The organism is Streptomyces sp. NPDC048420 (assembly GCF_040651535.1).
GTDB lineage: Bacteria > Actinomycetota > Actinomycetes > Streptomycetales > Streptomycetaceae > Streptomyces.
In genome coordinates this window covers 1-112,519 of record NZ_JBEZKG010000027.1, presented here as the reverse complement: position 1 = coordinate 112,519, position 112,519 = coordinate 1, and the positions used below count along the sequence as shown (strand labels likewise).

104 protein-coding genes and 3 pseudogenes (1 of these 107 cut by a window edge) are annotated in these 112,519 nt (G+C 70.7%); 58 read left to right on the top strand and 49 right to left on the bottom strand.

Annotated elements, in window-relative coordinates; all coding sequences use genetic code 11:
* From AB0D34_RS38330 to AB0D34_RS38320, 3 genes are all read left to right on the top strand, one after another.
* Positions 1–194: part of an ATP-binding protein coding region (locus tag AB0D34_RS38330; protein ID WP_362670557.1), annotated on the top strand (this coding region is incomplete at its 5' end). 871 nt of the annotated region lie to the left of the window's left edge; the window shows 194 of its 1,065 annotated nt.
* Entirely contained in the window at positions 191–544 is a 354-nt protein-coding gene (locus AB0D34_RS38325; protein WP_362670555.1) for a UBP-type zinc finger domain-containing protein, read from the top strand. The genes AB0D34_RS38330 and AB0D34_RS38325, both read left to right, overlap by 4 nt.
* A 148-nt stretch (positions 545–692) precedes the next feature.
* Positions 693–3,632 (top strand): AAA family ATPase, encoded by a 2,940-nt coding sequence (locus AB0D34_RS38320; RefSeq protein ID WP_362670553.1) that lies wholly within the window; start codon positions 693–695, stop codon positions 3,630–3,632.
* Between the two features lie 7 nt (positions 3,633–3,639).
* On the opposite strand, the gene AB0D34_RS38315 is transcribed toward AB0D34_RS38320, so the two are convergent.
* The 4 genes and pseudogenes from AB0D34_RS38315 to AB0D34_RS38300 all read right to left on the bottom strand — a co-directional run bounded on the left by AB0D34_RS38315 (position 3,640) and on the right by AB0D34_RS38300 (position 8,411).
* Complete coding sequence (locus AB0D34_RS38315) at positions 3,640–4,845, bottom strand: SGNH/GDSL hydrolase family protein (RefSeq protein ID WP_362670550.1); 1,206 nt, start codon at positions 4,843–4,845, stop codon at positions 3,640–3,642.
* Positions 4,842–5,229 (bottom strand): annotated as a pseudogene (locus AB0D34_RS38310) (glycoside hydrolase family 95-like protein); the annotation flags it as partial. The pseudogene AB0D34_RS38310 and the gene AB0D34_RS38315, both read right to left, overlap by 4 nt.
* Before the next feature lie 170 nt (positions 5,230–5,399).
* Positions 5,400–7,208 (bottom strand): carbohydrate-binding protein, encoded by a 1,809-nt coding sequence (locus AB0D34_RS38305; protein ID WP_362670547.1) that lies wholly within the window; start codon positions 7,206–7,208, stop codon positions 5,400–5,402.
* Positions 7,209–7,238: 30 nt separating this feature from the next.
* Positions 7,239–8,411, bottom strand: coding sequence for an ROK family transcriptional regulator (locus AB0D34_RS38300; RefSeq protein ID WP_362670545.1), 1,173 nt, complete (start codon positions 8,409–8,411; stop codon positions 7,239–7,241).
* Positions 8,412–8,518: 107 nt separating this feature from the next.
* Here AB0D34_RS38300 and AB0D34_RS38295 point away from each other — a divergent pair, with 107 nt between their 5' ends.
* The 5 genes and pseudogenes from AB0D34_RS38295 (at position 8,519) to AB0D34_RS38275 (ending at position 15,097) form a co-directional block, all read left to right on the top strand.
* Positions 8,519–9,721: a serine hydrolase domain-containing protein gene (locus AB0D34_RS38295; protein ID WP_362670567.1), complete on the top strand. Its 1,203-nt coding sequence runs from the start codon at positions 8,519–8,521 to the stop codon at positions 9,719–9,721.
* Between the two features lie 586 nt (positions 9,722–10,307).
* Positions 10,308–11,714 carry a CAP domain-containing protein gene (locus AB0D34_RS38290; RefSeq protein WP_362670544.1) on the top strand — a complete coding sequence of 469 codons (1,407 nt, stop codon included), beginning with the start codon at positions 10,308–10,310 and terminating at the stop codon, positions 11,712–11,714.
* 68 nt (positions 11,715–11,782) lie between these two features.
* Complete coding sequence (locus AB0D34_RS38285) at positions 11,783–12,460, top strand: AIM24 family protein (protein WP_362670543.1); 678 nt, start codon at positions 11,783–11,785, stop codon at positions 12,458–12,460.
* Between the two features lie 275 nt (positions 12,461–12,735).
* Positions 12,736–13,284 (top strand): annotated as a pseudogene (locus tag AB0D34_RS38280) (pyridoxal-phosphate dependent enzyme); the annotation flags it as partial.
* A gap of 169 nt (positions 13,285–13,453) precedes the next feature.
* Positions 13,454–15,097, top strand: a complete 1,644-nt coding sequence (locus AB0D34_RS38275; protein WP_362670542.1) for a serine/threonine-protein kinase — start codon at positions 13,454–13,456, stop codon at positions 15,095–15,097.
* On the opposite strand, the gene AB0D34_RS38270 is transcribed toward AB0D34_RS38275, so the two are convergent.
* Complete coding sequence (locus AB0D34_RS38270; protein ID WP_362670540.1) at positions 15,089–16,507, bottom strand: serine hydrolase domain-containing protein; 1,419 nt, start codon at positions 16,505–16,507, stop codon at positions 15,089–15,091. The genes AB0D34_RS38275 and AB0D34_RS38270 overlap by 9 nt on opposite strands.
* A gap of 88 nt (positions 16,508–16,595) precedes the next feature.
* On the opposite strand from AB0D34_RS38270, the gene AB0D34_RS38265 reads away from it, so the two are divergent.
* From AB0D34_RS38265 to AB0D34_RS38250, 4 genes are all read left to right on the top strand, one after another.
* Complete coding sequence (locus tag AB0D34_RS38265; protein ID WP_362670537.1) at positions 16,596–17,567, top strand: LLM class F420-dependent oxidoreductase; 972 nt, start codon at positions 16,596–16,598, stop codon at positions 17,565–17,567.
* Positions 17,568–17,661: 94 nt separating this feature from the next.
* On the top strand, positions 17,662–18,717 hold the full coding sequence (locus AB0D34_RS38260) for a hypothetical protein (RefSeq protein WP_362670535.1): 1,056 nt from the start codon (positions 17,662–17,664) through the stop codon (positions 18,715–18,717).
* A 61-nt stretch (positions 18,718–18,778) separates the two neighbouring features.
* A complete protein-coding gene (locus tag AB0D34_RS38255) occupies positions 18,779–19,216 on the top strand; it encodes an SsgA family sporulation/cell division regulator (protein WP_362670533.1) in 438 nt (145 codons plus the stop codon).
* Between the two features lie 109 nt (positions 19,217–19,325).
* Positions 19,326–20,009: a DUF2238 domain-containing protein gene (locus tag AB0D34_RS38250; protein ID WP_362670531.1), complete on the top strand. Its 684-nt coding sequence runs from the start codon at positions 19,326–19,328 to the stop codon at positions 20,007–20,009.
* Here AB0D34_RS38250 and AB0D34_RS38245 read toward each other — a convergent pair.
* Positions 19,930–20,415, bottom strand: a complete 486-nt coding sequence (locus AB0D34_RS38245; RefSeq protein ID WP_362670529.1) for a DUF6328 family protein — start codon at positions 20,413–20,415, stop codon at positions 19,930–19,932. The genes AB0D34_RS38250 and AB0D34_RS38245 overlap by 80 nt on opposite strands.
* 38 nt (positions 20,416–20,453) lie before the next feature.
* Positions 20,454–21,437: an aldo/keto reductase gene (locus AB0D34_RS38240; RefSeq protein WP_362670527.1), complete on the bottom strand. Its 984-nt coding sequence runs from the start codon at positions 21,435–21,437 to the stop codon at positions 20,454–20,456.
* A gap of 202 nt (positions 21,438–21,639) precedes the next feature.
* Between AB0D34_RS38240 and AB0D34_RS38235 the strand changes: the two genes are divergently transcribed.
* The gene (locus tag AB0D34_RS38235; RefSeq protein ID WP_362670566.1) at positions 21,640–23,286 is read left to right on the top strand and encodes a cholesterol oxidase substrate-binding domain-containing protein; all 1,647 of its coding nucleotides are present in this window, start codon (positions 21,640–21,642) and stop codon (positions 23,284–23,286) included.
* Here AB0D34_RS38235 and AB0D34_RS38230 read toward each other — a convergent pair.
* The 3 genes and pseudogenes from AB0D34_RS38230 to AB0D34_RS38220 form a co-directional block, all read right to left on the bottom strand.
* Positions 23,283–23,867 carry a TetR family transcriptional regulator gene (locus tag AB0D34_RS38230; RefSeq protein ID WP_362670524.1) on the bottom strand — a complete coding sequence of 195 codons (585 nt, stop codon included), beginning with the start codon at positions 23,865–23,867 and terminating at the stop codon, positions 23,283–23,285. The two genes, AB0D34_RS38235 and AB0D34_RS38230, sit on opposite strands and share 4 nt — an antisense overlap.
* Complete coding sequence (locus tag AB0D34_RS38225; RefSeq protein WP_362670522.1) at positions 23,864–25,342, bottom strand: MFS transporter; 1,479 nt, start codon at positions 25,340–25,342, stop codon at positions 23,864–23,866. The genes AB0D34_RS38230 and AB0D34_RS38225 overlap by 4 nt, the downstream gene beginning before the upstream one ends.
* Positions 25,343–25,428: 86 nt before the next feature.
* Positions 25,429–26,642, bottom strand: a pseudogene (locus AB0D34_RS38220) (FAD-dependent monooxygenase).
* Between the two features lie 281 nt (positions 26,643–26,923).
* Here AB0D34_RS38220 and AB0D34_RS38215 point away from each other — a divergent pair.
* Positions 26,924–27,376, top strand: a complete 453-nt coding sequence (locus AB0D34_RS38215) for an SRPBCC family protein (protein ID WP_362670519.1) — start codon at positions 26,924–26,926, stop codon at positions 27,374–27,376.
* A gap of 20 nt (positions 27,377–27,396) precedes the next feature.
* Here the strand turns inward: AB0D34_RS38215 and AB0D34_RS38210 are convergent, their stop codons facing one another.
* Positions 27,397–28,092: a ribonuclease H gene (locus tag AB0D34_RS38210; protein WP_362670517.1), complete on the bottom strand. Its 696-nt coding sequence runs from the start codon at positions 28,090–28,092 to the stop codon at positions 27,397–27,399.
* Positions 28,093–28,116: 24 nt separating this feature from the next.
* A complete protein-coding gene (locus tag AB0D34_RS38205) occupies positions 28,117–28,296 on the bottom strand; it encodes a hypothetical protein (RefSeq protein WP_362670514.1) in 180 nt (59 codons plus the stop codon).
* Between the two features lie 92 nt (positions 28,297–28,388).
* On the opposite strand from AB0D34_RS38205, the gene AB0D34_RS38200 reads away from it, so the two are divergent.
* Positions 28,389–29,072 carry a class I SAM-dependent methyltransferase gene (locus AB0D34_RS38200; RefSeq protein ID WP_362670511.1) on the top strand — a complete coding sequence of 228 codons (684 nt, stop codon included), beginning with the start codon at positions 28,389–28,391 and terminating at the stop codon, positions 29,070–29,072.
* Here AB0D34_RS38200 and AB0D34_RS38195 read toward each other — a convergent pair.
* Positions 29,056–29,856, bottom strand: a complete 801-nt coding sequence (locus tag AB0D34_RS38195) for a VOC family protein (RefSeq protein ID WP_362670508.1) — start codon at positions 29,854–29,856, stop codon at positions 29,056–29,058. The two genes, AB0D34_RS38200 and AB0D34_RS38195, sit on opposite strands and share 17 nt — an antisense overlap.
* A 264-nt stretch (positions 29,857–30,120) precedes the next feature.
* On the opposite strand from AB0D34_RS38195, the gene AB0D34_RS38190 reads away from it, so the two are divergent.
* The 6 genes from AB0D34_RS38190 to AB0D34_RS38165 all read left to right on the top strand — a co-directional run bounded on the left by AB0D34_RS38190 (position 30,121) and on the right by AB0D34_RS38165 (position 37,216).
* Positions 30,121–31,557 (top strand): family 2B encapsulin nanocompartment shell protein, encoded by a 1,437-nt coding sequence (locus AB0D34_RS38190; protein ID WP_362670506.1) that lies wholly within the window; start codon positions 30,121–30,123, stop codon positions 31,555–31,557.
* The gene (locus AB0D34_RS38185; RefSeq protein WP_362670504.1) at positions 31,554–32,603 is read left to right on the top strand and encodes a family 2 encapsulin nanocompartment cargo protein terpene cyclase; all 1,050 of its coding nucleotides are present in this window, start codon (positions 31,554–31,556) and stop codon (positions 32,601–32,603) included. Before AB0D34_RS38190 ends, AB0D34_RS38185 begins: the two co-directional genes overlap by 4 nt.
* Before the next feature lie 50 nt (positions 32,604–32,653).
* Complete coding sequence (locus AB0D34_RS38180) at positions 32,654–33,532, top strand: geranyl diphosphate 2-C-methyltransferase (protein ID WP_362670501.1); 879 nt, start codon at positions 32,654–32,656, stop codon at positions 33,530–33,532.
* A 308-nt stretch (positions 33,533–33,840) separates the two neighbouring features.
* On the top strand, positions 33,841–34,515 hold the full coding sequence (locus AB0D34_RS38175) for a response regulator transcription factor (RefSeq protein ID WP_362670498.1): 675 nt from the start codon (positions 33,841–33,843) through the stop codon (positions 34,513–34,515).
* A 48-nt stretch (positions 34,516–34,563) separates the two neighbouring features.
* Positions 34,564–36,222 (top strand): ATP-binding protein, encoded by a 1,659-nt coding sequence (locus AB0D34_RS38170; RefSeq protein WP_362670496.1) that lies wholly within the window; start codon positions 34,564–34,566, stop codon positions 36,220–36,222.
* Positions 36,223–36,304: 82 nt separating this feature from the next.
* Positions 36,305–37,216 carry an SGNH/GDSL hydrolase family protein gene (locus AB0D34_RS38165; protein WP_362670493.1) on the top strand — a complete coding sequence of 304 codons (912 nt, stop codon included), beginning with the start codon at positions 36,305–36,307 and terminating at the stop codon, positions 37,214–37,216.
* 18 nt (positions 37,217–37,234) lie between these two features.
* On the opposite strand, the gene AB0D34_RS38160 is transcribed toward AB0D34_RS38165, so the two are convergent.
* Positions 37,235–37,714, bottom strand: a complete 480-nt coding sequence (locus AB0D34_RS38160; protein WP_362670491.1) for a VOC family protein — start codon at positions 37,712–37,714, stop codon at positions 37,235–37,237.
* A 224-nt stretch (positions 37,715–37,938) separates the two neighbouring features.
* On the opposite strand from AB0D34_RS38160, the gene AB0D34_RS38155 reads away from it, so the two are divergent.
* Entirely contained in the window at positions 37,939–38,562 is a 624-nt protein-coding gene (locus AB0D34_RS38155; protein WP_362670489.1) for an ATP-dependent Clp protease proteolytic subunit, read from the top strand.
* Position 38,563: 1 nt separating this feature from the next.
* On the top strand, positions 38,564–39,166 hold the full coding sequence (locus AB0D34_RS38150; RefSeq protein WP_362670486.1) for an ATP-dependent Clp protease proteolytic subunit: 603 nt from the start codon (positions 38,564–38,566) through the stop codon (positions 39,164–39,166).
* A 15-nt stretch (positions 39,167–39,181) separates the two neighbouring features.
* On the opposite strand, the gene AB0D34_RS38145 is transcribed toward AB0D34_RS38150, so the two are convergent.
* On the bottom strand, positions 39,182–39,625 hold the full coding sequence (locus AB0D34_RS38145) for a helix-turn-helix transcriptional regulator (RefSeq protein WP_362670483.1): 444 nt from the start codon (positions 39,623–39,625) through the stop codon (positions 39,182–39,184).
* A 293-nt stretch (positions 39,626–39,918) separates the two neighbouring features.
* Between AB0D34_RS38145 and AB0D34_RS38140 the strand changes: the two genes are divergently transcribed.
* Complete coding sequence (locus AB0D34_RS38140) at positions 39,919–40,815, top strand: RNA polymerase sigma factor SigF (RefSeq protein WP_362670480.1); 897 nt, start codon at positions 39,919–39,921, stop codon at positions 40,813–40,815.
* Between the two features lie 61 nt (positions 40,816–40,876).
* Here AB0D34_RS38140 and AB0D34_RS38135 read toward each other — a convergent pair whose 3' ends face one another.
* The gene (locus tag AB0D34_RS38135; RefSeq protein WP_362670477.1) at positions 40,877–41,335 is read right to left on the bottom strand and encodes an ATP-binding protein; all 459 of its coding nucleotides are present in this window, start codon (positions 41,333–41,335) and stop codon (positions 40,877–40,879) included.
* Between the two features lie 96 nt (positions 41,336–41,431).
* Positions 41,432–42,661: a DUF6777 domain-containing protein gene (locus AB0D34_RS38130; RefSeq protein ID WP_362670475.1), complete on the bottom strand. Its 1,230-nt coding sequence runs from the start codon at positions 42,659–42,661 to the stop codon at positions 41,432–41,434.
* A 171-nt stretch (positions 42,662–42,832) separates the two neighbouring features.
* Here AB0D34_RS38130 and AB0D34_RS38125 point away from each other — a divergent pair, with 171 nt between their 5' ends.
* Together AB0D34_RS38125 and AB0D34_RS38120 are read left to right on the top strand one after the other, a co-directional pair.
* Positions 42,833–44,110, top strand: coding sequence for a streptophobe family protein (locus AB0D34_RS38125; protein ID WP_362670473.1), 1,278 nt, complete (start codon positions 42,833–42,835; stop codon positions 44,108–44,110).
* 44 nt (positions 44,111–44,154) lie between these two features.
* Positions 44,155–44,571 (top strand): nuclear transport factor 2 family protein, encoded by a 417-nt coding sequence (locus AB0D34_RS38120; protein ID WP_362670471.1) that lies wholly within the window; start codon positions 44,155–44,157, stop codon positions 44,569–44,571.
* Here the strand turns inward: AB0D34_RS38120 and AB0D34_RS38115 are convergent, their stop codons facing one another.
* From AB0D34_RS38115 to AB0D34_RS38100, 4 genes are read right to left on the bottom strand one after another with little or no spacing between them, the layout of a single operon-like run.
* Positions 44,572–45,549 carry a serine/threonine-protein kinase gene (locus AB0D34_RS38115; protein ID WP_362670469.1) on the bottom strand — a complete coding sequence of 326 codons (978 nt, stop codon included), beginning with the start codon at positions 45,547–45,549 and terminating at the stop codon, positions 44,572–44,574. It abuts the gene before it with no gap.
* Positions 45,539–46,084 (bottom strand): hypothetical protein, encoded by a 546-nt coding sequence (locus tag AB0D34_RS38110; RefSeq protein ID WP_362670467.1) that lies wholly within the window; start codon positions 46,082–46,084, stop codon positions 45,539–45,541. The genes AB0D34_RS38115 and AB0D34_RS38110 overlap by 11 nt, the downstream gene beginning before the upstream one ends.
* A gap of 6 nt (positions 46,085–46,090) precedes the next feature.
* The gene (locus AB0D34_RS38105; RefSeq protein ID WP_362670465.1) at positions 46,091–48,430 is read right to left on the bottom strand and encodes an FHA domain-containing protein; all 2,340 of its coding nucleotides are present in this window, start codon (positions 48,428–48,430) and stop codon (positions 46,091–46,093) included.
* 56 nt (positions 48,431–48,486) lie between these two features.
* Entirely contained in the window at positions 48,487–48,897 is a 411-nt protein-coding gene (locus AB0D34_RS38100; protein ID WP_362670462.1) for a hypothetical protein, read from the bottom strand.
* Positions 48,898–49,229: 332 nt separating this feature from the next.
* Between AB0D34_RS38100 and AB0D34_RS38095 the strand changes: the two genes are divergently transcribed.
* Complete coding sequence (locus AB0D34_RS38095; protein ID WP_362670459.1) at positions 49,230–49,613, top strand: nuclear transport factor 2 family protein; 384 nt, start codon at positions 49,230–49,232, stop codon at positions 49,611–49,613.
* Positions 49,614–49,685: 72 nt separating this feature from the next.
* The gene (locus AB0D34_RS38090; protein ID WP_362670456.1) at positions 49,686–49,970 is read left to right on the top strand and encodes a DUF1905 domain-containing protein; all 285 of its coding nucleotides are present in this window, start codon (positions 49,686–49,688) and stop codon (positions 49,968–49,970) included.
* Here the strand turns inward: AB0D34_RS38090 and AB0D34_RS38085 are convergent, their stop codons facing one another.
* The 3 genes from AB0D34_RS38085 to mgrA all read right to left on the bottom strand — a co-directional run bounded on the left by AB0D34_RS38085 (position 49,971) and on the right by mgrA (position 53,839).
* Complete coding sequence (locus AB0D34_RS38085; protein ID WP_362670454.1) at positions 49,971–51,428, bottom strand: NAD-dependent succinate-semialdehyde dehydrogenase; 1,458 nt, start codon at positions 51,426–51,428, stop codon at positions 49,971–49,973. It abuts the gene before it with no gap.
* A complete protein-coding gene (locus tag AB0D34_RS38080) occupies positions 51,425–52,696 on the bottom strand; it encodes an aminotransferase class III-fold pyridoxal phosphate-dependent enzyme (RefSeq protein ID WP_362670452.1) in 1,272 nt (423 codons plus the stop codon). Before AB0D34_RS38080 ends, AB0D34_RS38085 begins: the two co-directional genes overlap by 4 nt.
* A gap of 147 nt (positions 52,697–52,843) precedes the next feature.
* A complete protein-coding gene (mgrA, locus tag AB0D34_RS38075; protein WP_362670450.1) occupies positions 52,844–53,839 on the bottom strand; it encodes an L-glyceraldehyde 3-phosphate reductase in 996 nt (331 codons plus the stop codon).
* A gap of 118 nt (positions 53,840–53,957) precedes the next feature.
* Between mgrA and AB0D34_RS38070 the strand changes: the two genes are divergently transcribed.
* From AB0D34_RS38070 to AB0D34_RS38060, 3 genes are all read left to right on the top strand, one after another.
* On the top strand, positions 53,958–54,875 hold the full coding sequence (locus tag AB0D34_RS38070; RefSeq protein ID WP_362670448.1) for a LysR substrate-binding domain-containing protein: 918 nt from the start codon (positions 53,958–53,960) through the stop codon (positions 54,873–54,875).
* Between the two features lie 67 nt (positions 54,876–54,942).
* Complete coding sequence (locus AB0D34_RS38065; RefSeq protein ID WP_362670446.1) at positions 54,943–56,442, top strand: carotenoid oxygenase family protein; 1,500 nt, start codon at positions 54,943–54,945, stop codon at positions 56,440–56,442.
* Positions 56,443–56,497: 55 nt separating this feature from the next.
* Positions 56,498–57,007 (top strand): DinB family protein, encoded by a 510-nt coding sequence (locus tag AB0D34_RS38060; RefSeq protein WP_362670444.1) that lies wholly within the window; start codon positions 56,498–56,500, stop codon positions 57,005–57,007.
* Here the strand turns inward: AB0D34_RS38060 and AB0D34_RS38055 are convergent.
* Together AB0D34_RS38055 and AB0D34_RS38050 are read right to left on the bottom strand one after the other, a co-directional pair.
* Positions 56,995–58,059 carry an adenosine deaminase gene (locus AB0D34_RS38055; protein WP_362670441.1) on the bottom strand — a complete coding sequence of 355 codons (1,065 nt, stop codon included), beginning with the start codon at positions 58,057–58,059 and terminating at the stop codon, positions 56,995–56,997. The genes AB0D34_RS38060 and AB0D34_RS38055 overlap by 13 nt on opposite strands.
* Before the next feature lie 34 nt (positions 58,060–58,093).
* The gene (locus AB0D34_RS38050; protein WP_362670439.1) at positions 58,094–58,486 is read right to left on the bottom strand and encodes a VOC family protein; all 393 of its coding nucleotides are present in this window, start codon (positions 58,484–58,486) and stop codon (positions 58,094–58,096) included.
* Positions 58,487–58,664: 178 nt separating this feature from the next.
* Here AB0D34_RS38050 and AB0D34_RS38045 point away from each other — a divergent pair, with 178 nt between their 5' ends.
* Positions 58,665–59,372 (top strand): dienelactone hydrolase family protein, encoded by a 708-nt coding sequence (locus AB0D34_RS38045; RefSeq protein ID WP_362670437.1) that lies wholly within the window; start codon positions 58,665–58,667, stop codon positions 59,370–59,372.
* Positions 59,373–60,081: 709 nt separating this feature from the next.
* Positions 60,082–60,537 (top strand): pyridoxamine 5'-phosphate oxidase family protein, encoded by a 456-nt coding sequence (locus tag AB0D34_RS38040; protein ID WP_362670435.1) that lies wholly within the window; start codon positions 60,082–60,084, stop codon positions 60,535–60,537.
* A 4-nt stretch (positions 60,538–60,541) separates the two neighbouring features.
* Here the strand turns inward: AB0D34_RS38040 and AB0D34_RS38035 are convergent, their stop codons facing one another.
* From AB0D34_RS38035 to shiA, 4 genes are all read right to left on the bottom strand, one after another.
* On the bottom strand, positions 60,542–61,447 hold the full coding sequence (locus AB0D34_RS38035) for an aldo/keto reductase (RefSeq protein WP_362670433.1): 906 nt from the start codon (positions 61,445–61,447) through the stop codon (positions 60,542–60,544).
* A 52-nt stretch (positions 61,448–61,499) separates the two neighbouring features.
* Positions 61,500–63,278: a TIM barrel protein gene (locus tag AB0D34_RS38030; RefSeq protein WP_362670431.1), complete on the bottom strand. Its 1,779-nt coding sequence runs from the start codon at positions 63,276–63,278 to the stop codon at positions 61,500–61,502.
* Complete coding sequence (locus AB0D34_RS38025; protein ID WP_362670428.1) at positions 63,271–64,254, bottom strand: alcohol dehydrogenase catalytic domain-containing protein; 984 nt, start codon at positions 64,252–64,254, stop codon at positions 63,271–63,273. The genes AB0D34_RS38030 and AB0D34_RS38025 overlap by 8 nt, the downstream gene beginning before the upstream one ends.
* Positions 64,255–64,401: 147 nt before the next feature.
* Positions 64,402–65,742 (bottom strand): shikimate transporter, encoded by a 1,341-nt coding sequence (gene shiA / locus AB0D34_RS38020; protein WP_362670425.1) that lies wholly within the window; start codon positions 65,740–65,742, stop codon positions 64,402–64,404.
* Between the two features lie 356 nt (positions 65,743–66,098).
* Between shiA and AB0D34_RS38015 the strand changes: the two genes are divergently transcribed.
* Complete coding sequence (locus AB0D34_RS38015) at positions 66,099–66,893, top strand: IclR family transcriptional regulator (protein WP_362670422.1); 795 nt, start codon at positions 66,099–66,101, stop codon at positions 66,891–66,893.
* A gap of 208 nt (positions 66,894–67,101) precedes the next feature.
* Here the strand turns inward: AB0D34_RS38015 and AB0D34_RS38010 are convergent, their stop codons facing one another.
* Together AB0D34_RS38010 and AB0D34_RS38005 are read right to left on the bottom strand one after the other, a co-directional pair.
* Entirely contained in the window at positions 67,102–67,986 is an 885-nt protein-coding gene (locus AB0D34_RS38010; protein WP_362670420.1) for an NAD(P)-dependent oxidoreductase, read from the bottom strand.
* 66 nt (positions 67,987–68,052) lie between these two features.
* Entirely contained in the window at positions 68,053–68,796 is a 744-nt protein-coding gene (locus tag AB0D34_RS38005; RefSeq protein ID WP_362670564.1) for a tRNA-dependent cyclodipeptide synthase, read from the bottom strand.
* A gap of 482 nt (positions 68,797–69,278) precedes the next feature.
* Between AB0D34_RS38005 and AB0D34_RS38000 the strand changes: the two genes are divergently transcribed.
* From AB0D34_RS38000 to AB0D34_RS37985, 4 genes are all read left to right on the top strand, one after another.
* Entirely contained in the window at positions 69,279–70,115 is an 837-nt protein-coding gene (locus AB0D34_RS38000) for a site-specific integrase (RefSeq protein ID WP_362670418.1), read from the top strand.
* A complete protein-coding gene (locus tag AB0D34_RS37995; protein WP_362670416.1) occupies positions 70,028–70,636 on the top strand; it encodes a hypothetical protein in 609 nt (202 codons plus the stop codon). The genes AB0D34_RS38000 and AB0D34_RS37995 overlap by 88 nt, the downstream gene beginning before the upstream one ends.
* A 260-nt stretch (positions 70,637–70,896) precedes the next feature.
* On the top strand, positions 70,897–71,751 hold the full coding sequence (locus AB0D34_RS37990; RefSeq protein ID WP_362670413.1) for a hypothetical protein: 855 nt from the start codon (positions 70,897–70,899) through the stop codon (positions 71,749–71,751).
* Between the two features lie 139 nt (positions 71,752–71,890).
* Positions 71,891–72,163, top strand: a complete 273-nt coding sequence (locus AB0D34_RS37985; RefSeq protein WP_362670411.1) for a hypothetical protein — start codon at positions 71,891–71,893, stop codon at positions 72,161–72,163.
* A 215-nt stretch (positions 72,164–72,378) separates the two neighbouring features.
* Here the strand turns inward: AB0D34_RS37985 and AB0D34_RS37980 are convergent, their stop codons facing one another.
* Complete coding sequence (locus tag AB0D34_RS37980; RefSeq protein WP_362670409.1) at positions 72,379–74,928, bottom strand: GH32 C-terminal domain-containing protein; 2,550 nt, start codon at positions 74,926–74,928, stop codon at positions 72,379–72,381.
* Positions 74,929–75,220: 292 nt separating this feature from the next.
* On the opposite strand from AB0D34_RS37980, the gene AB0D34_RS37975 reads away from it, so the two are divergent.
* The 9 genes from AB0D34_RS37975 to AB0D34_RS37935 all read left to right on the top strand — a co-directional run bounded on the left by AB0D34_RS37975 (position 75,221) and on the right by AB0D34_RS37935 (position 89,461).
* The gene (locus AB0D34_RS37975) at positions 75,221–76,261 is read left to right on the top strand and encodes a LacI family DNA-binding transcriptional regulator (RefSeq protein ID WP_362670407.1); all 1,041 of its coding nucleotides are present in this window, start codon (positions 75,221–75,223) and stop codon (positions 76,259–76,261) included.
* Between the two features lie 188 nt (positions 76,262–76,449).
* Entirely contained in the window at positions 76,450–77,457 is a 1,008-nt protein-coding gene (locus AB0D34_RS37970; RefSeq protein ID WP_362670405.1) for a LacI family DNA-binding transcriptional regulator, read from the top strand.
* Between the two features lie 482 nt (positions 77,458–77,939).
* Positions 77,940–79,238 carry an extracellular solute-binding protein gene (locus AB0D34_RS37965; protein WP_362670402.1) on the top strand — a complete coding sequence of 433 codons (1,299 nt, stop codon included), beginning with the start codon at positions 77,940–77,942 and terminating at the stop codon, positions 79,236–79,238.
* Positions 79,239–79,291: 53 nt separating this feature from the next.
* Positions 79,292–80,266, top strand: a complete 975-nt coding sequence (locus AB0D34_RS37960) for a sugar ABC transporter permease (protein ID WP_362670399.1) — start codon at positions 79,292–79,294, stop codon at positions 80,264–80,266.
* A gap of 4 nt (positions 80,267–80,270) precedes the next feature.
* A complete protein-coding gene (locus AB0D34_RS37955; protein ID WP_362670397.1) occupies positions 80,271–81,158 on the top strand; it encodes a carbohydrate ABC transporter permease in 888 nt (295 codons plus the stop codon).
* Positions 81,159–81,219: 61 nt separating this feature from the next.
* The gene (locus AB0D34_RS37950; protein ID WP_362670562.1) at positions 81,220–83,520 is read left to right on the top strand and encodes a glycoside hydrolase family 3 N-terminal domain-containing protein; all 2,301 of its coding nucleotides are present in this window, start codon (positions 81,220–81,222) and stop codon (positions 83,518–83,520) included.
* A gap of 67 nt (positions 83,521–83,587) precedes the next feature.
* Positions 83,588–85,048, top strand: a complete 1,461-nt coding sequence (locus AB0D34_RS37945; RefSeq protein ID WP_362670395.1) for a glycoside hydrolase family 32 protein — start codon at positions 83,588–83,590, stop codon at positions 85,046–85,048.
* A gap of 27 nt (positions 85,049–85,075) precedes the next feature.
* Positions 85,076–88,000 (top strand): discoidin domain-containing protein, encoded by a 2,925-nt coding sequence (locus tag AB0D34_RS37940; protein WP_362670393.1) that lies wholly within the window; start codon positions 85,076–85,078, stop codon positions 87,998–88,000.
* Positions 88,001–88,558: 558 nt separating this feature from the next.
* Complete coding sequence (locus AB0D34_RS37935) at positions 88,559–89,461, top strand: amidohydrolase family protein (protein WP_362670391.1); 903 nt, start codon at positions 88,559–88,561, stop codon at positions 89,459–89,461.
* 13 nt (positions 89,462–89,474) lie between these two features.
* Here AB0D34_RS37935 and AB0D34_RS37930 read toward each other — a convergent pair whose 3' ends face one another.
* From AB0D34_RS37930 to AB0D34_RS37920, 3 genes are all read right to left on the bottom strand, one after another.
* Positions 89,475–90,797 (bottom strand): aldehyde dehydrogenase family protein, encoded by a 1,323-nt coding sequence (locus AB0D34_RS37930; protein WP_362670388.1) that lies wholly within the window; start codon positions 90,795–90,797, stop codon positions 89,475–89,477.
* 101 nt (positions 90,798–90,898) lie between these two features.
* Positions 90,899–92,086 carry an RNA polymerase sigma factor gene (locus tag AB0D34_RS37925; protein ID WP_362670385.1) on the bottom strand — a complete coding sequence of 396 codons (1,188 nt, stop codon included), beginning with the start codon at positions 92,084–92,086 and terminating at the stop codon, positions 90,899–90,901.
* Positions 92,086–92,442, bottom strand: a complete 357-nt coding sequence (locus AB0D34_RS37920) for a YciI family protein (protein ID WP_362670383.1) — start codon at positions 92,440–92,442, stop codon at positions 92,086–92,088. Before AB0D34_RS37920 ends, AB0D34_RS37925 begins: the two co-directional genes overlap by 1 nt.
* 94 nt (positions 92,443–92,536) lie before the next feature.
* Here AB0D34_RS37920 and AB0D34_RS37915 point away from each other — a divergent pair, with 94 nt between their 5' ends.
* Entirely contained in the window at positions 92,537–93,583 is a 1,047-nt protein-coding gene (locus AB0D34_RS37915; protein WP_362670380.1) for an acyl-CoA dehydrogenase family protein, read from the top strand.
* Here the strand turns inward: AB0D34_RS37915 and AB0D34_RS37910 are convergent.
* From AB0D34_RS37910 to AB0D34_RS37880, 7 genes are all read right to left on the bottom strand, one after another.
* Positions 93,580–94,395: an alpha/beta hydrolase gene (locus AB0D34_RS37910; protein ID WP_362670560.1), complete on the bottom strand. Its 816-nt coding sequence runs from the start codon at positions 94,393–94,395 to the stop codon at positions 93,580–93,582. The genes AB0D34_RS37915 and AB0D34_RS37910 overlap by 4 nt on opposite strands.
* 21 nt (positions 94,396–94,416) lie before the next feature.
* Positions 94,417–95,562, bottom strand: coding sequence for an LLM class flavin-dependent oxidoreductase (locus AB0D34_RS37905; RefSeq protein ID WP_362670377.1), 1,146 nt, complete (start codon positions 95,560–95,562; stop codon positions 94,417–94,419).
* A gap of 14 nt (positions 95,563–95,576) precedes the next feature.
* Entirely contained in the window at positions 95,577–96,761 is a 1,185-nt protein-coding gene (locus tag AB0D34_RS37900; RefSeq protein ID WP_362670374.1) for an SfnB family sulfur acquisition oxidoreductase, read from the bottom strand.
* A 5-nt stretch (positions 96,762–96,766) separates the two neighbouring features.
* Entirely contained in the window at positions 96,767–97,321 is a 555-nt protein-coding gene (gene ssuE / locus AB0D34_RS37895) for an NADPH-dependent FMN reductase (RefSeq protein ID WP_362670372.1), read from the bottom strand.
* An 18-nt stretch (positions 97,322–97,339) separates the two neighbouring features.
* Positions 97,340–98,557 carry an acyl-CoA dehydrogenase family protein gene (locus AB0D34_RS37890; protein WP_362670369.1) on the bottom strand — a complete coding sequence of 406 codons (1,218 nt, stop codon included), beginning with the start codon at positions 98,555–98,557 and terminating at the stop codon, positions 97,340–97,342.
* A 13-nt stretch (positions 98,558–98,570) separates the two neighbouring features.
* The gene (sfnG, locus tag AB0D34_RS37885) at positions 98,571–99,677 is read right to left on the bottom strand and encodes a dimethylsulfone monooxygenase SfnG (RefSeq protein ID WP_362670366.1); all 1,107 of its coding nucleotides are present in this window, start codon (positions 99,675–99,677) and stop codon (positions 98,571–98,573) included.
* A gap of 101 nt (positions 99,678–99,778) precedes the next feature.
* Complete coding sequence (locus tag AB0D34_RS37880; RefSeq protein ID WP_350786652.1) at positions 99,779–99,856, bottom strand: putative leader peptide; 78 nt, start codon at positions 99,854–99,856, stop codon at positions 99,779–99,781.
* A gap of 144 nt (positions 99,857–100,000) precedes the next feature.
* Here AB0D34_RS37880 and AB0D34_RS37875 point away from each other — a divergent pair, with 144 nt between their 5' ends.
* A complete protein-coding gene (locus AB0D34_RS37875; RefSeq protein WP_362670364.1) occupies positions 100,001–100,921 on the top strand; it encodes a LysR family transcriptional regulator in 921 nt (306 codons plus the stop codon).
* A 10-nt stretch (positions 100,922–100,931) separates the two neighbouring features.
* On the opposite strand, the gene AB0D34_RS37870 is transcribed toward AB0D34_RS37875, so the two are convergent.
* Positions 100,932–101,120 carry a hypothetical protein gene (locus AB0D34_RS37870; RefSeq protein WP_362670361.1) on the bottom strand — a complete coding sequence of 63 codons (189 nt, stop codon included), beginning with the start codon at positions 101,118–101,120 and terminating at the stop codon, positions 100,932–100,934.
* 153 nt (positions 101,121–101,273) lie between these two features.
* On the opposite strand from AB0D34_RS37870, the gene AB0D34_RS37865 reads away from it, so the two are divergent.
* Positions 101,274–102,788, top strand: a complete 1,515-nt coding sequence (locus tag AB0D34_RS37865; RefSeq protein WP_362670359.1) for an SDR family oxidoreductase — start codon at positions 101,274–101,276, stop codon at positions 102,786–102,788.
* Positions 102,789–102,825: 37 nt separating this feature from the next.
* A complete protein-coding gene (locus AB0D34_RS37860; RefSeq protein ID WP_362670357.1) occupies positions 102,826–103,329 on the top strand; it encodes a deoxyribodipyrimidine photo-lyase in 504 nt (167 codons plus the stop codon).
* 2 nt (positions 103,330–103,331) lie between these two features.
* On the opposite strand, the gene AB0D34_RS37855 is transcribed toward AB0D34_RS37860, so the two are convergent.
* Entirely contained in the window at positions 103,332–104,363 is a 1,032-nt protein-coding gene (locus AB0D34_RS37855) for a MerR family transcriptional regulator (protein WP_362670356.1), read from the bottom strand.
* Positions 104,364–104,502: 139 nt separating this feature from the next.
* Between AB0D34_RS37855 and AB0D34_RS37850 the strand changes: the two genes are divergently transcribed.
* A complete protein-coding gene (locus AB0D34_RS37850; protein ID WP_362670352.1) occupies positions 104,503–105,087 on the top strand; it encodes a sigma-70 family RNA polymerase sigma factor in 585 nt (194 codons plus the stop codon).
* 149 nt (positions 105,088–105,236) lie between these two features.
* Complete coding sequence (locus AB0D34_RS37845; protein WP_362670349.1) at positions 105,237–105,677, top strand: SPW repeat protein; 441 nt, start codon at positions 105,237–105,239, stop codon at positions 105,675–105,677.
* A 72-nt stretch (positions 105,678–105,749) separates the two neighbouring features.
* Here AB0D34_RS37845 and AB0D34_RS37840 read toward each other — a convergent pair whose 3' ends face one another.
* Positions 105,750–106,508 (bottom strand): phosphotransferase, encoded by a 759-nt coding sequence (locus AB0D34_RS37840; protein ID WP_362670346.1) that lies wholly within the window; start codon positions 106,506–106,508, stop codon positions 105,750–105,752.
* On the opposite strand from AB0D34_RS37840, the gene AB0D34_RS37835 reads away from it, so the two are divergent.
* Positions 106,507–107,058, top strand: coding sequence for a GNAT family N-acetyltransferase (locus AB0D34_RS37835; RefSeq protein ID WP_362670343.1), 552 nt, complete (start codon positions 106,507–106,509; stop codon positions 107,056–107,058). The genes AB0D34_RS37840 and AB0D34_RS37835 overlap by 2 nt on opposite strands.
* Before the next feature lie 43 nt (positions 107,059–107,101).
* Positions 107,102–107,647 (top strand): hypothetical protein, encoded by a 546-nt coding sequence (locus AB0D34_RS37830; RefSeq protein ID WP_362670340.1) that lies wholly within the window; start codon positions 107,102–107,104, stop codon positions 107,645–107,647.
* Here the strand turns inward: AB0D34_RS37830 and AB0D34_RS37825 are convergent.
* The gene (locus AB0D34_RS37825; protein WP_362670337.1) at positions 107,640–109,079 is read right to left on the bottom strand and encodes a hydrolase; all 1,440 of its coding nucleotides are present in this window, start codon (positions 109,077–109,079) and stop codon (positions 107,640–107,642) included. The genes AB0D34_RS37830 and AB0D34_RS37825 overlap by 8 nt on opposite strands.
* A gap of 180 nt (positions 109,080–109,259) precedes the next feature.
* Between AB0D34_RS37825 and AB0D34_RS37820 the strand changes: the two genes are divergently transcribed.
* Both AB0D34_RS37820 and AB0D34_RS37815 read left to right on the top strand, forming a co-directional pair.
* The gene (locus AB0D34_RS37820) at positions 109,260–109,523 is read left to right on the top strand and encodes a GlsB/YeaQ/YmgE family stress response membrane protein (RefSeq protein ID WP_362670335.1); all 264 of its coding nucleotides are present in this window, start codon (positions 109,260–109,262) and stop codon (positions 109,521–109,523) included.
* Between the two features lie 146 nt (positions 109,524–109,669).
* Positions 109,670–109,990, top strand: coding sequence for a hypothetical protein (locus tag AB0D34_RS37815; RefSeq protein ID WP_362670332.1), 321 nt, complete (start codon positions 109,670–109,672; stop codon positions 109,988–109,990).
* 76 nt (positions 109,991–110,066) lie between these two features.
* On the opposite strand, the gene AB0D34_RS37810 is transcribed toward AB0D34_RS37815, so the two are convergent.
* The gene (locus AB0D34_RS37810; RefSeq protein WP_362670330.1) at positions 110,067–110,987 is read right to left on the bottom strand and encodes an NAD(P)-dependent oxidoreductase; all 921 of its coding nucleotides are present in this window, start codon (positions 110,985–110,987) and stop codon (positions 110,067–110,069) included.
* Between the two features lie 57 nt (positions 110,988–111,044).
* Positions 111,045–111,827 (bottom strand): GNAT family N-acetyltransferase, encoded by a 783-nt coding sequence (locus tag AB0D34_RS37805; protein WP_362670327.1) that lies wholly within the window; start codon positions 111,825–111,827, stop codon positions 111,045–111,047.
* Positions 111,828–111,892: 65 nt separating this feature from the next.
* Here AB0D34_RS37805 and AB0D34_RS37800 point away from each other — a divergent pair, with 65 nt between their 5' ends.
* Complete coding sequence (locus AB0D34_RS37800) at positions 111,893–112,372, top strand: nucleoside deaminase (protein ID WP_362670324.1); 480 nt, start codon at positions 111,893–111,895, stop codon at positions 112,370–112,372.
* The last annotated feature ends 147 nt before the right edge of the window (positions 112,373–112,519 follow it).

Here is a 112,519-nt window from a genome sequence, read left to right as displayed (position 1 = left end):
GGATCTTCGACCCCTTCTTCACCACCAAGCCCGTGGGTGAGGGCACGGGGCTCGGGCTCGACATCTCCTGGCGGATCGTGGTCAACAAGCACCACGGGACGCTTCAGGTGGAGTCCTCGCCGGGCGATACCCGGTTCCAGGTGCTGCTTCCGCTGACCGCCGTGGACAACGACACGACCGAGGAGTCCGAATGACCGACGTCAAGGGGATCGACCCGAGCGTGCCGCCGAGCGGGGACGGGTGTGTGGAGTGCGACGCGGCGGGCGGCTGGTGGTTCCATCTGCGGCGGTGTGCGCAGTGCGGGCACGTGGGGTGCTGTGACTCCTCGCCGGGGCAGCATGCCACCGGGCACTTCCGGGATTCCGGGCATCCTCTGGTGCAGAGCTTCGAGCCGGGTGAGGAGTGGTTCTGGAACTTCGAGACGGGTGAGATGTTCGAGGCGGGGCCGGAGTTGGCTGCGCCGGGGAGTCATCCGGTGGGGCAGCCGGCGCCTGGCCCGGAGGGGCGGGTGCCGGCTGATTGGGCGCGGGTGTTGCGGCGATGAGCGCCTGAGAGCTCGGGACGATCGGTGCGACGGCGGGTGCGGGTCGTGTGTGGTTGATCGCGCCCCCGCGGCGGAGCCGCATATTGACACAGCCCCGCGCCCCTGGGCAGATCACGCCGCTGTCAGTGCCAAGTGCCAGGATGTATGCGTGTCGCAGATCTCCATCAGTGCGCCTCTCATCGGGCGTGAAGACGAGCTTGACCGGCTTTCCGGGGTGCTGGAAAGGGCCCGGGGCGGGGAGGCTCGGGCTGTGCTCGTCGCCGGGGACGCCGGGGTCGGTAAGACGCGGTTGCTCGACGAAGTCATGGGACGGGCGGCTGCCGGCGGGATGACCGTGCTCGCCGGGCACTGTGTCGACCTCGGGGATGTCGGGCTGCCGTATCTGCCGTTCACCGAGGTGTTGGGGGTACTGGCAGGTGATGAGCGGTTCTCCGGTGTCGTCTCGTCCCATCCGGCCGTGGAGCGGTTGCTGGGAGGGGGTTCTCCAGGGGATTCCGGTGGGCGGCTTCGGTTGTTCGAGGGGATCGCGGGGCTGCTCGCCGATCTGGCGGACATCGCTCCTCTGCTGCTTGTCCTGGAGGATCTGCACTGGGCGGACCAGTCGTCACGGGATCTGTTGCGGTTTCTGCTCAGCCGGGGCATCTTGCAGCGGGCGGCCGGCGGGGTGCCCACGCATCGGCTGGCGGTGCTCGCCTCCTACCGGGCCGACGACCTGCACCGGCGTCACCCGTTGCGTCCGCTGCTCGCCGAGCTGGTGCGGCTGCCCGCCGTCGAGCGGCTGGAGCTGCGGCCCATGGGCGACGCCGAGGTCGCGCGGCTGGTGCGGGCGCTGCGGGAAGGGCCGCTGCCGGACACCACGGTCAGGCGGATCGTCGAGCGGGCCGAGGGCAACGCCTTCTATGCCGAGGAACTGCTCGCCGCCACCGGTAGTGGGGACGGTGGAGTGCCCAGCGGGCTCGCCGACGTGCTGCTGATCCGGTTCGAGCAGCTCTCCGACACCGCCCAGCAGGTGCTGCGTACCGCCGCGGTGGCCGGGCGGCGGGTCGAGCACGACCTGTTGCGGGACGCCGTAGGACTGCCCGAGGAGGAGCTGGAGGCCGCGCTGCGGGAGGCCATCGGGCGGCAGGTGCTGGTGCCGGGTGACGGGGACACTTATGCGTTCCGGCATGCCCTGGCCCGTGAGGCCGTCTACGCCGACCTGCTGCCGGGTGAGCGGGCGCGGCTGCACGGGGCGTTCGCCCGGCTGCTCGACGGGCGGGGGAACCGGGCCGAGAGCGCGGCGGAACGGGCCCATCACTATCGGGAGAGCCATGATCTGGCCCCCGCCCTCGCCGCCTCGCTGGAGGCCGCCGACCACGCGCTGCGGGTGGGGGCGCCCGCCGAGGAGCTACGGCACCTGGAGGCGGCCCTCGACCTGTGGTCGGCGGTGGAGGCGTCCGCGCGGCCCACGGGTGAGGGGGTCGACCGGGTACGGCTCATGCTGCGGGCCTCGGCGGCGGCCGCGCACACCGGCGAACTGCACCGGGCGGTCTCGCTCACCCGGGCCGCGATGGCCGGCGTCGGTCAGGAGGCGGACTCCGAACTCGCCGCCCGGGTGCGCTACACGCTCGCCGGGAACCTGATGACCGTCGACAACCTCACCGCGGCCTTCGCCTACAGCAGCGAGGCGCTCGACATGATCCCCGCCGATCCCCCGTCCCGTACCTGGGTGTGGGCCGCGGCGACACATGTGCTGGCGGCCCGCCACGTCGGGGAGAACGAGACCGCGCTGCGGGTCGCGCGCCAGGCCCTCGCAAGGGCGGAGGAGATGGGCGTGATCGACGCCCAGGCGGACCTGCTGATCTCCCTGGCGGTCCTCGAGGGCGACGGCCGTCGCTCGGTGGAGGGGCGGGAGCGGTTGCGGCGGGCGCGGGAGCTGGCCCGCAGTTCGGGCAACGCGCCGGTGGAGGTGCGCGCCCTGTTCAATCTCGCCATCGGCACCTTCGAGTCCGGGCACCTGGACGAGTGTCTGCCCTGGATCACGGAGGGACTGGACCGCGCTCGCAGGGCCGGGCTGCTGTCGTCGCCGTATCCGATGGAGATGCGCTATCTCCATCTGGTGGTGCTGTACACACTGGGCCGCTGGGACGAGTGTGTCCGGGCGGCGAGCACCGATGCCGAGGTGCTGCCCGCGTCCGGTGGCTACAGGGTCGCCCCCGCGCTCTACGTGGCCCTCGCGCGCGGTGACTTCAAGGCCGCCGACCGGGCGCGGACGCTGCTGGAGGGGCCGTTCGACTGGATGGCCACGCTCGTCGCGGGCATCGCGCTGACCGAGGCGGCGGCGTTGCGGAGCGATGCGGAGGAGGCCGTGGAGCGGATGCGATCCACCGTCGCGGCGCTGACCGACGACACGGGCACGCCTCCCCATGTCACCGTCCGGCTGGCCGCCCTCGCATTGTCCGCGGTCGCCGACCGGGCCACCGATCTGCGTCTGAAGGGAGACCAGGAAGGAGCGCGGCGGTGGGCGGATACCGCGACCGAACTGCTGGAGCCGGCCAGGGCCCTCGCCGTGCACGGCGGAGTGCCGCAGGGCCCGGAGGGGCAGGCGTGGCTGGCGCGGGCCGAGGCGGAGTGGACGCGGGCCGTGTCGGGGCCGGACGTGGAGGCCTGGGCGAAGGCGGTCGCCGCGTTCGACTTCGGTGACGTGTACGAGCCGGCGCGCTGCCGGCTGCGGTACGCCGAGGCCCTGCTCGCCGCCGAGCGGCGTGAGGAGGCCGCGGCCGAGGCGCGTGCGGCTCGCGAGGTGTTCGCCCGGCTCGGCGCCAAGGTGCTCCTGGAGCAGGTGGACGAGCTGATCAGGCGCGGTCGGCTGGCCGACGCCCCGCCCACCGCGTCCCTGCTCACCGCCCGCGAGCAGGACGTGCTGCGGCTGCTCGCCAGGGGTCGCAGCAACCGGCAGATCGGCGAGGAGCTGTTCATCACCGGCAAGACGGCGAGCGTGCATGTCTCCAACATCCTCGCCAAGCTGGGCGCGGCGAGCCGTACCGAGGCGGTGGCCGTCGCCTACCGGCAGGGGCTGATCACCCCGGAGACGGCGGCCGACGGCTGACCGGCCTTCAGTGCCGTGTGCAGTTCAGGCTGTTCAGGTCGACGGCGTCGGCCATCGCCTGCATCCCCTTGTCGTTGGGGTGGATGTGGTCCCCGCCGTCGAAGGCGGGCAGCATCCGCTCTTGGTCGTAGGGGCTGCGCAGGATGCGGTCGAAGTCGGTGACCGCGTCGAACTCCTCGCGGTGGCTCCTGATGAACGCGTTGACCTCCTGGCGTACGGCCTCGGCGGCCGGGTCCCATTCCGGCCAGCCCTTGAAGGGGGCGATGGTGGAGACGACCACGCACTTCCCAGCGTCGTGCGCCCGGTCGACGATCTGGCGGTAACCGCCGATCAGGTCCGGTGCGGTGACACCGGTGTGCGCCTTGAGGTCGTTGACGCCCTCGAAGAGGAACACCGTGCGCACGCCCGGCTGGGAGAGGACGTCCCGGTCCAGCCGGTTCAGGGCGCTGGGTCCGGAGCCGTCGGCCAGCACCTTGTTGCCGGCGATCCCCTCGTCGGCCACGCCCTTGACCGTGGTGTGCGCCTTCTGGAGCCGGCGGGCGAGGTAGTCGGGCCAGCGGCGGTTTCGGTCGGTCGTGGACTGCCAGCCGTCGGTGATGGAATCGCCGAGCGCGACCACGGCACCGGTGGCCGCGGCTGTGCGCACCGAGACGGCGTCGAGGTAGAACCAGGATCCGACGGTCTCGGTCCAGTGGGTGCCGCTCTCCTCGGCGGTGTGGTCGCCGTGGGTGGAGTACGACGTCTGCAAGGCCATCCAGTGGCCGGTGACCGGGCCCGCCCCGCCCGGGGTGTGGACACTGACGACCAGGTTCGACTCGGCGGCCAGCTTCCCGGGCAGTGGGTCGCTGTAGGCGGTGGCGCCGGGTTCCACGGTGACGGAGGACGACCCGTCGAAGGTGAGCCGGCGATTGGTGCCGGGCACCAGATCGGCGTTCTTCAGCTGGAGGCCGGCGTAGACGCTGTCGAAGGTCACCGGCTGGTCCCCGAAGGCATTGGAGAGCCGGATGCGCGGGTCCCGGCCGCCGACGCTGGTGTGCACGACCATGCGATAGCCGCGGTCGGCGTCCGCCAGACCGATGCGGTAGGCGCTCGTGCCCCAGGTGATCACCCCGTCCGGCGGGCTGACGACGGCGGGTGCGGGCGTGGCCTGGAGCGCGGCGGCCGCCACGGTGACGGCAAGCAGCCGGGCCCCGCGGGTGATCCGGCGCCTCATCGACCAAAGCCCTTCAGGGTGACGGTGTTACCCGGCTTCAGTGTCACCGTGCGGGTGCTTCCCGCGTACGCGACCGTCGTGGTGCGGCCGCCGACGCTGCGGATCCGTGCTTCGGTCGGTTTCCCATCCCGCCAGCGTAGATCGACGACAAATCCGCCGCGGGCGTTCGCTCCGGACAGGGAGCCGGAGGCGGCCCGGGCGTCGGGCAGGGCGGGCAGGAGTTCCAGGTGGCCGGGGCGGGAGTAGAGCAGCATCTCGATCATCGCGGCAGGAGTACCCAGGTTGGCGTCGATCTGAAAGATTCCGCGGCCCCTTTCCACCTCGTAGATGTCGAACAGGTCGAAGGCCGTGCCGTTGCTGCCGCCGCTGGAGGGGGCGGAGGTTGTCGGCGGGGGCCTGCCACCGGAGTCGATGGCGTGAACCGCCTGTGGGGGCGGGCGGGTCGGCGGCCGCCGTGAACTGGGGCAGGACGGTGAGAGCGCCGGTCGCGGCGGTGACGGCGAGGACGCTGCGTCTGGACGGGTCGGTGGTCATGGCGGATCCTGTCGGGGTGCTCAGGACGACTTCGGTACGTCGATCCGGTCGATGTCCGGTGCGTAGCCGGTGCCGCTGTCGAAGGTGATCGTGTTGGCGCCGGCCTTGAGCGTCACGGGCACGTACACGCTGGAGACGGTCCCCCAGTCGCCGGTGGCGGGGAGCTTGTGGCGGGTGGCGCCGCCGCCGTTGGCCGAGACGTCCACCGAGCGGGCGTCACCGCTGATGTAGGAGACCTTGATCTGGTAGGTGGCGGCCTTGGCGACGAGGACGTCGTTGAAGGTCAGTTTGGAGCCGAGGTACAAGTTGCCGACCTTCTTCCCCTCGGAGCAGGCGGAGCAGTCGGCGACGGAGGCGTTGCCGCCGAGGGTGTTGGCGGACGACTCGGCCTCGTAGCCCGTGAGGGCGACCGCGGTGCTGTGCGGGGTGATAGTGAACAGGCGCGAACCGTGGGCCGGCAGGGGCTGGGTGATCTTGTTCTTGTGGGTACCGAGGTTCTCGTGGTTCCAGAGGTCCCGGACGGCCGCCCTGCCGGTGAAGCCGAGGGTGGTCCACTCGGCGGTGACGGCGGCGGGGGCGTCGGCAAGGTTGAACAGGGCGACGGTGTAGGTGCCGTCGGTGTTCTTCGCGGCCCAGACCTGCTGCGGGTCGGAGGGGGTGACCGGCTGGGCGGGCGGGTTGGGGCCCTGGTCGATGGCGATGACCTCGCGGTTGGTCAGCAGGGAGAGGCCGTAGGAGTCGAGGCGGGTGAGGTCGTCGCCGGTGTAGAGGGGCGACTTGGCGATGGCCCACAGGGTGGCGTAGCTCTGCCGTTCCGCCTTGGTGAGGCCGTCCATCTGTCCGTTGCCGACGTCGAGGGAGTCGAGGTCGTTCCAGCCACCGGGTCCGGCGTGCCGGGTCCAGGCCGGGGTGTCGTCCCAGCGGTCGTCGACGGAGTTCTCCCAGCTCACGAGCGTGTTGCAGTAGCACTCCACGTCGGTGTCGACGCGCCAGCCCTGCGAGTACTTCTTCCAGTCGGCGGCGTGTCCGATGTCGAGGGACCAGGAGAGTTCGAGGTGGATGGGGCGGCCGGTGTCGGCTGTCGCCCGATGCCAGGCGGCCACGTCGGCAACGTTGTCGTACTGGTCGCCGCTCTTCCCGGAGCCGGGGCCGACGCCGTCGAGCTTGAGGAAGTCATAGCCCCAGTCGGCGATCAACCGGGCCTGGGAGTCTATGTACTTGGCCGTGCACGGCTTGGAGAAGTCGAGCTTGTACGCGCTGTCCCAGCCGTTGGTGGTGCGCAGGTCGCCGTAGACGATGTCGGCGGTGGTGCAGCCGTCGGCGTTCCAGATCGGTGTCCTCCCGTCGCCGTACGCCCCCTTCTCCAGGCCGGCCGGGAGGTAGATGCCGGCCTTGAGGCCTTTGGCGTGGATGCGGTCGGCGACGGCCTTCATGCCGCTGGGGAAACGGACCGGGTCGGGCTTCTGGCGGCCGTACTGGTCGAAGCCGGGCTTCCAGGTCTTGTCCATCCACCAGCCGGCGTCGATGTTGACGTACTCGTAGCCGTACTTCTTCAGCCTGGCGGCCAGGGCGTCGGTCTGCTTCAGGACGTTGGCCTCGGTGAGGTAGCTGTAGTCGCCGTCCGGGTTGAGGCCGGGGTACTTGGAGGACTGCATGCTCCAACTCGACCAGCCCATGTAGGGCTTGGCGGCGAGGGCGGGCGCGGGGGTGTCGGCGGTGGGCACGGCGGCCGGGGTGTCGGCGGCTTGGGCCGTGGGGACGGCGACCGTGGTCAGGGCGAGCACCAGCAGGACTCCGGCGGGCAGGGCGAAGTACGAGGATGACCGCATGGGCCGTACCTCCAGGGGATGTTGGGGTGTTCAGCGGCTCGGGGCGATGAAGGTCTGGATGGCGGTGGCGGCGGCTCCGCGGGCCCACTCGTCGAAGGGCAGCGGGCGGATACGGACGTCGCACTGGGCGGCGGAGCCGAACGCGGCCGCGACGAAGGCGTCGCGGATCTGCTCGGCGAACAGGTCGTAGGCGGCGAGTCCCTCACCGGAGATGATCACGCGTTCGGGGCCGAAGAGGTTGGCGACGGTGGCTATGCCCCGGCCGATCGCCTCCCCAGCGCGCGTGTAGACGTCCCGGGCACCGGGGACTCCTTCGCGTGCCAGCGCCAGGGCCTGGTCGGCGCCGGTGAGTTCGGCGCCCGTGGCCTCGCGGATCTGCCGGACGATCGCGGCCTCCCCCGCCATGGCCTCGACGCAGCCGCGGTTGCCGCAGTGGCAGAGGGGGCCGGCGGGGTCGACGGTCACGTGCCCGATCTCGCCGGCCACTCCATGTGCTCCGGCGACGACCCGGCCGTGCACCACCAGGCCGCATCCGATGCCGGTGCCCACGGTCACCAGGGCGAAGTCGGACAGGCCCGCTCCGGCGCCGAACCACTGCTCGGCGACGGTCAGGGCGCGTACGTCGTTGTCGACGGTGACCGGCAACCCCGTGGTCATGGCGGCGAGTTCGGCGAGCGGGACGTCCTGCCACTCGAGGAACGGCGAGTAGCGGACGGTGCCCTCACCCCGGTCCACGTCACCGGAGACGGCGATCCCGAGGCCCAGCACCGGGGCGGTGGAGCCGTCCGACTCGGCCAGAAGTTCCTGGACGAGTTCCGCGATGCCCGCGAGCACCGTCTTGGGTTCGCGGTCGGACAGCGGCAGGTGCCGGGCTGCGCGGATACGGCAGCACAGGTCGGTCAGGACGCCGATGATCTCGTCGCCGGTGACCTTGACACCGATGAACAGGGCCCGTCCGCCGTCGACGCGCACGAGGTTCGCGGGCCGGCCGAGGGCCGGGCGGGCCTCCTCGTCCGCGCCCTCCATCAGGTATCCGGCCTCGATGAGGGGGCGGACCGCCTTGGTGACGGCGGCCGGTGACAGTCCGACACGCCGGGCCACCTCCAGACGGGCGAGGGGCCCGTGGGACAGGACGGTGGTGAACACCTGTGAGGCGGCAGGGGTGTTGACGGGAAATGTCTCGGCGCGAGGGGTCGGGCGCATGGCCGGGAACTTAGGGAGATTCTTTTCCGACGTCAATAAAAGAAGCAGGATTGGCTGTGCCGTTGCTGTGATCAGTCAAGGAGAAGAGCCGGATGACATCAGCAGGAATGCTCGGCGGCACGTTGGCGGGGACGGTTCTGCTGTCCGTCCTCGCGGCCCCCGCCCATGCCGCGCCCCGGGAGCCCGCGCCGGATCTCGCGGGTCTGCGCGGTGTGTTGCAGCAGGCGTTGGGACAGGGCGCGCCGGGGGCGACGGCCCGGATCGACGACCACGGCACGGTCTCCCGGGTCACCTTGGGCATCGGTGACCGTCAGGCCGGGCGAGCGATGGACGGCGCCGACCGGTTCCGGATCGGCAGCGTCACCAAGACCTTCACCGCGGTCGTCCTGCTGCAACTGGTCGACGAGAAGAGGCTGACCCTCGACGCGCCGGTCAACCGCCATCTGCCGGGGCTGCTGCCCGACGACCGGATCACGGTGCGGCATGTCCTGAGCCACCGCAGCGGGCTGCACGACTACACCAACGACATGTTCGCGAAGACGGTTCCGGGGTTCGAGGCGGTCCGCAAGAAGGTCTTCACCCCCAGGGAACTGGTGAACCTCTCGCTGCGGCGGCCGCGCACGAGCGCGCCGGGCGCGGTGTACTCGTACTCGAACACCAACTTCGTCGTCGCCGGGATGCTGATCGAGAAGCTGACGGGGAATCCGGTGCGGACCGAGTACCAGAACCGGATCATCGAGCCGCTGGAGCTGGGTGACACCTTCTATGTGCACCCTGGCATGAAGATCCCCGGCCGGCACACCCGCGGCTACCTCACCCCGGACCAGGCGGGCGCCCCGCTGGTCGACGCGACCGAGCAGACCGTGTCGTGGGCGCAGAGCGCGGGCGCACTGGTCTCCAGTACCCGGGATCTCGACACGTTCCTGTCCGCGCTGCTCGGCGGGCGGCTGACTTCGGCCACCCAACTGGCGCAGATGAAGAGGTGGGTGCCGTCGGGCACCGGTCAGGCATACGGCCTCGGGCTGCGGCGCCGGGACCTGTCGTGCGGTGTCTCGGTCTACGGCCATACCGGTGCCGTGCAGGGCTTCTACACGTATGCCTTCGCCACGAAGGACGGTCAGCGGAGTCTGGCCGCGGTCGCCAACACGTCCAACAACGGAACGGTGCTCAACACCATGCTGCGCACCCTGGACTCCACGTTCTGCGGCAAGCCGCCAAAGGCTCCGCGCGGCAGACCGGCGTACGCTCCGCGCGGCAGCGCGCCGGTGGAGCGGCACGAGGATGTGGCGCCGGGAGTCGGGCTGGACTGAGGGCGGCGGACGGCGGGTGTTGGCGGCGTGGGGGGGCGGGGTGACAGGCAGGCGTCAGGCGTGCGGGGTGGGCTGACAAGCAAGCGCCAAGCATGCGGGTGGGCTGACGAGCAGGCGTGTGGGGCGGACGGCAGGCGGCGAGGGGGTCGGCGGTGGGTGGCCTATGGCTGGCCCCCACGCGCGGACTGCTGCCGCTCGCGGCGGCCGGCGGGCGACGGTCAGTGGCGGGCGCTCGGCGGCCGGCGGCAGGGGCCCGGGGAGCCGTCGGCGGCGGGCGGCGGATGACAGCGGGGGGCCAGCGTCTCGCGTATCCGGACCAGTTGGCCGTCGCCGAGCAGGCGGGGCGGACGGTTCCAGACCGAGCGCACTTCCAGCCCCGCACAGCCCAGGCGGGTTGCCAGACCGCGAGGCTCTGATCGATCTCGTCGTTGATGATGGCCAGGCAGGTGGCCCGCGGAGGCGTCGGCAGCAAGCGTCGGCGGGCGGCATTCAGCGGTCGGCGGTCGGCGGGCTGTGACCGGCCGTCGGGAACCCCCGCGCCCCGGTGGCCGTTCCTCTCAGCGAGCGACGACACCAGGGCGGCACGATGAGCGAGTTGGTCCCCGGGGGCAATCTGCCCCTCCCCGACGGGGCCGTCACCGTACGGGTGCCCGGCCCCTTCGACGTGTCCGCCCTGGTGACCGACGACAGCGGCAGAGTCCGGGGTGACGCCGACTTCGTGTTCTACAACCAGCCCTCCGCCCCCGGCGCCCGGCTCTCCGGCCCCACCCTGACCGTCGAGCCCCGGGCCCTGCGCGCCGGTGCCACCAGGGTCACGGTGGTCGTCAGCCCGGCCGACCCCGGCACTCCCCTGGGCCGCCTGCCCGCCCCGGTGCTCCAGCTCACCGGGGCGGACGGTCGCCGGCTCGCCCGGTTCTCGCCGCCCCGGCCCCGCCAGGAGACCGTACTGCTGCTCGCGGAGATCTACCGGCGCGGTGACAGCTGGAAGCTGCGGGCGCTGGGGCAGGGGTACGCGGACGGACTGGCGGGGCTGGCCCGGGACTTCGGGGTGGATGTCGTTGACGACGCTCCGACAGCAGCGGTGCACTCCGCGTCGGCCGCGGCACCTGGGGCACCTCCGGCCCCTCGTCCGGCCCTCCCAGCTCCCGCTTCCCCGGCATCCCCGGCATATCCGCCGCCTCCGACCCACCCGGCGCCCGCACCCCATCCTCCCAGCCCCTCCCCCGACCTGGCCAGGTTCCTCACCCTGGTCAACTCCGCGCGCGCCGCGGCCGGTTCGCCCCCGGTCGCCCTCGACCCCCGTCTCACCGACGCCGCTCGCGCGCACGCCAACGCCATGGCCTCCGCCCGGCGCCTCGGCACGGAGGGCCCTGACGGGGTCTCCGTCCACCAGCGGCTCACCGCCACCGGATACACGTACATCACCGTCGGGGAGCACCTCGTCTCCGGTCCGCGCGATCCGTCCGAGTTCGTCGAGTACTGCCTGCGCACCGAACAGCCCCGGCACACACTTCTCGACCCCTCCTTCCTCCACACCGGGATGGCGTACGCCCGCTCCGGCGACACGTACTGGACGGTGCTGTGGGCCAGGCCGCTCACGCCCGCCGAACTGACCCGGACCGCCGACGAGGTCGTCGCCCTCACCAACCGGGAGCGCGCCAGGGCCGGACTGCCGCCCCTCGCCGTCGATCCCCTCCTCGCCCGGGCCGCGCAGGCGTACAGCACCGACATGGCGGTCCGCGCCTTCTACTCCCACACCTCGCCCGAGGGCACCCAGCCCTGGGACCGGGCCGCCGCCGCGGGCTCGACCCGGCGCTCGATCGGGGAGAACATCGCGTGCGGCCAGCGCTCGGCCGCCGAGGTCGTCGAGGGCTGGATGAACAGCCCCGGGCACCGCGCCAACATCCTCAAGCCCGACTTCACCCACATCGGGATCGGCTTCGCGGGCGGCGGCCCGGCGGCCACGTACTGGACCCAGCTGTTCGGCGCCTGAGCGGACGCCGACACGACACCCGGGCCGCGATCTTGGCGGAAGGAACCCCTCCGGGCCAGGATGCCCTCATGAAGGGTGACCTCTTTTCCAGTGAGCACATGGTGCAGCCGGCCACGGCGCCGGGCATGACGGTCGAGAACTCCAAGTGCATCAGGTACGCGGTGCACGGCGAGATGCTCGCCCGCCAGGGGGCGATGGTCGCCTACCGCGGCAATCTCCAGTTCGAGCGCAAGGGCCAGGGCGTGGGCGGCATGCTCAAGCGGGCCGTCACCGGCGAGGGGCTACCACTGATGGCGGTGCGCGGGCAGGGCGAGGCCTGGTTCGCGCACGAGGCCCACAACTGTTTCATCGTCGACGTGGAACCGGGCGACGAGTTCACGGTCAACGGGCGCAACGTCCTGTGTTTCGACGCCTCGTTGGCGTACCAGATCTCGACGGTGAAGGGCGCGGGCATCGCCGGCGGCGGCCTGTTCAACAGCGTCTTCACCGGCCACGGCAGGCTCGGCCTGGTGTGCGAGGGCGACCCGCTGGTGATCCCGGTCTCGCCGGAGTTCCCGGTGTACGTCGACACGGACGCGGTCGTCGGCTGGACCGCGGGCCTCAACACCTCGCTGCACCGTTCCCAGTCCATCGGGTCGATGCTGCGCGGCGGTTCCGGCGAGTCGGTGCAGCTGATGCTGCAGGGCTCGGGATACGTCGTCGTACGGCCGAGCGAGGCGACCCCGCAAAAAGCACAACAGCACTGAGCACGACAGCCCTGAACACAACAGCACTGAGGCACAGCAGCACTGAGACCCCAGGCAGTGATCTGCGCCTCACAGGCAACCCGCCCCGCTCCGTCCGGCGGCCGAACTGGACGATCTGGCCCGCGTGTTGGAGCGGTCCGGACTGCGACACGCGCAGGAGATGGTGGCACGGGCCCAGGAGGAGTTCGGCGTCGGGACGGGGGCCACGCGGTGACGACGCTCGTTGTTCCCGAAGTCCTCGACCGCTGCCGTGAGTTGGTGCGACCGGTACTCCAGACGATCCCGTCGTGATCGCCGGGCAGGGCACGGTCGGACTGGAGTTTGCCGAGGACGCGGACGACGTCACCGATGTCCTCGTCAGTGTCGGGGGCGGCGGCCTGATCGCCGGGGGCGCGGCGGCGCTGCGGGCCCGGCGGCCGGGACTGCGGGTCTGGCGGCCGGGACTGCGGGTCTGGGGCGTGGAGACGGAGGGCGCCGAGGCGATGTCCCGGGCGCTCGCCGCGGGCGGGCCGGTGCCGGTCCCGCTGTCCTCCGTCGTCTCCACCCTCAGCGCTCCGTCCGTGTCCCGGCTGACGTACGACCAGGTGGCGGCCCTGGTCAGCGAGGTCCTGGTGGTGTCCGACCGGGAGGCGGTGCAGGGGTGTCTCGACCTCGCCGACCACGCCAAGGTGTGGGGTGAACCGGCGGCCGGTTGTCTGCTGCCCGCCGCCCGCAGGGTCCTGGAACGGGTCGGGAAGGGCTGCCGGCTGGGCCTGGTCGTGTGCGGCGGCAACGCGACCACCGCCGACGTCATGGCATGGGCGGAGCGGTTCGGACTGCGCTGAGCGAGATGTTCAACTCCGGTCCTCCACCTGGCCGTTTTACTGACTCAAGAGTCAGATAGGAGCAACCGGAAAGCGGATTCCATCGGTTGAGGGTTTGATTGAACGCACCCCGCCGCACCCGCCGTACCTCTGTGCAAGTCGAGAGCCCGGGGTTCAGGTTCAGCGAGGGATGAGCATGGTCAAGGCGCACGTCTCCACACACCGGTTGGTCGCCGGGCGGTACCGGCCCCTGGACGTCATGCACCGGGAGACCAACCGGGCGTGCTGGTACGGCGAGGACGTCACGGCCGAACGCCCCTGCCTGCTCACCGAGATCGGGCTTCCGGTCGGAACCGACGAGGAGACCGCGCTCAGGACCGCGACCGGCGTGGTCCGGATGTCCAAGACCATGCGGGTGTTGGTGCCCGGCCGGATCGCCGCGGTGGTCGACGCCGTCGTGGAGAACGGCGTCCTGTGGACCGTCACCGAGCCCGTCGACGGCATCCCGCTCAGCGATCTCCTCACCCAGCAGGGGACGTTCGACCATGTGCGGGCGGCCCACATCGGGCTGGAGCTCCTCGAGGTGCTGGAGGCGGCGCACAGCGAGGGCATCACGCACGGCGAGCTCAGTCCGTGCCAGGTGTTCGTGCGCAACGACGGCACCGTCGTGGTCGCGGGCTTCGGTCTGGCCGGCGCGACGCTCGCGCCGAGGCTCTCGGCGCCGTCGTACGCCTCACCCGAGCAGGCCCGCGACGAGCGCATCGGGCCGACCGCCGACCTGTGGGCGCTCGGCGCGATCCTCTACACCATGGCCGAGGGGCGTCCCCCCTTCCGTGACCGCGACCGTCCCGCGGCCACTTTGAAGGGGGTCGACCGGCTGCCGCTGCGGGCGCCGGTCCGCGCCGGGCCGCTCACCCAGACCGTGCAGGGGCTGCTGCGCAAGAACTCCCGGGAACGGCTCACCCGGGCGGCCGTGCGGGACGCCCTCGTCCGTGTCCTCAACGAGGACCCCGACGCCCTCTCGCCGGAGGAACCACCCAGGACCCGCCTGAGCGTCCTGCACGTCAAAGGCTCCGGCCGCGGCAGCCGCCTCCTGGTCGCGGGCACCGCCCTGGCCGTCGTCACCGTGGCCGCCGCCGTCCTCGCCGTCACCAACGCCCTGCCCGGCACCGACTCCGCGACGACCGGCGAGGCACCCGCCCCGCCCGCCTCCTTCTCCGCGACGCCCTCCGCTCCGGCACCGACCTCCCCCTCCGAGTCGGCCACGGCCGCCGCGCCCGGCAACCGCACCGACGAGAGCTCCAGCCCGCCCGGCTCGCCCACCCCGACACCGCCCAGAATGGCCTCCCCCACCGCGGGCACGGGTCTGCCGCCCGGATACCGCGAGTACCACTCCCCCGAGGGCTTCTCCATCGCCCTCCCCAAGGGCTGGAAGGCGCTGGGCACCTCGCGCCAGGAGGACCTGGCCTACCGCGTCACGTTCGGCGCCTCCGGCGACCCGCGCACGCTCGCCGTCACCTACAGCAAGGCCGTCGGCTCGGACGCGGTGGCCGTCTGGCGCGACGACGTGGAGCCGGGGCTCCGGGACAACCCCGGCTACGAGCGTCTCGGCGACATCCGCGCCACGACCTACCAGGGCCGCGAAGCCGCCGACATGCAGTGGATCGAGGAGGTCGACGGCACCCGGGTGCGCACCTTCGGCCGCGGCTTCCTCATCGGCGACGGCCGCGGCTACTCACTGCGCTGGACGGCCCCGGCGGACGACTGGAAGGACGACGCGAACCAGGAGGCGCTGGACACCTTCCTGAGCACCTTCGACGTACCGTCAGACTGAGCCGCGCGGTGCCCGCATCCGCCGCAGCGGGCCGACGTGCAGGGGCTGGGTGCGCCAGCGCGCGGTGAACGTCCGGTCCGCCGGCGAACACGTCACCAGCAGGTGGTGGGGCGTCTCCAGGAACGCCACGTCCACGACGAGGGTCTCCGCGTCGGTCCAGCCGCCGGCCACCGCGACGGGCACGGGCTCCTCCACGACCGTCCAGCCGGCCTCCCCGCCCATGGGCCCCAGTTCCAGCCGGTCGCCGTCGTCGACCAGGGTCACCCGACCGCCCGGGCCCACCTCGACCGCGGTCAGGGTCGGCTGGTCGGCGCACGCACCGCCGTACGGTGTGTAGGCCGCCGCCAGGTCCGGAGGGTACGGCTTGCCCTCGGCGGGCGGCAGCGCGAGCCGGGAAAGCCGGTCGGCCAGGTCCGCGTCGGCCTCCTCCCTCCCCGGCAGCGGATCGGGTCCGAAGGCAGGCAGGAGATGCTCCCAGGCCAGGTCCAGGACCTTCTGCATCTCCACGGTCTCCGAGGTCATCGCGAGCACCACGTCCTGCTCGGGCAGCACCACGCAGAACTGGCCATAGGCCCCGTCCCCGCGGTAGCCGTGCCGCGCCATCCAGAACTGGAAGCCGTAACCCTGCTGCCAGTCCGACCACCCGTCCTCCCCCGCCTGGCTGTGCGAGATCTGGGCCCGCGTCGCCTCGGTCACCCACCACTCGGGCAGCAGCCGCTCGCCCTCCCACACCCCGCCCCGCAGATACAGCAGACCGAGCCGGGCTATGGCGTCGGTGGTGGCGTGCAGCCCGCTGAAGCCGAGCTCGCGGCCCGTGCGGCCGCGGATCCACCCCACCTCGCCGATGCCCAGCGGATCGAGCAGCCGGGGCCTCAGGTACTCGGAGAGCGACTGGCCCGTGACCCGCTGGACGATCGCGGCGAGCGTGTACGTGGCCGGCTGGTTGTAGGCGAAGACGGTGCCCGGGGCCCGGTCCGGCGGCAGCAGAAGAAATCCGCGGACCGGTTCCTCCTGGTCCAGGGCGCGTGCACGGTCGTAGGTCTCCTCCAGATGCCCGCTGGCCATCGACGCCACATGCCGTACGAGCATCGCGCGGCTGCGCGGGTCGGTGATGTCGGCCTCGAACTCCGGGAAGTACGAGATCACCGGGTCGTCCAGCCCGATCACCCCCTCGGCGACGGCGAACCCGGCGGCCGTCGCGGTGAAGCTCTTGCTGAGCGAGTAGAGGAGATGGGGGCGTTCCGGGGCGTACGGTGCCCACCAGCCGGAGGCCACGACCTGGCCGTGGCGCAGCAGCATCAGGCTGTGCGGTTCGATGCGCGGGTCGGATTCGAGGGCGTCGAGGAAGGCCTGTATCCCGGCGGCGTCGACGCCCTGGGCGGCGGGGGTGCTGGTGGGCAGGGAGCTCATGAGGGCATCCTGCCTCGTTCACCGGTCTTGATCGAGAGGGCCCCGGAAGAACCCGTTTTCCCCTGCGGCCACCGGGGACTCGGGCTCCATGGTGCAAATCGGATACACGATGATGACGGAGCAGGCCGGACCTCGTGACCTGGTCGGCCATGTGGTGAAGGCCGAAGAGGTGGGCTACGACTTCTCGGTGACCTCGGACCACTACTTTCCCTGGCTGCGTTCGCAGGGGCACGCGCCGTACGCGTGGAGCGTGCTCGGCGCGGCCGCCCAGGCGACCTCGCGCATTCCGCTGATGACGTACGTGACGTGTCCGACCGTCCGCTACCACCCGGCGGTGGTGGCGCAGAAGGCGGCGACCATGCAGCTGCTCTCCGAGGGCCGGTTCCGGCTGGGGCTCGGCTCGGGCGAGAACCTCAACGAGCACGTGGTGGGCGGTGGTTGGCCGTCGGCCGACGTACGGCACGAGATGCTGGAAGAGGCCGTGGAGATCATCCGTGCGCTGTTCCGGGGCGGCCATGTGAACCACCGCGGGACCCACTTCGACGTGGAGTCGGCCCGGCTGTGGGACCTGCCGGACGAGCCGCCGCAGATCGGCCTTGCCGTCTCGGGCGAGCAGTCCTGCGAGCTGGCCGGCCGGCTCGCCGACCTCGTCATCGCCACGGAGCCCAAGGCGGGCCTCCTCGACGCCTTCGACCGGCACGGCGGCGAGGGCAAGCCGCGGGTGGGTCAACTGCCGGTCTGCTACGACCCCGACCAGGACACGGCGGTCAAGCGGGCACACTCCCAGTTCCGTTGGTTCGGGAACGGCTGGAAGGTCAACTCCGAGCTTCCCCACCCGGACGCGTTCGAGTCGGCCACCCAGTTCGTCACCCCGGACGACGTCTCGGCGTCGATCCCGTGCGGCGACGATCCCGACGACTTCGTCGAGGCCGTACGGCCGTACGCGGAGGCGGGGTTCACCGAGATCGCCCTGGTGCAGATCGGCGGCGACTCGCAACCTGAGTTCCTGGACTGGTCGGAGAAGACGCTGCTGCCCGCGCTGCGCGACGCGTTCGCCTGAGCGGGCCGGGCTGCCCGGGCGGTTCCCGGGGGTGCAATAGGCTTCCGACCGCACATCGTGCGGTCCTTGACGAGCCTGCCCAGGAGAAACACCCGTGACCCTAGCGATCGACCCGTCCGACACGTCCTCCGAGGCCCCGGTCAAGACGTCCGGCGCGCCCTTGTCCGACCTCGTCGCGCGGGACGCCCGCGAGTTCGGGGTCTACGCTCGGACCGGCGGATGGACCTTCGGCCTGATGGTGGCGCGCAGCGTCCGCCCCGGCGGCCAGAGCGCGGACGAGACGCCCAAGGTGTCCGCGAAGGAGTTCGCCGAGCTCGCCGGCTGCTCGCCCGAGCGCGTCATGCGGTACTACAAGGCCTGGGACCGGGCCGCCGACGACGGCATGGTCCCGCACTTCGAGGCGCTGGCGCCGGGCCAGGAGGTGGAGCTGCCGGACTCGGACGTGTGGCTCAGCTACTACGTCTCCCGCAGCAGCGCCACCTCCGAGCGCGGCACAGCCATCGCCGAGGCCGCCGAGGCCGAGGGCATCCGCCCGACGAAGGCCCTGGAGGTCGCCGAGAACCCGACCGCCCTGCGCGCCGCGATCCTCGCCGACCCCTCCACCGCCCGGGCCGCGCGCAGCGCGCTGCTCGACCGCATCAAGGAGGACCCGGAACTCCAGGCATCCCTGGCCCGGGACGTCGTGCGCACGGACGACCTGAAGAAGGCCGTGGCCACCGAGAGCAGGGCGGCCGACCGGATCGGCTACGTCCGCCAGATCGCCGAGTCCGGCCAGGTCAAGACGCCGGCCGGGCAGACCATCGACGCGCCCGTCGATCTGCGTCAGGAGGCCGAGCGGCACCTGTCCCTGCTCGAGGAGCTGGAGGAGGACGAGGACACCGGCGAGTGGGCGGCCGAGGCCTTCGACACCATGAAGTCCCTCGTCGCCGAGGCCGTGGAGGCCGATCCCGAGCTCCGGGTCCAGGAGCGGCGCACGAAGTTCTACAGCAGCCTCCAGAAGGCCACGAAGGCTTTCGAGGAGCTGACCTTCGACGACGCCCAGGACTTCTACGAGGACGACATGGTCCAGCAGCTGGAGGAACTCCAGCAGGCCATCGCCGCGTGCATCACGTCCTTGCGCGGTGTGAAGGGGAATCACCCGGAAGGCTGAGCATCTTCGGCGTGTGAGGGGTACTAGAGGGCGACACGTCGCTCTTCCCGGAGGCCTTCTGGTGAACTCCTTCGTCCGCAGAACCGCGCACAAGACTCTGGTCGTGCAACTGCAGGCGGGCGGCACGGGCCGTTGCCCCGTGCTCGCCCATCTGGGGTACGACGCGGCGGACCCGTTCGCCGTCACCGCGGTGTTCAGCCATGACGGCCGGGTGCTGGCCCGGTGGCGGCTGGACCGGGAGATGCTCGCCGAGGGGCTGTGCGGCCCGGTCGGGATCGGGGACGTGCGGCTGAGTCCCGTCTCGACCGGCGTCTGGGAGGAGCTGCGCATGGAGTTCTACGGCGACGCCCGCTCCGACGGGGGCCGCCAGCACGCCGTGGTCTTCGCCTGGGCCCCGGCCCTGGCCTCCTTCCTGCGCGAGACCCGCGAGATCGTGCCGCCCGGCCAGGAGGAGGTCAGCGTCGACGACTTCCTGGCCTCGGTCATCGCGGGGGGCTGAGACGGGGGCTGAGACGGGTGCTGCCGCGCACGCGGGCTGAGTAGCCGTACTCATGCCGTCGTCGGTCCCCCTCCCCGACGATGAGGGCTCCTACGAGAAGGAGCGCCTCATGACCGCTGTGCGACGGCCGTTGCCCGTCCTGCTCGCCTGGGTCGTGGTCGCCGCGCTGGCCCTGTCCGCCTGGGGCCCGCGCGACCGCCCCACCTGGTTCCTGGAGACCGTGTGGGTCCTGGTCGGACTGCCGCTGATCATGCTGACCTGGCGCCGCTTCCCGCTGACCGACCTGCTGTGCTGTCTGCTCGCGGTCCACGCGTTCGTACTGATCGTGGGCGGTCACTACACCTACGCGCAGGTCCCGCTGGGCGACTGGGTGCGGGACACCTTCGGTCTGGAACGCAATCCGTACGACCGCTTCGGCCACCTCGTGCAGGGTTTCGTGCCGGCGGTCCTGGTGCGGGAGCTGCTCAGCCGTACGTCGCCGCTGCGGGGCAGCCGCTGGCTGGCGCCGCTCACGGTGTGCGCGTGTCTGGCGTTCAGTGCCGTCTTCGAGATGCTGGAGTGGGCGGCCGCGGTGGTCGGCGGTCAGGCGGCGGACGCCTTCCTGGCCACGCAGGGCGATGTCTGGGACACGCAGTGGGACATGTTCTGCGCGCTGATCGGCGCGACGGTGTCGGTGCTGGTGCTCTCACGGCTGCACGACCGGCAGCTCGCCGTCATTTCGTCGTATAGCGGCGCCGGGTCCACAGCGGCACCCCGAACCAGCACACCAGGTACCAGGCCACGACACCCGTGACGAGCCAGGGCACCCAGTCGTCGTGGGTCGCCACCCGCAGGATCAGCAGCAGGGCGGCCGTCATGGTGGTCAGGAGGAGGAGCAGGCCCACGAAGGTCAGCCGGGAGGCGATCCGCACGGCCTGTGGCTTGATGCGCCGCCCCGAGACGAGCCGGTGCAGGGACACCGGCCCGATGAGGGCGCCCGTGGCGCAGGAGCCGAGGACCACCGTGACGATGTAGATGACCTGGTCGGTGTGGGCCAGGTCGTCGTACTTCGGGGTGAACACGACGGTGAGCAGAAAGCCGAACAGGATCTGCACACCGGTCTGCGCGACGCGGATCTCCTGGATGAGCTCGCCCCACATGCGGTCGGCGCGCTCGTCCTCGGTCTCGTCACGTCCGGTGCGCTCGGCTGCCTGCGTCATGGAAGCCAGGTAACCCTCAATTGAGCGTTCAAACGGGCCTACCAGCGGTTCTCCACCTGGTCCTTGATCCGCCGGTCGTAGATGTCACGGACGGCCGCGAGGGTCTGCTCGGACAGTGGCGGCAGCTTCGCGGCCTCCGCGTTGGCACGGGCCTGCTCGGGCGAGCGGGCGCCAGGGATGACGGTGGTGACGCCGGGCTGCTCGATGATCCAGCGCAGGGCGAGCTGGGCCGGGGTGTAGCCCTCGGGGGCGAGCCCTGAGAACTCGGCGGCGGCCTCGACACCGGTCGTGTAGTCGACCCCGGAGAAGGTCTCGCCGACGTCGAAGGACTCGCCGTGCCGGTTGTAGGTGCGGTGGTCGTTCTCCGGGAAGACCGTGTCCTTGGTGTACTTGCCGGACAGCAGGCCCGAGGCGAGCGGGACGCGGGCGATGATGCCGACGCCCGCCTCCTGGGCGGCGGGGAGCACCTCGCGCAGGGGCTTCATGCGGAAGGCGTTGAGGATGATCTGCACGCTGGCCACACCGGGCCGGGCGATCGCGGTCAGCGCCTCCTCGCAGGTCTCCACGCTGACGCCGTAGTGGGCGATGCGCTCCTCCTCGACCAGGGTGTCGAGGGCGTCGAAGACCTCGTCGGTGGAGTAGACGGGGGTCGGCGGGCAGTGCAGCTGGACGAGGTCGATGCGGTCGACGCCGAGGTTGCGGCGGGAACGGTCGCTCCAGGCGCGGAAGTTGTCGAGGACGTAGTTCTCCGGGAGCTGGTCGACGCGGCGGCCCATCTTCGTCGCGACCAGGACATGGAGGTCGGGCCTGCTGCGCAGGAAGCCGGCGATGGTCTGCTCGCTGCGGCCGTCGCCGTACACGTCGGCCGTGTCGAAGAAGGTGACCCCCGACTCGGCAGCCGCCTCCAGCACCGAGAGGGCTTCCTTGTCGTCCACGTCTCCCCAGTCGGCCCCCAGCTGCCAGGTGCCGAGTCCTACGACGGATGCGTGCTGCTGAGACCTGCCGAATGTGCGCTCGTCCATGGCGTCAGTCTGTCATCCGTCGCCGGCCTGCGCGGAACCGACTGCTCCGGGCCTGGGTCTGTGAATTTTTCACTCACACGAGTGACACGTTTCGACGTAAGGCATGCACGTGTCAACGGGCGCCTACCGTGACCCCGTGACTGATCGTTCCGTGAGCAACCACCCGCAGGACAACCCGTCCTGGTCCCGTCGCGGCTTCCTGATGAGCGCCGCCGCGCTGGCCGCCGTACCGATTCTGCTGCCCGCCGACCCGGCGACCGCGGCCGAGGAGCTGCCCGACTTCCCGGCCGGTGTGGCCCTCTACCGTTCGGCCTACCGGAACTGGGTCGGCGAGATCACCGCCGACGGGCTGTGGGCCTGTGCGCCGGCGGGGCCGGACCAGGTGGTCGAGGTCGTCAACTGGGCCTGGCGGCACGGCTGGCGGGTCCGCGCGCGAGGCTCCTCGCACGGCTGGTCGCCGCTGACCGTCACGGAGGGCACCGCGTCGGACGCGCCCGTCCTCCTCGTCGACACCGCCTCCCACCTCACCGGTCTGTCCCTGGACTCCGGCTCCGCGGTGCGCGCGGGTACCGGGGTCACGCTGGAGGCCCTGCTGACCTATCTGGAGGAACACGGGCTCGGCGTCACCGCCGCGCCCGCTCCCGGCGACCTCACCCTGGGCGGGGCGCTCGCGATCGACGCCCACGGCACCGCGGTCGCGGCCGACGGGGAGGAGCGGCTGCCGGGGCAGACGTACGGCTCACTCAGCAACCGGATCCTGTCGCTGACGGCGGTGGTCTGGGACGAGGGCAGCGGAGCGTACGCGCTGCGCACCTTCAGCCGCGCCGAGGCCGACAGTGCGGCCCTGCTCACCCATCTCGGCCGGGCCTTCGTCACCGAGGTCGTGCTGCGGGTGGGTGCCAACAGCAATCTGCGGTGTGTGAGCAGGGTCGACATTCCGGCTTCCGAGCTCTTCGCGGCACCCGGCGGTGACGGGCGGACCTTCGCGAGCTTCCTGGCGCAGGCGGGGCGGGTCGAGGCGATCTGGTTCGCCTACACGGAGTTCCCGTGGCTGAAGGTGTGGAGCGTGGCGCCGACCAAGCCGCTGACCTCACGGCGCGTGACCTCGCCGTACAACTATCCCTTCTCCGACAACGTGCCGACGCTGGTGGCGGATCTGGCCGGGCGGATGGTGTCGGACGCGGCCTGGTATCTGGCGCCGGTGCTCGGGAACGCGCAGCTCGACGTGGCGGCCGTGGGGCTCACGGCGACACTGTCGGCGGACATCTGGGGGCCGTCCAAGAACACCCTGCTGTACATCAGGCCGACGACGCTCAGGGTGACCGCGAACGGGTACGCGGTGCTGACGAGCCGGGATCAAGTGCAGCGGGTGGTCTCGGAGTTCACGGACTTCTACCGGAAACGGCTGGCCGCGTACACCGCGCAGGGGAAGTTCCCGGTCAACGGGACGGTGGAGATCCGGGTGACCGGGCTCGACGATCCGGGTGAGGTGGAGTCGGAGGGTGCGCGGGCTGCGCTGCTGTCGGCGTTGCGGGCGGAGCAGTCACATCCCGAGTGGGACACGGCGGTGTGGCTGGACATCCTGACGCTGCCCGGGACGCCGTACGCGGAGGCCTTCCTGCGGGAGATCGAGCAGTTCCTCATCGAGGGCTACGAGGGGACGCGCGTCGAGTGGTCCAAGGGGTGGGCCTACACGGAGGATGCCGTGTGGGAGGACGAGGAGGTGCTCGGGACGACGATTCCCGGGTCCTTCGGTGAGGCGGTGTGGGGGCAGGCGGCCGGGGTGCTGGACCGGCTCGATCCGCACGGGGTGTTCGGCAACGCCTTCCTGGACCGCCTGTTCCGTTAGGGCGTCAAGTGGGCCTGCACGGTGGGGGCGTAGCGGTCCACCAGGTCCTCCACGGCGGTTGCCCTCAGCTCGGTGCCCCGGGCGATTCCGTACATCACGCCCAGGCCCAGGAGGGTGCCCACCGCCAGTTCGGCTCGCAGGCCCGGGTCCGGACCTTCCAGGCGTTGCGCCAGCCGTTCCACCACCTGTGTGCGGAAGTTGACGCGCAGGATGTCGCCGTGTTCGCCCTGGACCGGGGCGAAGGCGATCCGGGCCAACGGGTCGGCGCCTCGCTCGATCTGGCTGGTGAGTACATGGCGGACCATATGGCGGCCCAACTCGTCCAGGGGAGCGTCGAGAAGGGCGGCCGCGTCGGACTCGAAGGACATCACGCCGGCGAACAGGGCGTCCTTGTTGCCGAAGTACTTCACGATCAACGGCGGGCTGACCCCGGCGCGTTCGGCGACCGCCTTGAGCGTGATGTCGGTGTGGGGAGTGCGGGCCAGGAGGTATCGGGCGGCCTTGAGGATGGCCGCCTTCGTCGCCTCGGCGTCCCGGCGGACGGGCGTGGTGGTGGGGGGCGTTGTGCGCACGGCACTCATGCTCCCTCCATCGCCTCGTCCCGCGCGCCCCGGGTGCGGCCCCTGGCCCGGCGGGTCCCCTCGGGTGTGGCGTCGCCGGGGATGGTCAGCGCCGCCGCGCACGCGGCCAGGGCGACCGCGCCGGCCATGGCGAAGGCCAGCAGGTAGCCGTGCAGGGTCGGCACGGGAGCGCCGCCGACCGGGCTGGTGTGGTGGACCAGCACCGCGGCGACCGCCGCGCTGGAGGTGGCCTGGCCGATGGTGCGCATGAGGACGTTGACGCCGTTGGCGGAGGCCGTCTGCTCGGCCGGGACCGCGCGCAGGATGAGGGTGGGCAGGGCCGAGTAGGCGAGGGTGGTGCCGGTGGCGACCACGGTCGCGCCCAGGATGATCATCCACAGGTCGCGGCTGTCCGCGATGCGCACCGCGTAGCCGCACGCGATGACCGCGGCGCCGAGCGCGAGCGTGATGCGTGGACCGCGGGACGCGGAGATCCGGGCCGAGACGGGCGAGAACAGGAGCATGGTGACGCCACCGGGCAGCAGGCACAGACCGGTGGCCACGATCGACAGCTCGAGTCCGTAGCCGCTGGCCTTCGGTGCCTGCACCAGCTGGGCCGTGACGAGGGAGTTGGCGTAGAAGGCGAACCCGGTGAGCAGGGCCGCCACATGGGAGAGGCCCACGCGCGGCCGGGTGACGAGCCGCAGGTCCACCAGGGGCTGCTCGGTGCGCAGTTGGCGCCACCACCACAGGGCCAGTACGGCGACGGCGGCGAGGAACAGACCCAGGACCCGGGGACTCCCCCAGCCCCACTGCCCGCCCTGGGAGACGCCGAGCAGGAGGCAGACCAGGCCCACCGCCAGCCCCAGCGCGCCCGGTACGTCGAAGCGGCCGGGCTGCCGTACGGGCGACTCGCGGACCGCGTACGACACGGCCGCCACGCCCAGGGCGCCGAGGGCGCTGGTGAGCCAGAACATGGTGTGCCAGTCGGCGTACTGGACGATCATCGCGGCCAACGGCAGGCCCAGCGCGGCGCCGATGCCGACCGTGGAGCTCATCATCGCGACCGCGGAACCCCGGCGCTCGGGCGGCAGTTCGTCGCGCAGGATGCTGATCGACAGGGGCACCACGGAGGCGGCGGCTCCCTGGAGGGCACGGGCCGCGATGAGCACGGTGATGTCGGAGGACAGGGCGCACATCACCGAGCCGACCGTCATCAGGGCGAGGGCTCCGGTCAGCACCCGGCGTTTGCCGTACATGTCACCGGCCCGGCCGAGCACCGGGGTGAGGACCGCTCCGGCCAGCAGGGTCGCCGTGACCATCCAGGAGACGGCGCCGGCCGAGGAGTGCGTCAGCCTGGGCAGGTCCGGCAGCAGGGGGACGACGACGGTCTGCATGACGGCCATGAGCACACCGCACATCGCCAGGACCGGCACGGTGAGCCGGTTGCGCAGGCTCGTTCCGGGCTGCGGGGATATCGGGCCCTGCTGGTCCATCGGCGCTCCGCGAAAACAGTGGGTGAATGGCAATTCACTCTAGCGGTGAATTGCCATTCACCCAATACGGTTTCCGAGCCGAAGGGCTACTTGCGCGAGGACAGCTCCCTCGCGTGCACGCTGCGCGCGACCTTCGGCCCGAGCCAGCGCTTGAACCTGCGCAGCGCCTCCAGCTGTCCGGCGGCCTTGTCGATCCGGTAGTACAGCTGCTGCGGGACATAGGGCAGCAGCGGCGAGTGGCGCTGACCCAGCAGGGCGAACATCTGCTCCGGCGGGAGGTCGATGTAGCGCGCCAGGTTCTCGTACCACTGGGCGCTGTAGCGGGCCGCGCTCTGGATGGAGAGCAGTTCCGACTTCCGCTGCCGTTCGTAGCGGGCGAGGGCGTGCGGGAGCTCGGACTGCTCGCGCAGGGCATCGGCCAGGGCGATGGCGTCCTCCAGGGCGAGGGTGGTGCCGGCGCCGACGGAGTAGTGGGTGGTGTGGGCCGCGTCGCCGAGGAGGACGAGGTTGTCGCGGCGCCAGGTCCGGTTGGTGAGGGTGCGGAAGGTGAGCCACTGGGCGCTGCCCGAGCCCGCGGAGCGGCCGATCAGGGGGTGGCCGTCGAGGATGTCGGCGAACAGCTTCTCCAGCAGGGCCAGCCCGTCGGCCTCGTCGGCGCCGTCGAGGCCGAGGCCGGTCCAGGTCTCCGGGGCGCACTCGACGACACAGGTGCTGCGTTCGGGGCCGAACGCGTAGCCGTAGCACCAGATCCAGCCGTGCTCGGTCTCGACGAAGGCGAAGGTGAAGGAGTCGAAGACCTTGCCCGTGCCGAGCCAGAGGTAGCAGTTGCGGCCCTCCGTGGTCTCGGCGCCGAAGTGGCCGGCGTGCGCGGTGCGCAGGGCGCTGTGCACGCCGTCGCCCGCCACGACCAGGTCGGCCTCGGGGAGGTTGCCGGTGGTGATCTCGTGCTCGAACTCCAGTCGTACGCCCAGCGAGCGGGCTCGTGCGGCCAGGATCTCCAGCAGGCGGTGGCGGCCGATGCCGTGGCCGAGGTCGCTGGGGCGCCGGGTGACCAGATCACGAACCCGGGCCTCGCCCTCGTTCCAGGTGACCGAGGCCTCCTCGATGGCGCGGGCCGACTCGGGGTCGTGGGCGTGGAGCTTGTCGAGCAGTCCGCGCCAGTAGGTGACGCCCCAGCCGTAGGTCGAGCCCTCCGGGTTGCGCTCGTGGACAGTGATGTCGTGGGACGGGTCCTGCCGTTTCAGCAGGATCGAGAGATACACAGGCCGGCGGGCCCGCCGCCGACGCAGGCGACCTTCACGCGCACCCCTAGAGAATTACTCAAAGCTGTCGATTGGCAACGCAGAGTAGCAGTCGGGGAGATGGCGGACCCCCGCTTCGCATCACGTCACGGTCTTCACGTGAGGCGCCCGGACTCCCCCTGTGCGCCGACCGCCGGAACACCCGATGTCGTCCACCTCGGCAAGACCATGCGCCACTGCACCTTCGACATCGCATGACGGTCGTCTTGCGCCGGTTTGCCCCGCAGGTCGTGTGGTACCCGCGCCTCACACACCGAGAAGACGAAGGAGGGATTCACCCGTGTCGCAGGTCGAGGAATCCATCGAGGTCGGCGTGCCGGTGCACACCGCCTACAACCAGTGGACGCAGTTCGAGACGTTCCCCGAGTTCATGAGCGGGGTCGAGCGCATCGAACAGCGCACCGACACGCTCACGCACTGGGTGACCAACGTCAACGGGGTGCACAGGGAGTTCGACGCCGAGATCACCGAGCAGATCCCGGACGAGCGGGTCGCGTGGACCACGATCGCCGGCGAGGCCAAGCAGGCCGGCGCGGTCACCTTCCACCGGCTCGACGAGGGCCACACCAAGGTGATGTTCCAGATGGACTTCCATCCGGACACCATCACCGAGAAGGTCGGCGACAAGCTCGGATTCGTGAAGCGGCAGACCAAGGGCGACCTGGAGCGCTTCAAGAAGTTCATCGAGGAGCGCGGTCAGGAGACCGGCGGCTGGCGCGGGGCGGTCATCTGACCACCCCGTCCGACCGGCCTCTAACCGGCCGCTTCCGTACGGCACTCCGGGTGCCCCCAGCCCTGGGCGTTCTTGGCGATGGGCTCGCCCGCCGCGTAGGACCGTCCGCACAGACACCGGCCGGGGAACTTGGCCTTGATCGTACGGGAGGACGAACCGCCGCTCCGCTTGGGCGACTTGGCCCGGGCGGGGCGGTCCGTCTTGGGGGTGTCCGGCGACGGGGGCGGCTCCGGCGAGCCGAGTGCGCTGCTCGCGGGTTCCTGGACGATCGCCGCCTGGCTGGCCGCGCGGTCGGCGAAGTCGTTGAGCTTGTCACCGTCGACCTGGTGGGCGGGGACGTAACGGAACTCCACCGAGCGGCCACCGAGGAGTTCGTCGATCCGGACGACCAGGTCCTGGTTGGCGACCGGCTTGCCCGCGGAGGTCTTCCAGCCGTTGCGCTTCCAGCCGGGCAGCCAGGTGGTGACGGCCTTCATGGCGTACTGGGAGTCCATCCGGATCTCCAGCGGCACATCCGGGTCGGTCGCGGCCAACAGCCGCTCCAGGGCGGTGAGTTCGGCGACGTTGTTGGTGGCCTTGCCCAGCGGGCCCGCCTCCCAGCGGGACGGCGTCTCGCCCTCCTCGGCGACGACCCAGGCCCAGCCCGCGGGTCCCGGATTTCCCTTCGAAGCCCCGTCGCACGCGGCCACCACTCGTTCACGCATGCGCTCGATCATGCCATGAGCCACAGGGGCGCCCGTTCACACCACAGCGACGACCGCGGCAACCACCCTGCGGACCTCCTCGTCCGTGGGAGCCGCGCCCTCCGCGTCGGCGAAGAGCAGATGCGCGGCCCCGATCAGCGTGGGTGCGAGCAGGTCCACTTCGGCGTCGGCCGGGACCCGGCCCAGTTCGCGCTCGGCGGTGACCGCCCCGCACATCACGGATGGCGATCCCTGTCGGCACGGCCCACCTCGCTCTTTCGAACATCCTCCTTGATTCTTGTCGAGTGGGCACATGCCCACTTCACCCCGTGAACCACGTGAACCACGTGAACGTGGGCGCCGGCACCGGGATCGCCGGGCTGGCGTTCCGGGCGCGCGGGTGCCGGGTGCTCGGGGTGGAACCGGACGCGCGGATGGCCGCGTTCGCCCGCCGTCACGGACTGGCCGTCGAGGTCGCCCGGTTCGAGGAGTGGGAGCCGGCGGGCCGGACCTTCGACGCGGTCGTCGCCGGCACGGTCTGGCACTGGGTCGACCCCGTGGCCGGTGCGGACCGGGCGGCCCGGGTGCTGCGGCCAGGCGGACGCCTGGCCCTCTTCTGGAACGCCTTCCAGCCCGCGCCGGAGGTGGCCGAGGCATTCACCGGGGCCCATGCCCGCGCTCTGCCCGACCTGCTGTTCGTGATGGACTGGCGCCGGACCACCGGCCCGGACGCCTATGCGGGCGTCTGCGTCACGGCGGCGGACGGCATCCGCAGGACGTCCGCATTCGAGGAGCCCGAGGAGTGGCGCTTCGGGTGGGACCGGGTCTCCACCCGCGAGAGCGGCTGGACCAGGTGCCCACCTTCGGCGGCCACGGTCAGCTGCCGGCCGAGCAGCTGGACGCCCTGCTCAGCGCGCTCGGCGATGCCGTGGACGCGCTGGGCGGGAGTTTCTCCATGCGCTACACGGCCGTGGCGGTCACGGCGGTGCGCACCGGCTAGGGCACGTCGGTGAGCTGGGGCATGTCGCCCTGGGTCGTCGTCACGTCGACCACCGCGAAGCTCGCCCCCTGCGGGTCGCTGAGCGCGGCGAACCGGCCGAACGGCGAGTCCATGGGCCCGAAGCGCAGGACGCCGCCCAGCTTGGTGGCGCGGGCGACGGCGTCGTCACAGTTGTCGACGTTGAAGTAGACGTTGATGTACGCCGGTACCTCGGGCGGGAACTCGTCCCCCATCTTCATGCGCCCCAGGACGGTGTTGTCGCCGAGGTTGTACATGCGGAAGTCCATGGCGTCGTCCTGGATCTGCCGGGAGCTGTATCCGAAGACGGCGGGGAAGAACGCGTCGGACCTCCCGGGCTCGCGGGTGTAGACCTCGGCCCAGCAGAACGCTCCGGGCTGCTCGGGCGGTGCCTCGAAGCCCTCGTGGGTGCCTGCCTGCCACACGCCGAAGACGACGCCGCTGGGGTCGCGGGCCAGGCACATCGTGCCGAAGTCGCCGACCTGCATGGGCTCCATGAGCACCTCGCCGCCGTGCTCACGGATCTTGCCGGCGGTGGCGGCGGCGTCCGGGGAGGCGAGGTAGAGGCACCACTGCGACTGTCCCTCCTGCCCGGGCATCGGCGGGACGACCGCGGCCACCGCCTTGCCGTCCACGTAGGCCTGGGTGTAGTTGCCGTACTCCGACGACGACTCGCCGAAGGTCCAGCCGAGGACGTCGCCGTAGAAGCTCTTGGCTCCCTCGACGTCGCTGAACATCGCATCGGCCCAGCAGGGGGTTCCCTCAGGTTGTACGGCCATGACAGCGGCCTTCCCGTATCGGTGGATGGTCCGTTTCCTCACGCTAGCCACGGGCGCGACGGACCGCGCGTCGAACGGTTCGGATCGGGAGGAAAGCGCAGCCCCGAGGAGCACGGGGCACTCGTGCCGCACCGACTGCCTCACGAGCGAGGTTTACACCTTCAAGGTCCTGAAGTCGCCCCCTTCACGCCCTGCTCCGGCGTCCGGCCGACTGTTTGGCTTGTACACGCGCACGGCCAGCCCGCTCACTTCCCAGGAGGGAACGTGTCCACACCGGACAGCGCCACCGGCCCCGCCGTCGACGAACCCGAGCCCCCTTCCGAGACCCCGCTCACCAGCCTCAGCACCCAGGCCGCCCGGCAGCTCGCCACCACCACCAAGTCCGAACCCCAGATGCAGGCCATCAGTTCACGCTGGCTGCTGCGCATGCTGCCGTGGGTGGATGTGAAGGGCGGCACCTACCGGGTCAACCGGCGCCTCCAGCTGCGGGTGGGCCGGGGCCGGGTGCAGTTCGAGCAGAACGGCGCCGACGACATCCGGGTCATCCCCCAGACGCTCACCGAGCTCCCCGTCCTGCGCGGCTACACCGACCTGGAGGTCCTCAAGGAGATCGCGACCCGCTTCCGGGCCCGGGAGATCCGCGCCGGCCAGGTGCTCGTCGAGGCCGGGCAGCCGGTCATCGAGGCCTATCTCGTCGTGCACGGCCGCTTCACCCGCTTCACCGAGGGCAAGTACGGCGAGGAGGAGATCGTCGGCGTCGTCACCGACGGGGCCCAGATGGGCGACGAGGCCATAGGGCAGCCCGATCCGCTGTGGCTGAGCTCGGTCCGGGCCGAGACCGCGGGCGTGGTGCTGGCCCTCCCCTGGTCCGTGGTCACCGAGTTCACCGAGCGGGTGCCCTCGCTCGCCGCCCATCTGGAGGCCTACGCACGGCGGCAGAGCCTGCCGATGAACCGCAAGGGCGAGGCCGACGTCCCCGTGCAGGCGGGCCACGTCGGGGAGCCGACCATCGACGGCGGCTACGTCGACTACGAACTCGCCCCGCGCGAGTACGAGTTGTCCCTCACCCAGACCGTGCTGCGGGTGCACACCCGGGTCGCCGACCTCTACAACAACCCGATGGACCAGACCGAGCAGCAACTCCGCCTGACCATCGAGGAGATCCGCGAGCGCCAGGAGTGGGAGCTGGTCAACAACCGGGAGTTCGGGCTGCTGCACAACGCCGACCACGGCCAGCGCGTCAGCACCTTCACCGGCCCGCCCACCCCGGACGACATGGACGAACTCCTCGCCATGCGCCGCAAGACCAAGCTGTTCCTCGCCCATCCGAAGGCGATCGCCGCGTTCTTCCGGCAGTGCAACCGGCGCGGTCTGGTGCCGGGTACGGCGAGCGTCGAGGGGCATGAGATCCCGGCCTGGCGGGGGGTGCCGATCTTCCCCTGCAACAAGATCCCGGTCAGTGCGCAGCACACCAGCAGCATCATCGCGCTGCGCACCGGGGAGGGCGACCAGGGTGCCGTCGGGCTCTACCAGACCGGGATCCCGGAGGAGTACCAACCGGGCCTGAACGTGCGGTTCATGGGCATCGACGCGAACTCGATCATCCGCTACCTCGTGACTGCCTACTACTCGATGGCCATCCTCGTCCCCGACGCGGTCGGGATCCTGGAGAACGCCCAGATCGGGCGGACGGCCGAGTGACCGCGACGAACACCCGGTCGTTGCCGGGACCTCCCGACATCGCGAGCACGCTGCGCACCGAGCGGCGCGGTGGGGCGGTCCCCGGTCTGAGGTACCGGCAGGTCGCCCCCGCCGACCCCGTGAAGGCCGCGGAGATCGACCGCAGGCTGGAGGCCTGGGCCCGGCGTCTGGATCTGTTCCCCGAGGCCTGGAAGGGGGACTTCTCGGGGTTCCAGTTCGGCCGGGCCGTGGTGCTTCAGCACCCGGAGGCCGCCGATCTCGAACGCCTCACGGTGGCCGGCGAGTTGCTGCTCGCCGAGAACGTCGTCGACTCCTGCTACTGCGAGGAGGACGAGGGCCGCGGTGGCGCGCGCCGGGGCCTCGGAGGGCGGCTGATCCTGGCCCAGTCGGCGATCGACCCGTACCACGGCATCCCCGAGCTGGAGGAGGAGTGGCGCGAGGGTGTACGGGCCGACGGTCCGCTGCGCTCCTACCACTTCGCCCTCAGGGACTACGCCGTCCTCGCCACCCCGAGCCAGACCGACCGCTTCGTGCACGACATCGCCCGGCTCCACCTGGGCTACCTCGCCGAGGCCGCCTGGGCCGAGACCCGGTATGTGCCGCGGATCTGGGAGTACCTGGTGATGCGGCAGTTCAACAACTTCCGGCCCTGTCTGTCGATCGTGGACGCCGTCGACGGCTACGAACTGCCCGAGGCGCTCTACGCCCGTCCCGAGATCCAGCGGATCACGGCGCTCGCCTGCAACGCCACCACGATCGTCAACGACCTCTACTCGTTCACCAAGGAACTGGCGAGCGACCCGACCCATCTCAACCTGCCCCAGGTCGTCGCCGCCAACGACAAGCGCGGGCTGAAGGCCGCCTATCTGAAGTCCGTCGAGATCCACAACCGGATCATGGCGGCGTTCGAGGAGGAGTCGGCGCTGCTGTCCGCCACCTCACCGCTCGTGGAGCGCTACACCCGGAGCCTGTCCGACTGGGTGGCCGGCAACCACGAGTGGCACGCCACCAACAGCCACCGCTACCACCTGCCCAACTACTGGTGAGCGGGGCTCGCATGACACACCGTCACACGCACCGGAACGAGGAGTCACCGTTGACCATCGCCCCCGACGCCGGCACCGCGTCAGCCCAGGTGCCGGCCCAGTCGACGTACCAGACCCGTGTCGCGGACTACTGGAACGCCGAGGAGAACCCGGTCAACCTCGAACTCGGAAAGCTCGACGACCTCTACCACCACCACTACGGCATCGGAGCGGCCGACCGCTCCGTCCTCGACGAAACCGATCCGGTACGGCGGCGCGAGCGGATCACGGCCGAACTGCACCGCCTCGAACACGCCCAGGCCGAACTCCTCGCCACGCGCCTGGGACCGCTGTCCCCCGAGGACCGCGTCTTCGACGCCGGGTGCGGGCGCGGCGGCGGCAGTGTCGTCGCGCATCTGCGGTACGGCTGCCACGCCGACGGTGTCACCCTCTCCGAGAAACAGGCCGAGTTCGCGGGCGCCCAGGCCCGCAAGCGGGGCATCGACGACCGGGTGCGCTACCACCACCGCAACATGCTGGACACCGGGCTGCCCTCCGGGGCGTACGCGGCCTCCTGGAACAACGAGTCGACCATGTACGTCGAACTGGACCTGCTGTTCGCCGAGCACGCCCGGCTGCTGCGCCGCGGCGGACGCTATGTGGTGATCACCGGCTGCTACAACGACACCTACGGGCAGGCCTCCCGCGAGGTCTCGCTCATCAACGCCCACTACATCTGCGACATCCATCCCCGCTCGGCGTACTTCCGCGCGATGGCCCGCAACCGGCTGGTCCCGGTGCACGTGGAGGACCTCACGGAGGCGGCCCTGCCCTACTGGGAGCTGCGCAGGGAGGCCGACCACCTGGTCACCGGAATCGAGGAGACCTTCCTGACGGCCTACCGCAACGGCAGCTTCCAGTATCTGCTGATCGCTGCCGACCGGATCTGAGTCGGACGGACCGCGGATCGACGACGCCGGCGCCCCGAGGGCCACGGCCGAGTCCAGCCAGGTTCGTACACGCCGCCGCGCCCCCGCTGTCGTGCCTGTCGTCCGCGTCGGAGGCATTTCGCTCCGGCGCGGACGGGTGCGGCGGTTTCGCGATCCCCGCGCCGCACGCGTCCGCGCCGGAACTCCCCCGGGCGGCTCCCCCTTGAACCGTGCTGCTTACTGTTCTACCTTCGCCACATGGTCTGGGCATCAACGCCCGCTCATCAGCGACACAACGGGCGGGTGCCGGGCGGGCCAGGTGATGCGGAATGCGCCCGCACCTCGCCCTGATCGAGGACGACCCCGACTTCGCACTGATGTGCCGTTCCTATCTGGAGCGGGCCGGATTCACCGTCACCTGGGCCATGGACGCCCGCGCCGGGAAGTCCGTGCTCCACGAGAGCCGCGTCGACCTGGCGGTCCTGGACCTGGGACTGCCGGACGGCAGCGGGCTCGAACTGCTGCGGGCGCTCAGGTCCACGAGTCGGCTCCCGGTCATCGTGGTCTCGGGGCGCGCCGCGGAGGCGGACCGGGTGGCGGGTCTTGAGATCGGAGCGGACGACTACCTGGTCAAGCCGTTCTCCCAGCGAGAACTGGTGGCCCGTATCCATGCAGTGCTGCGCCGCTCGCAGCCGCCGGACCTGCCGACGGTGATCCAGGCCGGATCCCTGCTCGTCGACACGGCGGCGCGCAGGGCCTCCGTCGACGGTGTCCCGCTGACCCTGCGCCCCAAGGAGTTCGCCCTGCTGGAGATGCTGGCCGCCGCGCCCGGCCGGGTGTTCTCGGCGGAGCAGCTGCTCGAACGCATCTGGGGTTCGTCCTGGCAGCAGCAGGCGACCGTGATCGAGCACGTGTACCGGCTGCGCGGCAAACTCGCCGAACTGCCCGCCCCCGCACCGAGCATCACCACGGTCCGCGGCTACGGCTACCGCCTCGACCCCTGAGTCTCCTCAGCACTCCACTACCAACCAACCCGGCCTGGAGGTCCGTCCATGCCCGAAGCCCCGGACTTCCGGCGCCTGTTCGACTCCAACCTCTCCCCGCTGCTGGTCCTGACCCCCGACTTCGTCATTGTCGAGGTCAACCGTGCCTATCTCGCGGCCACGCACACCGACCGCGGCATCGTCGGGCGGCTGATCTTCGATGTGTTCCCCGACAATCCCGAGGACCCGTCGGCCGACGGCGTGGCCAATCTGCGCCGCTCCCTGGAGACGGTCGTGGCGAGCGGCCGTACCGACACCATGGCCCTGCAGCGGTACGACATCCCTACGGGCGAGGAGGGTGCGTTCGCCGAGCGGTACTGGAGTCCGGTCAACGCGCCGGTGCTGGACGCCGAGGGGCGCATCACGCACATCATCCACCGGGTCGAGGACGTCACGGAGTTCGTCCATCTGCGCAAGGTGGGCCGGGAGCAGCAGCGGGCGGTCGCGGACGCCCAGATGCGCGCGGAGGGCATGGAGATCGACCTGTTCGTGCGGGCCCGGGAGATCCGCGAGGTGAACGAGCAGCTGAGCCGGGCCAACGCCGAGCTGGACGCGGCCGGGCGCAGGCTCCGGGAGGAGCAGCGGGCCAAGGACCGGTTCATCGCCACGCTCTCGCACGAGCTGCGCAACCCCCTCGCGGCCGCGACCGCGGCCACCGAACTGCTCGCCCTCGACATCCCGGAGGGGCATCCGGCGCTGGGTGTCCTGGAGCGGCAGCTGGGGACGCTGGCCCGGATGAGCAACGACCTGCTGGACGGCACCAGGGCGGTGACCGGGCGCCTTGAACTGGTGCGGGAGCCGGTCGATGTGCGCGCGGTCGTCGAGGGCGCCTGCGCGGACATCCGCGGCCTGTTCGCCCACGACGGCCGCACGCTCGACGTACGGCTGCCGGACGCGCCCCTCGTCGTGGACGGGGACCGGCTGCGGCTCGCGCAGGTGCTGACGAACCTGCTGTCGAACGCGCTCAAGTACACCCGGCCCGGCGGGCATACCGAGGTGGAGCTCGGGGCCGGGAGCGGCGAGGCGCGGCTGACCGTACGGGACGACGGCATCGGTTTCGAGCCGGGTCAGGCCGAGGAGCTGTTCGGTGTGTTCATGCGGGCGGCCCCGGCCGGTCCCGACACTCCGGAGGGCCTGGGCCTCGGGCTCGCCGTCGCGCGGACGATCGCGGAGCTGCACCACGGCCGGATCGGCGCGCACAGTGACGGGCCCGGCAAGGGCGCGAGGTTCACCGTGACACTGCCGACGACCGACTCCACGGCCCCGCCGCGCCCCCGGCCCCCGGTTGCCCGGTCGGCGCCCCGGCAGCTGTCCGTCCTGATCGTGGAGGACAACGTGGACCTGGCCGCGACCTACCACACCCTGCTGGAGCGGCAGGGACACCGGGTGACGACCGTGCACACCGGTACGGCCGCGGTCGCCGCGACCGAGGCCCAGGGATTCGACGTCGTCCTGTGCGACCTGGGACTGCCGGACATCGACGGCTACACGGTCGCCCGCTCGGTGCGGACCCGGCCGGACGGCGGGCGGCCCCGGCTGATCGCGGTCTCCGGCTTCAGCCAGGGCACCGACCGCGCGTTGTCCCGGGCGGCCGGCTTCGACGCCCATCTGACCAAGCCGCTGCCGCTCACCGAGCTGATGGACTTCCTGGAACGGTCCGGCGACTGATTCGTGCCGCGCGTCTTCCCCCTTGTGCCCGGCTGTGCTTGCCTGGGGAACCGTTTTTCGGCGACCGGGCCGGGAGTCGCGCATGCGCAGACCGTGGATCGTGGGGGTGCTGACCGGAGTCCTGCTGCTCGCTGCCTGCGGCGACCCGTCGGACGGACCCGAGACCGCGCCGCCCACCCCGGACGTCTCCCGTGCGGCCACGACGCATCAGCGGGCCCAGTCCTCCACCCAGGCCTCTCCGAGCGCCTCCCCTGCGGTGCTCGCCCCCCGCGTGCTGTACCTCGGCGACTCGCTCGCCATGGAGGCCCAGGACGTCCTCGGGCAGGAGCTGCGGCGCGAGTTGCGGGCGACGTACACGAGCGCGCCGTACTCGGGAACCACGCCCTGCGACTACCTGGAGGGCACCGGGAAGAAGTCGCTGGTGCCCGACCGGGACAAGGCGGCCGCGCTGGTCCGCGCGCTGCACCCGGACTATGTGGTGCTCCAGTTCTGGGGCAACGCGTGGTACTACACCTGGTGCATGGACGGCATCAGCCATGCCGCCGCGCCGCAGAAGTACTTCAGCAGGTACCGGGCCGACCTGCGCCGGCTGACCGGGCAGATCGCGGCGGCCGGGGGCGAACGGCGGCCCCGGATCGTGTGGGTGACGCAGGGGCCGGACCCGATCACCCCCGACCGGGTCCGGCGCGTGAACGAGCTGTACGAGGAGCAGGCCGACGCCTCGGGCGACCTGGTGGCCGACGCGGGCGCGACGGTGGCCGCCGCCGGGGCCCGCTACGCGTGGACGCAGTACCTGCCGTGCACCGCCTACGAGCACGAGCACCCCGACTACTGCACCGAGCCGGACCGCGACCGCACGGCCCTGCACCTCGACAAGGACTATCTGCACTTCTGTCTGGCGCCCACGACGTCCACGCCGAAGCCCTGCCCGGCCCGCTCGCCCGGCATTCTGCGGATCGCCCGGGAGATCACCCGGGCGATCGGTGCCTCCTGAACTGCGCTGCCGGGGCCCTCACTCGCCCGCGCAGGCCCTGTCCAGGGCCGCGATGTCGAACTTGCTCATCGCCATGAACGCCTGGGTGACCCGGGCCGCCTTCGCCGGGTCCGGGTCGGTGATCATGGCCTGGAGCCGGTCCGGGACGACCTGCCAGGACACACCGAACCTGTCCTTGAGCCAGCCGCAGGGGCCGGGCTCGCCGCCCTCGGTGAGCTTGGCCCAGTAGTAGTCGATCTCCTCCTGGTTCTCGCAGAACACCATGAAGGAGACCGCTTCGGTGAACTTGAACTCCGGGCCGCCGTTGAGCCCGAGGAACCTGTGCCCGTTGGCCGTGAACTCGACGGTCATCACACTGCCGGCGGGCTGGGGCGCGCCCTCCGGATAGCGGGCGATCTCGCCGATGCTGGAGTTCTTGAAGATGGACACGTAGTGGTGGGCGGCCTCCTCGGCCTGGCCGTCGAACCAGAGACAGGTGGTGAAACCGTCGGTGGCCATGCGTACCTCCTGGGTCGTGGAAACGGGTCGTGGAAACGTCCGTCATCTGTGTCGACTGATCCTCGCCACAGAACTCATCGGTCGGGCGGCGGACTGATCCAGGTGGCCGACCGGGACCCCGCTCTGCCGGTGGCGAATCTGCCACCGGCAGAGAAACCGCTTCGGGGCGTCCTACGAGGTCGACAGTGGAGCCGACGGCATCCCTACGACCACGAGGACAGCCCATGACTTCCATCCGGGCCGAGGAGGGCGACACCCCTCCCACCCGCTTCGACGACCAGTTGGCCGCCCAACTCCTCGCCCAGCGCATCGTGTTGCTGGGCACCCAGGTCGACGAGGTCTCCGCCAACCGGATCTGCTCACAGCTGCTGGTCCTGTCCGCGGAGGATCCCCGCACCGACATCAGCCTGTGCATCAACAGTCCGGGCGGCTCGGTCTACGCGGGGCTCGCCATCTACGACACGATGCGGCTGATCCCCAACGACGTCTCGACGCTGGCCATGGGCTTCGCGGCGAGCATGGGCCAGTTCCTGCTCTGCGGCGGCACGCCCGGCAAGCGGTACGCCCTGCCGAACGCGCGGATCATGATGCACCAGGGGTCCGCGGGCATCGGCGGCACCACCGCCGACATCGAGATCCAGGCGGAGAACCTGGACCACAGCAAGCGGACCATGGAGCGGCTCCTCGCCGAGAACACGGGCCAGACGCCCGAGACCATCGCCCGGGACGGCGACCGCGACCGCTGGTTCACGGCCGAGGAGGCCAGGGAGTACGGCATGGTGGACCGGGTCGTGGAGTCCCTCGCGGACGTCCGCCCGGCCGCCTCCAAGCGACGGATGGGGCTCTGACATGGCGAACTACACGATTCCGTACGTCGTCGAGCGGACCGCGCACGGCGAGCGGTCGTCCGACGTGTTCAGCCGGCTGCTGTCCGAGCGGATCATCTTCCTCGGCACCGAGATCGACGACGGGGTGGCCAACGTCGTGATCGCGCAGCTGCTGCATCTGGAGTCCTCGGCGCCGGAGAACGAGATCTCGATCTACATCAACTCGCCCGGCGGCTCGTTCACCTCGCTGATGGCGATCTACGACACGATGACCTACGTGCAGACGCCGATCTCCACGCTCTGTGTCGGCCAGGCGGCCTCCACGGCGGCCGTCCTGCTGGCCGGAGGGGATCCCGGACGCCGGCTCGTGCTGGAGCACGCGCGCGTACTGCTCGGCCAGCCCGCCTCCGGCGGCAACCGCGGCTCGATCTCCGATCTCGCCCTCCAGGCCAAGGAGATGGTCCGCATCCGCTCCCAGGTGGAGGAGGTGCTGTCCCGGCACACCCACCACGACATCCCGACGCTGCGCGCCGACATGGACCGCGACAAGGTGTTCACGGCCGAGGAGGCGGTGGCGTACGGGCTCGCCGACGAGGTGGTGAGCCGGCGCCTCGTGCGGGTCTGAGGCGCCGGCCCCGCGTCAGGCCGCCAGGCACATCCCGTCGTACGACGATCCGCGCACCGGACCGCGGCCGCGGGCGGAGTGCCGGGTGAGCTCGCCCTGGGCCAGGGAGAGCAGATCACCGAGCCCGAGGCCCAGGGCGTGGGCGGCGGCCGCGAGGACCTCCGAGGAGGCCTCCTTGCGGCCGCGCTCCACCTCGGAGAGATAGGGCATCGAGATCCGGGCCGCGTCGGCCACGTCCTTGAGCGTGCGCTCCTGGGCGAGGCGCTCGCGGCGCAGGACGTCACCGACGAGATCACGCCACAGTGGCTCCCTGGTCTCTGTCGAGGCGGGGACCTGCGGCGCGAGGGGACGCGGCGGGGTCGTGGCGGGGCGTTCGGACACTGGGCGGGCGGTCCCGGGGCGCGCGGATGGCGGGCGCAGGGGGATCACGCGGGCTTGGTTCGGCGCTTGGTTGCTCACCGCCTCAGCCTAGGGACCAGGGCCGTCCCGGGAAGGGTCCGTCGTTGCGCCCTCGGTGGAATCGACAGCGTCACCAGCGATTTTGCGCCGTCGGCGAACTCGACGGGCATGCGTCGTCACTCCCCGGGTACGCGCAAGGTGAGGGAGCTGCGGGCGCTCGGTCGGCCGGTGGCCCGGGGACGCGTATGTCGGCGCCTTCCGGGTACCCGCAAGGCCGTGCACCAACTCGCGGGACCCGAGACAACCGAGGCCGAAGAGGCAGACGTCGAGCCGTGACTTTCGTGGGAGAGGTAATGCATACCGCCGTCACCGCCGTGAACCGTTCGGAGACACAGCTCGCCGGGCACGCCAGCGGGACCTGGACGGGTGAGACACCGCTGCCGGGAGTCGAACAGCCGCGGGCCGTCGCCCCGCGTGACGCACGGGAGCTGTCCCGCCGGTTCTTCCAGCGTCTGACGGAACTCGAGGAGGGGACCCACGAGTACCAGTACGCGCGCAACACCCTCATCGAGATGAACATGTCCCTCGTGCGCTTCGCGGCCGGACGGTTCCGGGGCCGGGGCGACGACATGGAGGACATCGTCCAGACCGGCATGATCGGCCTGATCAAGGCGATCGACCGGTTCGAGGTGTCGCGCGAGGTCGAGTTCACGTCGTTCGCGCTGCCCTACATCGTCGGCGAGATCAAGCGGTTCTTCCGTGACACCACCTGGGCGGTGCACGTCCCCCGGCGCCTGCAGGAGCTGCGCGTCGAACTGGCCAAGGCGCGCGAGGAACTCGCCAGCCGTCTCGACCGCGAGCCGTCGGTGGCCGAACTGGCGACCCTGATGAACATCTCCGAGAACGAGGTGATCGAGGGACAGATCGCCTCGAACGGCTACAACTCCTCGTCCCTGGACGCGGCCCTGACCGGCGACGGCCCCGAAGGCGGCGAAGCCGTGCTGGCCGACTTCATCGGGGTGGAGGAGGACGGGCTGCGGCTCGTCGAGGACTTCCAGTCGCTGGCCCCCCTGATGGCCGAACTCAGCGACCGGGACCGGCAGATCATCCACATGCGGTTCGTGGAGGAGGCCACCCAGTCGGAGATCGGTGAGCGGCTCGGCTGCTCGCAGATGCATGTGTCCCGGCTGATCAAGCGGATCATCACCCGGCTGCGTGAGGGCATGCTGGGCGAGCTGGGCTGCGCCTGACACAGGCGCCAAGAGCGGGTGCCGTCCTCAGGCGGCACCCGTTCGGCTGACTACCGCGAGTTCACTCCGGGCCGTCGAATCCCAGTACGGCACGCACCCGTTTGCCCACCGGCACGCGTTCCGCCGCGACCTCCCGTGCCAGCACGTGCACGATCTCCAGGCCGTGCCGGCCGACCCGCTCGGGATCCCGCGGGAACCTGCGGGGCAGGGCGGCGCTGCTGTCGTAGACCGTGACGGCGACCGAGACGTCGGTGCCCTCCAGTTCGAGGATGTACGGTCCGTTGCTGTGCCGGTCGGCGTTGGTGACGAGTTCGCTCACCACGAGGAGCACCTCGTCCTCGGCACGGGCACCGATGGCGGCGCACCACTCGGTTCTGAGCCTGCCGAGGAAGTCCGCGGCGAACGACCGCGCCTCGGCGATGCATCCCGGCTCCCCGGTGTAGTGGGCCGCTTGCCGTAGGGGTTCCACGGGCACGTCGAAACCAGTCGGTATCACTGCCCCGTCCAGGTGGTCGATCATGCGTTTCTCTCTCGGAAGCCGGACTGGCCGGACGCTGCTGCACCAGTGCTCGTACCCCGAGTCGCGCGTCGCAGTCCCACGGACGCGTCACACCGTCTACGACACCGGCTCGCTGTACAGGGACGCCGACTGTGTCGTCCCGGGCGTGGTGTCGGAGGCGAGGGGTGACTGCGGTGCCGAGGAGTCGGGGGACTCGCTGGTGGGCGGCTGCGGCGCGGGAGTGCTCGGGGCCGGCGAGGACGGGGCCGTCAGGGCCGGTGGGCACGGGTTGGCGCTCGGCGCGCCCGAGGGCGTTCCGGTCGGCGTTCCGGTCGAGACGGAGACGCAGGGCGACGGAGAGCTCGGAGCGGTCGGGGGGCTCGGTGTCGTCGGCGGGGTCGGCGTGGACACGCTGACCGACGGGGAGGGCCGTACGGGCGGGTCGGTCTTGTGGTCCTTGTGGCCGGTGTCGCCCCGATGGCGGCCGATCCAGGCGTCGCGGTCGGGGTCGTAGATCACGAAGACGTTGATGACGGTCACCGAGGGCGCGACCACGACCACGTTCGAGGGGCGGTACGACGACCAGGTGTCGCCGGTGCGCTTCGGCGTGGTCTGCTGGGCGACCGGCGGGGTGAGCGGGTTGCCGCAGGCGCAGCGGGTGCGGGGCACACCGTGGTCGTCGACGAGGACGGCGGTGCCGGCCTGGAGGACGGCCTGGTAGCTGGTGGCGGCGCCGTCGCGGTAGCCGTGGTTGGTGACGCGGGTGTCCATGCGCAGCTGGAGGGGCGTGAGCGAGCGCAGGTAGGCCGGCACTCCGGACGGCCGGACGCCGGCGACCGAGGCGAAGGCCCTGTTCTTCGCGGGGGCCGCCTGGAGGGCCTTGACCTGCTTCTCGACATCGCAGCTGGAGACGTTGCGGGTGCCGCCGTAGAGACCGGGGGCGGCGCCGTCCACACCGCGTACGGCGTTCGCGGGCTCGGAGGAGCCGGTCGGGGAGGCGGAGACGGGCGGGGCGGAGCTGTCCTTGGCCGTCGACTCGGTGAAGGGGTCGGGGCCCGTCTTGGAGGCGGCCTGGAGGAAGACCTCGCCGCCGCCGCTCGCCGGCTTCGAGCCGCCGTCAGGGCGGGTGAGGACGACGGCGAGCACCACGGCGGCCACCACCGCGGCGGCGATCATCGCGACCCGTGGCGCCGACCTCCACCAGGGGCGGCGGGGTTCCGGCGCGTGCGCTCCGCCGCTGCTGCTCGGGGGTTGCGAGGGCGGGCCCGAGGGCGGCTGCGAGGGACCCGACAGCGGGCCGGAGGGCGGGCCGGTGGGGCGGCCCGACGACGGCGGTTCGACACTCACGAGCTCTTCTTCCCGGCGCGGGATTCCTGCGACGTGCGATGCGATTACCCCGATTCAGCCGCATATTTCCGCGACCTACCCATTGTTTGCTCCGCTCCGGTGCCGCCCGCAAGCGGACGCGGACGGACCGCTCGGCGGGCGGGCCGTCCCGGGGCTGCTTAGCGTGACAGGGTGAGCCCGCGATCCCCCTCCGGCCAGGCAGGCCTCGCCCACCACGGCTGGGCGCAGGCCGTGGCCACTGTTCTGGGCACCCTGGTCGCCATGGGCGTCGTGGCCGCGCTCGGACTGTGGGGTGCGGGTGCGTCCGACCTCCCGGACCAGGCGTTCCCCCGGGTCGTCACGGCAACCGTCGTCACCGCCGTCGGCGGCACGGTCAGGCTCTCGGGAAGCGCCGGAGGGCTCGCCGCCAGCAAGGCCGGTCTGACCGTGATCCCGCTCTCTGTCACCCTCACCGGTGCCTTGGTGCTCGGCGCGGGCTTCCTGCGCCCGCTGCGGCACCGGGCGGTCGCCGGCGGCCGGGAGCTCGTCGGGTGGGCCGCGAGGATCGCCGCCCTGTGGCTGCTCGCGCTCCTCGCACTGGCGTACACGGCCCGCCAGACGTTCAGGCTCTCCCTGGGCAACGACACGCTGGGCGACCTGGGCGATCTCTTCGGCGTCTCGCCCGAGCTCGGCTTCACCACGGACGTCCCGCAGACCGTCCTGTTCGGCCTGCTGTGGCTGGTCGGCGTACTGGTCCTGGCTCTCCTGGTGTCCCGCCGGGCCCCGCTGCCGGGCCGGCTGCTGCCGTTCCAGGAGTCGGTGCGGCCGGCCGCGCACGCCATGGTGGTCCTGCTCCTCGCGTACGTCGTCCTCGGCACCCTCGTCGCCCTGGTCGTCGCCGTGACGCGGGGCCATGCGTCCGAGACCCTCGCGGTGATCCTGCTGGGCATGCCGAACCTGGTCTGGCTCGGCCTGACCATCGGCCTCGGTGCCACCTGGAACGGCCGGGTCGACGGCCCCTTCGGACTGCCCATGCCGCATCTACTGGACGAGGTGCTGCGCTCCAAGGACACCGCCTCGCTGAACCTGGGCACGCTCGCCGAGCACGACGGCCGGGTCTGGTGGCTGGTGGCGATCGACGCGCTCCTGCTGCTCGCGGTGGCCTTCCTGACGGCGGCCCGCTCCCCCGCCCGTGTCCGCGCCTGGCAGCACGCCGTGCACCTGGCGATCGCCCTCGCCCTCACGGTCCTCATGATCTGCCTCCTCGGCCGGGTCTCCGCCCACTACGGCCTCTCGGTGCTCGGCATCGGTGACCTCGGGGGCGACCTGGGCGGCGAACTCCTCCTGAAACCGGAACTCTGGACGGCCATCGGCCTCGGCGCGCTGTGGGGCCTGGTCACCGGTTTCCTGGGCGCGCTGCTGGCCCGGCCGGTCCGACGCAAAGGGGAGATCAAACCGGCTGACGTGTGACGCTGCGCGTGACAGGGTGCGCTGAGTCGAGGAAAGGACAGCACATGGCGCCGGCGCTGGAAGACCACCTGGCCGTGACGGAGTTGATCGCGCTGCACGGCCACCTGGTGGACGCCGGGGCGCTGGACCGGCTGGACGAGGTCTTCACCGCGGACGTCGTCCACGACCTGTCCGACTTCGGCAAGGGCGAGGTCGTCGGTCTCGCCGCCCTTAAGGAGGCGGCGCTTGCCCTGGGCGCCGGGAATCCGGTGGCGCACCACGTCACGAACGTGGTGGTCGAGGAGGTGACCGCCGACCGCGTGCGCGCCCGATCCAAGGGCCTGGGCGTGATGGCGGACGGGTCCTGCGGCTCGGTGACGTACGAGGACACGGTGATCCGCGTCGGCACGGCCGACTGGCGGATCAGCCACCGCAAGGTACTGGCGCGCAGGCTGCCGTTGAACGGCCTCGGCCAGGGCTGACTAGCGCCCGCGGACGATGGGTTCGGCCCAACGCGGCGGCGGCTTCGGCCATGTCTCTTCCGGTTCTACGGCCTTCAGCGCGACCTGCGTCGGCGCGTGACCGCCCGTTGCCGCCGAACGCAGGTCGGTCACGAACGCGAGGCACGAATCGTGGCGGTCGTCGGGGCTCTTGGCGAGGGCCTTGGCGAAGACGGGATCGAGCCGCCGGTCGAGTTCGGGCCGTACCCCGGAGAGTGCTGGTGGGGCGTCGTACTGATGCGCCCACAGCAGCGCCATGTCGTCGTCGCGGCGGAACGGCGGGTGCCCGGCGAGGGACTCGTAGACCACGCAGGCGAAGCCGTAGACGTCGCAGCGGCCGTCGACGGGCCGTCCGGAGATCTGCTCGGGGGCCACGTAGTCGAGGGTCCCGACGAACTGGCCGACCGTCGTGAACCCGGTCAGTGACAGGGACTTCTTCGTGAGGCCGAAGTCGGTGAGGTAGGTGTGCTCGGGGTGGTCGTCGTCGGTGCCGCGGGCGACCAGGATGTTGCCGGGTTTCACATCCCGGTGGACCAGCCCGTGCTCGTGGGCCGCGTCGAGCGCGGAGGCGATCTGGGCGGCGATGCGCAGGGCGGTCGCAAGCGGCAACGGCCCCTGGCGGTCCAGGAGATGACGCAGGTCGCTGCCGGAGACGTAGCGCATGGCGATGTACAGCACGCCGTCCGTCTCACCCGCCTCGAAGACCGGGACGATGTGCGGGTGGTCGATCGCCGCCGCCACCCGGGACTCGTGGCTGAAGCGGTTGCGGAAGGTGTCGTTGCGGGCGAGCTCGGGGGCCAGCAGTTTCAACGCCACCGTACGGTCCAGGCGCAGGTCCCGGGCACGGTAGACGACGGCCATGCCGCCGCGGCCGATCTCCCGCTCGATGCGGTAGCTCGCGACCTGCCGGCCGACCAGTTCGGAGGGGCGGCCGGAGAAGAGGCTGGTCTCACGGGCCATCGTGGGTCACGACCTGGGTCGGCGGGTGCCCACCGGCGGGTCCGGCAGCTTGCGGCCCCTCATCGGTGGCGTAGGTGCTCAGCCGGGTCCCGTCCGCGTACAGCCAGCGGCCGTGCTGGGCGTCGTACAGCCACATGTGCTCGCCGTCGACGACCACCCCGATCCGCAGTCCCCGGGTGCGGCTGTGGAAGCCCTCCCCGTCCAGGCGACCGCCGGAGAGTTCCTCGACGGCGGCCCGGTAGCGGGCGAGGGTCTCGTCGGCGCGGGCCAGCAGGGGCCGAGGGTCGGCGGCACGGGCGAGGGGCGCCTCGGGGACGGGCGGGTCCTGCGGTACGGCGACCAGGTGGCGGCCGTCGACCCACGCCGACCAGCCGTTGGCGCACCGGACGTACGCCCAGTCGCCGCGCCGCTCCACCAGCTGGACGGGCAGGAGCGGGTCGAGCGGGACGGTGGGGCGGGCGGGGTCGGGGATCTCCCAGGCGGGCATGCCGAAGCCGGGGACGACGTGGGTGGGCCGGAAGCCGGGGGTCGTCATCGGCGCCTACTTCCGCATGACCGCGGGTTCGTGGCGGCGCAGCAGCCGGGAGACGACGTATCCGAAGAGCACGGACAGGACGACGAGCATGCCGATGTTCAGGAGCCACACACCCGCCGAGTGCTTGAAGAGGGGGTCTCCGGTGAGGTCGCCGGGCACGATCCGGGCGAGGCCGATGGTGCCGGCCATCGCGCCGAGCGCCCAGCGGGAGGGCACCAGCCAGGACAGCTGTTCCAGCCCTGGCACGCCGTCGAGTTTCAGCAGGGCGCCGCAGAAGACGACCTGGACGATGGCGAGCAGCACGAGCAGCGGCATCGTCACCTCCTCCTTGCGCACCAGCGCGGAGACCAGCAGGCCGAGCATCATCGCCGTGAACGCCAGCAGGGCGACCGCGATGGTGATCTCGGCGAGGGGTGGCAGCAACACGCCTTCGTCGCCGGGGGCGTTGAGGTCGACGCCGAGCAGGGCGACCAGGGTGAGGACCACCGCCTGCACGACCGTGATCGTGCCGAGGACGACCACTTTCGACATCAGGTACGCCGATCTGGACAGGCCGACGGCCCGTTCCCGCTGGTAGATGACCCGTTCCTTCACCAGCTCGCGCACGGCGTTCGCGGCGCCGGTGAGGACACCTCCGACGCACAGGATGAGCAGGGCGTTCATGGCGGTGTCGCGGGTGAGTTCGCTGCCCGCGAGGGCCCGGGCCATGGCGCCCATCACGAAGGGCAGGGCGATCATGATGGCGAGGAAGGTGCGGTCGGCGCCGAGGGCGGCGGTGTAGCGGCGGATCAGGGTGGCGAGCTGGGCGCCCCGGCTGCGGGGTCTGGGTGGGGGCGTGATGATGACGGGTTCCGAGCGGGGCATCCGCGGTTGTGCGGTGGCCTCGGTGACGTACTGGTGCTGGAAGGCCGAGACGCGGAAGTCGCCCGCCCAGTCCCGGTCCTGGTCGCGTTCGAAGGCCTCGAAGGCTTCGGGCCACTGCCGGAAGCCGAAGTAGGCGAGGGCGTCCTCGGGAGGACCGTAGTAGGCGATCTTCCCGCCGGGTGCGAGGACGAGGAGGCGGTCGCAGACGTCGAGGCTCAGGACGCTGTGGGTGACGACGATGACCGTGCGGCCGTCGTCGGCGAGGCCGCGCAGCATGTGCATCACCGAGCGGTCCATGCCGGGGTCCAGGCCGGAGGTCGGTTCGTCCAGGAAGAGCAGGGACGGCTTGGTCAGCAGTTCCAGGGCGACGCTGACCCGCTTGCGCTGGCCGCCGGAGAGGCTGTGCACGGGTTGCCCGGCGCGTTGCTCAAGGCCGAGCTCCCGGATGACCTCGTCGACGCGTTCGCGGCGCTCTGCCTTGGCGGTGTCCTGCGGGAAGCGCAGTTCGGCGGCGTAGGTCAGGGCACTGCGGACGGTCAGCTGGGCGTGCAGGATGTCGTCCTGCGGGACCAGGCCGATGCGCTGGCGCAGTTCGGCGTAGTCGCGGTAGAGGTCTCGGCCGTCGTAGAGGACGGTGCCGTGGTCGGCGGGGCGCTGGCCGGTGAGGGCGTTGAGGAGCGTGGACTTTCCGGCGCCGGATGGGCCGACGACCGCGAGCAGGCACTTCTCGCCGACGGGGAAGGACACGTGGTCGAGCAGGGTCTTGCGGCCGTGGTCGACGGCGACCGTGAGGTCCTGGACGTCGAGGGAGACCTCGCCGGTGTCGACGTACTCCTGGAGCGTGTCGCCGACCAGGCAGAACGCCGAGTGGCCGATGCCGACGATGTCACCGGGGCCGAGGGGGGCGCTCGTGACGGGCCGGCCGTTGAGGTAGGTGCCGTTGTGGCTGCCGAGGTCGGCGATCTCGTAGCTGCCGTCGGGCAGGGCGCGCAGTTCGGCGTGGTGGCGGGAGACGACCAGGTCGTCGATGACGAGGTCGTTGTCGTCGGCGCGGCCGATGCGGACCGTGCGGGTGGGCAGCGGACGTACGGCGGTGGGCTGCCGGAAGGTGCCGGTGAGGCCGGGCATCGACACGGCGGCGGCCGAGGGGCGCTCGGGGGTGGGCAGGCCCAGCAGGACCGCGCAGGGGCCGTCGGCCGGGCTGCCGAAGCGGATCACGCTGCCGGGGCCGACGTCCCACTCGTGGACGCGGCGGCCGTCGGCATAGGTGCCGTTGGTGCTGTTCTCGTCCTCGAGGGTCCAGTGGTCGGCCTCGGGTCGCAGCACCGCGTGGTGCCACGAGACCCGGGCATCGTCGATGACGATGTCGCTCAACGGGTCGCGACCGACGTAGTAGTCGTGGCCCGGGCTCATCACCGTGGAGCCGGTGTCGGTCTCCAGGACGAGCTCGGGCGCCGTCGGTGCGACCGGCCGCTCCGCCATGCCAGAATTCTACCGATTCACCCCTTTGGCTGCCTGGTGACTCCTGGGGCAACCGATCAGGCGACCGGCGTGAAGAGCGTCGAGGTCGTGCGGTGCATTCTCACGGCGTCCACGGACTCGGCGAGCAGTTCGTACTCGGTGGTGTCGTCGACGGCGGCGATCCGGATCAGCCGTCCGGCCGCCAACGCCTCCGCGACCAGCTCCTGTTGGACCGGGTCGGCACACCAGGCCCGCATGACGGCGGGCACGTCGAGGACGGTGTCGGCGACGGGCACCAGGGCGCCGGCCGGGAAGTACTCGGCCTCCGGCTGGGGGTCTAATCGGTCCGCGATCCAGGAGGCCCGGTCGCGTAACCACCACAGGGCGAGGGCGAGCGTGGGCGCGCGGTAGGTTCCGAGGGGTACACCGATGCGCCGCCCGTCGCAGGTGCCGTACCCCGTGACATGGCACAGGAATTCGTCGTGCACGATCCACTCCCCCGCTTGCTCCGATCGCCTGTCGGCAGGGCCTCGCTTTCCGTGCGGCTCTTGTGCGGTACGCGTTTCTCACTGCGGTACGTGACGGGCACTTCGCTGGATGTGAAGGACCTGTCTGTTGAGTATGTTCACTACTGAAACACTGTCACCACACCTTTCCGGCCAGTCTCCTGGCATATTCACCGGCAGCCCTGGCCGAAATGTGACGGGTACACGATCAAACATCATTACCCGGGAAGTAATCGACGGTTCCGAGCGGCGCGGGCAGGGTGGCGTTACCAGGTCCCACCAGCACAGACGACCTCGATGGAGGCTGATCACCCATGCCCGCGAACACGGACCGTTACGAGAACGCCGTCGTCCGTTACCTCGAAGCCTGGAACGCCCAGGAGCCGGAGGCCCGCACGAAGACCGTGGCGGCCGCCTGGGCGGTGGGCGGCGGCTACACCGACCCTCTCGCCGAGGTGGTCGGCCATGAGCAGATCGCCGCGGTGATCGCGGCGGCCCACGAGCGGTTCCCCGGTTTCTCCTTCCGGCTCACGGGGACCGTCGAGGGACATCACGACACCGCGCGGTTCTCCTGGGAGCTGGTGAGCGAGGCCGACGGTTCGGCGCCCGTCGCCGGCTCCGACGTGATCACGCTGGCCGGGGACGGCCGGATCAGGACCGTGCTCGGGTTTCTGGACCGCGTTCCGGCCGGGGCGTGAGGGACGGCCGCGATGAGTTTTCCCCTCGCCGGTGGTCTCTTGGAGAGGAAGCCACCGGCGAGGGAGGACCTCATGGCCACGACCGGAAAAGCGGACGCGGAATTCACCGCCGTCCTCAGCAGGAGCCCGGAGAAGGGCAGCTGGACCTGTGTCCACTGGTCCGACTCCGTCGAGTTCTTCGGCACGCGCGGACTGGTGAAGGTGCGCGGGACGATCGACGGACACCCCTTCCAGAGCTCCTTCATGGCCCTCGGCGACGGCACCCACATGCTGCCCGTGAAGGCCGAGGTGCGGAAGGCCATCGGCAAGGAGGCGGGCGACACGGTGACCGTGCACATCGAGGAGCGGATCGGCTGATCAGGCCTCCACCACGGGAATGGCGAGGTACTTGTACTCCAGGAACTCGTCGATGCCGACGCGCCCGCCCTCACGGCCCAGGCCGGACTGCTTGACTCCGCCGAAGGGGGCGGCCGGGTTGGAGACCAGACCGGTGTTGATGCCGACCATGCCGGTCTCCAGCCGCTCCCCCACCCGTAGGGCGCGGTCGAGATCCCGGGTGAACAGATAGCCGACCAGGCCCCATTCGGTGTCGTTGGCGGCGTCGACGACCTCGTCCTCGGTGTCGAAGGTGAGGATGGCGGCGACCGGTCCGAAGATCTCCGCCTGCATCAGCCGCGACTCGGGGCGGACCCCGGTGACGACGGTCGGCGGATAGAAGTGGCCCGGCCCGTCCGGGACTTCCCCTCCCGTGATCACCTCCGCTCCGCGCCGGACGGCGTCCTGGACCAGCCCGTCGGCCTTGGCGCGTCCGGCCGCGTCGATCAACGGGCCCACCTGGCTGGCGGGTTCGGTCCCGGGGCCGACGGTGAGCGCCGCCATCCGCTCCGCGAGCCGCGTGGAGAAGGCCTCGGCGACCGAGCGGTGCATGAAGAAGCGGTTCGCGGCGGTGCACGCCTCGCCCATGTTCCGCATCTTGGCGACCATCGCCCCGTCGACCGCCCGGTCCAGATCGGCGTCCTCGAAGACGATGAAGGGCGCGTTCCCGCCCAGCTCCATCGACGTCCGTACGACGGTGTCGGCGCACTGGGCGAGCAGCAGCCGTCCCACCTGGGTGGACCCGGTGAAGGACAGCTTGCGCACCTTCCCGCCGCGCAGCAGGGGCTCCACCACCCCGGCGGCGTCCGTGGTGGTGACGACGTTGAGCACGCCGTCCGGCAGCCCTGCCTCCTTGAGGATGCCGGCGAGGGCGAGGCTGGAGAGGGGGGTCTGCGGTGCGGGCTTGAGGACCATCGTGCAGCCGGCCGCGACCGCGGGGCCGATCTTGCGGGTGCCCATGGCGAGCGGGAAGTTCCACGGGGTGATCAGCAGACAGGGGCCGACCGGCTGACGCATCACCAGGACCCGGTTGGTGCCGTCGGGGGTCCGGGTGAGACCGCCGTCGACGCGTACGGCCTCCTCGGAGAACCAGCGGAAGAACTCGGCCGCGTAGGCGACCTCGCCGCGCGCCTCCGCGAGGGGCTTGCCCATCTCCAGGGTCATCAGGAGGGCGAGGTCCTCGCGCCGGTCGAGGAGGATCTCGTAGGCGCGGCGCAGGATCTCGCTGCGGGCGCGGGGTGCGGTGGCGGCCCAGTCCCGCTGTGCCGCGACAGCCGCGTCGAGGGCGCGCCGTCCGTCGGCCGGTGAGGCGTCGGCGACCTCGCAGAGCCGCTCGCCGGTCGCGGGGTTCTCCACGGGGAAGCGGGCGCCCTCGGTGGCGTCCTGCCAACTTCCCTCGATGTGGAGCTGTTTGGGGACGGTGTCGACGACCTTGGTCATGAGGTGGTGCCTCCGCTCGTCGTGCCCGCCGCCACCGCCGCCGACCAGGCGCGCAGCCCCTCGTCGATCCCGGCCGCGTCGACGATCAGCGGCGGGATCATGCGTACGACGTTCCCCCAGGGACCGCAGGGCAGCAGGAGCAGCCCCTCCTCCACGGCGGCCCGCAGCACCCGGGCGGCCGTCCCGGCGTCGGGCTCACCGGTCTCCGTGACGAACTCGCTGGCCAGCATGAGCCCCAGGCCGCGGACGTCCCCGATGGCCGGGGTCTTCGCGGCGACGTCCTCCAGCCCTGTGCGCAGCCGGGCCCCCATGGCGGCCGCGTTGGCGACCAGGCCCTCCTCCTCGACGACGTCGAGCGTGGCGAGGGCGGCCGCGCAGGCCACGGCGTTGCCGCCGTAGGTGCCGCCCTGCGAACCGGGCCGCGCCCTGTGCATCAGCTCGGTGGACGCGGCGATGCCGGACAGCGGAAAGCCGCTGGCCAGCCCCTTGGCGGTGATGAGGATGTCGGGGCGGACGTCGAAGTGTTCGTGGCCCCAGAAGCGTCCGGTACGGCCGACTCCGGTCTGGATCTCGTCGAGGACCAGCAGGATGCCGTGCCGGTCGGCGCGTTCGCGGAGCCCTTGCAGGAATGCGGTGTTGGCGGGGACGTAGCCGCCTTCGCCGAGGACCGGTTCGACGAATATCGCGGCGGTGTCGTCGGGGTCGGAGACGGTCTGGAGCAGCTGGTCGAACTCGCGCAGTGCGAAGCGGGTCGCGGTCTCCTCGTCCCAGCCGTAGTGGAAGGCGTGCGGGAACGGCGTGATGACGACGCCGCCCATCAGTGGGCCGAACCCGGTGCGGACCTTGGTGCCGGAGGTGGTCATCGACGCGGCGGCGACCGTACGGCCGTGGAAGCCGCCGTGGCACACGACCACGTTGGGGCGGCCGGTTGCCTGGCGGGCGAGCCTGAGCGCGGCTTCGACGGCCTCGCTGCCGGAGTTGACGAAGAAGAGGCTGTCCAGGCCGTCGGGCAGGACCGTGCCGAGCTTTTCGGTGAGGTGCTGCAAGGGGCGGTGCATGACCGTCGTGTACTGGCCGTGGATCAGGGTGGCGACCTGTTCCTGGGCGGCCGCGACGACCCTGGGGTGGCAGTGTCCGGTGCTGGTGACGCCGATTCCGGCGGTGAAGTCCAGATAGCGGCGGCCGTCGGCGCCGAACAGATGGACTCCCTCGCCTCGTTCCACGACGACGGGTGTGGCCTGGCGCAGGTGTTCGGACAGTTGGGTCATACGGCGGCTCTCCCACGGCAAGTGAAGGTGCGGGGTGCACCTATCACCCTGTGGCCATCGGGACGCCAGGATCAACGGGGCCTGGGCACCGGCCTGATGCCGGTGCCCGGTCCGTTCAGCTGCCCGCGGTCAGGACGGCCGCGCCGGTCACGCCTTGACGATCGCGTCGATCCTCGCCAGCTCGTCCTTGTCGAAGTCCAGGTTGGCGATCGTGCCCACGCTGTCCTCGATCTGCTTCGGGCTGCTGGCGCCGACCAGGGCGGAGGTGACGCGGCCGCCGCGCAGGACCCAGGCGAGCGCCAGCTGGGCGAGGGTCTGGCCGCGGCCCTTGGCGATGTCGTTGAGCTCGCGGAGCCGGCCCACCAGGTCCTCGGTGAGCGCGTCCGAGTTCAGGAAGGGGCTGTCGCTCGCGGCCCGGGAGTCCTCGGGGATGCCGTCCAGGTAGCGGCCGGTGAGCAGGCCCTGCTCCAGCGGGGAGAAGACGATGGAGCCGACCTGGAGCTCGTCCAGCGCGTCGAGGAGGCCGCCGTCCTCGGGGCGGCGGTCCAGCATCGAGTAGCGCGGCTGGTGGATGAGGAGCGGGGTGCCGAGCTCGCCGAGGATGCGGGCGGCCTCGCGGGTCTGCTCGGCCGAGTAGTTGGAGATGCCGACGTACAGCGCCTTGCCCTGCTGGACCGCGGTGTGCAGCGCGCCCATCGTCTCCTCCAGGGGAGTCTCCGGGTCGGGGCGGTGCGAGTAGAAGATGTCGACGTAGTCCAGCCCCATCCGGGTCAGGCTCTGGTCCAGCGAGGAGAGCAGGTACTTGCGGGAGCCCCACTCGCCGTACGGGCCGGGCCACATCAGGTAGCCGGCCTTGGTGGAGATGATCAGCTCGTCGCGGTAGGACGCGAGGTCGGCCTTGAGGGCCTCGCCGAACGCGGACTCGGCGGCGCCGGGGGGCGGGCCGTAGTTGTTGGCGAGGTCGAAGTGGGTGACACCGAGGTCGAAGGCGCGGCGCAGGATGGCCCGCTGGGTCTCGACGGTGCGGTCCGCCGGGCCGAAGTTGTGCCACAGGCCGAGCGAGATCGCGGGAAGCTTCAGGCCACTGCGTCCGGTGCGCCGGTAGGGCATCTCCGCGTAGCGGTCGGGGTGTGCGGTGTACAACGCGACTCCAGAGGGGTTGGCACGGATGTCCTCGAATCCTTCGCCCACTCTTTCGCGACCTGGGGGCATTGGTCCAACAGAAGAATCCGATGGAATTAAGCGGATAGGCTTCTCAATCATGGAACTGCGCCATCTCCAGCATTTCGTGGCGGTCGCCGAGGACCAGCACTTCACCCGGGCCGCCGAGCGGCTGCTCGTGTCCCAGTCGGGGCTGTCCGCGTCCATCCGGGCGCTGGAGCGGGAGCTGCAGACCCCGCTGTTCGTGCGGACCACCCGCCGAGTGACGCTCACCCCGGCCGGGCGGGCGCTGCTGGGCGAGGCCGAGCGGATCCTCGCGCAGGTGCGTTCGGCGCACGAGGCGGTGGCCGCGGTGCAGGGGGTGCTGCGCGGGATGCTCGCGCTCGGGTCCGAGCAGTGCATCGCCGGGCTGCATGTGGCGGGGCTGCTCGCCGCCTTCCGGCGACAGCATCCCGACGTCGAGATCTGTCTGCGTCAGGCAGGGTCGGCCGCGCTCGCCGAGGAGGTGGCGGCAGGCCGCCTCGACCTGGCCTTCGCCGTGCGGGCGGCACTGGAGGACACCGACCAGCTGCGGGTCGTACCCCTGTCGAGCGAGCCCATGACCGTGCTGTGCCACCCGAGCCACCGGCTCGCGGCGATCGGCGCGGCCGTGACGCCGGAGGATCTGGACGGCGAGGTCTTCGTCGACTTCCACCCGGACTGGGGGCCGCGCCGCACCACCGACGCCGCCTTCGCCGGCGCGGGCCTGCGCCGGAACGTCGCCCTGGAGGTCAACGACGTGCACAGCCTCCTGGACCTGGTGGACGAGAACCTCGGCGTGGCCGTCGTACCACGCCACTTCCGGCACAAGCGGGACTCGCTGACCGCGCTCCCGGTCAAGGGCACCGGCGAGACCGTGTACGAGACGGTCGCCCTGCTTCCGCCCTCCCAGGCCACGAGCCCGGCGGCCCGGGCGCTGATGTCCCTGCTGGAAACAGGGGGCTTGAGTACACCCCAGGAGGGGGCCCACACCTCGTGACCTGATCCGTCCAGCGCACCAGACTCATGACCGTTCCCGAGGACAACTGCGGTCAGGAGTAGGGAAGATGACGGATCCCACGCGACGGAACGTACTGCGGGGCGCGGCGGCGATCACGGCGGCCGGCGCGCTCGTGGGCACCGGAGCAAGTGCGCTGCCCGCCGCGGCGGCACCCGGGACGGCGCGCCGCTTCCCGTTCCTGGAAGGTGCTTTCAAGCCGGTCACGGAGGAACTGACGGCCTTCGACCTGCCGGTCACCGGCCGCATCCCGCGCGAGCTGAACGGCCGCTATCTGCGCAACGGCCCCAACGTCCTGGGGCTTGAGGACCCGCGCGCCCACCACTGGATGCTCGGCGACGGCATGGTGCACGGCGTGCGGCTGCGCGAGGGCCGCGCCGAGTGGTACCGCAACCGCTGGGTGCGCTCCTCCCAGGTGGCGAAGAAGCTCGGCGAGCCCTACCCGCGTCCCGTGCCGCCGGACGACTTCCCGTGCAACACCCACGTGATCCCCTACCGGGGGCGGATCCTCGCGCTCCAGGAGAGCGGGCCGCTGCCGTACGAGCTCGACGAGGAGCTCAACACCGTCGGCACGTACGACTTCCGGGGCACGCTGGAGGGCGCGTTCACCGCGCACACCAAGTTCGACGCGCACGCCGGCGAACTGCACGCGATCGCCTACTACCCGACCTGGGACCATGTGCGGCACCTGGTCGTGGACCCGAGCGGCCGGCTCGCGCGCAGTACGAAGATCCCGGTGGCGGACGCGCCGATGATCCACGACTTCGCGCTCACCGAGAACCACGTGGTGATCCTCGACATGCCGGTCACCTTCGACCCGGCGGGCGCCGAGCGCGGCGACATCGTGCCGTACGTCTGGAACGACCGGCATCCGGCGCGGATCGGTGTGCTGCCCCGCAAGGGCGGTGCGGTCCGCTGGTTCGAGGTCGACCCGGTGTACTACTCGCACACCCTCAACGCGTACGAGGAGGGCTCGAAGCTGGTCGTCGACACGACCAACTTCGACGCACCCTTCCTCGTGGCGGGCAACGGCTCGGGAGGCCCGTACACGGCGGGCACCCCCCGGCTGGACCGCTGGACGGTCGACCTGCGTCAGGGACGGGTGCGGGTGCGGACCCTCGACGACCGGCCCCAGGAGTTCCCCCGCGTCAACGAGGCGCTGGTGTCCCGTCGGCATCGCTACGGCTACTCGGCGGCGTCCGCGGAGATGGCGGTGGCCTATCAGGCGGTCGACGGCAACCCGCCTCCCGACCGGGCGTTCAGCAACGCGCTCATCAAGCACGACCTGTTGCGCGGCACCTCACAGGTGCACCGGCTGCCGCGGGGCGCGGCGGCGAGCGAGGCGGTGTTCGTGCCGTCCGACCCCTGCGACGGGCGGGCCGCCGAGGACGACGGCTATGCGATCGCGTACGTCCACAACCCTGATCGCGGGGCCTCGGACCTGGTGATTCTCCCGGCCCAGGACTTCACGGCCGAGCCGGTGGCCCGGATCCATCTGCCCGGGCGGGTGCCGCTGGGCCTCCACGGGAGCTGGATTCCGGACGCGTGAGGCGGGATCGGGTTTTGCGAGGCGTGACGCGGCGCGATGCGGGAGGGTGGACGTCATGCATGCAAAGGACATCCTCATCGACGGGTTCACCCGCATCCAGGAAGAGGTCCACGCCGCCGTCGAAGGCCTGACCCCCGACGACCTCCACCATCGCCCCGGCCCGGACGCCAACTCCGTCGCCTGGCTGATCTGGCACCTCACCCGGGTCCAGGACGACCATGTGGCCGGCGCCTTCGGTCTCGACCAGGTCTGGCTGACGCAGGACTGGGAGAAGCGCTTCGGCCTGGACCTGAAGCCCCGCGACATCGGGTACGGCCACACCTCCGCGCAGGTCGCCAAGGTGCGGGTCGACTCGGCCGCCCTGCTGACCGGCTATTACGACGCCGTCCAAGCCCAGACCCTCGAAGCCCTGCGCGGCCTGACCGCCGAGGATCTGGACCGGGTCGTCGACGAGAACTGGGATCCGCCGGTGACCATGGGTGTCCGGCTGGTCAGCGTCATGGCCGACGACTGGGAGCACGTCGGCCAGGCCGCCTATCTGCGAGGACTGCTTCAGAGCGCGTAGCCCGGCAGGACGACGTCCTCGATGAGGGCCTTGCGCTCGTCGAACGGGATGAAGGCGCTCTTGAGCGCGTTCACCGTGACCGTGCGCAGGTCCTCGACGCTCCAGCCCGCCTCCTCGACCAGCAGGGACATCTCCCGGGTCATCGTCGTCCCCGACACCAGCCGGTTGTCGGTGTTGAGGGTGACCCGGAAGCCCAGGTCCTTCAGTGCCGTGATCGGGTGCTCGGCGATGGAGGTGGCGGCGCCGGTCTGGAGGTTGGAGGTCGGGCACATCTCCAGGGCGATACGGCGGTCCCGCACCCAGCCGGCCAGACGCCCGAGCTTGCCCTCCACGATGTCCTCGGTGATCCGCACCCCGTGGCCGAGCCGCTGGGCGCCGCACAACTGCACGGCCTGGTGGATGCTGGGCAGACCGTGGGCCTCACCGGCGTGGATGGTGAAGGGCACGTTCTCGCGACGCAGGTGCTCGAAGGCGGCCAGGTGGTCGGCGGCCGGGAAGCCGTCCTCGGCGCCCGCGATGTCGAACCCGACGACACCGGCGTCCCGGAAGGCCACGGCCAGGTCGGCGGCCTCGCGCACCCGGTCGAACATCCGCATCCCGCACAGCAGGGTGCCGACCCGGACCGGGGTGCCCGCGGCGGCGGCCTTCGCCATACCGGCGGCCAGGCCCTCCTGGACGGTCTCGACGACCTCTGCCATCGCCAGCCCGCCGTCGGTGTTCAGCTCGGGGGCGTAGCGCACCTCGCCGTAGACGACGCCGTCGGCGGCCAGGTCGAGGACGTACTCCTCGGCCGTGCGCAGCAGGCCCTCGCGGGTCTGCATGACGGCGAGGGTGTGCTCGAAGGTGGCTATGTAACGCACCAGGTCACCGGAGTTGGCGGCCTCGAAGTACCAGGCGGCGAGCTCGTCCGGGTCGGTGGTGGGCAGGGTGTGGCCGACCTCCGCCGCGAGCTCGACCACGGTGGCGGGGCGCAGGCCGCCGTCGAGGTGGTCGTGCAGGACGGCCTTGGGGAGGCGGCGGATCAGGTCGACGTCTACGCGCGTAGCGGTCATGGCAGGGGCTTCCTCGGACGGGGTGGCGGGAGGGTCAGGCGGCGGGCTGGAGCAGGTCCCAGCGGTTTCCGTACAGGTCCTGGAAGACGGCGACCGAGCCGTAGGGCTCGTGACGGGGCTCCTCCAGGAAGGTCACGCCCGCGGCGAGCATCCGGGCATGGTCGCGGACGAAGTCGTCGGTGTGCAGGAAGAAGCCGACGCGCCCGCCGGTCTGGTTGCCCACCCGGCTCTGCTGGACCTCGCCCTTGGCGCGGGCCAGCAGCAGGTCGGTACCGCCGTCGCGGGTGTCCGGCCGTACGACGACCCAGCGGGAGCCGTCGGGGCGGGGCGTGTCCTCGACGAGGTGGAAGCCGAGGTCCTCGGTGTAGAAGCGGATCGCCTCGTCGTAGTCGTCGACGACGAGGGTGACCAGGGCGACGCGTCTCATCGGAGCCTCTCGGGACGGGTGGTTGACGGGAGAGGTTATACGTAAAACTTGAGGGGCGCCAGTCCGGTCTCGCGGGGGTGCCATGGGCGGGCCCGCACGCGCGTGACAGGCTGGTGATCAACGCCGGGCCATGGCTCCGGCGCCCCATCACAGGACTGCCGCACAGGAGTCGAGCAGCATGACCGAACTGCCGAAGTCGACCGGGGCTCCCGCCCACCAGAACGTCACCTTCCCGAGCGGCGGCACCACCGCGCACGGGTATCTGGCGCTGCCGCCGTCCGGGAGCGGGCCGGGTGTCATCGTGATCCAGGAGTGGTGGGGTCTGACCGACCACATCGCCGACGTCGCCGACCGGCTGGCCGCGGAGGGCTTCGTGGCCCTCGCCCCGGACCTGTACGGCGGCAATGTCGCCCACGAGGACGCCGAGGCCTGGCGGATGATGCAGGCGCTTCCGGTCTCCCGGGGCGTGGAGCTGCTCTCCGGCGCGGTGGACCATCTGCTGTCGCTGGACGAGGTCACCTCGCAGACCGTGGGCGCGGTCGGCTTCTGCATGGGCGGCGGCTTCGTGCTGTACCTGGCCGCGGCCGACGCGCGGGTCAGCGCCGCCGTGCCGTTCTACGGCGTGATCCAGGGCGAGATGCCCGACTTCTCGGGCCTCAAGGCGGAGATCCTGGGCCACTACGGCGAGCTCGACGAGAGCATCCCGGTGGAGAGCCTCGACAGCCTGCGCGAGGCCGTCCGCGAACAGTCCGGAATCACCCCGGACCTCCGCCTCTACCCGGCCAACCACGCCTTCTTCAACGACGGCCGCCCGGTCTACGACGCCGAGTCCGCCACCCGCGCCTGGGAGAGCACTGTGCCGTTCCTGCGGGAGCGGCTGGGTTAGGGCCTGCGCTCGGGATCGGGACGGGGTGGGGCACGGCGGACCGGGTTCGGCTGCGGGGAGCGGTGACTTGTCGGCTCGGCTCGACGGGGTGCGGTGGCCGAGGTGGACGGGGCTGGCAGCTCCGGCAGGCGGGTCCGTCGGCTCCGGCAGGCGGGTCCGTCGGCTCCGCCAGGCGTGGCCCGGAGCTCCGGCAGGCGGGCCCGCCAACCCGGCAGACAGGCCCGCAGCCCACACGGGCGCGGCTGACGCGGCCGGCTGCACGGCCAAGGACCACGTTAACCGCTGCCCGAGCAAGCGAAATCCCATCAGCCCGGCAGGCGGGCCCGCAGCTCACGCGAGCACGGCTGACGCGGCCGAGGTGCACATAACCGCGGCCCGGGCAGGCCAGGTCCGCCAACCCGGCAGACAGGCCCGCAGCCCACACGGGCGCGGCTGACGCGGCCAAGGACCACGTAGCCGCCGCCCGAGCACGCGGGGCCCGCCAACCCGGCAGACAGGCCCGCAGCCCACACAGGCACGGCTGACACAGCCGGCCGCACCGCCAAGGACCACGTAACCGCGGCTGCGGGGAACCTCGGACGGTGTGACCTGTCCCGTGGCGCCGGCCCGATCGGGTGGGCAGGGCTCAGGAGTCGCCCGGCGCCTCGGTCGGTGGTCGTAGGGCGCCGGACCGAGGCGGCGGAGCGAGGGCGCCGGTAGCGTCCCGGGCATGACGATCACCGAGAGCCGCACCCTGGAACAGCGCAAGCACGACGTACTGGCCCGGCTGGAGCGGGAGACGGACATCTGGGTGGCCACGGCGGACTCCGACGGGCTGCCGTGTCTGGTGGCGCTGTGGTTCGTCTGGGACGGCGAGTCCGTGTGGCTGTCCACCCGGATCACCAATCCCACGGGTCACAATCTGCGCGACGGCGGACGCACCCGGCTGGCGTTCGGGGACACCCGGGACGTCGTGCTGATCGACGGGGATGTACGGACCTACGGCGGGCAGGACGTGCCGGCCGAGGCGATCGACGTCTTCATGGCGAAGACGGGCTGGGACCCGCGCCGGGACAGCGCGTCCTACGCCTTCTTCCAGGTGCGCCCGCGCACGGTGCAGGCCCTGAACGGACAGCACGAGATGCGCGGGCGGCACGTCATGAAGGACGGCGTGTGGGCCGTCTGACCTCTCAACCGGCCTTTTGATGCAGTGAGTTCAGGATGTCCAGCTCGTCCTCGCTGAGCTTCAGCGCGCCCGCCGCTATGTTCTCGGCGAGGTGGTCGGGGTTGCCCGTGCCGGGGATGGCGAGGACGTGCGGGCCCTGGGCGAGGGTCCAGGCGAGCCGGATCTGGGCGGGGGTGGCGCCGTGCGCCCGGGCGACGGCGAGGACCGCCTCGTCGTGGGCGGTGGTGGCACCCTCGGGTCCGGCGTCCCCGGCGATGGCGTAGAAGGGCACGAAGGCGATGCCCTGTTCGCCGCAGATCCGCAGGACCTCGTCGGTGACCGGGTTGCGGGAGCCGAGCCCGAAACGGTTCTGCACGGCCACCACCGGCGCGATGGCCTGCGCCTCCGCAAGGTGGCGGGGTTCGATGTCGGAGATGCCCAGATGCCGGATCAGACCCTTGTCGCGCAGTTCGGCGAGGGCACCGAAGTGCTCGGCGACCGAGTCCTGGCGCATCCGGCGCAGGTACACCAGGTCGAGGTGGTCGCGGCCGAGCTGGCGGAGGTTCTCCTCGACGTGGCCCCGCAGGTCCTCCGGTCGGGCCGAGGTGCCCCACTCCCCCGTGTAGTCCCGGAAGGGCCCGACCTTGGCTGCGATGACGAGGTCGTCGGAGTACGGGGACAGCGCGCTGTTGATGATCTCGTTGGCGGAGCGCAGCGAGGAGAAGTAGAAGGCGGCCGTGTCGATGTGGTTGACGCCGAGCTCGACCGCCCTGCGCAACACGGCGATCGACCGGCCGCGGTCGCTCGGGGTGCCGAAGTGGAACGCCGCGCTGCCCGTCAGCCGCATCGCGCCGAAGCCGATGCGGTTGACGGTGAGATCGGAGAATGTCCAGGTGCCTGCCGCGTCCGCGGTGATCGTTTCGAAGGTCATCGGCGGATGATGACACACCTGGGGCCTGTCGGCGTCGGCCCTTTGCGAACTCCTACCTGCGCTGCGCGGCCAGCCGGATGGGCGCGTTGGCGGCTCCGAACCCGCGGTAGCCGCCGGAGCGTTGCACGAACTCGAAGAAGACATGGCCGACCGTCTCGGTGTAGCAGTGCCGGAACTCACCGCCCCGCTCGTCACGGTCGTAGAGGATGCCGAGCTCGCGATACGTCTCCAACTCCCCCTCGGCGAAGGCGAACCGGGCCTCCAGGTCGTCGTAGTAGTTCGCCGGAACCCTCAGCAGCCCCGCCCCCGCGGCCCGGAAGCGGCGCACCACGGTGACGAGGTCGTCGACGGCGAACGCCACGTGCCGGGCCCGCGGTTCGCCGCCCTCCTCCGGCGTGGGCGCGAGGTTGAGGACCAGCCGGGGTCCGTCCGGGGAGGCGGACAGGGCGCGGCTGCGGAAGAGGCCGTAGGGGTCGGCGAGTTCGACGGTGTCGTGCGGGCTGAGGCCGAGGATCGTGCGGTGGAAGAGGACTGACTCGTCGAAGTGGTGCCAGGGCTGGGTGAGCGCGAGATGGTCGATGGCCGTGACGTCGGCGGCGCCGCTCTCGGCCGTGCGGGCGAAGTCGTCCGTCCAGCTGGGGAGTTCGGGGCGCCCGGTGGCGCAGAAGAGGACTTCGGTGCCGTCCGGAGCGGCGATCGACTCCAGTGGTACGTCCTGCGCGGTGCGGCGTTTGGGCAGGGCGGGGGCGAGCAGGGCCTCCGCGCGGCGGGCGGAGGCTGCCGGGTCGGCCGTCTCCAGGCCTACGGCGGCCAGGGTGGTGTCGGTACGACGGCCCGCGGCGCCCGTGTTGACCAGGACCCGGGCCTCGCCCTGCTCCCAGAGGTCGACCGGCTTGCCGTGATGACGGGCGGTGCGGGTGAATCCGAGGGCCGCGAGGAGCTCGGCGACGGGTTCCGGGTCGCTGGTGGCGAGTTCGGCGAAGGCGACACCGGAGGGGATCACGGGGGCCGGGAGCGGGGAGACTCCGGCGTTCTCCTCCAGGGCCAGCAGGGAGCGCAGCCCGTCGAGGGCCGTGCGGCCCGCGTCCGCCTGGCGGAAGACGTCGTTGAAGACCTCCAGGGAGAGCGGGCCGTCGTACCCGGCGTTCAGGACGTGCCGCAGGAGTCCGGCCACATCGAAGCCGCCCTGGCCGGGGAAGCAGCGGTAGTGGCGGCTCCACTGGAGGACGTCCATGGCCATCAGCGGGGCGTCGGCGAGCTGGAGGAAGAAGATCTTCTCGCCGGGGATGTCCTCGATGCCCTTGGGGTCCGAGCCCCTGGAGAGGATGTGGAAGCTGTCCAGGCAGGTGCCGAGGGCCGGGTGACCGGCGGCTTCGACCACCCGCCAGGCATGGTCGTACGTGCTGACGTGCCGCCCCCACGCCAGTGCCTCGTAGGCCACCCGGATGCCGAAGTCCTGGGCCAGGCCGGCGAGTCGGCTCAGTTGTTCCGCCGCGAGGGCGTCGTCGTCCGCGGCCTGCGGGGAGACGCTGGAGCAGACGAGGACGGTGTCGGCGCCGAGCCTGCGCATCAGCTCGAACTTGTGCCGGGCGCGCCGGAGGTTGCGGACGAAGACCTCTTCCGGGACGGCCTCGATGTCCCGCATCGGCTGGTAGAGGTCGATACTCAGGCCCAGGTCGGCGGTGCGGGCGGCGATCTCCTCGGGGGCCAGGGGGCTCGCGAGGAGGTCGTTCTCGAAGATCTCGACACCGTCGAAGCCGGCCCGTGAGGCGGCCGTCAGCTTCTCAGTGAGGGTGCCGCTGAGGCAGACGGTGGCGATGGACTTACGCATGCTCACTCCCGTTCCCGAGGTCGATCCAGGTCTTCCCGGCACGTACGGCGGCTCCGGCGAAGGCCTCCTGCGCCCGCGCGAGCGGGAAGCGGGCCTCGATCACGGCACCGGGCCGGGCGGCGGGCAGTTCGGTCATGGCGGCCGTGAAGTCGCCCGGGTGGTCGTAGATCATCGAGCCGCGCAGCACGAGCTGGCGCCGGACCACGTCGTCGGTGGTCAGCGGAAGCCGCTCGGCGTTGAGGCCGACGAGCACGACCGTGGCTCCGGGGACGGCCCGGTCCACAGCGGGACGCAGGGCGGGGGCGTACCCGGAGCTCTCGAAGACGTAGGTGAATCCCGTACGGCCGTCGTCGGCGGCGGCGCCGAGCCGCACCGCGCGGGCCAGGCGCTCGGGGTGCGGCTCGGTGACGACGGGGGTGATGCCGAGGCGGGACAGGATGAGGCACAGCAGCAGGCCCTGGGCCCCGGCGCCGACGACCAGGCAGCGGTCCCGGTCCGTGACGCCGCTGCGGCGGACCGCGGCGCGGGCGACGGTGTACGGCTCGACGCAGGCGAGGTCCGCGTCGCTGGGGCCGTCGGGGACGGGGTGGACGAAGGGCGCGGGGACCGCGACCCGTTCGGCGAGGACACCGGGCGAGTTCAGGCCGACGATGGCGCGGTGGGGGCAGGCCGAGGTGAGGCCGGTGAGGCAGTCGGCGCACTTGAGACAGGCGTAGTTGGGTTCGATGACCACGCGTCGGCCCACCAGGTGGTCCGATGTGTCCGATCCGGTGGCGGCTACCCTGCCGAACCCCTCGTGACCTATGACCCACGGGAGGACCGGGGTGACGCGCCTGCCGTGGAACACCGCGAGGTCCGTACCGCACAACCCGACTCCGTGCATCTCCACGACGACCTCGCCGGGTCCGGGGACCGGCTCCGGCCAGTCGTCCACCGTCTCGATCCGTTCCGGTGCCGTGAGGACTGCTGCTTTCACTGGGGCTCCAATGTGACCACTAGATGGCCCATACGATCCACTGTGCGGTCAGCCTAGAGCCGCACAGGCTCCTCGAACAAGGGCGCAGCACACGGAAACGGCAACGGGGCCGGTCGCTGGACGACCGGCCCCGGTTCCGTCAGACGGTCAGAGCGCCGCGGCCTTCGCCGGTACGGCGGCCGACGCCTTCGCCGTGTCCACGCCCGGCAGGCGCAGTGCGATCAGGAAGGAGACGAGGCAGCCCAGGGCGACGTAGGCCGCCACCAGCGACCAGCCACCGCCCGCCCAGATGACCAGCGAGCCGGCGATGAGCGGGGTGAAGCCGCCGCCCACGGCGCTGGCGAGCTGGTAGCCGACTCCGGCACCGCTGTAGCGGTACTCGGCGCCGAACATGTCGGTGAACAGCGACTGCTGGACCGACACGGCCATGTCGTGCGCCACGTTCACCAGCAGCACCGCGCACACGACGATCAGCAGCATCGAGCCGGACTCCATGGCCCAGAAGTACGGCACCGCGCTGACCGCCCCGATCAGCGCGCCCCAGCAGTACACACGCCGGCGGCCGTACCGGTCGGCGAGGTAGGCGAAGGCCGGGATGGTGACGACGGCCAGGCCGCCGACCGCGAGGTTGACGTCGAGGAGGCTGTCGCGGTTCATGCCGAGTTCGTCGGTGCCGTAGGACAGACCGAAGGTGGTGACGCCGTAGAAGGTGAACAGTTCGACGAATCGCAGGCCGATGATGGCGAAGAAGCCGGCCGGGTTGGAGCGGACCGCGGCGATGAGCGGGAGGCGCGGCTTGGCGGTCTCGGACATCGCGGCGACCTTCTCGGTGAAGACCGGGGACTCCTCGACCCTGGCCCGGATGACCAGACCGACGATCACCAGGGCCGCGCTGACCAGGAACGGGATGCGCCAGCCCCAGGCTCGGAAGGCCGCGTCGGAGGTGGTGCCCGACATGACCTTGGTGATCAGCGTGGCCAGCAGCAGACCCACGGAGGCGCCGACCTGGACACCGCTGCTGTAGAGGGAGCGCCACCTCTTCGGCGCGTTCTCCACCGCCATCAGCGCGGCACCGCCCCACTCGCCGCCGACCGCGAAGCCCTGGGTGGCGCGGAGCAGGACCAGCAGGACGGGCGCCCAGATGCCGGCCTGGGCATAGGTGGGCAGGACGCCGATCAGGGTGCTGGCCAGGCCCATGATCAGCATGGTCAGCACGAGCATGCGTTTGCGGCCGAGGCGGTCGCCGAAGTGGCCGAAGACGATGCCGCCCAGCGGCCGGAAGAGGAAGCCGACGCCGAAGGTTGCCCAGGCGGCCAGGGTGCCCACGGCCGGGGAGGCGTCGGGAAAGAACAGGTCGCCGAAGAGGAGACCCGCGACGATGCCGTAGAGGAAGAAGTCGTACCAGTCGACGACGGCTCCCATGAAGCTCGCGATCGCCGCGCGCCTGGCGAGACCGGAACCTCCGGCCGATCGCTGTGTCCTGCTCATCTCACACACTCCGTCGGATGCACTGGGCAGTGGTCTCCCGTGCCGTGCGAGCGGTGCACGGCACGGGACCACTACGGGAATGGCTGCGGTGGGGACGGTTCTGACGCCGCGGGCAGCCGGGGTGTGAGCGCGCCGTCGCGTACTAACCAGGCCGTCGCCACGGTGGTTCGGGCGGCGCCCCTCGATCCAGAGGTCCACTGTGCGGATCTCTCAGACCAGTGAGCGGCACGATAGAGCGGCTCGCCGTCGACCATCAAGGGGTGTGACAAGATTTCGCGGATGTTGCGGTTTCCCCGGTCCGTAGAGCGGACTACGGTCGGGAGAGACAGTGGCACCAGGACACGGGGAGGCAGCGGGTGAGCGAGGGACAGGCGCGGGCGGGGGGCGAGCCGGACCAGCAGGCAAGTGGGGTGCGCAGTGTGCGACGGGCCTTCGACATCCTCACGCTGCTCTCCGAGGACCGGCCGGTGATCACTCTCCGGGAGATCACCGAGGCGACCGGGCTCGCCAAGACGACCGCGCTGCGCCTGGTGCAGACGCTGGAGGAGACCGGTCTGCTGGGCTCGCATCCCTCCGGGTACACGGCGGGCCCCGCCCTGTGGCGCTGGGCCTATCTCGCCCGCAGCCAGTGGGAGGTGCCGCAGGAGACCCGCAAGGTCATGCGCGATCTCGCGGACCGGCTCGGCGAGACCGTCAACCTCTTCGTCGCCCGGGGTGTCCACCGCATCTGTGTGGCCCACGAGGAGAGCCCGCACCCGCTGCGCCATGTCGTCGACGTCGGTGACGAGCAGCCGCTGTGGGCCGGCGCCTCCTCCAAGATCCTGCTCCGGGACGCCTCCGAGGCCTTCCTGCGCCGGGTCGCGGCCGCCTCCCCGCAGGGCGAGGAGCATGCCGGGCGCCTGAGGACCTGGTCCGCGGAGGCGGCGGAGCGCGGTTACGCCGTCAGCAGCAGCGAGTGGGACGAGGGGCTCACCGCCGTGGCGGTCCCCGTGACCGGCCGCACCGGCAAGGTCGTCGCCTCCCTCTCGCTGAGCGGCCCCAGCCACCGCTTCCCCTACGAGGCGGTCGAGCGGTTCGCCTCGGAACTCGCCGAGGGCGCCCGCCTGATCTCCGGCCAGGGCTTCAGCCATCCGCTGAGCAGCGCCGTCTGAGCCGACGGGCCCGCCCGCATCACCCGGTGAAACATCGGGTGGTGCGCGAGGACCCCCGCACCCCCACACCGTACGAGGGCGCGGTCGGCGCGCCCTCGCCTTCCGTCACGACGCCCGGTCGCTGTCCTTCATCTCGCCCCAGCCGTGCCGGTGTTCGACCTCGATCCACGCGCTGGTGCGGTGGGGCGGTGGCTCGGGATCCCCGGGTTCAGGCGTGCTCGTCGAAACTCGCATAGTAGGCGGCGGCCATGTCCTCGTCGCCGTGGCCCTGGGCGACCGCGCGTTCGAAGCGTTCGGCGCTCGCGGCGGCCACGTCCAGGCGGACCCCGGCCCGCTCTCCGGCCTCGACGATCAGACGGGCGTCCTTGGCCGCGGTGGAGACCGCGAACTGGGCGGGTGACAGCCGGCCGTCGAGGACCATGCCCGACTTGGCGCGCAGGTAGCCCATGTCGAGGGGGCCGCCGTCGATGGCGCCGAAGAAGTCCTGCGGGTCCACGCCCAGGGCCTTGGCCAGGGCGAGGACCTCTCCGGCCGCGTTGGTCACCGCGAGCACCCAGCTGTTGGCGACCAGCTTCAGCTTGGTCGCGCTGCCCTCGGCGCCGTCCTCGCCCGTCCACACCGTGCGCGCGCCGACCGCCTCGAAGACGGGGGTCACGGCGTCGCGGCCGTCGACCGGTCCGGCCGCCAGGACCAGCAGTTGACCGGCCTCGGCGGGCTGCCGGGTGCCGAGGACGGGTGCGTCGAAGAAGACCAGTCGGTGCTCGCGGGCGAAGGCGGCCAGGTCGGCGATCGCCTCGGTGCCCGCGGTGGTCGACTGCACCCACGCGGCGCCCGGGCGCAGGCCCTCGGCGGCCCGGCTCATGACGTCCAGGGCCGCGGATCCGTCGTACAGCATGGTCAGGACGACGTCGGCCCCCCGCACCGCCTCGGCCGGGCTGTCGGCGATCTGCACGCCGTCCGCGGCCAGGGGCTGCGCCTTGGCGGCACTGCGGTTCCAGGCCCGGACGGTGTGCCCGGCGCGGGCCAGGTTGCGGGCCATCGCGGCGCCCATGATGCCGGTGCCCAGAACGCTCACGGTGAGTTTGTCGGTCATGACGTCAACTCTCTGCGGGGGTGCGGATGTACGGTCAGGCAGTCGAGCTTGCCCGAAGCGGCCGGGTCACTGTGCGGCCGGGAGCGGTTCCACGGTGACGAATCCCTGCGTGTCCGCGGCCGGGAGCAGCGCGTCCGGGCCGTAGAGGAAGCCCGCGAGGGCCGGGGTGGCTCGGTAGGCGAAGACGGAGGCCGGGACGCCGAGGATGGCCGGGGTGTCGAGGAGGAAGGGCAGTTCGCGGTCCAAGTACTCGGCGCCTGCGGCCAGTTGGTCGGTGTTGGGGATCCATTCGCCGGGCATCGTGGTGCGCAGGACGCCGGTGACCATGCGGGTGCAGGTGGCATGGAAGGCGGGGTGGTCCCGGTGCGCGCGGGCGATCCGTTCGTAGGCGGCCTGGTAGGCGGGGGTGTCGTAGTGGTCGCAGAACTGCGCGACGCTCAGCCGGTCCGGGGCGATCCGGGCGGTGGCCACGGCCCGGGAGACGCGGTTGGCGGTCTGGCGTACGTCGCGGTGGGCGCGGGCGCGGGCGTGCCGGGGTTCGTAGCCGCGGCCGAGGTAGGTGCAGGCGACGGTCTCGGTGTCGGGATGGGCGATCTCGATCCGGGTGAAGCGGGCGGCGGCCCAGCGCAGCAGGGCGAGAAGCCGGTCCTCGGAGAAGTAGCCGTTGCCGGGGCTGATCCCGAGGAACACGTGGTGTCCGGCTTCGACGAGGCCGGAGCAGCGCTCGGAGAACGGCGTGGCGACGAAGCCGTCCCCCCGGCGGGCCGCGGTCGAGGGTGTCCGGGTCGTCGGCATCGACCAGTCGTGCATCGTCACGTTCCCCCGCGTTCCGAGTGTTCACCAGACGTCTCAGAGTGTCTCGGTCCTTGCCGAAGTCGGGCGTATAGAACCTGAGGCTCGGCTTCGGACGCCATGCCCGGTCGCCCTGAAGAATCGCCGGTCCCGAGCAGGAGGGGCATGGGCGTATGGGCACGGCGCGCTCTCCTCAGTGTCTCCTCGTCGGGGGCCCGCGGGGACTCTCACCTTAAAGCTTGTTCGAATGTACGTGCGAGTCGACAGCTTGGGGTGACGGGTGTCCGTTCCCCTTCGGGTGACGTTGAGAGCTGTTCGGGGCGGCTTCCCTGCTGGTCAGGCAAGGTGGCTTGATGGTTCCTCGATCCCGCGAGGTGATCGTCCCTGGGGGCTCGATGCAGTTGTTCTTCACGGACAGGCGGAAGGTCTGGAAGGTGGGGGACGTGGCTGGCGTTCGTCCCGCCGACCTGAGCGAGCTGTTTGAACGGCGACGGATTCCGATGGGTACACCGATTCTTCTGGACGAGGCGATGCGCCCGGTGGAGCCGCTGTCGAGCTGGTTCCGGGTGATCGGCCAACAGGGCCTGGACGCGAAGACGATGCGGGCGTACGCCTACACCGTCCTGATGCTGCTCAACTTCCTTGCCGCACGCGGCCTGGACTTGCGGCTGGCGACCGAGAACGACGTGCTGGAGTTCCGACGGTGGCGGCGCGAGGACGCCGAGGAGACGGTCGGCGAGGCCACATGGGATCGGGATGCCGCCGCGACCGGCGGGCTCTACGACTACCTGGCCCAGGTCGGATACGTGAGCGGACGGCCCTGGCGGATGACGGGACGGGGGGAGTCCCTGGGCAGCGGAGTGAGCCGGGATCCGCGGGTCCGGCACATGGAGCTTGACCAGTACTTGTTCTTCCGGGACGTCGGGTTCGGCGGCTTGGAGCCGGGCGGTGGCCTGGACCTGGGCTTCCGGGGGTGGCGGCCACACCGCAACCGCTCGGCGGTGGAACTGGCGCTGATGACGGGGATGCGGATCCAGGAGTGGTCGACCCTGCTGCTGCCTGAGCTCGGCCTGCTGGGCGGCCGCCGGCCCGCGGTCGCGGACGTCGACCTGGCGGCCTGCGCAAAGTACGGGCGGCCGCGGTCGGTCTACGTGCCCAGGGACGCGATGGAACTGCTGGAGGCCTATCTGCTGCTGGAGCGGCCGGGGATCGTGGCGACAGCGCAGCGCAGCGCACGCTGCGGCGCCAGGTGCGCGACCTGTTCGTGGTCCAGCGGATCGACGGGGACGGCATCCGGGTCCGCGGGGTCCTGGAGGGCGTCACGGTCACCCGGGTGATCAAGGACATGAAGCCGGGCCTGCGGCGGATCACCGTGCTGGAGACAGGCGGTGGCCTGGCCCCGCCGGCCCTGTTCATCGGCCAGGGCGGCCGGATGCTCACCGGCTCGGGCTGGGACCGCATCCGCCGGCGGGCGTGGAAGCGGATGAAGCAGTGGAGCGTGCACGAGGTAGCCCCGCTACTGCCCCGGCGCTGCTGGGTCTTCCACGACACGCGGCACACGTTCGCGCTCCGGCTGCTGATCTTCCTGACCCGCGAGGCTCTCGGCGACCTCGATGCCGAACAGGCGCCGATGGCGACGCTGCTGGAGCACATGGTCGGCAACCCTTTGCTGGTCGTCCAGCGCCGGCTCGGCCATGCCCATCCCTCCACGACCTACCGCTACATCCGGTACCTGAGGGATCCGATGCGAGAGGTCGACGCCGCGTTCCGCCGCTGGAGCGCGGCGGGCGGCGCCTCCTACGTGACCGTCGCCCGCCGCCTTATGAACCTGGAGGGTGCCGGTGCCCCGCAGGGGTGAGTACAAGGGCGGGTTCCCCGCCCGCACGCCTCGGCCGGCGGAGGCCACACGCGTCGGGCTGCGGCAGGTGACCGGGCTCGATCCGCAAGACCGCCCAGTGACGGTCGTCTTCGACCCCGCAGCTCACACCTGCGCCGGGCTCGCTGGCGAGCTCGCGGACGAGACTCGGTCGTCGAGTGCTACGGCAGCCCCGCCGTGAAGGCGACCAAGCACAGCTTCACCCGGACCTGCCGGTCCGGCACTGGTGGATCATCGAGCCGGTGGCCAAGGCGATTACCACGGCGTCCGAGCTGTCGGTCGATGACGAGTACGCTTTCGCGTCCGTGCAGGCCAAGTCGCCCATCAACCACTTCGACAGCAGCGACGCGATCAACAGCTTCGCTCGGCACGCCAACAGCAACCGGCACATCAGCGGGCTTCCGCAGATCCCCGAGCAGAAGCTGGCCCCGCACATGTTCCGCCACACCATGGCGATGCTCACCCGGGAGTTCCCCGGCTCGGAGATCGCCGTCAGGATGCAGCTCAAGCACGTCGCCACGAGGGCGCTCGCGAACACCACCACCCAGGGCTACACCGAGCCCTCGCCCGCCTGGGCCCAGCACCTGAGAACCGCCATCAGCGAGCGCCGCTTCGAGCGACTGGCCGAGCTCTTCGCCGCCGACGGCCGCGGCGAGCCAATCGGCTACGGACCAGGCGCCGACCGCCTGCGCGAGACCTTCGCCGCCATCCGCGCCAAGGCCGCTGAGATGAGAGCGACCAACCAAGCACAGCGAGGCGACGTCCGCGTCGAACTCGACCTCCTTCGCCGCACGCGCCTGTCCGTCCGCTTCGGCAAGCTCAACCGCTGCACCATGGATGACGCCTACCCAGTCGGCGCCAAATGTCTTGAGAACGCCATCGCCCCCGAAGGCCACCAAGGCCCTCTGATCGACCGGTGCCAGCCCTCGCGCTGCGCCAACAGCGTCATCGCCCCCGCCCACCTGCCCCTCTGGGCAGCAGAACGAGCCCCGCTGACTGACCTGCTCGCCACCCCAAAGCTCCCACCCAACCGGCGGGCCCTGCTCACTGAGCAGCTCAACGAAGTCGACCTCGTGATCCGAGAGGCCAGCCGATGACCCCGCCAACGGTCTCCGCCAAGACTGAGCAGACCCTTCGCGAGGCGATGGAACGGCTCTTCACCGGCAGACCCACACGAACCGACGGCAAACTGACCAAGAACAACCTCTGGCGCGAAGCCGGCGTCAGCCGGACACCATGAACCGGGCCACCGCCGTCCTCGCAGAATGGGACGCTCGCGCCGGCCACAGCCCAGCCAGCCTCCGCGACCAACAGCAGCGAGACGAGATCAGCCGTCTGCGCCGACAGCTGCAGGACAACCGGAAAGAGCGTCACCGGCTCCGGCATCAGGTCGATGCCGCAGCAACCGTCGTCGCCACCCTCCTCACCGAAAACGCCGCACTCCGCCAGCAACTCGCAAACCGCTCCGCAAAGGTCATCCCGTTGCAAGGCGCCAGCGAGCTTCGATGAACTGCGAAAACATGGCTGGCCGAGACTCAGGTGGCTTGCGCGAAAGTCGTCTGCCGCAGGTCAGGATGGGACACCACGGCCAAACCGCGCAGAGGGTGACTCAAGACATTGGCCCGCGGGGATCGCTTTCACGCCGCACCACCAGCTGCTCCGCTCGCCTGTATCCGTGCTCCGGAAGCCGCTCCTGGCCGTCCGGCGCACGGACCTGAGCCATGTCACGGCCAGATGGACCTCAGCTGCCACGCCTGCATGTGGTCGAGGGTGGCGCTGCCGCCTTCGGCGAAGGCGTCGACGCCGGTGCTGGAGGCGTCCGGGAAGACCTGGTCGGTGAGGATCACCTGTTCGCCGCGGGTGTTCTGGGCGTAGACCTCGACGGAGGAGGCGTCGACGAGGACGTGCAGGCTCAGCCCACCACCGTGCAGGTCGAGGGGGGCGCGCTGGACGCCGGAGAAGGTGGGGTCGAAGTCAGTGGCGCCGGAGGCGCTGCGGTCGATGTAGACCTCGCCGGTGGCGGTGTCGTAGCCGATGCGGGTGCGCTGTCCGGCGCCGGTGCGGACGTCCAGGCCGAAGCGGTCGGCGGTGCCGGCGGTGAGGTCGGCCTGGAGTTCCTGGCTGCTGCCGTGCACCGCGAGCGGGGTGGTGGTGTTCGTGACGCGCGTTCTGGGCACCTTGGTGCCGGCGCTGCGCAGGGTGGTCAGTTCGCGGATCGGCTGCTGGATCAGCTGGACCTTGCCGTTCACGGTCTTCAGGGAGAGCTCTCGGGGGAAGGAGTCGGCGCTGCGCCACGGGCTGGTGGGGATGGCCTGCCCGTAGTTCCAGTTGTTCATCCAGGCGATCATGACGCGGCGGCCGCCGGGGGCGTCGTTCCACGTGTTGGCGGCGTAGAAGTCCGCGCCGTAGTCGAGCCAGTGAGCGCGCTGGGTGGTGTTCAGGGCGGGCTTGTCGGCGGCGGTGAACTGGTCGGCGAGGACGTGTCCCCAGCCGCCGGAGTTGGCGTCCACGATCTGGATCTGGACCTTCTTGCCCTTGTAGGCGATGGTGTTGAAGGAGGCCCAGTCGAGGTTCTCGGAGTCGGCGCCGGTGGCATTCTGCACGACCTTGCCGTCGACGAGCAGGTTGACGCCGGTCTCGATGGAGGGCGGCTTCGCCTGGGTGTCGGAGAGGACGACCTGGTCGAGGTTGAGGTGACCCCAGCCGCCCGTGTTGTCGTCCACGACCTTGATCTGGGCCTGCTTGCCCTGCAGGTCGGACAGGTCCCACGAAGACCAGTTCAGGGCTTCGCCGTTGGATCCGCTGGCGGAGCGCACGACCTTGCCGTCCACGATGAGCTCGACCGCGGTGGGGGCGTCGGAGCTTGCGGGGTGGTAGCCGCCGCCGATGAGGAAGTCCAGGTACTTCTTGTCGATCGTGAACGTCGGGGAGGTGAGGGTGCCGGTGCTGGCGTCGCCGCCCAGGAAGCTGTTGGCCAGGCCGTTGCCGAGGTAGCCGGAGACCTGCTGCTGGTCTCCGATGGCGCCCTGGGCCGGTCCGGTGCCGAAGGCATCGCCGGTGGTGGTCCAGTCGCCGATGGGGCTGGTGTAGCTGCTGCCCTCGAAGTCGGCGAGGGTTTCACCGAGGGGTGCCGGTTGATCGCCCATGACGGTACCGGGCTGGTACGGGTGGTTGCCGCCGCCGACCTTGAAGTTGATGTAGTCGCTGGTCACGGTGAACTCGGGCGAGGTCAGGGTGCCGGTGGAGGCGTCGGCGCCGTGGAAGCTGTTGGCGAACGCCTTGCCCTCGATGCCGGTGACCTGTGACTGCCAGTCCACCGCCCCGGTCGCCGGCGCGCTGCCGAAGGCGTCACCAGCGGCCTTCCAGTCGCCGAACGAGCCGGACTCGAAGTCCTGCAGCACGGTGCCGCTCGGCGGGGTGTAGCTGCCGTCGTCGTCGGAGGTGAACTTCTTGCCGTTGAAGTCGCCGACGAAGTACTGGGCGCCGGAACCGCCCGCTATGCCGCCGGGGTTGAGGTTGACGGCCAGTACCCACTTGGCCTTCTTCGGATCGCCGTCGACCGGGAGCGGGAACAGGTCCGGGCACTCCCACACCCCGCCGGTGGCGCCGGCCGGGCCGAAGTCGCTCTGGTGGGTCCAGTGCTTGAGGTCGGCCGAGCTGTAGAAGGCGATCTTGTGCTGTTCGGCGAGAGAGACCGTCATCAGCCAGCGCTGCGTGGGGGCGTACCAGAAGACCTTGGGGTCACGGAAGTTGTTCGAGCCGATGTCGAGCACCGGGTTGTCGTCGTACTTGGTCCAGGTGGTGCCGCCGTCGGTGCTGTAGGCCAGGGCCTGCTGCTGCTTGCCGGAGGCTTTCTGCGCGCTGGTGTAGACGGCGACGAGCGGAGGGTTCTTCTTCGTCCCGAAGCCGGTGGTGTTGTTCCTGTCCAGCACCACGCTGCCGGAAAAGATCATCTCCTGGTCGTCCTGGGGGATGGCCACCGGGAGCTGCTTCCAGTGCACCAGGTCGGTGCTGACCGCGTGGCCCCAGGACATGTTGCCCCACGTGTTGCCGGACGGGTTGTACTGGAAGAACAGGTGGTACTTGCCCTTGTAGTAGATGAGGCCGTTGGGGTCGTTCATCCAGTTCTGGGCCGGGGTGAAGTGGAACTGGGGGCGGTACTGCTCGTGGTAGAGCGTGTCGGCCATGGCGGGGGAGGCGGCGACCAGGCCGAGCCCGGACAGGACGGCCAGTGCGGCCAGGAGTCTGCGGCGCGGACGAAGGGTTCTGGACATGGCGCTCCTTGCAGGCGGGCGGGCTTCGGCTCAGCCGTAGGGGACTTACGCGTGACGAGTGACGCTTGACGCGTGTCAGGTGCGGGCGGCGGTTGCGCCGTGGCCTCGTCCAAGGCCACGGGCGAGCCCGGCTGTGGGAGCAGCACGGCACCGGCAGCTCCAGGCAAGCGCTGGAAACGTTTCGCAGAACGTACGGGCAACATGTCGCCGAAGTCCAGACCCTGTGCGGGAAAACTCCTGAATGCGAGGATGAGGGCGGCTGCACGGTGCCATTGATCCCCAGGAGAAAACGTTGTCCAGCGAGCAGAACGACACAGGTCGGCGAGCGGCGACCATACGCGACGTCGCGACCATGGCCGGGGTCGGCATCGCCACCGTCTCGCGGGTCATCAACGGCAAGCCCGTCACCCCTGACCTGGCGAAACGGGTGACGCGCGCCGCCGAGCAGCTCGGCTACCGCCAGGATCTGACGGCCAGCAGCCTGCGCCGGGCCGACCGCCGCACACACACCCTCGGCCTGGTCCTGGAGGACGCGGCCAACCCCTTCTCTGCCGCGCTGCACCGCGCGGTGGAGGACGCTGCCGCCGAGCGCGGCATGCTGCTCCTTGCCGGGTCCACCGACGAGGACCCGATCCGGGAACGCAGCCTGCTGACGACCTTCACCGCCCGCCGGGTCGACGGCCTCATCGTGGTGCCCACCGGGCAGGACGGCTCCGACCTCGATGCGGCCCGCCGCGCCGGCACACCCGTCGTCTGTACGGACCGCCGGACCACAGCGCCGCAGGTGGACACCGTGACGGTGGACAACCGGGCGGCCGTGCGGGCTGCGGTGAAGAGGCTGCACGAGGCGGGCCACCGGCGCATCGCCTTCCTCGGGGATCTCCGCTCGATCTGGACCGCCGAAGAGCGCTACGCCGGGTTCGTGGAGGGGCTCGCCGCGGTGGGATGCGTCCTGCACCCTTCTCTCGTCAAGCGCGGCCTGCACGGCGCGGACGCAGCCCAGGAGGCCACCCGCCAACTCCTGGCGCTCGCCCATGCGCCCACGGCACTCGTCTCCGGCCAGAACCTCCTGACCATCGGGGCCCGCATGGCCCTGCAGGAGCGTCAGCTGCAGCGCCGCGTCGCGCTGGTCGGCTTCGACGACCTTCCCCTCGCCGACCTGCTCGAACCGGGCATCTCGGTGATCGCCCAGGATCACTCCGCCATCGGCCGGGAGGCCGCGAACCTCCTGTTCGACCGGCTCGACGGCGAGGGCGGGCCCGCCCGTCACCGGGTGCTGCCCACCCGCTACCTCGCCCGCGGCTCCGGCGAACTCCCCGCTCCCGGGCGCTGACGACTTCCCCGTGAACGAGTTGTTTCCGGTGTGTTGACGGGTCGGGCTTCTCGGTGCTTCACTGCCGGAACCGGTACCGAAACCGGTTCCGGAACCGCTGCCGGTACCGGTTCCGCCGATCTCTGTACGATCGGCCCTTCGGTGCGGGAGGACGTCTTCCGCCTCTGCGTGGAGTGAGAGGAGGTGGCATGGGAGTCACCATCGCCGACGTGGCCTCACGGGCCGGCGTCAGCAAGACGACGGTCTCGCGAGTGCTGAACGGCAAAGGCGAGATCAACGAGAACACCGTCCTGAAGGTCCGCAAGGCGATATCGGAGCTGGGCTATGTGCCGAGCGCCGGAGCAGTCGGGCTCGCACGCGGCACCACACAGATGATCGGCATGCTGGTCCCCGACATGGCCTGGGCCTGGGCCGGCATCGTGCAGGCGGTCGTCGAAACGCTGGAGGCCGAGGGCTTCGGGCTGCGCATGCTGACCTGGAACCGCGGTGAGGAATCACTGCGCAGGCTCGGCCTGCAGGTCGCCGCCAAGTCGTTCGACGGTCTGCTGGTGATAGAGCCCGAAGGTGCCATGGGGTACATCACGGAGCTGCACGAAGCGGGGCTGCCGGTCGTGCTGATCGACGATCGCTTCCAGCGGCCGGGATTCCCCTACGTGGCCACCACCAATCGAGAGGGGGGTGCCCAGGCGGCGCGGCACCTGCTGGAGATCGGGCGCCGTCGTCCCCTGGTGGTGACCGGTCCCGAGGCGTTCGGCTGTACCCGGGAACGGCTGGACGGCTTCGTCGATGTCTACGCCGAAGCCGGGATCGAGATCGACCAACACAGCATCATCCTCGGCGACTTCGACTTCGAACGCTGCCGTAGCGCGGTGGCGCGCGCTCGCGCGGACGGCGTGGAGTTCGACTCGGTCTTCGCGCACAACGATCCCTCGGCGGCCGGCGTGCTGGCCGCACTGCACGAGGCCGGTCTGTGGGTTCCGCAGGATGTCGCCGTGGTGGGCTTCGACGACCTTGAGATGGCGTCGTACACCTACCCGGCACTGACGACCATCCGCCAGCCGATGCGGGAGATGGGTGAGGCGGCGGCGCGGCTGCTGCTGGACCACGTGCGCGGATCGCCGAAGGCCGCCCCCTCGTGCATCGTCCCCACCAGCCTCGTGATCCGGGGCTCGACGTTACAGCCGGGCCTGAACTGACGCTGCGTCACCCAGATGTGTAAGGCGTCGGCGTCTCACCAACTGTCCGTCTCCGCCGCTCCTGCCCAGCCCCGCAGGCGGGGACGGACCCCATCCGCCCAATGAACTGACCTCCCGGCTCTCGGGCAGGCTGGTAAGTCGGCCGGCTCTACCTGAAGCCGCTCCACGCAGCGGCCCCGACCGGCCTGTTCGCCTGTCGGCCGACTTCATCACCCGCCGCGCGGAACCGTGTTCACGCGTCACCGCCGAGGTGCAGTTTCCCTCGGTGCCTTCCTGATCCGGCACACGAACGGTACGCCGGGCACACCCCGCCCGGACGCTGCCCGCTCCGGGTCGGACGTTCCAGCAGCGACCCGCGGCTGACAGCCGATGCCGCTGCAGACGAACTCACCTCTTGGGCCGGCCCATCCGGGTGCCTGCCCGCTTGCACCTCTTCGCCGCCCCCCGCGCCCCTTTTTCGCTCAACGGCAAGGAGCCGCCCAATGCGTACTTCTACTCGTCACACCGTCAGAACCGCCCAGGCCCTGTGCATCACCATCACCGCAGCCCTGGTGGCCACCGGCTGCGGCCGCAGTGCCGACTCCGGGCCCGGCAAGGACGCACCCGCGAAGATCGGCAGCGGCAAGGCAACCGGCAAGGTCGTCATGTGGTCCATGGGCGACACCGACCCGGCCCTGCTGAGCCTGGCCAAGAAGTTCGAGCAGCAGAACCCCGACGTCAAGGTCCAGATCACCCCGGTGCCCTGGGCCTCCGCGCACGACAAGCTGACCACCGCCATAGCCGGCGGCAACACACCGGACATGTCCGTGGTCGGCTCCACCTGGATGGCCGAGATGGCCGCGATGAACGCCTTCCAGGCCACCCCGACGACGTTCAAGTCGGCGGACTTCTACCCCGGCCAGTGGGACACCACCAAGTACAAGAACACCTCCTACGGTGTCCCGTTCATCGCAGACACCTCGGCGGTCTACTACCGGACCGACATCACCGAGAAGGCCGGCATCAAGGGCCCCCTGGCCGGCGACCGGGAGGGATACCTCAAGGACCTCGAGGCCATCCAGGCCACCGCCGGCAAGCAGAACCCCAAGCTGCGCTATGCCAGCGGGCTGGTGCTCGGCTTCAACTCCTGGATCTTCTGGGTGCCGATGGTCTGGCAGCAGGGCGGTGACATCTACGACGCCACGACCAAGAAGTTCACCTTCGACACGCCGGAGGTCGCCAAGGCGCTGGAGTACTACGCAACCGTCCCCAAGCAGGGCCTGGCACCGACCGACAAGGAGGACAACGTCCAGGGCTTCCAGGACGGGGTGATCGCCACCTACCAGGAGGCCGCCTGGGCCGGCGGCGCCTTCCACAACGACTCCCCGCAGCTGGACGGCAAGTGGAAGACCATGCCGGTGCCGTACAGCAAGCAGCCCGCCGGGTTCGCCGGCGGCAGCGACCTGGCGGTGTTCAAGGAGGCCAAGAACTCCAAGGCGGCATGGAAGTTCGCCCAGTTCCTCACCGAGCCGGCCAACCTCGCCGCCTACAGCAAGGCCACCGGCGTCCTGCCCCCGTCACCCGCCGCCTGGTCGGAGGGGAAGCTGACCGAGGACGAGACGAAGATGGCGTTCCAGGAGCAGTTGAAGGTCAGCAAGGCGCCGCCCGCCATCACCACCTGGCAGCAGGTCGCCGACGCCATCGACTCCGAACTGGAGAAGCTGTCCCTCGGCAAGGCCACCGTCGCCCAGGTGCAGAAAAACCTGCAGTCCAAGGCCACCAGCGTCGGCACCGGCCGCTGAGCGCCGGCGCGTGAGCAGCCCTCTGACAGCCTTCTTAGGGACGGATGACATCCATGTCCACGAAAACGCTCCCCGGGCGGGGCGACGTCCATGAGCTGAGCACCGGGCGGCCGGACGGGGGTGCCGGCCGCCGGCACTCCGCGCCCCGCCGCACGGCACGCGCGCAGGCCCGGGCCGCCTGGATCCTCGGCGCGCCCTTCCTCGCTCTGTTCGCGGCCTTCATGGTGTTGCCGGTGGTCTGGTCGCTGCTGATGAGCATGACCGACACCCAGAGCGCCGACCTGCGTACTCCGCTGAACGTGTCGTTCACCGGCTTCGACAACTACGTACGGCTCTTCGAGGACGAGCAGTTCGTGCACGCGCTGCGCAACACCGGCGTGTTCGTCCTGGTCGGCCTGCCCCTGACCCTGGCCGCGGGGCTCGCGGCAGCGGTCGCCCTCGACCGCGGTATCCGCCGCTTCCGGGCCGTCTTCCGGGTCGGGTTCTACCTGCCGGTGATCACCAGCGTCGTGGCCGTCGCCGTGATCTGGAAAACGCTCCTGGACCCGCGCGCGGGGCTGGTGAACACCGTCCTGGCCTGGTTCGGGATCGACGGCCCGGCCTGGCTGGCGGACACCCGGTTCGCGCTTCCCGTCATGATCGTGATGGCGGTGTGGCGCAACCTCGGCACCGTCATGATCATCATGCTGGCCGGGCTGCAGTCCGTACCCCAGTCCCTGATGGAAGCAGCCGAACTCGACGGTGCAGGGGCCTGGCAGCGGTTCTGGCGGGTCACCTTCCCGCTCCTGCGCCCCGCCCTGCTGCTCACCGCCGTCACCACCGGCATCGGCTATCTGCAGTTCTTCGACGAGCCGTTCGTGATGACCGGCGGCGGGCCGCTGGACTCGACCCTGTCGGCCACGTTGTACGCCTACAACCAGTTCGGCAACGGCAACTACGACATGGCGTCGGCCGCCGGCTACGTCGTCTTCGTCCTCATCGTCGCGCTGACTGTTCTGCAGTTCCGGGTACTGCGAGACAAGGACTGATCCCATGAGCACCCTCACGCACCCTGGCACCGGACACGCGGACACGGACCGGACCCTGCGGCGCCGCCGCGTCCGGCAGAACTGGGGTCAGCCCTGGCTGTATCTGCCGCTCACCGGCTGCCTCCTGCTGATGATCGCGCCGTTCTTGTGGATGCTGTCCGGCTCCTTCAAGCCCGAGGCCGACATCCGCAAAGTACCGCCCGTTCTCATCCCCACCTCACCCACGACCGCCAACTACAGCCAGTTGTTCCGCAGCCTCGACTTCACGAGCATGTTCGCGAACTCCGTGATCGTGGCCCTGGTCATCACCGCGGGCAACCTGCTCTTCTGCTCGATGCTCGGCTACGCCCTGGCCAAGCTGGACTTCCGTGGTCGGCGCGTCGTGTTCGGCCTGGTCATCGGCACCCTCATGGTCCCCGGCCTGGTCACCTTCGTACCGCTGTACGTGCTGGTGGCCAACATGAAGCTGACCGGCTCGCTGCTCGGGCTGATCCTGCCGTTCCTGGCCGGCCCGTTCGGGGTGTTCCTGATGCGGCAGTTCATCTCCACCCTGCCCGACGAACTCATCGACGCCGCCCGGGTCGACGGCTGCCGTGAACTGGCCGTCTTCTGGAGGATCATCCTGCCGCTGACCAGGCCGGCCCTGGCCACCCTGGGGATCATCACCTTCCTCGGGTCCTGGAACAGTTTCCTGTGGCCGCTGGTCGTGGCCCAGAACCAGGACCAGTACACCCTCCCCGTCGGCCTCGCCCTGGCCAGCAGCGGCCAGTCCTTCACGCGCTACGGCATCCTGCTCGCCGGCGCCGTGGTCGTCCTGCTGCCGGTGATGCTCGTCTTCCTTCGCTTCCAGCGCCAGTTCGTGGCCGGTATCGCCACCACCGGCCTGAAGTGACCTCCGTCGCTCGCCCTCATCAACTCTCTGACCTGCAATGACTCATGACTTGGAGACCACAGTGGGACAGCCGGTCCGCGCTGCCGTGTACCTGGATCCGCGCGCCTCGGTGACAGCGAGAACCGAGGACCTGCTGTCCCGGATGACCCTGGCGGAGAAGGTCGGGCAGTTGCTGATGCTCGACGCCCAGCACGGGGACCTCGAGGACATCGTGTCGGCCAAGCTGGCCGGGTCGGTCCTGCATGTGATGCCCGAGCGCATGCCGGAGGCCATGGAACGGGCCCAGCGGACACGGCTCGGCATTCCGCTGCTGACCGCCGACGACTGCATCCACGGCCACTCGTTCTGGCCGGGCGCGACCATCTTCCCCACACAGCTCGGCATGGCCTGCACCTGGGATCCCTCTCTGATCCACCGGGTCGCCCGTACGTCCGCGATCGAGATCTCGACGACCGGGATCCACGGGACGTTCTCCCCGGTGCTGTGCATCGCCCGGGACCTGCGCTGGGGCCGGATCAACGAGACGTTCGGCGAAGATCCGTACCTGATAGGCGAGTTGGGGGCCGCGATGGTGCGCGGCTACCAGGGTGAGGGCCTCGGCGACCCGACCGCCGTGCTGGCGTACGCCAAGCACTTCGCGGGCTACTCCGAGACCCTGGGCGGACGCGACGCCAGCGAGGCGGATCTCAGCCCGCGCAAGCTGCGCTCGTGGTTCCTCCCCCCGTTCGAACGGGCCGCCCAGGCCGGCTGCCGCGCCTTCATGCTGGGCTACCAGTCGATCGACGGGGTGCCCATCACCGCCAACGAGTGGCTGATCAACGACGTGCTCAAGGGTGAATGGGGCTTCACCGGCACACTGGTGACCGACTGGGACAACGTCGGCCGGATGGTCTACGACCAGCGGACCTGCGCCGACTACGCCGAAGCGGCGGCGGTCGCGGTCAACTCCGGGAACGACCTGATCATGGCCACGCCGGCGTTCTTCGAGGGCGCCCAGGAGGCGGTCGCCCGCGGCCTGATCGAGGAGAAGCAGATCGACGACGCGGTACGGCGGGTGCTGCGGCTGAAGTTCGAACTCGGGCTCTTCGAGGACCCCCGTGCCCCCGACCCCGAGCGGCAGGCGCAGGTGATCGGCTGCCGCGAACACGCCGACCTCAACCTGGAGACCGCCCGACGTTCCCTCGTACTGCTGCGCAACGAGGGGATCCTGCCCCTCGAAGGCGGGCTGACCGCGGACGAAAGCGGCCGCGCCCGAGGCCGGGACACGCCACGCACCATCGCGGTCATCGGCCCCAACGCCGACAGCCCGGAGGCCATGCTCGGCGACTGGGCGGGTGCCACCGGCCAGGTGCCGTGGATGCCCGAAGGACATCCACGCGAGTTGGTGGAGACGGTGCTGGACGGCTTGCGCGCCGTCGTCCCCGCCGACTGGACCGTCACACACGCCCGCGGAGCCGACATCGAAAGCCCCGCCTTCGACCCCGACCAGTGGGTCGCCGGGCCCGACGGCCAGCCGCAGCCGCCCGTGTTCCTCCCCGCCCCGGTCGATGAGGCACAGCTTCGGGAGGCCACCGCCGCCGCCGAGGCCGCAGACTACGCCGTCGTGGTCGTGGGAGACACCATTGCCCTCACGGGCGAGGTGCGCTCCACGGCCACCCTCGACCTCCAGGGAGGCCAGATCGCGCTGCTGGACGCGGTCGCCGCCACCGGCACGCCCATGATCGTCGTACTGCTGCAGTCCAAGCCGAGCACCCTCCCCGACTCGGCACTGAACGCGGCAGCGCTCATCGAGGCGTTCAACCCGGGCATGCGCGGCGGCCGTGCCGTCGCCGAACTCCTTCTCGGACTCACCGAACCCAGCGGCCGGCTCCCGGTCTCCTTCGCACGCCACGTCGGGCAGCAGCCGGTCTACTACAACCAGGTGCGGGGCCAGCACGGGGACCGCTACGCGGACCTCACCCAGGACCCCCTGTTCGCGTTCGGCGAGGGCCTGAACTACACCGCCGTCACCTACTCCGACCTCACCGTGCACGAGGACGAGGTCTCCGCCGACGGCACCGTCCACGCCACGGTGTGCCTCACCAACAGCGGAAGCCGCCCGGCCCTGGAGACGGTCCAGGCATACGTCAGTGACCTGACCACCAGCGTCACTTGGGCCGAGCAGGAGCTGAAGGCGTTCACCCAGGCCGAAGTCCCGCCCGGGGAAACCCTCGCCGTCGGCATCAGCGTCCCTGCCGGACACTGCTCACTCGTCACCGCCGACAACCGTCGCGTGGTCGAACCAGGCGAGTTCATGCTCCGCGTCGGCCCCAGCTCACGACGAGAGCAACAGCTCAGCGCGGGATTCCGCATCCGGGCCTGAGGGCCGGCGCCCGGCTGCCCCCAGGGGCAGCCGGCGGGCCCTGCCTGACATACCGAAAGGCACGCGTGTGTCCACTCCACCCCTCGATCCGCACTACCCCGTCGCGCATCTGCGCCCGCCCCGCAACTGGCTCAACGACCCCAACGGGCTGGCCTTCCACGACGGCTACTACCACGTCTCCTACCAGTACAACCCGCACGGCGCGACACACGCGAACATGCACTGGGGCCACTTCCGCAGTATCGACCTGCTGAGCTGGGAGCCGCTGCCGATCGCCCTGTCCCCCACGCCCGGCGGCGTGGACGGCGACGGCTGCTTCTCCGGCAACGCCGTCTCCGACGGCGACCGGCTCATCGCCTTCTACTCCGCGCACCTCGTGGCGCGCTCGCCCCAGCACCAGCCGGTCACCTGCGCCGTCTCCCACGACGGCGGCACGACCTTCCGCCCGCGAGGCGAACTGCTCATCCCCGAGCTGCCCGAGGGCTGCACCATGTACCGCGACCCGTACGTATGGCGGGACGGCGACGGCTGGCGGATGCTGGTCGGCGCCGCTCTCGCCGACGGCCGCGCCGCCACCCTCCTGTACGACTCACCCGATCTGGAGACCTGGGCCTACCAAGGGCCCTTCGTGGCCCGCCATCCGGAGCCCATCGGCGGCACCGAAGAGCTCACCGGCGATGGCTGGGAATGCCCCCAGTACCTCCCGGCAGCCGGCGGACAGGCAGCCCTCATCTTCAGTACCTGGACCGAACCCACTGGCCCGATGCGCGTCGCAGCTCTGATCGGCGAAGAGCACGACGGCCACTTCAAGGCAGGCGCACCGGTGTGGGCGGACCACGGCCCGGACTGCTACGCACCTGCCCTGCTGCGTGCCCCCGGCGGCAGATGGCTGCTGTGGGGCTGGTCCTGGGAAGCCCGCGACCAAGCCTGGGCCGTCGCCGGCGGATGGGCCGGCGTCCTCACCGTGCCCCGCGAGATCCATGTCGGCGGCGACGGCACCCTGCGTCAGCGGCCCGCCACCGAGCTGCTCGCGCTACGCGGTGAGCGCACCGTGCAGGCCGAGGGTGCGACCCATGGCCCGGAGCCGGTGGAACTGGGCAGCGTGGGACGGGCCTTCGACCTGACGGCCCGTCTGGAGCCGACCGGGACCGCCGGCCTGCGGCTGCTCACCACCCCGGACGGATCCGAGTACCTCGACATCCGCCTCGATCCGGACGCGGGCGAACTGGTCGTCGACCGCTACCACGCCTCCTTGGACACGCGGGCCCACGGCGGCGCCTACCGGATGCCCTGCCCCACCGGACAGCCGGTCGACCTCCGCGTGGTCGTCGACCACTCCATCGCCGAGGTCTTCCTGACCTCTACCGGCCAGGTCCTCACGCTGCGGCTCTACCCGACAGGGCAGGGCCCGTGGCGACTTCAGGCCCGCACCGCACCGGGCACGCGCCTTCGCTACGCGGTCGACGCGTGGGAGTTGCACCCGCTGGTGATCAAGACGCCGACCGTCGGCGCCGCAGAGCAGTACTGAACCAACAGGTCTGAAGGAGGATCCTCAATGAGCTCGCACGGTTTTGGACGACGTCAGTTCCTCACCACCGCCATCGGCGTCGCCGCCGCCTGGACCCAGGTTTCCGGCAACGCTGGCGCCGCCACCTCGTCGCGTAATTCTGCCGTGCAGGTCTGGCTGACCGACATATCGGCCAAGAAGTGGGTCGTCGGCCAGAGTGATGTGCTGTTCCGGACGAAGAACAGCAGCAACCCGCTCACGATCAAGGTCGACGACAGCGTCAAATACCAGAAGATCCAGGGCTTCGGGGCGGCCATGACCGACTCCTCCGCATGGCTCATCAACAAGCTGTCCACCGCTGACCGAGCGAAGCTGATGCAGAAGCTGTACGACCCCTCGAAGGGCATCGGCCTCAGCCTGATCCGTACGCCCATGGGCGCCACGGACTTCAACGCGTCCGGCAACTACTCCTACGACGACATGCCGGCGGGACAGACGGACCCGATGCTGTCCAACTTCTCGGTCCAGCACGACGAGAAGTACATCATTCCGGTCCTGCGGCAGGCTCTCGCACAGAACCCGTCCGCCAAGATCCTGGCCAACCCATGGAGCCCGCCAGGCTGGATGAAGACATCGGACTCCATGATCGGCGGCACCCTCAAGAGCGAGAACGCTTCCACGCTGGCCGACTACTTCGTGAAGTTCATCAAGGCTTACGACAAGGCGGGTGTGCCCATCTCCTACATCACGCCGCAGAACGAGCCCATGGGCACGCCCAGCTGGCCCGGCATGTTCCTGTCCGCATACCAGGAATCCGCGTTGATCCAGGAGATCGGCCAGGCGTTCGCGGCCAACCGCATCTCCACGAAGATCCTGGCCTGGGACCACAACTGGGATGTGCCCTCGTACCCCGAGACGATCTTCAGCGACCCCGCCGCCTCCCAGTACACGGCCGGCACCGGATGGCACATCTACAGCGGCAACCCGACGTACCAGACCCTGGTCCACAACGACTATCCGGGCAAGGAAACCTACATCACGGAAGCCAGCGGAGGCGTCTGGCAGGGTGACGACGAGACAGCGTTCAACGACGCACTCGGCACGTGGATCATCAAGGGCATGCGCAACTGGGCGAACGGCGTGATGCTCTGGAACACCGCGCTCGATCCCAAGCTGGGGCCCCTCAACAGCGACACCAACGGCATCCCCATGTGCCGGGGACTGGTCACGGTCGATCCGGACAGCGGGCAGGTGTCCTACAACGTGGACTACTACGCACTCGCTCACGCCAGCCGGTTCGTGAAGCCCGGAGCGCATCGCATCTACTCGAACACCTTCGGGGAAGGAAGCATCGAGAGCGTCGCATTCCTGAACCCGGACGACTCGAAGGTCGTGATCGCGTACAACTCCGGTAGCGCCGCGAAGAACTTCAGCGTGGCGGACGGGAAGCAGTCCTTCGACTACACCCTGAACGCCGGCGACGCCGTCACGTTCACCTACACGGGCGTGCGCAGCAGCGGGACGCCCGCGGCGACCAATGTCTTCGACCCGGCCCATGACTTCACGTTCACGTCGTCGGCGGGGCCGATGACGGTCACGTACGACCCGGCACTCCTGCCCTACCAGAATGCCGTCCGCACCGGAAGCAAGGTGCTCACGTACTCCCTGCCGATGGGAGCGTCCATCAAGACGCCCGGAACGTCACTGAGCCGTGGCAAGTGGACCGCTACCGCCTCGTCGAGCCCAGACTGGGGTGCGGCCTCGAACGCGATCGACGGCGACATCAACAGCCGGTGGAATCTCGGCCAAGGGACGACCAGCGGCGCCTGGTTCCAGGTCGATCTGGGGAGCCCGACGAGCTTCAACAAGATCGTCTTCGCCACCGGAGAAAGCAACTCCTTCGACTACGTCACCAAGTACCAGATATACGTCTCCGACGACGGGGCCGATTGGGGCAGCGCGGTCGCGAACGGCAGCGGGAACATAGGGAAGATCGCCGTCACCTTGCCGGCTCAGACGGCACGGTACATTCGCATCGTCTGTGTCGCGGCATCCGGTTTCTGGTGGAGCATCGCCGAAATCAACGTATACGGATCCTCGAGCGGCACCGGTTCGATCGCAGCCCCGACAGCGGTGCCCAAGGACCTTCAGCTGAAGACCTGGACCAGTCCGGAAGGGGAGCAGGTCACCGCGGTGTTCAACGGCACCGCCGGCAGCCGGAGCTTCCCGGTGTCCGCCGACGGCTCGTACACCTACACGCTGCCGAGCGGGACCTCGGCGATGTTCACCACGCAGAAGCTGTCCAGCTTCCCCGCACCGGTGTTCGGAAGCCTGGAGCCGAAGCAAGGCATACCGCGTGCCAAGTTCACGATCAGCGGTTCTCACTTCGGTGACGCGCAGGGGCTGGGTACGGTGCGTTTCGGGAAGCTCTTCGCCGAAATCGACAGCTGGTCGGACACGAGCATCAGCGCGTACGTGCCGAGCGGTCCTGCAGTGGGCACTTACAAGGTCTCGGTGAACGGCGCCGGCGGAGCGGACGCGGGTTCAGCTTCGTTCGACGTCATAGACCTGGGGCCCGCGCTGTCGCGCACGGGCTGGACCGCCACGACCTCCGACACAAGCCCGTACAACGACCGTCCCGCGAACATGCTGGACGGCGATTCCGGCACCCGGTACAGCTCCGGAAGGGGCCAGTACGACGGTCTCTGGATCCAGATCGACATGGGGCAGACGCAGACGTTCGGCAAGATTCTGCTGGATTCCGGCAGCAATATCGGCGACTATGCGCGAAGCGCAGACGTGTACGTCTCCTCGAACGGCACCGACTGGACCAAGGTTTCCTCCATAGACGAAGGTCAGCGAGTCGAGCTGATTTCCTTCCCGACTCAGACAGCCCGCTACATCAAGGTCGTCAACACCGGCAATGTCGCGAGTAACTGGTGGTCAATCGCAGAATTGACCGTCTATAGCTGACCCCGGGCTTTCAGGCGGGGTAACTATTCACCTTGCCTCCGAGGTCTAGAAAGTGCCTCCGGCCAGCGAAAGCGGGGATCCCTGACCCCCTTGTTCTCGCAATGGGCGCGCCTCGGACATGCCTCAGGCCCAGCAGGCCGTCGCAAGATGGCCGGCCGCCTGGGCGCTGATGGTCGCGGGGTCCCAGGGCCGCGTGCACCAGCGGCATTCCTCCGGACTCAAGGGCCACCTCCGCCTCGACAACGGTGCAGAAGACTGCAGAACCTCATCGGCATCCTTCATCTCCAGGATCCGCCGCAGTGGAGAAAGCCGCTCTCGGTGACGGGCGATGGTCGGCGCTCAGCGGTCCGATGCCGTATGGCCTGTCTCATGAGACATATCTCAGCCTGGAGAACCCTGAGTTCGGTGGTCGACATCGAGAGTAGGAGAACCGGTGGGCGCGTCGGCCCGGACCACGAGGAGCTCCTGCGGATGGCCGAGCCGCGTGTGACGGATGCCTCACCGCGCCCCCTGTGGAAAGGGTCGCTTCGTCGCGCCCCCGGGCGGATCGTGGGCGGCATGAACGATCACCGCACGGCGCCCGTCAGTGAGGAGGCCGGTGAGGTCCGGCAGTTCTGGGAACGACTCGGCCTTCCGGGGCTGATCGACGTCCACACCCACTTCATGCCCGAGCGCGTCCTGCACAAGGTCTGGGACTACTTCGACTCCGTCGGACGGCTGACCGGCGGGCTGGAGTGGCCGATCACCTACCGGCAGGAGGAGGCGGAGCGAACGGCCGTGCTGCGGGGCTTCGGTGTCCGGGCCTTCACCGCGATGCTCTACCCGCACAAGCCCGGCATGGCCAGGTGGCTGAACGGCTGGGCGGCCGACTTCGCCCACCGCACCCCCGACTGTCTGCACACGTGCACCCTCTACCCCGACCCGGACGTCGAGAGCTACGTCCGCGAGGCCGTCGAGGCCGGCGCGCGGGTCTTCAAGGCCCATGTCCAGGTGGGTGCCTACGACCCGGCCGACAAACGTCTCGACCGGGCTTGGGGCGTGCTGGCCGAGGCCGGGATCCCCGTGGTGATCCACTGCGGGTCCGGGCCCGCGCCCGGCAAGCACACCGGACCCGAGTCCATCGCGCGGGTCCTGGCCCGGCACCCGAGGCTGCGGCTGATCGTCGCGCACATGGGGATGCCGGAGTACGAGGAGTTCCTCGACCTCGCCGAGCGGTACGAGGAGGTGCGGCTGGACACGACGATGGCGTTCACCGACTTCACCGAGGCGTTCATGCCGTTCCCGCCCGGAGCCCTGCTCCGGCTCGCCGCACTCGGCGACCGCGTCCTGCTCGGCTCCGACTTCCCCAACATCCCCTACGCCTACGTGCACCAGCTCCAGGCGCTGGAACGCCTGGAGCTGGGCGATGCGTGGCTGCGGGCGGTGTGCCACGGCAACGCGGCAGACCTGTTCGGGCTGTGACGACCGTCCGGGTCTAGCCGAGCGGCTTCTCCAGCACCGCCTTGCGGTGGCTGAACGTCTCGATAGAGTAGCGGCCGTGGTAGTTGCCCATGCCGCTCTCCCCGACTCCGCCGAACGGCAGGTCGGAGACGGTGAGATGGGCGAGGGGCAGGCCGTAGCCGAGGCCGCCGGAGGAGGTCTCGTCGGCGATGCGGCCGCGGGTGGTGTCGGAGTCGGTGAAGACGTACAGCGCGAGCGGCTTGTCCCGGTCGTTGATGAAGTCGATGGCCTCGTCGAGGCCGGGGACGGTGACGATCGGCAGGATCGGGCCGAAGATCTCCTCCTGCATCACCGGCGACTTGGGGTCGACGTCGGCGAGGACGGTGGGCGCGATGTACTTGGTCGTACGGTCGCTCGCGCCGCCCACGACGGTACGGCCCGAGTCGAGCAGGCCGGTGAGGCGGTCGAAGTGCCGCTCGTTGATGATCCGGCCGTACTCGCCGGAGTCGGCCGGGTCGCTGCCGAACAGCGTCTCGACGGCGTTCGCGAACAGCGGTTCCAGGGCCGCCGCGGTCTCCGGGTCGGTGAGGACGTAGTCCGGGGCCACGCAGGTCTGCCCGGCGTTGAGGAACTTCCCGCGGACCAACCGGTCGGCGACGACGGCGAGATCGGCGTCGCGGTCGACGAACGCCGGTGACTTGCCGCCCAGTTCGAGGGTGACCGGGGTCAGGTGCTCGGCGGCGGCGCGCAGGACGATCCGGCCGACCGCGCCGTTGCCGGTGTAGAAGATGTGGTCGAAGCGCTCGGCCAGCAGGGCGGTGGTCTCCGGGATACCGCCCTCGACGACGGCGACGGCGTCCGTGTCCAGGTAGGCGGGGAGCAGCCGGGCCACGGCGGCGGAGGTGGCCGGGGCCAGCTCGCTGGGCTTGGCGACCACCGCGTTGCCGGCGGCGAGCGCGCCGACCACCGGGGCGAGCAGCAGCTGGGCCGGGTAGTTCCAGGGGGCGATGACGAGGACCACGCCGAGCGGGTCGTACTTCGTCCAGGCGGTGGCGTCGGCGCCGAGGTGTGCCGGGACCGGGGCGGACTCGGGGCGCAGCCAGTCGGTGAGGTGGTCCAGGGTGTGGTCGATCTCGCGGATCGTGAAGTCGATCTCGGTGCGGAAGGCCTCGGTGGAGCTCTTGCCCAGGTCGGCGTGGAGGGCGGCGGCCAGCTCCGTGCCGTTCTCCGTGAGCATCTCGCGCAGACGGCGCAGCTGGGTCGTACGCCATTCGACGGTCTTGGTGTGTCCGGTGCGGAAGGTGGCGCGCAGCCGGGCCACGACGTCGGCGGGCTGCTCGGGAGTGGGGTGGTTCACGGATGCCTCGCTGGGGTGCGCGGGCCTTGCGGCCTGGATCTCGACGGTAAGATGTATATTACAACCTTTCCTGGGCCCAGGGAAATTCCGAGCCGCGGCGACTACTTTCCGTGATGCGGGATGAGCGAGCGGTGCCGGCGTTCCAAGTACCCGCGTTCGGCGGGGTTCTCGGTGAGCTCGGCGGCCCGCGCGTAGGCGTCCGCGGCCTCCGCGGCACGTCCCAGCCGGCGCAGCAGATCGGCCCGGACCGCGTGGAGGACGTGGTAGCCGTCGAGGTCCAGCGCGTCCACTAGGGCGAGGGCCGGTGCGGGGCCGTGCGTCTCGGCCACGGCGACCGCCCGGTTGAGGGCCACGACGGGGCTCGGTGCCACGGTCATGAGCTGGTCGTACAGCTGGAGAACCTGTCCCCAGTCGGTGGGCGTGTCGCTGTGCACGGCCTGGATGGCGGCCTGGATCTGGTACGGCCCCGGCTGGTTCCGGCGCAGACAGCGCCGTACGAGTGACTGGCCCTCCGCGACGAGCTCCCGGTCCCAGAGGCCGGGGTCCTGCTCCGACAGCGGCACCAGCGCACCGCTGTCGTCCGTCCGGACCGCGCGCCGGGACTCCACGAGCAGCATCAGCGCCAGCAGTCCGGTTGCCTCGGGCTCGTCCGGCATCAGCTCGGTCAGCAGACGGCCCAGGCGTACGGCTTCCGCGCACAGCTCGGGTGTGCCGCCGTAGCCCTCGTTGAAGATCAGGTAGACGACGGCGAGGACCCCCTGGAGCCGGTCGGGGAGGTCGGCGTCGCGGGGGACGCGGTAGGGGATGCGGGCGTCGCGGATCTTGGCCTTGGCGCGGACCAGGCGTTGGGCCATCGTCGGCTCGGGGACGAGGAAGGCGCGGGCGATCTGCGCGGTGGTGAGTCCGCCGAGCAGGCGCAGGGTGAGGACGACCTGTGCCTGGGGCGCGAGGGCGGGGTGGCAGCAGGTGAAGACGAGGCGGAGCCGTTCGTCGCGCACGGGGCCCTCCTCGGGCGGTGCCTCGGGGGCGTGCAGCAGAGCGGCCTCGGCGTGCCGGGCCTGTCTGGTGGACTCTCGGCGCAGCCGGTCGATGGCGCGGTTGCGGGCGGTGGTGATGATCCAGCCGGCCGGACTCGGCGGCGGGCCCGTCTCCGGCCAGCGTCTGACCGCCTCGGTGAAGGCGTCCTGGACCGCTTCCTCGGCGAGGTCGATGTCGCCTAGGAAGCGGACCAGGACGGCGACCGCGCGGCCGTACTCCTCGCGGAAGACAGCCGCCACGTCGAGGGTCATCAGTCCTCGGACTCGTGCTGGAAGGGGCGCACCTCGATGGGCAGGGTGGTCGCCAGAGCAGCCTTGCGGCCCCATTCCAGGGCCGCGTCCAGGTCGGGCGCCTTCACGATGCAGATGCCGCCGAGCTGTTCCTTGCCCTCGGCGTACGGCCCGTCGGTGATCAGCACGTCGCCGTCGCGGGGCCGCAGCACGGTCGAGGCGTCCGGGCCGTGCAGACCTCCGGCGAAGACCCAGGCACCGGCCTCGCGCAGTTCCTGGTGGAAGGCGTTCAGCCGCTCGCCGATCTCGGCCAGCACCTCGGGGGCGGGCAGGTCGTCCCAGCCGGGCTGCATGACGTTGAGCAGGTAGTACTGCATGGTGTCCTCCTCCTGTGAGCTTGTGTCACCTCCTACACGAACGGCACACACCCGGATCGACACCGCGCGCGAGCGCATCGGGAGAATCTTTTCCATGACCTCCGCACCGCACCCGCTCCTGGCCACCGCCCGCGCTCTCGCCGACGACCTCCTCGCCCCCAGTGCGGCACGGGTCGACCAGGAGGGCGTCCCCGCGAGTCATGTCGAGGCGATCCGGCGCTCGGGCCTGCTCGGGGTGAGCGCGCCCGAGGGGTACGGCGGTGCGGGCGCCCCGGACGCGGTGGCCAGGGAGGTCCAGGAGATCCTGGCCGGGGCGTGCTGCTCGTCGTGGTTCGTGCAGACCCAGCACCACACACCGGTCGGGATGCTCGCCACGTCCGGCCTGCCGGTGCGGGAGCGACTGCTCGGACCGCTGGCGACCGGCGAGCTGCTCGCCGGCATCGCCTTCGCGCACGTCCGTGCCTTTCCGCGGGTGCCGGTGCGGGCGACGGCCGAGCGGGACGGCTGGCGGTTCGACGGCACGGTGCCCTGGTACACGGGCTGGGGTCTGAACGACGTGATGCTGCTGGCCGGGGTGACCGAGGCGGACGAGGTGGTGTTCGCGTTCACCGAGGCACGCGAGCAGCCGGGACTGCGGGCTTCGGAGCCGATGCGGCTCGCGGCGCTCTCCGCGGCCCGGACGGTCTCCCTGCGGCTGGACGGCCTGTGGCTGCCCGACGAGTCGGTGGTGCTGCGCACCCCGCAGGAGAAGTTCGCGCTGGTGGACCGGCCCCGCAACACCAACGCCTCGCCCGCCGTGTTCGGGGTGGCGTACGCGGCCGTCCAAGTGCTCGGGGAATCCGGGGAGTTGGAAACCGCGGGTGCCCTGCGGCGCCGCCTCGACGAGGTGCGCCGCCAGGTGTACGAGCTCGCCGAGCACCCCGTCCCGCACGAGCGCCTCGCGGAACGGCTGGCGCTCAAGACGCGGTCGTACGACCTGATGCGCGCCGCCACGACCGCAGCAATCGTGGCTGGGGGCGGCCGGGCGATGGATCTCGGCGGCACGGCCCAACGGCTGTTCCGCGAGGGGATGTTCCTGCTGGTGCAGGGGCAGACGACCGAGGTGCGGCGCGCGCATCTGGACGCCCTCGCGGAGGGTTAGTCGAGGAGAGCGGCCAGGAGCTCCGCGGGGGCGTCCTCCTGGACGAGGTGGCCGGCGCCGGGGATGAGTTCCAGGCGGGCACCGGGGATCCGGGCCACGAGCTCGTGCCCCTTGGCGGCGGGGATCCAGGTGTCGTCCTCGCCCCAGCACACGAGGGTCGGGATCTCGATCTCACCGTACTTGTCCTGCACTTCGTCGGTGTAACGCTGGTCGGCCTGGGCGATCTGGCGGTAGAAGGCCGCCTGGCCGGTCTCGCCGAGCCAGGGTTCGACGAGCCGGTCCAGGACTGCGGGGTGCAGGCCGGGGCTGCTGGCCGAGCTGACGTACTCGCGGACCAGGGCCCGGTGCAGGGCGGGCGGCAACTGGTCGAAGACGTCGGAGTGCGCGCCGACGAGCCGGAAGAACGGCGATCCCCAGGGGGCCAGCGCGACCGGGTCGACGAGAGCGAGCGAACGGTACCGGGCCCCGTGCAGCAGATGGGCCCGCAGCGACACGGCGCCGCCGAAATCGTGGGCCACGACCCGGGGTTCAGCCAAGCCCCAGTGTGCGAGGAGCTCGGCGAAGACCGTGCTCTGGGCCGCCAGGGAGACGTCCTGCCCCGTGAACATCTCCGAGGCCCCGTAGCCCGGCATGTCCCACACGAACACGTGGTGGCGCCGGGCAAGGGCGCGGGCGGCGGCACGCCAGACGTAGGAGGAGAAGGGGGTGCCGTGGAGGAGGACGACCGGGTCCCGGCCCGGATCACCGAGGCTGTCCCAGCGCACATCACCAGAACCACTACGGAAGGTCCTGGTCAACGACCATTCGTTCACCACCGCACCCCCTCCGACCTCTCAACTCGCGAACGGCACCTGCGCCGTAGGCACCGCCCGCTCACCGGAGGGATGCTCCCACAACCCCTGCCCCGCCAGCCGCGGCAGCACACCCTCGCCGAACCAGTACGCCTCCTCCAGATGCGGATACCCGGAGAGCACGAACTCGTCGATGCCGAGGGCGTGGTACTCCCTGATCCGCTCGGCGACCTCGTCATGGCTGCCGACCAGCGCGGTACCCGCACCGCCCCGCACCAGCCCGATGCCGGCCCACAGGTTGGGGTGGATCTCCAGTCTGTCCCGGCTGCCCCCGCCGTGCAGGGCGAGCATCCGCTGCTGCCCTTCCGACTCGCTGCGGGCGAGCCCGGCCTGCACCGACCTGACGGTCTCGGGATCGAAGCCCGCCAGCAGACGGTCCGCCTCCGCCCAGGCCGCCTCGGAGGTGTCGCGGGTGATGACGTGCAGCCGGATCCCGAAGCGCAGGGTACGCCCCTCCTTGGCCGCGAGCCCGCGGATCCAGGCGATCTTCTCGGCCACCTGCGCCGGCGGCTCGCCCCAGGTGAGGTACACGTCGACGTACTTGGCGGCGACCTCCCCGGCGATGGGCGAGGAGCCGCCGAAGTAGACCTCGGGCACCGAGTCGGGCACCCGGGCCAGCTTGGCGTCCTCGACCTGGAGGTGTTCACCGCTCAGGTCGACGGTCTTGCCGTCCCACAACCCCCGTACGACGTCCAGGAATTCGCCGGTACGGCGGTAGCGGGCGTCCTTGTCGAGGAAGTCGCCGTAGGCCCGCTGCTCGTGGCTCTCCCCGCCGGTGACCACGTTGAGCAGGAGCCGTCCGCCGGTCTGGCGCTGGAAGGTGGACGCCATCTGGGCGGCGAGGGTCGGCGAGACGAAGCCTGGCCGGAAGGCGACCAGGAACTTCAGGCGCTCGGTGTGCTGGCTGACCATGGCGGTGGTCAGCCACGCGTCTTCGCACCAGGCACCCGTGGGCGTGAGGGCCCCCACGAAGCCCAGCTCCTCGGCCGCACGGGCGATCTGGCTCAGATAGGCGACCGTCGGCGGCCGGTCCCGTCCGGAGACGGTTGCGGGTGTGCCGTGGCCGCCGCCGACGACATGGCGGCTGTCGCCGTTGGTGGGCAGGAACCAGTGGAAGGTGAGGGACACGTGGGGGTCTCCGATCAGAGCAGGCCGTGCCGCGGGGGCCGGGTGCCGTTGAGCACGTACCGCCCGATGTGCTGGATCTTCCAGCGGGTCGGATCGTGCAGGGTGTGGGTACGGGCGTCACGCCAATGACGGTGCAGATTGAGGGAGTTGAGAGCCGAACGGGTGCCGGACACCTCGAAGAGGGCGCTCGCCACCTCCACCGCGGCCTCGGCCGCCCGCACCTTGGCGGCGGCGACGGCGACGGACGCCTCGGCCGCCGTGTCGTCGGTGAGGTCGGCTCCCGCCGCGTCCACGGCACGGGCCGCCTCCCGCAGCAGGGCGTCCGACGCCCTTACCTGGAGGGCGAGTTCACCGAAGCGCTGGATCAGCAGCGGGTCCTCGACGGCCGTGTCGACACCGCTCTCGAACCACGGGCGGCTCTTCGTCCGCACGAACTCCGCCGCCTCCGTGAGCGCTCCCCCGGCGATCCCGGCGTCGATGGCGGCGTGCAGCAACTGGGCGACGGCGCCGTGGAGTTGGGGTCCCTCGAAGGTGAGGTGGTGAGGCAGCACCCGGTCGGCCGGGACCTCGACGCCTTCAAGACGGACGGTGCCGCTGGCCGTCGTACGCTGGCCGAGTCCGTCCCAGTCGTCGATCACCGTGAGGCCCGGGGTGCCCCTCGGCACGTAGGCGACGTGCAGTTTGTCGTCCTCGGTGCGGGCAAGCACCGGGATCCAGTCGGCGAACAGGGCGCCGGTGCAGTAGTGCTTGACGCCTTCGAGACGGTACGAGCCGTCCGGCTGGGGGTGCAGGCGGGTGCGGATGTCCTGGACGTGCTTGGTGCCGGCCTCGGACTGCGCGTTGCCGAAGCGGCGGCCCGCGAGCAGTTCGGCGAAGAAGAACTTCCGCTGCTCGTCGGTGCCCTGACGGCGGATCACATTGACATAGGCGAAGTGGCTCTGCGGGATCTGGGCGAGGCTGGCGTCGGCGGACGCGAGCAGACGGAAGATCTCGGCGAGGGTCGACGCGCTCACGTCGGCTCCGCCGTGCTCGGCGGGGACGGTGACAGCCAGCAGCCCGGAGGTGGAGAGACGGTCCAACTCCGCGCGTGGAAGCCTGCGTTCGGCGTCCCGGTCGGGGGCGCCCGCCCGGAACTCGTCGGCGAGCGACGCGGCGACCGCGAGGGCCTCCGCGTCGTCGGCGATCACATGAGTGGGCACCCTGATCAGCCCGCCGCCGCCAGGACCGGCCGCCGGCCGAGCGCGGTCGAGAACTGGTCGACGACCTGGGTGAGCGCCTCGGTCGCGGCCGGCGCGACGGCCAGCGAGCCGTCCTCCTGCACGGTGATGTCCTTGTCGAGGGTGAACCAGCCCTGCACGATGTGGGCCGCGCCCATCGAGCTGAGGACGGGCCGCAGGGCGTAGTCGATGGCCAGGACATGGGCGGTGGAGCCGCCGGTGGCCAGTGGGAGCACGGTCTTGCCGACGAGGGCGTACTGCGGGAGCAGGTCCAGGAGTGCCTTGAGGACTCCGGAGTAGGACGCCTTGTAGACGGGGGTGCCGACGACGACCCCGTCGGCGCGTTCGAACAGCTCGGTCGCCTCGACGATCGCCGGGTGCCGGAAGTCGGCGCCGAGCAGGGCCTCGGCGGGAATCGTGCGGACGTCGAGCGGGATCACCTCGTGGCCCTGCGCGGTCAGGCGCCGGTCGAGGTGGCGCAGCAGCCGGTTGGTGCGGGAGGAGGCGGAGGGACTGCCGGAGACGGACAGGACGGTGGCCATGGGAACCTCTTTCGGTGGTCAGGAGTACCAGGTGGGCTCGGGCAGTTCGCCCTCGAGGACCCACCGCCCGACCTCCCGCCGCTTGTAGGCGACCGGATCGTGCAGGGTGTGGGTGCGTACGTTGCGCCAGAACCGGTCCAGGCCCTCGGAGGTGGCCGTGGAGCGGGCGCCGGTGACCTCGAAGATCCGGTTGGAGATCTCCAGGGCGATGTCCGTGGCCCGTGCCTTCACCGCGGCCACCCGGACCTCGAAGTCGCCGCGCGTCTTCTCGGTGACCGCGTCGGGGTCGTCGTGCAGCAGCTGTCCCTCGGCGGCGACGGCGTCGGCGAGTGCCTCGGCCGCCCAGAGCTTGGCGATGAGGTCGCCGTAGACGTCGATGACGTACGGCTCGTCGACCGCGCGGTCGAAGCCGCCGTGCAGCCAGGAGCGGGACTTCTCACGGGTGTAGATGGCGGCGGTCTCCAGCGCGCCGCCCGCGATGCCCAGGTAGAAGTTGACGAAGACCAGCTGGATGGTCGGGACGTTGAGTGTGTTGTAGATCCGGGGCTGGAACACCTTGTCGACGTATCCGGCCGCGTTCGTCCACGGGGTGCGGACGCGGTCGAGCGTCGCACCGCCGCTCTCGGTGAGGCGCTGGCCGATGTTGTCCCAGTCGTCGTGGAAGGTCAGGCCCTCGGAGTCGGAGGGCACGATCGCGAAGACGTGGCTGTCAGTGCCTTCCAGGACGCCTTCGAGGACGGTGACGTCGGAGACCTTGCTGCCGGTGGAGAAGGACTTGCGGCCGGTGTAGACGAGGTCGTCGCCGTCCTCGGTCACGACGACGTCCTTGTCGCGCGGGTTGACCGCGCCGCCGAAGAACCAGCGACCCCGGGAGGCCTCCGCCTCGACGTGCTCCCACTGTTCGCGGGTGCCGACCAGGCGGGCGGCCCAGAACCACAGGTAGTGGTAGCCGAGGAGCTGGCCGATGGAACCGTCGGCCTTGGCGACCTCACGGACGACCCGGTAGGCGGTGGGCCAGTCCTGGCCCGCGCCGCCGTGCTCCGTGGGGCCGAGGAGGGTGACGAGGCCGGAGTCCTTGAGGAGCTGGACCTCGGCGTACGGGGTGGCGCCCGCGCGGTCACGTTCGGCGGCGTCGGTGGCGAGGACGGCGGCGACCTCGGCGGCGCGGGCGATCCAGTCCTGGGCGGTCTCGGGGGTGGGGCGGGTCTGCCAGTCGGTGTTCGTGGCGGTGCTCATGTCGGTGACCTCCTCAGGCGTGGGCGGGGACGGACTCGGGGAGCTGGGCCTCCAGTTCACGGACGAGCGGCAGCACCCGCCTGCCGAAGTACTCGACCTCCTCGTGGTAGTGCAGGAAGCCGAGGAGAAGCAGGTCGACGCCGAGCTTCTTGTACGCGACGATCCGCTCGGCGATCTGCTCCGGCGTGCCGATGAGGCCGGTGCGGAAGCCGTCGTTGTACTGGACGAGGTCCTCGAAGGAGGAGTCCTGCCACATGCCCTTCTTGTCGCCGGTGGACTGGCCCGCCTGCTTCACCGCGGCGCCGAAGCCCTCGACTGCCTCGTGGTCGGCCTTGGCGACGATCTCCCGGAGGGTCTCGCGGGCCTCGGCCTCGGTGTCCCGGGCGATGAGGAAGCCGTTGAGGCCGAACTTCGGTGCGGTGCGGCCGACTTCGGCCGCCGACTTGCGGACGTCCGTGAGCTGCTCGACGACCCCGTCGAAGTCCTTGCCGTTGGAGAAGTACCAGTCGGAGACCCGTCCGGCCATCTGCCGTGCGGCGGTGGAGTTTCCGCCCTGGAAGATCTCCGGGTGCGGGCGTTCGTCGGTGTTGAGGGGCTTGGGCTTGAGGGAGAAGTCGCGCACCCGGTAGAAGTCGCCGGCGAGTTCGGCGTGGTCCTCGGTCCAGATCTTCCGCAGGGCGGTGATGAACTCCTCGGAGCGGCGGTAGCGCTCGTCGTGCTCCAGCCACGGCTCGCCGAGGGCGGTGAACTCGCCCTTGAACCAGCCGGACACGACGTTCACGGCGAAGCGGCCCTTGGAGAGGTGGTCGGCGGTGGCGCCGAGCTTGGCTAGGACGCCGGGGTGCCACAGACCGGGGTGGACGGCGGCGATGACCTTGAGACGTTCGGTGGCGAGCAGCAGGGCGAGGCTGAAGCTGGTCGACTCGTGCTGGTACTCGGCGCCGTAGCTGGCCATGTAGCGGACCTGGCTGAGGGCGTACTCGAAGCCGTTGTTCTCGGCGAGGACGGCGAGTTCGCGGTTGTAGTCGTACCCCCAGTCGGTGCGCTGCTCGATCCTGCTGGTGACGAGCCCCCCGCTGACGTTGGGGACCCAGTAGGCGAATTTCACGGGCGCGGGCATGCGGAACTCCTGGTGCGGAATGTTCTCGGGCACGCCGAATTCAGGGCATGGGTGAATTCGGGTGAGGAAAGGAGAAAGCGCGGCGGATCAGAGAAGGGTGATCAGGCCGCGGCGCAACAGGAGGCGCTGGAGACGCGCGCGAGGTCGACATGGCGTCGCCGCGTGAGGTCCAGTCGCATCTTCATGCCGTCGATCGTGACAGCCCCCTGCGAGGGGCGTCAAGGAAAACCCCACCGGTCTCGTATCGCGGACCATTGAATTTCACGAACGTGTGACAGGGAAACCCTTGAACGTGCCGTGAATAGGCCCGCATTCTGCTGGACGTGCGGACAGAGCAGCTGGAATACATAGCGGCGGTGACCCGGCTCGGTTCGCTGCGCCGGGCGGCGGAGGAACTGCGCCTGTGGCAGCCCGCGTTGAGCGAGACCGTGCGGAACCTGGAGCGGGAGCTCGGGGTGGACCTCCTCGAACGCAAGCGGTCCGGGGCGACGATGAGCACCGAGGGACGGGAGCTGCTGCCGCACATCGTCGGCGTGCTGGAGGCGGTGGACCGGCTCCGGGCGGCCGCGGGTGAGCAGCACCGCATCAGCCGGATGGTCCGGGTGGGCACGGTGAACGCGGCGACCGTGCCGTTGCTGATTCCGGCGGTCGAGGACTTCCGGACCGCTCATCCGGTCACCCAGGTCGAGGTGGTCGGCGCGCAGCAGACGGACATCCAACGGGCGCTGTCCGAGGGCGGGTTCGACCTCGGCCTGGTCAACCACCTCGACGGCGACGACACGCCCGCCGGGTTCGAGTCCACGCAACTGCTGCACGGGCGGCCGGTGGTGTGTCTGCGCCCGGACAGTCCGCTGGCCGCGCGGACCGGTGTGTCGGTGGACGAGCTGCTGACCCAGCCGTTGATCGCGATGCGCACCGGCTATGTCATGCACCGGTTCGTCCACCGGCTCCTCGACGGTCGGGGCTCGGCGTTCGCGTACTCCACCGACGGCGCCGAGATGGGCAAGCTGATGGTGGCGGAGGGGCTGGGGGTGACCGTGCTGCCGGACTTCAGCGTGGTCGGGGATCCGTTGGAGCGGCAGGGCACGATCACCCACCGGCCGATCGAGGGCGACACGACCCGGGTACTGCTGATGCTCCAGCGCCGCAGGGCGGAATCGGTGCCGCAGGCCGCGCGGGACCTGTACGAGGTGCTCGTGCGGCGGGCCCGTCAGCTGGGCGGGACGCTCACACCGCCCGGCTGAGGAGGCTCGTTCAGTCGTCGTCGCGCCCGGGGACGACCACGAGGAACGCGTCCGACTTCAGATCCATCACGACGGTCGCGGGCTCGCCCTTCGCCCGTCGCTCCGCCGCGTACTCCTCCGCCGGCCACGATCCGCGAGGAGCTCCCGCAGGAAACCGCTCCAACACCTTCGCGCCCATAGCGGCGACCACCTCCAGCATCGATCTTCGACTCGCACCGACCTGTCTCCTGCCAGTGCGGCTTCCCGCGATCGGCGCGATCATGTTCCTGACGTTCACCACATACCGCATCCGAAGCGGGCCACCGCCCGGAAGTGATCAGCAGGGGGGTTCCGACACGAGGACCGAGGGCCGATGGAGCACGACGACACACACGAGGGGCCGCTCTGCCTGGTGACCGGTGCCACGGGGTACATCGGCGGCCGGCTCGTCCCCGAACTCCTCGCGGCGGGATACCGGGTGCGCTGTCTGGCCCGCTCGCCCGACCGGCTGCGCGACCATCCCTGGGCCGACCGTGCCGAGATCGTGGGCGGTGACGTCACGGACGCCGCGTCCGTCGCCCGGGCCATGGACGCCGTGGACGTGGCGTACCACCTGGTGCACGCGATGAGCTCCGGCGAGGACTTCGAGGAGACCGACCGCAGGGCCGCACGCGTCTTCGCCGAGCGCGCCGCGGCCGCGGGCGTACGGCGGATCGTGCACCTCAGCGGACTCACCCCGGCGGCCGTGCCCGAGCACGAGCTCTCCCCGCATCTGCGCTCACGCGCCGAGGTGGCCGGCATCCTGCTGGCCTCCGGCGTGCCGACCACCGTCCTGCGGGCGGCCGTCGTCATCGGCTCGGGCTCCGCCTCGTTCGAGATGCTGCGGTACCTCACCGAGCGCCTGCCGGTGATGGTCACCCCGAGCTGGGTGCACACCCGCATCCAGCCCGTGGCGGTCCGCGACGTGCTCCGGGCCCTGGTCGCCGGCGCCGGTATGCCGTCGGACGTCAGCCGGGCCTTCGACGTCGGCGGCCCCGACGTGCTCACCTACCGGCAGATGATGCTGAGGTACGCGGCGGTCGCCGGACTGCCGCGCCGGATCATCCTTCCCGTGCCGGTCCTCACCCCCGGGCTCTCCAGCCACTGGGTGGGCCTGGTGACGCCGGTGCCCGCCTCCCTGGCCCGGCCGCTCACCGAGTCGCTGCGGCACGAGGTGGTCTGCCACGAACACGACATCGCCCGCTTCCTTCCCGGCCCGCCCGTGCCTCCGGTCGGCTTCGACGACGCCGTACGACTGGCTCTGCAGCGGGTGCGGGAGGCGCGGGTGACCACCCGGTGGTCGTCGGCCTCGGTGGCCGGTGCGCCGAGCGATCCGCTGCCCACCGATCCCGACTGGGCGGGTGGGAGCCTGTACACCGATCACCGGGAGCTCGCCGTCGACGCCTCGCCCGAGGCGCTGTGGCGGGTCGTCGAGGGGATCGGCGGCGCGAACGGCTGGTACTCCTTCCCGCTCGCCTGGGCGGTGCGGGGTTGGCTGGACCGGCTGATGGGCGGGGTCGGGCTGCGCCGGGGCCGCCGGGACGCGGCGCGGCTGCGGGTCGGCGACTCGCTGGACTTCTGGCGGGTCGAGGAGATCGAGCCCGGCCGGCTGCTGCGGCTGCGGGCCGAGATGCGGCTGCCGGGGCTCGCCTGGCTGGAGATGCGGGCCGACACCGACGAGGACGGCCGTGCGATCTACCGGCAGCGCGCCCTGTTCCATCCGCACGGCCTGCTCGGCCAGGCGTACTGGTGGATCGTCTCCCCCTTCCACGCGGTCGTGTTCGGCGGCATGGCCCGCAACATCGCCCGGGCGGCGGCGAGTACGCCTGTCGTCACTCGCACCGCCTGACCAGAGCTGATCACCCCCACTCCCCGGAGTTCGCACCATGAGCATCTCCATCGTCCTGTTCACTTGCGACCTGCGTCTGCACGACCACCCACCGCTGCGGGCGGCCCTGGACGGCACCGAGCAGGTCGTCCCGCTGTTCGTGCGGGACCGGGCCGTGGACGCGGCCGGGTTCGCCGTACCGAACCGGCTGGCGTTCCTCGCCGACTGTCTGCGTGACCTCGACGCCGGTCTGCGGGAGCGGGGCGGCCGACTGGTCGTGCGCACCGGCGATCTCGTCGACGAGGTGTGCAAGGTGGCGGTCGAGGCGGACGCCGACGAGGTGCACATGGCGTCCGACGTCAGCGCGCACGCGCACCGGCGCGAGGAGCGCGGCGCGTACGTACGGCGCTGGATACCCGAACTGGCCGGGCTGGAGGGGCCCATGGTGCACGAGCCCTGGAAACTGCGGGGGCTCGACCGGGCCGCGTTCGACTACCCGCATCCCCTCCTGGAACTGTCCGACGGGCTCGCCCGCTTCAGACGGGGCCGCGGCCGCGACTGAACTCAGACCGGCTCGGCGCCGTACAGACCGGCCAGGGCGTCGACGGCGTCCCTGAAGACCGTCGGCCGGAGCAGGCCCTGGGCGGAGCGGCCGAGCCAGCCGGGTCCGCCCAGCACGACCAGCGGCTTCCTGCGCGCGCCCTTCATGCCCCACCGGGCGTCGGCGACATGGCGGGCCAGTGGCAGGCTCGCCGTGGACCGGGCCTGTGCCCACAGGACGACGGCCGCAGGGCCGAGCCGCTCCACCGCGGCGGTCAGTGCCTCCACGGGTACGGCGGCCCCGAACATCCTGGTGGGCAGGCGCAGTTCACCAAGGCCGGCGTTGAGGGCTTCCAGGGCCAGCGTGTGCTGCTCTCCGGGAACGCAGGCCAGCACCACGGGCCCGGGTCCGAGCGCGTCGCCGTGTCCGGCGGGCGGCCGGGTGCAGCGGCGCAGCACGGTGGAGATGTGCCAGGACAACAGGTGCTCGACCTCGACGTAACGGTCCCCGGACGAGGCCCATTTGCGGCCCACCGCGTGCAGCGTGGGCACCATCACCTCCTGCCAGGCGACGGCCAGGCCGTGGTTGTCGACCGCGGCGGCGAGCTGCTCCTCCACGGCGGGCGCGTCGAGACGTACGGCGGCGCGGGCGAGGCCCCGGCACTCCTGGCGCACATCGCCCAACGGGAGCGTGCCGGCGGCCCGGGACCGCGCGCGGGTTCCCGGTTCCGGTGTTCTCGGCGGGACCTGGGCTCCGCCCGCCGCCCCGGCAGCGCTCTCCTTGGCGACCCGCGCCGCCTCGGCGGGCGGTACCCCCGCGGAGGTGAGGCGGCACATCGTCTCCAGCACGGCGACGTCCCGCGGGGCCCAGCGGCGGTGCCGGCCGTCGCCGCGGACGGCGGGGCCGATGCCGTAGCGGCGGTCCCAGGAACGCAGCGTGGTGGGCGACACCCCGAGGCGACGGGCCAGCGCACCGGTGGTGAGGCTGGTCGCGGTGTCCCGAAAGGCCGGTGCCGACGGCGCCTCCGGCTCCTCGCCGTCCGGAAGGTCAGGCATGGGACGACTATACGACGCAGAAGCGATGCAAGTTGATCCCTTGCCTTTCGGGCTCGGACGATGGCGGCACATCACAGGCTCCGGCCTGGCGCGTCTCCCCCGATCCGCCCGGCCGAGCCGTTCCCCGTAAGGAGGCGCCGTGTCCGAGTGGGACGTACCCGCTGAGTCGCCTGCCGACGAGGAGCTGGCGGGCGGACTGGTGGCAGACGACGAGGAATCCCTGACGGTCGCGTACCGACGCTGGTCGCCCCTCGTGCACACGCTGGCCCTGCGCTCCCTGGGTGACGCGAAGGAGGCCGAGGACGTCACCCAGCAGGTCTTCCTCGGCGTGTGGCGCGGGCGACTGGGCTACCGGGCCGAGCGGGGCACGCTCCCCGGATGGATCGTCGGCATCACCCGGCGCAAGATCGCCGACGCCCTGATCTCGCGGTCCCGGCGACTCGACCTGGTTGCCGCGGCGGGCTCCCGTCTCGCGCTCACCGAGCACTCCGGGGACCGGACGGAGGTGGCCCTTGACCGGTTGGTGGTCGGCGCCGAACTGGCCAAGCTCCCCTCGGCCCAGCAGAGGGTGCTGCGGCTGACGTTCTACGAGGATCTGAGCCAGACCCAGATCGCCGAGCGCACGGGTTGGCCACTGGGCACGGTCAAGAGCCATGCGCGGCGCGGACTGTACCGGCTGCGACGCGGACTCGAATTCGCTTTCGACGCAGAAACGGTGCGATGATCGTCGGCGACGCCGACGCGAGTTTCCCGGTCGGAGCTCCCCTGGGACGACTACACATAAAGGAAAAATAAGCGCAGAATATACGCAGGCGGCGCTTACCGCACACCGCACCAGACGCGGTCGGGCCTGCAAGTCAAAGGAGACGAGTCATGGCCAACGTCTCGCACACCAGAGGTGACATCACCAGCCACCCAGACGCCTCAGAGATGCGGGAACGTTACGCCCGCATGCTCGGCGGTCGCGATGTGGCACTCGTGGACGGACCGGTCTTCCTGCTCGGTCTGTACTGCGCCGTATCCCCGTGGATACTCCACTACACGACGAGCCAGCCCGCTCTCGTGACCCACAACCTCATCGTGGGCATAGCGATAGGTCTGCTGGCCCTCGGGTTCACCCAGACCCCCGAGCGCATGTACGGCCTCAGCTGGGCCTTCTGCGCGGTCGGCATCTGGATGATCATCGCTCCCTGGGTCGTCGGCGACAGCCCCGACGCCGGTGTCGCGCTGAACAACATCATCATCGGCGCCCTGGCGTTGGTCCTGGGGCTGATGTGCACCGTCACGGCGGCGAGGAGCGCCCCCAAACCGTAGAAGGACCCCCGACGAGGGTGACTGCGAAGGCCGGCCCACCGCGCGTGGACCGGCCTTCACAGTCACCTCGTGTCAATCAAGGAAGGCACCCAGCTCTCCCCGGTGCGCGGCGACCCACTCCCACGCTGCCCGCACCTCGTCCACGGCCCCCTGCTCGCGCAGTCCGACCATGGCCGGATCGCCCCGCAGCGCCCCGGCCTCGATTCCCCGCCGGCACCGGTCCTGCCACCACAGGACCGTGTCCAGGAGCCCGTCCCGTACGTCGAGGCCGTAGGCGTCGCAGACCAGCCGGATGCGGCGGGCGGTGTCCTGTACGTCCGTGACCTCCGGCCCCAGGTCGAGGTACTGCCAGCACACATGGGCGATGTCGTGCATCCGCTCGCCCGGAGCGGCCAGGTCCCAGTCGATGAAGGCCGAAGGGCGCCACGCCGTGTACACGGTGTTCTTCGGTGCGAGGTCGTTGTGGCAGACGACGTCCTGGTCCGCGGCGAGCGGAGTCCCGTGGGTCAGGTCGTGGAAGGCGCGGACGAGTCGGGCGACCTCCACGAGGGCCTCGTCGTTTCGGGCAGCGGCTCGCTCGCGCGGGGTCACGGCGGCCCGCCCCTCGATGTAGCCGAACGTCTCCCTGCCGAGTTCGTCGATGCCGAGGAACCGGGGCGCGCCCCGCCAGCCCGCGCTCTCGAACAGAGCGAGCAACTCACGCACGAAGCACGACCGTTGGGACGGGGTGCGCCGCACGGTCGCCCCGACCCGGACGACCTCGTTGACCGCGCCGCCGCCGAGCACCGACTCCTCCACCGGACCGCCCTCCCCGAGGCATGATCGACTCATGGACACGAACAGGACCTTCACCCTCGTCCCGCCCGTACGCCTCGAAGGCTACGGCGTCCGGCTGCGCGCGTGGACGGACTCCGACCTCGCCGATCTGGTCGCGCTCTACGACGACCCCGAGATGGCCCGCTGGACCCCCGTGGCCTCCCCGTTCGACCCCGACGCGGCGCGCGCCTATCTCGCCGGCGCGAGGGACGGGCGGGCCGAGGGCCGGAAGGTCCAGCTGGCCATCACCACGGACGGCGCCCTTCCCCGGGGTGAGGTACTGCTGTTCCGGAGCGGGGCGGACGAGCGGGACCTGGAGCTCGCCTACGGCGTCGGACCCGCACACCGGGGACAGGGGCTGGCCGGGCGGGCGGTGCGGCTGGCGGCGGAGTACGCCGTCCGGGAGATACGGCCCCGCCGGGTGGTCCTGTGCATCGACCCCGACAACGCGGCGAGCGAGGCGGTCGCCCGGTCCTGTGCGTTCGAGCTCGCGGACGAACCGCCGGTCAGGAGGGTGTCGCGGGGCCGGGAGATCACCCTGCGCACATGGTGCCTGGGGGCCTGAAACCCCGTGGCCCGGTGCGGACTTGGCGTGCCACTCTCGTCGTATGGATCATGCGGAGGTACTGCTCGTCGGAGGACGGGCCGGGGTCGGCAAGACCAGCGTGGGGTGGGAGGTCTCCGCGCGCTTGCGGGCCGCTCAGGTCGCGCACGCCGTGATCGACGGGGACTTCATGGGGCAGGTGCATCCGGCGCCCGAGGGCGATCCGCACCGGGCCGCCATCGGCGAGCGCAACCTGACCGCCGTGTGGGGGAACTACGCCGAACTCGGCTACCGGCGGCTCGTGTACGTGAACACCGTGAGCGTGCTGGAGGAGTCGACGGGAATGTTCCGGCGGGCGATGGGCGAGGGCGTGCGGATCGTACGGGTGCTGCTCACCGCGACCGACGAGACGGCCGAACGACGGCTGACCGGACGGGAACTCGGCTCCGAACTGGAGCAGGAGCTGCGCAGCAGCGTCCGCAAGGCACGGATGCTGGACGAACGTGCGCCCGCCGACACGCTGCGCGTGGTGACCGACGGGCGCACGGTGATCGACATCGCGGCCGAGGTGACGGCCGCCACCGGGTGGGTCCCGGCGGGGATCAGCTGACGTTCAGTGCCGTGTCGTCGATGACGAACGACGTCTGAAGGGTCGAGCCCTCGGTGCCGGTGAACTTGAGAGTGACGGTCTGGCCCGCGTAGCTCGCCAGGCTGAAGCTGCGCTGGGTGTAGCCGGAGGCCGCGTTGAGGTTCGAGTACGTGGCCAGGGTGCCCAGCACCGTGCCCGAACTGTTCAGCACCTGGACCTTGAGGGTGTCGTAGGCGGTGCTGGTGGTGGTCTCGGCGGTGTCGACGTGCAGGTAGAAGCTCAGCGTGGCCGTACCGCACGTGGACGGGATCGTCACGGACTGGGACAGGGTGTCGGTGCGCGCGGAGCCGTAGCCGTCGAGCCAGGCGTAGTAGGAGCCGGTGCGGGCGGACTCGTCACTGGAGTTGGTGATCACGCCGCTGGTCGCGCTCCAGGTCGAACTCCCGGACTCGAAGCCGTTGTTGCCGAGGAGCTGGGCGGCGGTGCAGGTGCCGCCACCCCCGCCCCCGCCGCCGCCACTGGTCCCGGCGGCCAGCCACTCGGTGGCGTTGAGGGCGAGGGCGGCGTTGGTGGCGCCGGTGTCGTTCCAGCCGTCGTAGAGGGTGTTGCCGGACTGGCCGGTGTCGTCGTCGATGGGTGAGCTGTCGCCCCAGAAGGCGACGCGGCCGCTGCCGAAGGTGCTCGTGGCGAAGAAGGCGCCGGTGTTGCCGGAGTAGCCGGTGCGGTAGAGCAGGCCCTTGACGTTCGCGTTGTCGGCGGGCTTGAGGGTGGCCGTGGTGCCGCTGGCGATGAGGCTCTTGGTGACGGTGCCGAAGGAGCCGTGCAGGACGGGGTCGCTGCTGTCGCTGATGGCGGCCGGGTAGCCGGAGCTGATGTCGAGCGAGTCGATGGAGAAGCCGAACGGGTCGGTGGAGTCGACGCTGTTGTTGGTCATCAGGTCGTTGAGGATCTCGACCGCGTCCTCGCCGTCGTTGTTGCGGTCGGCGCCGGTGTGGTCGGAGATCATGAAGAGGCCGCCGCCGTTCTTCACGAAGTTCATGATCGCGGTCTTCTCGGCGGTGGTGAAGAGGGTGTTGGGCTCGGGCAGGACCAGGGTGTCGAAGTTCGACAGGTCGGTGGCCGAGGAGCCGCCGTAGGTGAGGGCGCTGGTCGCGGTCTTGAGGCTGTAGTTCCCGGTCTTCTGGAGGGCGACGCCCCAGGAGGAGATGGCGCCGGTCCAGTCGGTCTCGGCGGAGGGCGAGGAGTCCTGGCCGAGGGGGTCGGGCTGGCTGGTGGAGATGATCCAGTCGGCGTTGCCGGCCGTCTCGGCGTGGGCGTTGTCGAACAGGATCCGGTGCGGGGTGGCCGCGTGGGCGGGGGTGGCGGTGACCTGGACGGCGACACCCGTGGCGACCAGGGTGAATCCGGCGAGGACCGCGCCGAGTCTGTAGCGGGGTCCGGTGAGTCCGAGCATCCGGAATACCTCCGTGAGGAGTTGGGGAGGGAGTGCTGTGGGGGGCGGGGCTACGCGCATAGAACAGGACCAGTTTGAACGGTACATGACATACAGAAGGCTGAACAGAACCGATCCGGACTGTCCCCGGCTCCAGCGGGCAACCGCTCTTCATCGGGGCTCATCGGAAAAGGGGCGGAGATGGAAGTCGACGGCATCATCAGTGCCATCGTGATCGGCATAGTCATCGGTGTCCTGGGCCGGCTTGTCGTTCCGGGCCGTCAGCGCATCGGGATCCTGTGGACCATCGCGGTCGGCATCATTGCCGCGCTGATCGGCTCGGCGATCGCCGGGGCCTTCGACGTGGCCGACACCAAGGGCGTCGACTGGGTCGAGTGGCTCATCCAGATCGGTCTCGCCGCGCTGGGTGTGGCGGCACTGGACCGGTCGAAGGCGCGCCGCTGACGGTCGTACGAGAGAAGACACCGGACACGGAGGAAGACAGCACGGGTGCAACCGCGGCGCGCCGGGACTCCGGCGCGCCGTCGTGTGCGACGCCCGCAAACGTTGCGCCCGCCGGGCCCCTGCGGCCGGCCTCGGACGATGGCGGTGTGCGACCGGGACCGCCTGAGCTCGCGGTGCACGGCGCCGAGCGGCGGCGGGGTGCGGGGACCCGGCTGCTGGACGCCGTCGGCGGCGCCGCCAAGGCGGAGCAGCGGCGGTCGGTGATCGCGCAGGCCCTGCACCGTCGACCTGTTCTGGCCCTCGTCCACGTCTGTCTGACGCCGGCCGACCTGGACAGCGGGGCGATCGACGCTCTCGTCGAACTCCCCCGCCGTTCGCCGACCCGCGGCGCGCGAGGACGACCTGCCGATGGAACGGCAGCGTGGTCGGCTTCTCCGAACTGGTCGTGCCCGGCGACGGCCCGCTGAATGAAGGCCGCGGCCATCCGCCACGCCCGCGAACGCCCCTCACCACAAGGCCGTGGAGTGTCAGCTCGAACTGTGATCACCGGGTCGCGGCGCGCAGTGCGGCCAGACCGTCGCGGCTGGAGGGGTACGCGGGCGTCCAGCCCAGTTCACGCTCGGCCTTGGCGGCCGACACCTTCATCTTCGCCTGGAACATGGTGTGCGCGTACGACAGCGGCCTGGTCAGCCACAGCGGTACGGTCATCGGCTTCGGCAGCCCGAACTCCTCGGCCACGCACAGCAGATGGCCGCGGAATCCGAGCGGGGTGCGGTCCACGATGTTGTACGCCTGGCCCGGGCGCCCGTGCTCGACCGCGGCGGCCACCGCGCGGCCCGCGTCGCTGAGTTCGACCCACGGCAGGACCCGGTCACGGTCGGCGGGGACGGGCAGCTGCCGCTTGCGCAGCAGTTCCAGGATGGTGTCGGTGCCGCCGGCGCCGTAGAAGGCTCCGAAGCGGAGCGCGACCCCCTCCAACCCGGGTGTCCCGAAGGTGAGTTGCTCCTTGGTGCGCATCCCCGCGAGATGCCGTTCCAGCTCCGCGGTGGTGCCCCGGGGGCCGTAGTCGTCCTCCTCGGTGATCAGATGGTCACCGAAGTCGCCGTAGCCGTATCCGAAGACCATCGACTCGGCGATGAAGCGGCGGGCCCCGGTGAGCTGGGCGGCCTCGATCAGGTGGGCGCTGCCCTCGGTGCGCAGGGCGTCGGTGGCGTACATGTCCCGGTGGCGCATGGGTGGCTTGCGCAGGGCGGTCGCCGCGTGGACGACCGTGTCGAAGTGCTGTCCGTCCACCGCGCGCAGCAGGGCGTCGCGGTCCATGAGATCGGCCTGGACTCCGTTGCCCTTGCTCCGGCCGAGACCGGTGACCTTGTGGCCCGCGTCGGTCAGGGCCGTGGCGATGTGGCGGCCGAGGACGCCGCTCGCGCCGGCGAGGAGGATGCTCTGGTTCTGGTTCGTGGTCATGCCGATGTGACGGACGGGGCGGGCCCGGATGTGACATCCGGGCCGCAGGAATTCTTCTCAGCGCCGGGGCCGGTACAGATGGGGCTGCGTCGTCGTCAGCGGTTCGAAGCCCAGACGTTCCAGGATGGGGCGGCTGGCGGCCATCGCGTCGACCTGGAGATAGCGGTATCCGCGCTCCACGGCGGCGCGGGCACGGTGGGCGACCAGGGCCCGGTAGATTCCGCGGCCGCGCCAGCCCTCGACCGTGCCGCCGCCCCACAGGCCGGCGAAACGGGAGCCCGGCACGAGTTCCATGCGGGCCGCGCTGACCGGCATGTCACCGGCGAGGGCGACGACCGCGACCACCGACTCGGGGTCGTCCTGAAGGCGGGCGAGCAGCTGGTGCCGCAGCCGGGAGCTGTCGGTGCCGAAGGCCTTCTCGTGCACGTCCGCCACGAGATCGACGCCCGCCCGGTCGGTGACCGGAAGGAAACGGATCCCCTCGGGTGGCTCGACGTCCAGGCTGAGACCGGCGACCTCGGCGATCATCAGGGTCTCCTCGGGCTCGGGGACGAACCCGGCCGCCCTGAGCCGTTGCCCCAGGTCGAAGGGCAGATCGTGGCCGTACAACTTCCACTCGAATTCGCGTTCGAGGCCGGAGTAGTACGCGACCTGCTCGGCGATCGCCAGGTCAGCGCTCGTCTCGTCCAGGTCGGACCAGACGACACCGTTCCAGCCGTGCTCGGCGGCGACCTGGCGGACCACGCCACCGGTCCGCTCCACTCGGGCACCGGGACCGTCCGGCTGTGCGCCTTCGCGCATGTCCCGGTCGTAGAGGGCGAGTACCGCAACATGATCCATGTGCCCACTTCATCACCCGCCGGAAGCCGCGGCAATGGCGGGCCGTACCGGTAGGGTCGTTCGCCATGGTCGTGAAGGACACCGAACTGCCGTATCTGCACCGCTGTGTGGAGCTGGCCACTGAGGCTCTGGAAGCCGGGGACGAACCGTTCGGTTCGGTCCTGGTGGGTGCGGGCGGCGAGATCCTCGCCGAGGACCACAACCGTGTGGCCTCGGGGGACCGCACCCGGCACCCCGAGTTCGAGCTGGCCCGCTGGTCGGCGGCGCACATGACGCCCGAGGAGCGGACGGCGGCCACCGTGTACACGTCCGGTGAGCACTGTCCGATGTGCGCGGCCGCCCACGCCTGGGTGGGCCTCGGACGCATCGTCTACGTCGCCTCGTCCGAGCAACTGGCCGAGTGGCTGACCCAGTTGGGCGTGCCGGAACCGCCGGTCAGGACCCTGCCGGTCAACGCGGTGGCCCCGGGTGTGGTCGTGGAGGGGCCGGTGCCCGAACTGGCGGAGCGTGTACGGCAGTTGCACCACCGGTTCCACCGGCGCTGACACCCTTCCCCCGGGGCGGGACCTACACCCGCGGCGGAGGCCCCGCCGGTCGTCCTTGGGTTCCAGGGGTCGTCGCAACACCGCCTGGTTTTAGGTGGTGAGTAGATCACGTAGACGCTCGGCTGGAGTAACCCAGCCGAGCGTCTT

Excerpts from the sequence above, each read along its gene's own strand:
- AB0D34_RS38325 (WP_362670555.1), top strand. The coding sequence starts at position 191 with ATGACCGACGTCAAGGGGATCGACCCGAGCGTGCCGCCGAGCGGGGAC.
- AB0D34_RS38315 (WP_362670550.1), bottom strand. The coding sequence starts at position 4,845 with ATGAGGCGCCGGATCACCCGCGGGGCCCGGCTGCTTGCCGTCACCGTG.
- AB0D34_RS38305 (WP_362670547.1), bottom strand. The coding sequence starts at position 7,208 with ATGCGGTCATCCTCGTACTTCGCCCTGCCCGCCGGAGTCCTGCTGGTG.
- AB0D34_RS38300 (WP_362670545.1), bottom strand. The coding sequence starts at position 8,411 with ATGCGCCCGACCCCTCGCGCCGAGACATTTCCCGTCAACACCCCTGCC.
- AB0D34_RS38295 (WP_362670567.1), top strand. The coding sequence starts at position 8,519 with ATGCTCGGCGGCACGTTGGCGGGGACGGTTCTGCTGTCCGTCCTCGCG.
- AB0D34_RS38290 (WP_362670544.1), top strand. The coding sequence starts at position 10,308 with ATGAGCGAGTTGGTCCCCGGGGGCAATCTGCCCCTCCCCGACGGGGCC.
- AB0D34_RS38285 (WP_362670543.1), top strand. The coding sequence starts at position 11,783 with ATGAAGGGTGACCTCTTTTCCAGTGAGCACATGGTGCAGCCGGCCACG.
- AB0D34_RS38275 (WP_362670542.1), top strand. The coding sequence starts at position 13,454 with ATGAGCATGGTCAAGGCGCACGTCTCCACACACCGGTTGGTCGCCGGG.
- AB0D34_RS38270 (WP_362670540.1), bottom strand. The coding sequence starts at position 16,507 with ATGAGCTCCCTGCCCACCAGCACCCCCGCCGCCCAGGGCGTCGACGCC.
- AB0D34_RS38265 (WP_362670537.1), top strand. The coding sequence starts at position 16,596 with ATGGTGCAAATCGGATACACGATGATGACGGAGCAGGCCGGACCTCGT.
- AB0D34_RS38250 (WP_362670531.1), top strand. The coding sequence starts at position 19,326 with ATGACCGCTGTGCGACGGCCGTTGCCCGTCCTGCTCGCCTGGGTCGTG.
- AB0D34_RS38245 (WP_362670529.1), bottom strand. The coding sequence starts at position 20,415 with ATGACGCAGGCAGCCGAGCGCACCGGACGTGACGAGACCGAGGACGAG.
- AB0D34_RS38240 (WP_362670527.1), bottom strand. The coding sequence starts at position 21,437 with ATGGACGAGCGCACATTCGGCAGGTCTCAGCAGCACGCATCCGTCGTA.
- AB0D34_RS38235 (WP_362670566.1), top strand. The coding sequence starts at position 21,640 with ATGAGCGCCGCCGCGCTGGCCGCCGTACCGATTCTGCTGCCCGCCGAC.
- AB0D34_RS38230 (WP_362670524.1), bottom strand. The coding sequence starts at position 23,867 with ATGAGTGCCGTGCGCACAACGCCCCCCACCACCACGCCCGTCCGCCGG.
- AB0D34_RS38225 (WP_362670522.1), bottom strand. The coding sequence starts at position 25,342 with ATGGACCAGCAGGGCCCGATATCCCCGCAGCCCGGAACGAGCCTGCGC.
- AB0D34_RS38210 (WP_362670517.1), bottom strand. The coding sequence starts at position 28,092 with ATGATCGAGCGCATGCGTGAACGAGTGGTGGCCGCGTGCGACGGGGCT.
- AB0D34_RS38205 (WP_362670514.1), bottom strand. The coding sequence starts at position 28,296 with ATGTGCGGGGCGGTCACCGCCGAGCGCGAACTGGGCCGGGTCCCGGCC.
- AB0D34_RS38195 (WP_362670508.1), bottom strand. The coding sequence starts at position 29,856 with ATGGCCGTACAACCTGAGGGAACCCCCTGCTGGGCCGATGCGATGTTC.
- AB0D34_RS38175 (WP_362670498.1), top strand. The coding sequence starts at position 33,841 with ATGCGCCCGCACCTCGCCCTGATCGAGGACGACCCCGACTTCGCACTG.
- AB0D34_RS38170 (WP_362670496.1), top strand. The coding sequence starts at position 34,564 with ATGCCCGAAGCCCCGGACTTCCGGCGCCTGTTCGACTCCAACCTCTCC.
- AB0D34_RS38165 (WP_362670493.1), top strand. The coding sequence starts at position 36,305 with ATGCGCAGACCGTGGATCGTGGGGGTGCTGACCGGAGTCCTGCTGCTC.
- AB0D34_RS38160 (WP_362670491.1), bottom strand. The coding sequence starts at position 37,714 with ATGGCCACCGACGGTTTCACCACCTGTCTCTGGTTCGACGGCCAGGCC.
- AB0D34_RS38155 (WP_362670489.1), top strand. The coding sequence starts at position 37,939 with ATGACTTCCATCCGGGCCGAGGAGGGCGACACCCCTCCCACCCGCTTC.
- AB0D34_RS38150 (WP_362670486.1), top strand. The coding sequence starts at position 38,564 with ATGGCGAACTACACGATTCCGTACGTCGTCGAGCGGACCGCGCACGGC.
- AB0D34_RS38140 (WP_362670480.1), top strand. The coding sequence starts at position 39,919 with ATGCATACCGCCGTCACCGCCGTGAACCGTTCGGAGACACAGCTCGCC.
- AB0D34_RS38135 (WP_362670477.1), bottom strand. The coding sequence starts at position 41,335 with ATGATCGACCACCTGGACGGGGCAGTGATACCGACTGGTTTCGACGTG.
- AB0D34_RS38120 (WP_362670471.1), top strand. The coding sequence starts at position 44,155 with ATGGCGCCGGCGCTGGAAGACCACCTGGCCGTGACGGAGTTGATCGCG.
- AB0D34_RS38115 (WP_362670469.1), bottom strand. The coding sequence starts at position 45,549 with ATGGCCCGTGAGACCAGCCTCTTCTCCGGCCGCCCCTCCGAACTGGTC.
- AB0D34_RS38110 (WP_362670467.1), bottom strand. The coding sequence starts at position 46,084 with ATGACGACCCCCGGCTTCCGGCCCACCCACGTCGTCCCCGGCTTCGGC.
- AB0D34_RS38105 (WP_362670465.1), bottom strand. The coding sequence starts at position 48,430 with ATGGCGGAGCGGCCGGTCGCACCGACGGCGCCCGAGCTCGTCCTGGAG.
- AB0D34_RS38095 (WP_362670459.1), top strand. The coding sequence starts at position 49,230 with ATGCCCGCGAACACGGACCGTTACGAGAACGCCGTCGTCCGTTACCTC.
- AB0D34_RS38090 (WP_362670456.1), top strand. The coding sequence starts at position 49,686 with ATGGCCACGACCGGAAAAGCGGACGCGGAATTCACCGCCGTCCTCAGC.
- AB0D34_RS38085 (WP_362670454.1), bottom strand. The coding sequence starts at position 51,428 with ATGACCAAGGTCGTCGACACCGTCCCCAAACAGCTCCACATCGAGGGA.
- AB0D34_RS38080 (WP_362670452.1), bottom strand. The coding sequence starts at position 52,696 with ATGACCCAACTGTCCGAACACCTGCGCCAGGCCACACCCGTCGTCGTG.
- AB0D34_RS38070 (WP_362670448.1), top strand. The coding sequence starts at position 53,958 with ATGGAACTGCGCCATCTCCAGCATTTCGTGGCGGTCGCCGAGGACCAG.
- AB0D34_RS38065 (WP_362670446.1), top strand. The coding sequence starts at position 54,943 with ATGACGGATCCCACGCGACGGAACGTACTGCGGGGCGCGGCGGCGATC.
- AB0D34_RS38060 (WP_362670444.1), top strand. The coding sequence starts at position 56,498 with ATGCATGCAAAGGACATCCTCATCGACGGGTTCACCCGCATCCAGGAA.
- AB0D34_RS38055 (WP_362670441.1), bottom strand. The coding sequence starts at position 58,059 with ATGACCGCTACGCGCGTAGACGTCGACCTGATCCGCCGCCTCCCCAAG.
- AB0D34_RS38050 (WP_362670439.1), bottom strand. The coding sequence starts at position 58,486 with ATGAGACGCGTCGCCCTGGTCACCCTCGTCGTCGACGACTACGACGAG.
- AB0D34_RS38045 (WP_362670437.1), top strand. The coding sequence starts at position 58,665 with ATGACCGAACTGCCGAAGTCGACCGGGGCTCCCGCCCACCAGAACGTC.
- AB0D34_RS38040 (WP_362670435.1), top strand. The coding sequence starts at position 60,082 with ATGACGATCACCGAGAGCCGCACCCTGGAACAGCGCAAGCACGACGTA.
- AB0D34_RS38035 (WP_362670433.1), bottom strand. The coding sequence starts at position 61,447 with ATGACCTTCGAAACGATCACCGCGGACGCGGCAGGCACCTGGACATTC.
- AB0D34_RS38030 (WP_362670431.1), bottom strand. The coding sequence starts at position 63,278 with ATGCGTAAGTCCATCGCCACCGTCTGCCTCAGCGGCACCCTCACTGAG.
- shiA (WP_362670425.1), bottom strand. The coding sequence starts at position 65,742 with ATGAGCAGGACACAGCGATCGGCCGGAGGTTCCGGTCTCGCCAGGCGC.
- AB0D34_RS38010 (WP_362670420.1), bottom strand. The coding sequence starts at position 67,986 with ATGACCGACAAACTCACCGTGAGCGTTCTGGGCACCGGCATCATGGGC.
- AB0D34_RS38005 (WP_362670564.1), bottom strand. The coding sequence starts at position 68,796 with ATGCACGACTGGTCGATGCCGACGACCCGGACACCCTCGACCGCGGCC.
- AB0D34_RS38000 (WP_362670418.1), top strand. The coding sequence starts at position 69,279 with ATGGGTACACCGATTCTTCTGGACGAGGCGATGCGCCCGGTGGAGCCG.
- AB0D34_RS37985 (WP_362670411.1), top strand. The coding sequence starts at position 71,891 with ATGAACCGGGCCACCGCCGTCCTCGCAGAATGGGACGCTCGCGCCGGC.
- AB0D34_RS37980 (WP_362670409.1), bottom strand. The coding sequence starts at position 74,928 with ATGTCCAGAACCCTTCGTCCGCGCCGCAGACTCCTGGCCGCACTGGCC.
- AB0D34_RS37970 (WP_362670405.1), top strand. The coding sequence starts at position 76,450 with ATGGGAGTCACCATCGCCGACGTGGCCTCACGGGCCGGCGTCAGCAAG.
- AB0D34_RS37965 (WP_362670402.1), top strand. The coding sequence starts at position 77,940 with ATGCGTACTTCTACTCGTCACACCGTCAGAACCGCCCAGGCCCTGTGC.
- AB0D34_RS37960 (WP_362670399.1), top strand. The coding sequence starts at position 79,292 with ATGTCCACGAAAACGCTCCCCGGGCGGGGCGACGTCCATGAGCTGAGC.
- AB0D34_RS37955 (WP_362670397.1), top strand. The coding sequence starts at position 80,271 with ATGAGCACCCTCACGCACCCTGGCACCGGACACGCGGACACGGACCGG.
- AB0D34_RS37940 (WP_362670393.1), top strand. The coding sequence starts at position 85,076 with ATGAGCTCGCACGGTTTTGGACGACGTCAGTTCCTCACCACCGCCATC.
- AB0D34_RS37935 (WP_362670391.1), top strand. The coding sequence starts at position 88,559 with ATGAACGATCACCGCACGGCGCCCGTCAGTGAGGAGGCCGGTGAGGTC.
- AB0D34_RS37925 (WP_362670385.1), bottom strand. The coding sequence starts at position 92,086 with ATGACCCTCGACGTGGCGGCTGTCTTCCGCGAGGAGTACGGCCGCGCG.
- AB0D34_RS37920 (WP_362670383.1), bottom strand. The coding sequence starts at position 92,442 with ATGCAGTACTACCTGCTCAACGTCATGCAGCCCGGCTGGGACGACCTG.
- AB0D34_RS37915 (WP_362670380.1), top strand. The coding sequence starts at position 92,537 with ATGACCTCCGCACCGCACCCGCTCCTGGCCACCGCCCGCGCTCTCGCC.
- ssuE (WP_362670372.1), bottom strand. The coding sequence starts at position 97,321 with ATGGCCACCGTCCTGTCCGTCTCCGGCAGTCCCTCCGCCTCCTCCCGC.
- AB0D34_RS37890 (WP_362670369.1), bottom strand. The coding sequence starts at position 98,557 with ATGAGCACCGCCACGAACACCGACTGGCAGACCCGCCCCACCCCCGAG.
- sfnG (WP_362670366.1), bottom strand. The coding sequence starts at position 99,677 with ATGCCCGCGCCCGTGAAATTCGCCTACTGGGTCCCCAACGTCAGCGGG.
- AB0D34_RS37880 (WP_350786652.1), bottom strand. The coding sequence starts at position 99,856 with ATGCGACTGGACCTCACGCGGCGACGCCATGTCGACCTCGCGCGCGTC.
- AB0D34_RS37870 (WP_362670361.1), bottom strand. The coding sequence starts at position 101,120 with ATGCTGGAGGTGGTCGCCGCTATGGGCGCGAAGGTGTTGGAGCGGTTT.
- AB0D34_RS37865 (WP_362670359.1), top strand. The coding sequence starts at position 101,274 with ATGGAGCACGACGACACACACGAGGGGCCGCTCTGCCTGGTGACCGGT.
- AB0D34_RS37860 (WP_362670357.1), top strand. The coding sequence starts at position 102,826 with ATGAGCATCTCCATCGTCCTGTTCACTTGCGACCTGCGTCTGCACGAC.
- AB0D34_RS37855 (WP_362670356.1), bottom strand. The coding sequence starts at position 104,363 with ATGCCTGACCTTCCGGACGGCGAGGAGCCGGAGGCGCCGTCGGCACCG.
- AB0D34_RS37845 (WP_362670349.1), top strand. The coding sequence starts at position 105,237 with ATGGCCAACGTCTCGCACACCAGAGGTGACATCACCAGCCACCCAGAC.
- AB0D34_RS37835 (WP_362670343.1), top strand. The coding sequence starts at position 106,507 with ATGGACACGAACAGGACCTTCACCCTCGTCCCGCCCGTACGCCTCGAA.
- AB0D34_RS37840 (WP_362670346.1), bottom strand. The coding sequence starts at position 106,508 with ATGAGTCGATCATGCCTCGGGGAGGGCGGTCCGGTGGAGGAGTCGGTG.
- AB0D34_RS37830 (WP_362670340.1), top strand. The coding sequence starts at position 107,102 with ATGGATCATGCGGAGGTACTGCTCGTCGGAGGACGGGCCGGGGTCGGC.
- AB0D34_RS37825 (WP_362670337.1), bottom strand. The coding sequence starts at position 109,079 with ATGCTCGGACTCACCGGACCCCGCTACAGACTCGGCGCGGTCCTCGCC.
- AB0D34_RS37820 (WP_362670335.1), top strand. The coding sequence starts at position 109,260 with ATGGAAGTCGACGGCATCATCAGTGCCATCGTGATCGGCATAGTCATC.
- AB0D34_RS37810 (WP_362670330.1), bottom strand. The coding sequence starts at position 110,987 with ATGACCACGAACCAGAACCAGAGCATCCTCCTCGCCGGCGCGAGCGGC.
- AB0D34_RS37805 (WP_362670327.1), bottom strand. The coding sequence starts at position 111,827 with ATGGATCATGTTGCGGTACTCGCCCTCTACGACCGGGACATGCGCGAA.
- AB0D34_RS37800 (WP_362670324.1), top strand. The coding sequence starts at position 111,893 with ATGGTCGTGAAGGACACCGAACTGCCGTATCTGCACCGCTGTGTGGAG.